Here is an 82,087-nt window from a genome sequence, read left to right on the forward strand (position 1 = left end):
TTGGAGGGTTGCTGGGTGGGTGAGTGCGATAAAGAAAAAAATCCAGATGCCGGCTTTTCCGCTTTTCGAGACAGGTACGTAGAATACGATTGTGAGGAGGGCAAGTGCACTGCTAAGTATGATGTACGAAGCTATGGCGATATTGTTGCGGTCGATATGGTCTACAAATATTCTTAGCGCTTCGCCTAGTAGACCTCTTTTGACAAAGCTTTCAGAGTAATTGAAAAGCCACTGAGTGGAGTTCCAATTGCTAATTGCAGTGTGCGATCTGAGGAGAATTAGGGTTGATAAGAAGATGAATAGCAATAGCATCACTTTTTTTGGGGGTAGATAAACTCCATGATTATATTGATTCATAGGGGGTCCTAGATTTGAACTCTTGAGTTTTTTCATTTTTTCGAGTGATGGGCTGAATGGTTTATTTCTTTTCGGATGGATGCGTTTTTTATGTGATTGGTTCTTAGATGTTGGTGTGGAAACTGTAGGTCGTTTTTTGTCGTTGCCGACTTTTAGTGTATGTTGCTTACGCTACGAATGTTGCTATACCACAGACTGATAGCTCCAATTCCTACTGCGAACCACAGTGTGGCGAGTCTTATCAGTACTGTTGCTGCGATAGCATCAGGGGTGGGCATACCTTTCCACACCAGCAGGCTAACCATCACTGCTTCGGCGCCGCCCAAGCCTCCTGGCATGAAACTCAAGGCACCTGCCAGCATTGCCAGAGCGTATACGAATACGGCGAATGTGGGAGTGATCTCGGCTCCCATCCAAGAAAGAATCCAATAGAACGCGAGTGCTTCTGAGCTCCAAGCAATAAGACTTAACAACGTTGCGCTAAGTAGTAAGTGCAAGCGGTGGCAGGCTTGGGCGTCTAACAAAATCTGAAGAAGGTGTTTTACCAAGTCGAATATTTTGTGATTTCGTTTATCAACCAGTTTGAGAGATCCTTCGATTACCCGACGTTGAGAAAAGGCCAGGAGACCGATAAGAGCCAACATGGAGGCAAGGAGAACCATCGATTGGGCTGCGGGGTATTGAGTTAAGCCGAACAGTGTCAGCAACACCACCGCAATCAGGTCTGACAATCGCTCACTGAAAAAAGCCGCAAAGCTCTTGGAGTAGGGGACGCCCCAAGGTTTTAGGAGTACCCCGCGCAGAGCCTCTCCAGCTTTGCCTGGGGTGGTAGTCAAGGCAAAGCCGGAAAGATAGATTCTGAGACTTGGTTGCCAGGCGATGGGGTACCCTAGAGCTTTCAGATAGCCTTGCCAGCGCAAGAAGCGTAATGCGTAGTTTAGCGATGACATCAACAGGGCTATGGCAATGCCGATAGCCCCTACTTCTTTGATTGCCGCGTTTACGGCCTGCCAGCCCCCCCATAGGGAGAAGAGTAGATATCCCAAAGCTGACAGTACGACCGAGAAGATGACGGCCCGATACTTCCAGCCAGATAGATAGTTGGCCTCACTCACAAACTGAGTCTCTTGAAAATAGGCTGCGGAATACTACGAATGATCAACATGATCAATGCCCAGAATCCGGGCGTATAAAGGACCGCAGCTTTGCTATTGATTCCCTTGATGATCCGTATCGCAACTTGTTCTGGAGTTGCAACCATCGGGCGTGGGAGAGCAAGCCCCTGAGTCATTGGAGTATCGACAAACCCCGGCTTAATAGTGGTTACATATACACCAGCTTTGAACAGGCGCGCTCGCAGGCCTTCGCAGAAGGTGGATACAGCGGCCTTCGCGGTACCGTAAAGATAGTTGGAGGGGCGTCCACGGTCACCTGCGACAGACGAAATGACCGCCAGACTACCGCACCGCTGAGTTTCCAGGTGATTAGCCAGAAGACTCAGCAGAGCGATAACCGAAGTGCCATTTGTAGCAAACTCTTGCAGTGCGACTTTGGTATCCCGCTCACAGGCCTTTTGATCAGGTAAGGTGCCGTGCGCGATGAGGATAATGTCGATTTGCTGCATTGCGGCCAGGCAACTTTCGAGCATGGCTGGGTGCTTATCCAGATGATTGACGTCCATAGAATGCTGGTGGACAGCCTTTGCCCCTCTTACGCTTAGATCCGCTGCAGTATGTTGCAGCTTTTCTTCGTTGCGCGCGACCAGGAATAATTCATTTCCTTGCTCGGCCCACAAGCGGGCGCAGGCTGTAGCAATTGCTGAAGTGGCGCCGATTATCAGTACTCGTTTCATGTTGTGACTCTTTTCCAGAAGCGGGACATCAAGGTGGGGTCGCGTAGTTTTTCCAGTTCTTCCCATGCCGGATAAGCCCGACGAAAGTGCTCGCCACTCATATGTGCATCCTTGGCCGGGTACAATCTGCCGCCGGCGTCATGGACAATGCTGTCAAGGCGCTGAAAAAGTGCGTTGAGCTTGTTGGCCTGAGGAAAGTCCAAGGCCAAGGAGGTACCTGGTAAGGGGAATGACAGGAGCCCGGGCGAGCTGATGTCACCGCAACGTTTGAGGACTGCGAGGAATGAGCCCTGCCCAGTATCAGCAATTGTCTTAAGTAAAAGATGCATGGTGGGCGCTGCCGCGTCATCTGGGATTACACACTGGTATTGTTGGAAGCCTTTACTGCCATAGATACGGTTCCAGTGCAGGATGCGATCCAGCGGGTAAAAGAACGGCTCATAGCTAGCTCGACCGATTGTTCGGCGATTAGGCTGCAGTCTCCAATAAGCCTCATTGAATGCATGCAGTGATACATTGTTGATCATTGAAAAAGGTAGAGTAATCGGTACGCTGAGCTTCGAACGCGCCTCAATTTCCAAGGAGCCGTAGGGCGCATGGTCGCCAACGATAAATACCCCTCGTCCAGTGTTAGAGCCTTTTGCCAGGCAATCTATCCAGGCCACGCTGTATTCATGTTGATTATCGAGTTCGGCGGATAAGTTAAAGAACTCCGTCAGATTGTCGAAGCGAACGGTAACAGTATCGATCTGACTGGTTCGGATCGGTAGCAGTTGAATCTCCACCCAGCTAATGATCCCTGTAAGACCAAGACCGCCAATGGTTGCTGCATATAACTGCGGATTTTCAGTTGGCGAGCATATCAGTGTGCCCTGTTCGTGCCGCACCAATCCAAAGCGCCGTACATGTTTGCCGAAGGTGCCGCGCAGATGATGATTTTTACCGTGAACATCATTGGCCACTGCGCCGCCCAGAGTGACGAACTGAGTTCCGGGGGTGACTGCCAAGAACCATCCCTTGGGGACGGCAACGGCGAGAATGTCGGCCAGTGTTACGCCAGCCTCTGCCAATAACGTACCGTTTTGCCAGTCAGCCTGGATAAAGCGGTTTAGGCCTCGCATATCCAGTACTTGGTTGCTGTTCGCCAGGCAACTGTCACCGTAGCTGCGACCATTGCCGTAAGCGAGAGTGTCGGAATGAGTCTTGATGATGTGACTCAGCTGGCAGGCTATATCACCACGCCAGTTACAGTTATGCGCTATTTGGGGCTCGTGAGGATAGTTTCCCCAGCTATGTAACGAAGTGCTCATGCTGCCACCCAGAACACCAGGCCGAACAAGATGCCCACTAGTACGCTGACTTTATCTTTAATTGCAAAAACTACCGGATCATCGTGCATCTTTCCCCGATGGGTCAGCATCCATATCCGGGTAGTCCAAAACAATAATAACGGGCAGGCCAGCCAGATAATCTGCGGATGGGAGTACAGGCCAATAGTGGCTTGTTCGTGGATGTAAAGCGCCAGAACCATGACCGCCATGTATCCAGAGGATGCCCCTAGGGAAGAGATCATTTCCAAGTCTGCTGGGTAGTAACCTCGCCCCCTGGTTTTTTCGGTACGACCTTTACGACGTGCATCCCAGAGTTCGGCGTATCGTTTGACCAACGCTAGGCTGAGGAAGATAAACATCGAAAAGGCCAGCATCCAGAACGTCAGTACGAGTTCCATTGCTGCGGCGCCGGCGATGATTCTGATGGTATAAAGCAGCGCCAGCGCTATCACATCGATTGCCATATAACGCTTCAGGGAGAGTGAGTAGCCCAAGGTCAGCAAGTAATAGGTCGCCATGACGGCTGCAAATTGCCAGGGTAACAGCAGCAGCGCGCCACTGAAGGCACTGATTATTAAGAGAGGAAAGACCTTAAGGCCGGAGCTAATTGTTAAGCGGCCTGATGCGAACGGACGATGGCGCTTGCTGTGGTGGTGGCGGTCGTCTGTAAGGTCAAGCAGATCATTGAGTAAATACACGCTGGAGGCGCATAGACCGAATAGAACGAAAGCCAGAACTCCCTGCCATAGCAATGTCAGGTTGGTGAGTTGGTGGGCGGCCAGCAGAGGGGCGAAAATCAGTGCGTTTTTCATCCATTGGTGCAGCCTGAGTGCCTTGGTCCAGTCCTTCAGCGAAGAGGATTTTGAGCGGATGACTTGTTGCACGTTGCCATGTACAGCTGCTCGACGCTCAACGCCTTTGTCTGGGTTGACTACATAGACATGTCTTGCCGCTTTCCATACGGGAATATCGTCGTGGGAGTTTCCTGCATAATCAAACCCCTGGTCACCATAGTGCTGGATCAGCAAGTCGCGTTTTTGCTTGCCTGAGAGGTTTTGACTTGAGGTCGTGGCTAGGACCTGATCAAACAGGTTCAGATGCGTTGCTATCTGTTTGGCCAGTGAGTAGTGGCTCGCTGTCGCGAGAACGATGCGACGTCCTAGGCTGCGCTCGGTTTTGATCAGTTCAATGACCTGCGGATCATAGGGAAGAACGCTGACATCGATATTGCTCGCAAGGGCAAGCCCCTCCTTGAGAGCCGCTTTCCCTTTGGTTAGCCAGATAAACGGCTTGAACAGACTCAAAGGCTGGTTGCGTAAGAAGGTCATGCCCGTTTCAAAAAGGAGGTCGGAATTTAGCAGGGTTCCGTCGAGATCAACAACGAGAGGAGGAGTGATTGTTGTCACGAAAGCTTTCTCTGGGTGCAGGTAACTGCAAATTCAATTCTGGGGTCAGCCCTCATTCAACAGGCTGATATTAAACGCTAAAGGATCCTTTAATTTTATAACTTGGTCAATTTGCGTTGATGGTCTTCCGATCAGTGCGAGTCATTGTTTAATTGAAATTACTCGTTGAAAAGTTAGATGAGTCTGAAGAACCTGGATGCTTAGAGGGAATGGGATCAGGGGGTAGATGATCAGCCTTAGTAGCCCGGCTAGGGGACTCCTCACTCAGAGTGTGTAAGCGATCCCAGTAGGGCTCGGGGCCGAATTTCTCGACGAAGAAGTCGATCACCGTGCGCACTTTCACTGACAGCCGTCGGCTGCCGGGCCAGAGGGCGGCGATCTGTTGCGGTTCGAGGCTGGTGGCCACGTCGAAGTCTTCGAACAACGCCACCAGCCGGCCCTGGTGCAGGGCTTCGCCAATCAGCCAGGAAGGGAACATCACCAGCCCCAGGCCCTGTTCGGCGGCCTGGGTCAGGGTGTCGGCGTGGTTGCCGGTCAGCGGGCCCTTGACGCTGTAGGGCGTCCAGTCTGCCCGGCCCTGGCGGAAGAACCAGCGCTGCTGGCCGGTCTCGCCCTTGTAGGCCAGGCACTGGTGCTGGTGCAGTTGCTCCGGGTGCTGCGGGGTGCCGTGCCGGGCCAGGTAGGCCGGGCTGGCCGCTACCCGGTAGCGCTGCGGGGCCAGCAGGCGCGCCTGCATCGAGGAGTCTTCCAGGGTGCCGATGCGAAACAGCAGGTCAGTGCCGTCCTGCAAGGGGTCGATGTAGCTGTCGGTCTGCTGGATATCCAGTTGCAGCTTCGGGTAGCGCCGGTGCAGTTCACCGAGCCAGGGCGACAGGTGGCGCTGGCCAAAGACCACCGGGGCGTTGATCCGCACCAGCCCGGCCGGTTCGTCCTGCTGTTCCTGCAACGCCTGTTCGGCTTCCTCCCACTGCGCCAGCACCCGCCGCGCGTGGTGCCCCAGCAGGCGCCCGGCCTCGGTGGGGCTGACGGCGCGGGTGTGGCGGTAGAGCAACTGCTGGCCCAGGGCCTGTTCCATCAGTTGGATCTGCCGTGAGATGGACGAGGGCGCCAGCCCCTCGCGGCGCGCCACGGCAGAAAAACTGCCCTGGTCGAGCACGGCGATAAACAGGCGCAGGGCCTTGAAACCGAGGTCGTTGAAGCCGTGCATAGGTCGATCCTGCTGTGCGTTTTGCGCAAAGGTGTTGTCGGCATGCTCCCATTTATCGCAAAGCATGCGCAATCGATAATGCCGGCCATTCCTTGATCTCGAGCAGGTGTTGCATGTCCTCTGAAACCATAGAAGTACCGCTGCCCAACCCGGTGGCAAGCGCTCCACCCGCTGCCGGCTGGCAGCGCCTGATGCTGTTGCCGCTGGTGATCCTGGCGGGCATGGGCCTGTCGGTGGAGGCCGGCCTGCTGGGCCCGCTGGGGAGCCAGGTGGGCCATCTGTGGGCCACCCTGAGCATCTTCGGCGTGGGCACGGCGCTGCTGTTGCTGCTGCTGTTGTTCAGCGGCCCGCAGCCCGGCCCGGCCTTCAGCCAGTTGCCGCGCTGGCAGTTGCTGGGCGGAGTGCTGGGGCCGATCTACGTGGTGGTGCTGACGTTGGCCACGCCCCATATCGGCATTGCCATGACCATGATCGCGATCCTTTCCGGGCAGGTGGGCAAAAGCGTGCTGATCGACCATTTCGGCTGGTTCGGCAGTGCCCGCAAGCCGGTCAATGCTGAACGCTGGCTGGCCCTGGCGCTGATTGTGCTGGCCCTGATCCTGATTGCCCGAGGTTGAAGATGAATCTGTTTCTATTGCTGGTTGTGGTGGTGGCCGCCGGTGCGGTGCTGAGTGTGCAGGCGGCGATCAATGGCCGCCTGGGGGAAAGCGTCGGTGTGTTGCGCAGCAGCTTGCTGACCTTTGCCGTAGGTGCCCTGATCACCGGGCTGCTGATCGTGTTTTTCCAGCCGCCCCAGGCCATGAGCCTGCTGCAGGCGCCGAAATGGCAACTGACCGGCGCGCTGTTCGGCGTGGTCTACATGCTGGTGATGGTGGGGGCCGTGCCCCGGGTCGGCACCGCGGTGGCCACGGTGGCGGTGATTCTCGGGCAGTTGGGCATGGGCATGCTGATCGACAACTTCGGCTGGTTCGGCAACCCGGCCATCGAACTGTCGCCCAGCCGCCTGCTGGCGATGCTGTGCCTGGCCCTGGCGCTGCTGTTTATGTACCGCAGCAGCGTACGCCGCGCCTGAACCTGTTCAGTCGCCCTCCAGGCAGGCGGCGCCAGCCAGTGCCACCTGGGCGTCTTCACCGGACTTGACCCCGGAAACCCCCACCGCGCCGACCACCTGGCCGCCGACGCGGAGCGGCACGCCGCCTTCCAGGGAGGTGAGCAGCGGCGCCGAGAGAAAGGCGCTGCGCCCGCCATTGACCATGTCCTCGTAGGCTTTGGATTCGCGCCGGCCGAGGGCCGCGGTGCGGGCCTTTTCGGTGGCGATGTAGGCACTGATCGGCGCGCAGCCGTCGAGGCGCTCCAGGGCCAGGGGATGGCCGCCGTCGTCGACCACGGCGATGCTCACCGCCCATCGGTGGCGCTGGGCCTCGGTGCGGGCGGCGGCGAGGATGCGGCGGGCTTCGTCTTGACCCAGTACGGCTTTGTGCTGCATGGCGATCTCCAGGGGCGTGAGGTTCAGGGCAGGGCAGCTTCCAGCACTTCGATCCAGTGCCGCACCGGGGTCCGGCCGGCGCCGTCGAGGTGGCTCTGGCAGCCGATATTGGCGGTGACGATAAGGTCCGGGCGGCCGCTTTCCAGGGCACAGAGTTTGTCGTCGCGCAGTTGCCGGGCCAGGGCCGGCTGGGTCAATGAGTAGGTGCCTGCCGAACCGCAGCACAGGTGGCTGTCAGGCACCGCGGTGAGGTGGAAGCCCAGGCGTTGCAGCAGGCTTTCCACGGCACCGCCGAGTTGTTGCGCGTGCTGCAGGGTGCAGGGGCAGTGGAACGCCAGGCGCTGGTCGCTGTGGGCGCCGAGCTGTTCCAGGGGTTCGTCCCGCAGCACTTCCACCAGGTCCCGGGCCAGGGCACTGACCCGCTGGGCCTTGCTGCGGTACGCCGGGTCATGGGCCAGCAGGTGCTGGTAATCCTTGATGAAGGCGCCGCAGCCGCTGGCGGTCTGGACGATGGCTTCGGCCCCCAGTTGCAGGTGCGGCCACCAGGCGTCGATATTGCGCCGGGCGCGCTGCAGGCCGGCTTGCTGGGCATCCAGGTGATAGTCCACCGCGCCGCAGCAGCCAGCCTCGCTGACCGGTTGCACGCTGATGCCCAGGCGATCCAGGACCCGCGCTGCCGCAGCGTTGGTATTGGGTGACAGCCCCCGCTGCACACAACCTTCGAGCAGCAGCACGCGCCGCCCATGGTGCATTCCAGGGCGCGGCTTGGCTGTTGGTACCCGGCGCGGCAGCTTGTCCTGCAAGGCCTGGGGCAATAGCGGGCGCAGGCGGCTGCCGCCCTGGATCAGGGCCTTGAACAATTGCGGGTTGGCGCTCAGCGCCCGCAGGCCGCGGCGCAACCATTGCTGGCCGGCGGGCCGAGGCAGGGCCGCATCCACCGCGGCACGGCCGATGTCCAGCAGGTTGTGGTAGTCGACCCCGGACGGGCAGGTGGTCTCGCAATTGCGGCACGACAGGCAGCGGTCCAGGTGCTGCTGGGTCTCGACTGTTGCCGGTGCGCCTTCGAGCACCTGCTTGATCTGGTAGATGCGTCCGCGCGGGCCGTCCAGCTCATCACCGAGCAGTTGATAGGTGGGGCAGGTGGCGTTGCAGAAACCGCAATGCACGCAACTGCGCAGGATGCGTTCGGCTTCCTCGGCGCGGGGCAGTTGCCGGGCGCTGGGGCTGAGGGTGGTCTGCATGGTCTAGAACTCCGCGTAGAGTCGGCCGGGGTTGAAGATCCCTTGCGGGTCCAGTTGCGCCTTGAGGCGCTGGTGGTAGTGCAGCAAGGTCGGCGCCAGGGGCTGGAACGGGCTGTCTTGCAGGCCGTGGCTGTAGCAGCTGGCATGGCCGCCAACGGCGCTGACAACGGTGCGGATCTCGGCCGCGCTGGCGTCGGTCTTCAGCCAGCGCTGGGCGCCGCCCCAGTCCAGCAGTTGTTGGCCGGGCAGGGGTAGCAGCGGCGTGTTGTGCGGCACCGACAGGCGCCACAGCGGCAGGCCGGGGTTGAAGAAGTCCAGTTGCTGTTCGTTGAGCTGGTTCCAGTAGCCCGGGTCCAGGGGCTCGCCGCCGAGCCGGTCATGGGCCGCCGCCACCGAGCCTTCACCGCCCTCCAGGCGCAGGTGCAGGCGTTCGCCGTCATGGCAGGCGGCGCTGATGGGCAAGGGCTGCTGGCCCCATTCGGCAAGCTGGGCGAGGGCCCGCTGGCGGTCCATTTCCAGGCTCAGGCTCAGGCATTGCCGGGGCTTGGGCAGGACCTTCAGCGAGACTTCGGTGATCACGCCAAGGCAGCCGTAGCTGCCGGCCATCAGCCGCGACAGGTCGTAGCCGGCGACGTTCTTCATCACCTCGCCGCCAAAGCGCAGGTGCTGGCCGCTGCCGCTGATGATCCGGGTGCCGAGGACGAAATCGCGCACCGCCCCGGCCCAGGGCCGGCGCGGCCCGGACAGGCCGCTGGCAAGCATGCCGCCCAGGGTCGCGCCCGCGCCGAAGGCCGGCGGTTCGCAGGGCAGCATCTGCCCGGCGGCGTCCAGGGTGGCGTGCAGCTCGGCGAGCGGCGTGCCGGCCCGGGCGCTGATCACCAGCTCCGTGGGGTCGTAGCCGACGATGCCGCGATGGCTGCGGGTATCGAGGATTTCCCCGGCACTCTCGCGGCCAAGAAAGTCCTTGCTGTTGGAACCCTGGATGCGCAGCGGGGTGTTGCTCGCCAAGGCATCGCGCACCTGTTCCAGCAAGGCCTCGGCGGCGTCGAAATCGCTGGCTACGTTCATCAGAATCGCTCCAGTTCGGGGAAGGGCAGTTGCCCTTGGTGGATGTGCATGGCGCCGAACTCGGCGCAGCGGTGCAGGGTCGGGATGTTCTTCCCCGGGTTGAGCAGGCCGCTGGGGTCGAAGGCCGCCTTGACCGCGTGGAACAGGGTCAGTTCGTGGCGGTTGAACTGGGCGCACATCTGGTTGATTTTCTCCCGGCCCACCCCGTGCTCGCCGGTGATGCTGCCGCCCACCGCCACGCACAATTCGAGGATCTTGCCCCCCAGGGCCTCGGCCCGCTCAAGCTCGCCGGGCTGGTTGGCGTCGAACAGGATCAGCGGGTGCATGTTGCCGTCGCCGGCATGGAACACGTTGGCCACCCGCAACTGGTACTCGGCGGCCAGCCGGGCGATGCCCTGCAGTACGCCTGGCAGCTGGCGGCGGGGGATGGTGCCGTCCATGCAGTAGTAGTCCGGGGACAAGCGCCCCACCGCCGGGAAGGCGTTCTTGCGCCCGGCCCAGAAGCGCACGCGCTCGGCCTCGTCCCGGGCCAGGCGCACCTCGCTGGCGCCGGCCCGTTCCAGCACCTGGCGCACGCGCTCGCAATCGTCATGCACATCGGCTTCCACGCCGTCCAGCTCGCACAGCAGGATGGCCTCGGCGTCCACCGGGTAACCGGCGTGGATAAAGTCCTCGGCGGCGCGGATCGCCAGGTTGTCCATCATCTCCAGGCCGCCGGGGATGATGCCCGCGGCGATGATGTCGGCCACGGCACGGCCGGCGGCCTCCACCGAATCGAAGGCTGCCAGTAGCACCTTGGCCACCTGGGGCTTGGGCAGCAGCTTGACCGTGACCTCGGTGATCACCCCCAGCAGGCCTTCGGAGCCGGTGAACAGCGCCAGCAGGTCGAACCCCGGCGTGTCCAGGGCATCGCTGCCCAGGGTCAGGGCCTCGCCCTGCACGGTGAAGGTCTCGACCTTGAGCAGGTTGTGCACGGTCAGGCCGTACTTCAGGCAATGCACGCCGCCGGCGTTTTCCGCGACATTGCCGCCGATGGAGCAGGCGATCTGCGACGAAGGATCGGGGGCGTAGTACAGGCCCAGAGGCGCTGCGGCCTGGGAAATCGCCAGGTTGCGCACCCCCGGCTGGACCCGGGCGCAGCGCGCGGCGGGGTCGATGTGGAGGATGTCCTTGAAACGCGCCATCACCAGCAGCAGGCCCTTTTCCAGGGGCAGGGCCCCCCCGGACAGGCCCGTGCCGGCGCCCCGGGCTACCACGGGCACCCGCTGTGTGTGGCAGATCTGCAACAGCCGCTGCACCTCGTGCAGATGACGGGGCAGGGCCACCAGCATCGGCGTGGTGCGGTAGGCGCTGAGGCCGTCGCATTCATAGGGCTTGAGTTGTTGCGGCCGGTCCAGCAGCTCCAGCTCCGGCAACTGTTGGCGCAGGGTGCGGATCAGGTGCTCGCGGTCGACGTCGGGCAGGGCGCCATCGACTGTTTCGTCGTAGAGAATCGTCATGGGCGGCTAAGGACCTTGTGTGGTTTTTATCAGGTCGCGACGGCAGAACGGTTGCCTTGCATGATTGGCCTGCCGGGCCTTAGTGTCCATGTGTGCCGGCAGTGGTCGAACCACTTTGTTTTTTATCGACTGCCCAGGCTTTCCGAAAATCAGCTATTTATCAGTGCGTTGCATAGCCTGTTGAATGCCCTGGATTGCAGCAAGATAACTGGTCATACCAGTGGGAGGGATCATGCAGGACCAGCCAGCGCCCCGCCGGCCCCAGGTGGCGGACGTGGTTTGCGCCAGGATCGAGCGGCTGATCGTCGACGGGGTGTTCAAGACCGGTCAGTTGCTGCCCTCGGAGCGGCGCCTGACCGTAAAGCTCGGGGTGTCGCGCACTGCCCTGCGCGAGGGCCTGAAGCTGTTGCGCGCCCGAGGCATCATCGACACCGTGCAGGGCCGCGGGTCCCAGGTGGCGCAACTGACGGCGCCGGCTGCGGGCTCGCCGCTGATGCACCTGTTCCGCTCCCAGCCGCGCACCCTCTACGATCTGTTGGAGGTGCGCAGCCTGCTGGAGGGCGAGTCGGCACGGCTGGCGGCGCTGCGGGGCACCGAGGCGGATTTCGTGCTGATCGGCCGCAGCTACCAGGCCCTGCTCGATGCCCAGGCCCAGGCCCTGGAACCGGCTGCCCTGGCGCGCCTGGACCATGCCTTCCACCTGGCCATCTGCGAGGCCTCGCACAACCCGGTGCTGGTGCAGACCCTGGGCTCGCTGACCGACCTGCTGCTCAATTCGGTGTTGGCCTCGGTCAACAATCTCTACCACCGCCCGGCGCCCAAGCGCCAGATCGACCGCCAGCATGCGCGGCTGTACAACGCGGTCACCGGGCGCCTGCCGGAGCAGGCGCGCAAGGCCGCGGTGGCGCATATCCAGGGCATTGCACAGAACCTCAAGGACATCGAGGACGAGGAGCAGAGGCTGGTCCGGGCGACCTTGCGCCTGCAAGGCTGGGACTGAGAGGGCGCAGCTGCCCGTAGGGCGTTTGCGACCATCAGTCGCCTGCGCCGGGGCTGGAGGAGGGGCTGGCCTAACCTGTGAAGACTCGGGGCGCGTCGTGGTGGGGTCGCTGCCAGGCGCCGACCCTCGAGCCCCCTGGAAAAGGAGCCATGCCATGTCCAATGAAACCTGCGCCTGTCCGGCTTGTACCTGCAAGCTGGGTGCCCATTCCATCGTCCGCCACGGCAAGCACTACTGCTGCCAGGCGTGCGCCGACCATCACGCCCATGGCGAACCTTGCGCCTCCACCGAGGGCTGCAAATGCGCCAAGGGCGCCCACGGCTGAACGGCGAGGGCGGGCGGCTCCGTCCGCCCGCCCGCCTCGGCTAGACCGAAGGCCGCCAGGTGACGTTTTCGATGCCGAATTTCTCCGCCATGGGTTTGCTGGTCTTCTTCACCTGTTCCCGGCCAAAGCGCCCGATGCGCCCGACCCCCGCGTCGCAACTGGCCCAGTGCCAGGCCTCGGCATTGTCCATCTTCTCCTGACGGATGATGAAGGACTTGGGGGCGCCGTGAAGGGTGTATTCGATGACGAAAAGTTTTGCGTTGTTCATAGAACCGTTATTCCTCCCTGTGATCTTTCAATGATTCCCCCGGCGCGGAAAAATTCATTCAAATTGCCGGGCCGTGGCACCGACGGTCATGACGCTGTGAGGGCCCGGGCCAAAGCGCTGCTCCTATTGATGGCCGCCCTGGGCCCGGGCGCTACGCCGCACCGGGCAGAGGCTGGCGACGGCTGCCGGGCCTGGTTACCATGGGCGCCCGCCGACCCGCCGCGACCTTGCCATGGCCCTAGCCGCACCCCCCGACCTGAGCGACACCGCGATCCCCGTGCAGCCTTTGGCCCGCACCTACCCGCGAGGCCTGTTCATCGAACCCCACGAGCACGCCTGGGGCCAGTTGCTCTATGCCATGAGCGGAGTGATGTGGGTCGAGACGCCCCATGAGGCGCTGGTGGTGCCGCCGCAGCGGGCGGTGTGGCTGCCGCCGGGAGTGAGGCATGGAATTCGTGTGGTCAGCGACTTGCAGATGCGCAATATCTACCTGCGCCCCTCCCTGGCGGCGACCCTGGATTCCAGTGTCCAGGTGCTGCAGGTGGACAGCCTGCTGCGTGAGCTGATCCTGCGCCTGGTGGATGACCCCGAAGCCCGGCAGCCGGACTATTACGAAGCCCTGGTGGGCCTGGCCCTGCTGGAGTTGCGCCGGGCCCGGCGCTCGCAGCTGAAGATCGCTTTGCCGGACACTTCCGACCGGCGCCTGGTCAACCTGTGCCAGGCGGTGATGGCCGCGCCTTCGGTGGGCATCAGCTTCGAGCAGCATGCCGAAGCGGCGGGGGCCAGCGTGCGCACCCTGGCGCGGCTGTTCAAGGAGCGACTGGGCCTGGGTTTCGCCGATTGGCGACGCCAGGTGCAGTTGGCCATGGCCGCGGCCGAGCTGATCCAGGGCGTGCCGGTGAGTCGCATCGCCCGTGAGCTGGGTTATTCCCCCAGCAGTTTCAGTGACATGTTCCGCCGCGAACTGGGGGTGGCACCCTCCCATTACGCCGCTGGCGAACCTCAGGCCTGAGCCTTCTGCGCTGCATTTGGCCGAAATCCCGAAGCACTTGGCCGATGCCGGCGACGCCTGTTGCCTAGACTTTGCTCCAGACACCACGCCACCTCGGGCCAGCTGTCGCCGTTGGCGCAGGCAGCCAGCGCCGCGAAGAGGTGCCCAGGGTCAACCCGGCGGACCACCCGGGCCCCGAATCGCTGGCCACTGTGTGGCTGGGTTCGGCAAGGGCCGGGCCCCGAGGTCGGCGCCCTGGTCGGCATGCCCCCAACGTTTCCGGAGTGCAACATGAACTACCTGATTTCCCTGGCGGTCGGCCTGCTGGTCGGGCTGCTCTACGGCGCCTTGCAGGTGCGCTCGCCGGCGCCACCGGCGATTGCCCTGGTGGGACTTCTGGGCATGCTCGGCGGTGAACAACTGTGGCCCCTGGGGCGGCACCTGCTGGCCCAGTGGTGGTCTTGAACCCTCACTTCTATCCGATGGAACCGATCATGCAAGCACTGCAATTTTCCACCACTGGCGACCTCGCTTCCCTGCAATGGGTGGAGGTGCCAACCCCGGTGCCGGGGGCCGATCAGGTCCTGGTACGGATCAAGGCCGCCGGCCTCAACCCCAGCGATGTGAAGAACGTTCTCGGGCGTTTTCCCTACACCACCGTGCCACGGATTCCCGGACGGGATTTCGCCGGGGTGGTGGAGCAGGGGCCAGCCGAACTGCTGGGCCAGGCAGTCTGGGGCACCGGCAAGGAGCTGGGCTTTTTCGCCGATGGCAGCCACGCCCAGTACGTGGTCCTGGCGGCCAAGGGCGTGGCCCGCAAACCCACGCACCTGAGCTTTGCCCAGGCCGCCAGCCTCGGCGTGCCCTACACCACCGCCTGGGATGCCCTGGAGCGCAGCGGCGTAGCCAGTGGCACCCGCCTGATGGTGATCGGTGGCGGCGCAGTAGCCACGGCGGCCCTGGCCCTGGCCAAGGTGCGTGGGGCCCAGGTACTGGCGGCAGCACGGCGTCCGGAACAAGTGCGGGACCTGCAGTCCCAGGGGTATCACGCACTGTTGCTGGAGCAGCCGGAAACCTTGGCCGAACAGGTCAACCAGGTGTATGCCGGCGGTGCCGAGGTGATCTTCGACACCACCGGCTTCTGGCTGCCCGCCGCGGTGCCGGCCCTGGCCACCTTTGGCCGCATCGCGATCATCGCCGCCCCCCTGGACGGCCATGTGCAACTGCCGGCCCTGGCCCTGTATCGCAAGGGCGGCTCGGTGGTGGGGATCAACTCGCTGCTGTATGGCGTCGAGGCCTGCGCGGCGATGCTGGAGCAGTTCGGCCGCTATTTCGATGAAGGCCTGCTGCCGCTGCCGGAAGGCCTGGTTGAGTCGCCGCTGGAGCGGGGGCTGGAGCGTTATGCCGAAGTGAACCAGGGGCGCGGCGAAAAAATCATCCTCATCCCCTGAACGCAGCGGCCATCCCTGCGCAGGCGCCAGCTTGCCGGCGAAGGAGGCCCTGAGATCGCCTTCGCCGGCAAGCCGGCTCCTACGGGGGAGGCGTGTGCTGTGTGCTTTGTGTAGGAGCCAGCTTGCTGGCGAAGGAGGCCTTGAGATCGCTTTCGCCGGCAAGCCGGCTCCTACGGGGGAGGCGTGTGCTGTGTGCCCTGTGTAGGAGCCAGCTTGCTGGCGAAGAAGCCTTGAGATCGCCTTCGCCGGCAAGCCGGCTCCTACGGGGGAGGGGTGTGCTGTGTGCTTTGTGTAGGAGCCAGCTTGCTGGCGAAGAGGCCTTGAGATCGCTTTCGCCGGCAAGCCGGCTCCTACGGGGGAGGCGTGTGCTGTGTGCTTTGTGTAGGAGCCAGCTTGCTGGCGAAGGAGGCCTTGAGATCGTCTTCGCCGGCAAGCCGGCTCCTACGGGGGGAGGCGTGCGCTGTGGGCTTTGTGTAGGAGCCAGCTTGCTGGCGAAGAGGCCCCTGGGACCTCCATCACCGGCAAGCGGAACGCCGCCCGGCCGCACCTGGCCGCTCCCGGGAGAGCAATCAGCTCTCGGGCACGCCTTTTTCCCAGGTCGACCAGTGCTTGAGGATGTCCTGGACCAGCGGATTGCCAGCCCGGTACAGGTTCTCCAGGGCCGGGGCGAAGCCGCCCTGGTCGGCGTATTTCAGCAGGTTGTCGACTTCACTGGCGCCCGGTGCCGGGCGATCGAAGTCCGAGCCGGCGCGCACCACCGCCAGGCGCTGGATATCCACCAGGCCTTCGCGGCTGGCCCGCAGTAGCGCTTCGTAGGTGGAGTTGTCTTCCTGCTGGGTGGTGCAGTACAGGCCCTTGCCATCGGTCAGCAGCCGGGTCCAGACCTCGGCCCGTTCACTCAGGCGGGTGCCGGAGAACCAGGTGTTGCCCGCCAGGGTGTCGCAGCGGGTCACCACCGGTGGCTGGTTGGCCGGCGCATAGGGGTATTTCAAGCGCCAGGCGGCCGACTCCTTGCTCTCGCTCAAGGCCACCTTGTGGCTCAGGGCAAAGGCCTTGGCCTGGAGCTTCGGATTGAGCTCGAAGACCTCGGTCTTGTAGTCCAGGGGCGGTTTCTGGTTCGGCCCCTGGGTGTTGATCCCCAGGTAGCCGGTCGGCCAGTCCTTGGGCGCGTCCCGTGAATCCAGCTCCCACTGAGTGCCAAACTCCACCAGGTAATGGGCCCAGGCGGCGGTGCCGATGGTGCCCTGGTGCGGGCTGATGCCGGCGATCCCGGCGATCAGGAAATAGCTCTGGCGCAAATCGAACTTGGGCGACAGGGCCAGGGCCAGGGTCGACGCCGCGGCATTGGTCTGGCCCATGCCCGTGGTCAACAGGCACACATCCTGGTCATTGCAACGAATGTTCGGGTACTGCGCCGCCAGCCCCGGCACCCTGATCTCGCGCTTCAACTCCAGCCGCTCGATCCAGTGCTGCGCCTCCGGCGCAAACATGCTGATCAGCACCACCTTGGGCTTGATTGGCGCCTCGGCGGCCCATGCCCCGCTGGCCAGCACCCCGCCGAGCCCGAGCCCCACCATCCACGAAATTCCCCGCATAACACCTCCATGACTGCCGTTGTTTGGCGTTTATCCTGCCAGACCCAGATTGCAACTCATCACCGCTTGCCACTTGCAGCTTGCAGCTTGCCACTTGCCGCTGCTGTTAAAACTGATACCCAACCCCGGCGTAATAGCCCCAGCCATTGGAGCGTGCGCGGAATTCGCCGTCGCCGAAGTTCAGCACACTGCCGTCCTCCCAATTGCCGCCGTTGTGAAAGTAGCGGCCTACCAGGGTGAAGCGCAGGTGGGTGAAGGAATACAGCAGCACGTTGGTGGCCACCGTGGCATTGGCGGTGCGTGCCGGGTTGTCCTTGTGCAGGTCGGAACCGAAATCGAAGTTGGTGAAGCCGATGTAGGTCAGCGACGCGCCGTTGCTGAAACGGTCGATGGGCACGATGTACTTCAGTTGGGCGCGGTAGCCATCCCAGGAATATTCGTTGCTGGCGCCGTAGTTTTCCCACTGGTAGCGGCCGTAGAAGTTGGCCGACAGGTTGACCCGCGAATGGGTGTCGATGTCGGTGCCCAGGCCGCTGTACAGGGTATTGGCGCGGTTGGCGGTGCGGCTGCCGTGGTCGTAGATCCAGTCGAAGGCCAGGTACCACTCCTTGATCGGGCCGATGGCCAGGCTGCGGCCGGCCAGGTAGTCGATGGAGATCCGTGGTTCGTGCTCCATGAACAGCGGCGAGCCATGGTCCCAGATGCCCTTGTCGTGGCTGTTGCCGATGTCGAGGATCTTCGGCAGGTCGATGTAGCCGTACAGCTCGAACGGCCCCTTGCGCCCGAAGTATTCGTACTCCAGGTAGATATCGTCGGCCGGGCGTGGACCGAAGCTGATGTCCTTGCTGCCGATCAGCATCAGGTCCTGGTTGTACCAGTCGGAGAGGTAGGCGCCGGGCTTGGCCGACTCCACATCGGCGCTGAGGCTTTCGCCCTGGGCTGATTCATCGGCGTTGGGGGGCTGGGCCAGGGTGGTGCAACTGAGTAGTCCTGTAACGCCGGCCAGGAGCAGGGAAACAAGTGACGGCGAGGGGGCCGCCAGGTGTCGGGTGTTGCTGGGCATGGAAAGTCCTTGTTCGTGCGAGATGAAGTCCCTGTCATGGGTACGCCAGAAAAAAGTGGCGAACACAGGTGAACAGGCTGCACGCAAACGTTTGCATATGCCATACCAACTTCAACGCAAGGTTGAGTGACAGCGCCACGGCGGCGGTTCTGGCGGCCGGCAGAAGTGCTGGCGAAAAGGGCAGGGGAAAGGTTGATGAAACGGTCAGGATTTACCCGTCCAGAACGCCGCAGAAGGAGGTTTTGAATCTTGTGGATACAATCGTATTTGAGATAAGCGGTTTTTATAACTAATTGAAAAATAACCAATATTTATCTTTGTTAAACGTTTAATCCGACATTTTCAACCAAAGTATTAATGCTATTTGACGGCGCCGAAAACCAGGCGAGGTTGCGCGCTTCGTCTAGGTTTCGTCCTCAGGAGATTTCACTACTGTCAGGTTTTTACGTCCCTGCGCCCTTGAAACGGATGACACCTTCAGCTCGCGCAGCGGTTCACGGATGAGAAGCCTGACCGATCAAGGAGTTGAGCGTGGAAAAAGGTCAGTTCAAGGATGATGTTGCCCCTCTTTCTCCCCTCTCCATGGCGATTCGCCTGGGCCTTGCCGGGCTGGTGTGGGGGCTGCTCAGCCCGACAGCCATGGCAGCCTGCACACCGGCCACGCCGACCACGGGGGACCTGGTCACCTGCAGTGGCAACGCCACGTCGCTGTTGACCAATGCGTTTTCCAGTACTGCCGATAACCTCACGGTCACCGTCAGCAACGGTGCGACCTTCAACTCGTTGCTCGGCGGTACGGCGATCAACCTCACTGGCAACAACATTACCTTGAACAACTCCGGCACCATCGACCCTTCGCTGCTGGGGGTGGTGACGCTGTTGAGCAACGGCGCGGTGATCGGCAATGGTGCGGCGGGCAATGTGAACATCAACAACACCGCCACCGGGACCATGAACGGCACCGCGGGAATTCTCGGCCTGGACCTGGCCACCCTCAACGGCATGGCGCTCAACGTCAACAACGCTGCGGGGGGCGTCACCACCATTGTCAACAACGGCTCCATCGGTTCATCGTCCCTGCTGGGGCTGACCCTGCTGGGGGCCGACGCCCCGGTGGTGGCGGTGCATGGCGGGTCCCAGGTCAACATGACCAACAACGGCTCCCTGGTGGGCCGGGTGGCTTTCCAATCTGCCACCGGTGGCAACCGTTTCACCAACACCGGCTCGATCACCGGTGGTGTCTCCATGGGGGCCGCGAGCACCAACACCTTCACCGCCGTCACCGGTTCCTCGGTGCTGAGTGGCGGTGGGGTGGGCATCAGCCTGGGCGGCCTGCTGGGCATCGACCTGACCTTTGCCCCCACTGGGCAGATCGACGGTGGCGCCGCCGGCTCCAATACCCTGGTGCTGCAGAACAACCTCGGGGTTGGGGGCGGTACTTCCGGCGCGGGCAGTGCCTCCAGCGCCAACTACATCAACTTCAACAACCTGACTCTCAACAGCGGTACCTGGACCCTGCAGGGGCCGCTGGTCAGCGGCAGTACCACCCTCAACGGCGGCGTGGCGCAGTACAACAACAGCGCTGCGTTCGGCAGCGGGCTGCTGACCTCCAACGGCGGGATACTCCAGGCCAGCATCGCCGGCCTGACCCTCAGCAACCTGGTCAGCCTGGGCAATGGCGGCCTGACGTTGCAAGGCAGCAACAGCACCACCCTGGGCGGCGTGATCTCCGGCACGGGTGGCCTGACCAAAGCCGGCAGCGGACAACTGACCCTCAACGGCGCCAACACCTACAGTGGCACTACCCAGCTCAATGCCGGCTCGCTGCAGGTGGGCAACAACCTGGCCCTGGGGACTGGCAACGTGATCGTCGGCGGCGCGGGCACAATTTCGACCCCGGGCACGGTCAACCTGGCCAACAACTTCACGCTCAACAACAGCCTGAGCACGACGGGCACCGGTGCGCTGACCCTGTCGGGCACGGTCAGCGGCGCCGGCGCAATCACCAAGGCAGGCACCGGCAGCCTGACCCTCAATGGCATCAACAGCGCTTACACCGGCGCCACCACCCTGGCCGCCGGGAGCCTGGTGCTCGGCAACGGTTTGGCGCTGGGCACCGGTAACCTGACGGTCACTGGCAGCTCCAGCCTGGACACCAGTGCCGCGGTGAACCTGAGCAACAATCTGACGCTGAACGCCAACCTGAACCTGCTCGGTAGCAACGCGCTGAGCCTGGATGGAGTCCTGTCGGGGACGGGAGGGTTGAACAAGAGTGGTGCTGGCAGCTTGACCCTCAGCGGCAACAACACCTACCAGGGCGCCACCTCGCTCAATGGCGGCTCCCTGCTGCTGGGCAGCAACACGGCGCTGGGCACCGGAAGCCTGGACACTGCGGCCGGCGTTACCCTGGACAGCACCACGGCGGTGACCCTGGCCAATGCCGTGAACATGGCGGCCAACCTGACCCTGGGTGGCAGTCAGGCGCTGACCCTGGCCGGGGCCCTCAACGGTGCCGGCGGGCTGGTGAAGAACGGCGCTGCCAGCCTGACCCTGTCCGGTAACAACGGTTACCTGGGCAACACCGCGCTCAACAGCGGTTCACTGGTGGTGGGCAGCAATTCGGCCCTGGGCCTGGGGAGCCTGAATGCGGCTGCCAACACCAGCCTCGACGCCAGCTCTGCAGTGACCCTGGGCAACAGCCTGAACCTGGCCGGCAACCTGAACATCGGCGGCAGTGCCAACCTGACCCTGGCCGGGGTCGTCGGGGGCAATGGCGGCCTGACCAAGAACGGTGCGGCCAACCTGGTCCTCAACGGGGCCAATACCTTCCAGGCCGGGACCACCCTGAACGCCGGCACCCTGACCCTGGGCAACAATGCCGCCCTGGGCTCTGGTGCGTTGACCGTGGCCGGCGCCGGACACCTGGCGTCAAGCGCCAGCCTGGACCTGCTCAACGACATCGTGCTCAACGCCGACCTGACCCTGGACGGCCTCAACCCCTTGATCCTGGACGGCGTCATCAGTGGCCCCAACGGCCTGATCAAGAATGGCGCGGCCGGCCTCACCCTCAATGGCAGCAACACCTACCAGGGGGGCACCCTGCTCAATGCCGGCAGCCTGACCCTGGGCAACGGCTCGGCCCTGGGCACCGGCGCCCTGACCGTGGCCGGCGCCGCCGTGTTGAACAACAGCAGCGCCCTGGCCCTGAACAACGCCGTCAACCTCAACGCCAACCTGACGGTGGGAGGCAGCAACGCCTTGACCCTGGGCGGGGTGATCGGGGGCACCGCAGGCTTGATCAAGACGGGAACCTCGAGCCTGACCCTCAACGGCAACAACAGCTACCAGGGCACCACCTCATTGACCGGCGGTTCGCTGATGGTCGGCTCCAACACGGCACTGGGCACCGGCGTCCTGAACGCCTCCGCCGGCACCACACTGGATGCCAGCACCACGGCCAGCCTGGGCAACAACGTCAACCTGCTGGGCAACCTGACCCTTGGCGGCAGCAATGCCCTGACCCTGGGTGGATTGATCAATGGCGCCGGAGGCCTGATCAAGAACGGCAACGCCGACCTGGTGCTCAATGGCGCCAACGGCTACCTGGGCAATACCGCGCTCAATGCCGGCAAGCTGGTGCTGGGCAATGCCAGCGCTCTGGGCAACGGCATCCTCAATGCGGCAGCCGGCACCGCGCTGGACGCCAACACTGCGCTGACCCTGACCAACCAGGTGACCCTGGCGGGCGGGGTGACGGTCGGCGGTACTTCCGACCTGGGGCTTGGCGGCCTGGTCAGTGGCGCGGGCAGCCTGATCAAGAATGGCGCAGCCAATCTGACCCTCAACGGTCTCAACACCTACCAGGGCGGCACCACCCTGAATGCCGGGACCCTGACCCTGGGCAATGGCTCGGCCCTGGGCAGTGGTGCCCTGACGGTGGGCGGCGCCGCGAACCTGGACAGCAGTGCCAGCATCGGCCTGAACAACAGCCTGATACTCAATGGTGCCTTGAGCGTGGCCGGCAGCAATGACCTGACCCTCAATGGCGGCATCAGCGGCAGCGCGGCCTTGATCAAGAATGGCGGGGCGAACCTAGCCCTCAACGGCAACAACAGCTACCAGGGCGGCACTACCCTGAATGCCGGCAGCCTGACCCTGGGCAGCAGCGGTGCCCTGGGCTCCGGCGTGCTGACGGTGGGCGGCGCGGCAACCCTGGACAACAGCATGCCCTTGAGCCTGGCCAACAACCTGGTGCTCAACGCGAACCTGAGCCTGGCCGGCAACAACGACCTGGTGCTTGCCGGGGGCATCAGTGGCAGCGGTGGCCTGGTCAAGAACGGCTTGAGCAACCTGGCCCTGTTGGGCAACAACAGTTTCAGCGGCACCTTGAATATCCTTGCCGGCAGTGTCAGCACCCTGGCCAGTGGCGCCCTGGGCAACAGCTCGGGGGCCAACATCGGTAGCGGTGCGAGCCTCAACCTGGGGGCCAGTGACAGCCTGGCGGGACTGTCCGGCACCGGCTCGCTGCAACTCAGCCCCGGTGCGACCCTGAGTGTCGGCGGCAGCAATACCAGCAGCACTTTTGGCGGCAATATCAATGGCAGTGGCCAATTGACCAAGCAGGGCAGCGGCATCCTGAGCCTGAGCGGAATCAACGATCTGACCGGCGACACCCTGGTCAGCGGCGGCACCTTGAATGTCGGCGGCTCCCTGGGCAGCGCCAACGTCACCGTCAACAGCGGCGCCACCCTGACCGGCAGCGGCTCGCTGCTGGGGGCGGTGAACATCGCCAGCGGCGGCCACCTGGCCCTGAACTCCGGCAGCACCCTGTCCATGGATGCCCTGGCGCTGGCCAGCGGTGCCAACCTGGATGCCAACCTGGGAGCGCCTTCCACCACTTCGCTGCTGAACGTGGGCGGCAACCTGACCCTCAACGGCCAGCTCAATGTCACCGATGCCGGCGGTTTCGGCGTCGGTGTGTATCGCCTGATCAACTACACCGGCAGCCTTTCCGGCCCAGGCCTGAATATCGCCAGCGTGCCGGTGGGCTACAACCTCGGCGATCTGGTGGTGCAGGCCGGTGTCGCCAATCAGGTCAACATTCTGGTCTCGGCGCCCAATGCCAACATCCGTTTCTGGGACGGCAGCCAGACCGTGGCCAACGGCGTGGTGGACGGTGGTAGCGGCACCTGGAACGCAGGGGGCAGCAACTGGACTTCGGTCAACGGCACCCTGAACCAGGCCTGGGCCAATGACTTTGCGGTGTTCCAGGGGACTGCGGGCACCGTGACCGTGGCGGGCGACCAAAGCTTCACCGGCATGCAGTTCCTCACGGACGGCTACAACCTGGTGGCCGGCGCCGCCGGTGCGCTGAACGCCGTCAATGGCACGGGCGGCAACACGGCGATCCGGGTCGACCCGAACGTCACCGCCACCCTGGGAGTCGGCATCCACGGCAGCGGCACCCTGGCCAAGCTCGACACCGGCACCCTGGTGCTCAACGGTGCCAATACCTACAGCGGCGGCACCCTGCTCAATGGCGGCACCCTGGTGGTCGGCAACAACAGCGCCCTGGGCACGGGGGCCTTGACCGCCGCCGCCGGCACCACCCTGGACAGCAACAGCGCGGTCAATCTCGGCAATGCCCTGAACCTGGGCGGCAACCTGACGATCGGCGGCTCCCAGGCCTTGACCCTGAGCGGTGTGCTCAGCGGTGCTGGCGGCCTGCTCAAGAACGGCGCGGCGAGCCTGACCCTGGGCGGCAACAACAGCTACCTGGGACCGACTGCGCTGAATGCCGGTGGGCTGATCCTGGCCAGCAACACGGCCTTGGGCGGCGGTGCGCTCAACGCTGCAGGCGGCACCCAGCTGGATGCCAGCAGCGCCGTCAGCCTGGGCAACACGCTGAACCTGGCCGGCAGCCTGGCAGTGGGCGGCAGCGCCGACCTGACCTTGAATGGCGCGGTCAATGGCGCCGGCAGCCTGGTGAAGAACGGCGCGGCCAACCTGACCCTCAACGGTGGCAATGGCTACAGCGGCGGCACCGTGCTGAATGCCGGAACCCTGACCCTGGGCAACGCCACGGCCCTGGGCAGCGGCGCCCTGGCTGTGGGCGGCGCCTCGAACCTGGACAGCAACACTGCGCTCACCCTGAGCAACGCGCTGCTGCTCAACGCCAGCCTGACCCTGCCTGGCAGTAACGACCTGAGCCTGGGTGGCGTGCTCAGTGGTGCCGGTGCTCTGGTCAAGAACGGTGCTGCCAACCTGAGTCTCAATGGCGTCAACAGCTACCAGGGCGGCACCACCCTGAATGCCGGCACCCTGAGCCTGGGCAACGGCGCGGCCCTGGGCACTGGCGCGTTGACCGTGGCCGGTGCCGCAACGCTGGACAACAGCAGCGCCTTGGCCCTGAACAACAACCTGAACCTCAACGCCGGCTTGACCCTGGCCGGGAACAACGACCTGACCCTGGGCGGGGCGCTGGCCGGCGGCGGCACCCTGAACAAGCACGGCAACAGTGCGCTGACCCTGACCGGCAACAACAGCTTCAATGGCCTGTTCAACCTGGTGGGCGGCAGCCTCAACACGCTGGGGGCGGGCGCCCTGGGCAATAACGCGACGGTCAATCTGGGGGCCGGCACCAGTCTCAACCTGGGTGGCTCCAGCAGCCTGGGTGGCCTCAGTGGCAGCGGCACGGTGCAAGTGCTCGCCGGCAATACCTTGACTCTGGGCGGCAACAATCTCGACAGCAGCTTCGCCGGCAGCCTCAATGGCAGCGGCCAGTTGACCAAGGCCGGCAGTGGCAGCCTCAACCTCAGCGGCAGCAATGGCCTGAGCGGTGCCACCAGCGTCAACGGCGGGACCCTCAACGTCTCCGGAACCCTGGCCAGCACCTCGGTCGCGGTCAACAGCGGCGCCACCCTGACCGGCACCGGTAGCCTCACCGGTGCGGTGACCGTGGCCGACGGCGGCCACCTGGCCCTGAGTTCCGGCAACACCTTGTCGGTGGGTTCGCTGGTGCTCGGCGCCAACTCGAACCTGGATGCCGGCCTCGGCACGCCGGTGACGGGCGGCGGCAATGCCCTGGTGAATGTCGGCGGCAACCTGACCCTCGATGGCACCCTGAATGTCAGCGACATCGGTGGCTTCGGCAGTGGCGTCTATCGGCTGATCAACTACACCGGTGCCCTGACCGACCATGGCCTGGTGATCGGCAGCGTGCCCGGCAGCGTGGTGCCGGGGAACCTGCAGGTGCAGACCGCAGTGGGCAGCCAGGTCAACCTGCTGGTGACCGCACCCAACACCACGGTGCAGTTCTGGGATGGGGCGCAAACCGTGGCCAACGGGGCGATCGATGGCGGCGCGGGCACCTGGAACAGCGCCGGCAGCAACTGGACATCCGCCAACGGCACCACCAATCAGTCCTGGAGCAGCAGTTTTGCAGTGTTCCAGGGGACAGCCGGGACCGTTACCGTGGATGGCACCCAGAACCTGACGGGCATGCAGTTCGTCAGCGATGGCTATTCCCTGGTCGGCGGCAGTGCCGGGCAGTTGAACCTGGTCAATGGCGGCACCGGCAATACCGCCGTGCGAGTCGACCCGAACGTCACCGCCAGCCTGGGCGTGGCACTCAATGGCAGCGGCACCCTGGCCAAGCTCGATAGCGGCACCCTGGTGCTCAACGGCGTCAATGGCTACAGCGGCGGCACCGCGCTCAATGGCGGCACCCTGGTGGTGGGCAATAACAGCGCCCTGGGCAGCGGTGTGCTGACCGCCGCCCAGGGCACCACCCTGGACAGCAACAGCGCTGTGACCCTGGGCAACGCCAGCGTGCTCAACGGCGCATTGACCGTTGCCGGCTCCAATGCCCTGACCCTGGGCGGCGTGGTCAGCGGCAGCGGTAGCCTGATCAAGCATGGCGCCGCCAGCCTGACCCTCAATGGCGTCAATAGCTACCAAGGCGGGACCCAGCTCAACGCCGGGCAATTGATCCTGGGCAACAACGCGGCCCTGGGCAGCGGGGCCCTGGCGGTGACCGGCAATGCCCAGCTGGACAGCCCTGTGGCCTTGCAACTGGCCAATGCCATCAACCTGGGGGCCCAACTGACTCTGGCCGGCACTCAGAACCTGAGCCTGGGAGGCGTCATCAGCGGCAATGGCAGCCTGGTGAAAAATGGCACCGGCGACCTGTTGCTCAGTGGCGCCAACAGCTACAGCGGCGGCACCACCCTGAACGGCGGCACCACCCTGGGCGACAGCAGCAGCCTGCAAGGCTCGATCCTCAACAACGCCTCGCTGACCTTCCAGCAAGCCAGCGACGGCACCTACGCCGGCAGCCTCAGCGGCAATGGTGCGCTGATCAAGAGCGGCAACGGCAGCCTGCTGCTCACGGGCAACAATGGTTTTGTCGGCAATACCCAGGTCCAGGCCGGTTCGTTGCTGGTCAATGGGTCCCTGGCCAGCGCCAGCGTGCAGGTGGCCAGTGGTGCCAGCGTTGGCGGCAGCGGCCAGATCGGCGGTGCCCTGAGCCTGGCCAATGGCGCCACTCTCAAGGCCGGCGGCGGTGCCACGCCGTTGTCGCTGGGCTCCCTGGCGCTGTCCTCCGGCAGCCTCCTGGACTTCACCCTGGGCCAGCCCTCCGGCTCGACCACCGTGGTCAATGTCGCCGGCGACCTGACCCTGGACGGCAGCCTGAACATCACCGACGCCGGTGGCTTTGGCGTTGGTGTCTACCAGCTGTTCCGCTATGGCGGCCATCTCACCGATAACGGCTTGAGCTACGGCACGCTGCCCGGCGGTGTGCTGCCGGCCTCCCTCAGCCTGCAGACGGCGCTGGCCAACCAGGTCAACCTGCTGGTGCAGGGGGCGGCGGGTCAGGTGCAATTCTGGAACGGCGGCAAGACAACTGCCGATGGCAGCATCACCGGTGGCAGCGGGACCTGGGGGCCGGGCACCAACTGGACCGACCCCACCGGCACCCAGAGCCAGGGCGCGGGCAATCAGTTCGCAATCTTTGGCGGGCAGGGTGGCACGGTCACGGTGGCTGGCAACCAGAGCTTTACCGGCCTGCAGGTACTGGACAGCGGCTACAGCTTTGTCGCCGGCAGCAATGGCAGCCTGACCCCGACCAATGCACCTGATGGCAGCCTGGCCAAGGTGCGGATCAATGCCGGGGTCAGCACTCAGATCGATGCACCGCTGGTGGGCAGCGGCGGCATCGAGAAAACCGATGCTGGCCTCTTGCTGCTGACCGGCGCCAATACCTACAGCGGCGGTACCACCGTCAGTGGCGGCACCCTGGCGGGCAACACCACCAGCCTGCAAGGACGGATGCTGGTCAATGCCCGGATGCTGTTCCTGCAAAACACCAACGGCGTGCTGAACGGGGTGCTCAGCGGCACCGGCACCGTGATCAAGCAAGGCGCCGGCCTGCTGCTGATCAATGGCAGCCAGCCTTTCAGTGGCACGCTGGCGGTGGAGCAGGGCACCTTGCAACTCGGCGATGCCCCGGCCTCCCTGGCCGGGCAAGTCACGGTCAGCAACGGCGCCACGCTGCAGGGTAACGGCAGTGTCGGTTCCTTGAGCAACAGCGGCCTGGTGGTGTCCGGTGGTCCGACCGGCAAGCTGAGCGTCGCCGGCAACTTCAGCAACGCCAGCAACGGCACCCTGCAACTGACACCGACCTCGGCCAGCGGCCCGGTGCTGCAAGTGGGCGGCACCGCCAGCCTGGGGGGCAACCTGCAGATCAATGGCCTGACGCCGTCCAGCGGCACCACCAGCTATTCGCTGATCAACGCCGCGGGCGGTATCACCGGCACCTTCGCCGGCAGCAACCTGCCGCAACTGGTGTTCCTCAATACCTCGCTGGTGTATGGCGCCAATCAGGTGGACCTGAATGTCAGCCGCAACCAGACCGGCTTCACCGACGTTGCCCAGACCGGCAACCAGCGTGCGGTGGCGGCTGCCCTGGCGGCCTATTCCGGTGACGACGACGATCCGGCGGACCAGCTCAACAACCAGATCCTGGGGCTCGACCGCGCTGGGGCGCAAAGTGCCTTCGACAGCCTGTCGGGTGAAATCCACGCCAGTACCGTCAGCGCCTTGCTGGAAGACTCACGCTATGTGCGCGATGCCCTCAATGACCGCATGCGGCAACCGGCCTGCGCTGCCCAGGACGATCCACGGCAGGCCCTGGCCGGCAGTGAAAACCGCCTGAGCAGTGGCGGTTGCCAGGGCGAGATGGTCGGCTGGATGCGGGTGCTCGGCACCTGGGGCGAAATGGACGGCAACAGCAACACCGCCAAGCTCGATCGCAACCTCTCCGGGTTCATCCTGGGCAGTGATCGCCAGCTCGATGAAACCTGGCGTGCCGGTGCAGCGGTCGGCTACACCCGCAGCGACCTGAGCGCCAGCCAGCGCCAGTCCGATGCCACGGTCAACACCACGCACCTGGCGGCCTATGTCAATTCCCAGTACGACGCCCTGGCGGTGCGTCTGGGGGCGGCCTACAGCTGGCACAAGATCGAGACCAAGCGCAACGTCAGTGTCGGCAGCTACAACGACCGCCTGAAAGCCGACTATAACGCCCGCAGTGCCCAGGTCTTCGGTGAAGTGGGTTATGCCCTGGACGCCGGCGGCATTGCCCTGGAACCGTTCGTGGGCCTGGCCTATGTCAACTACGACAGCGACACCGGCAAGGAGAAGGGCAGGGCTGCGGCGCTGGAGGCCAAGTCCAGCCAGGACGTGACCTTCTCCACGGTCGGCTTGCGTGCCGGCAAGCGCATCACCCTGGGTAACGGCCAGCAGCTGACCCCGCGGCTGGCGGTGGGTTGGCGCCATGCCTACGGTGATACCAAGCCCGATGCCGACCTGAGCTTCATCGATGGCGGCACGGCGTTCACCACCCAGGGCGTGCCGATCGCCAAGGACAGCGCCTTGCTGGAAGCCGGTGTGGATTACCAGATCAGCCCGGCCGGCAAATTGGGCATCGGCTACTCGGGGCAACTGTCGAAGGAAACCAAGGACCATGCCATGACCTTGAGTCTTACCCTGGGCTTTTGAAGCGAGACAGGTTGATAGCCGCCCGCAAGGGCGGCTTTTTTTTGCCTGGTGCTTGGCGCTGCTCGGTGGCGGTCACGGGCGCTGCAGTGCAGCGGCGCGCTTCCAGGCCGATGCATCCTGCGGGTCGGTTGGCGCGGCTGTACAACGGCTTCGCGGATGCCTGGGCATGGGGGGCATTTTGTCGGGCGTCTGCTTGCTGTACCGCGCAGCACCGGGTTAAAGGATGGCCGCGGCTTTTTTCTCGACGAGCGCCGCACCCATTACCAGCATTTCGGGCAAGCCCCGGCGTTGCTCTGGCGATGCCGTGCCAAGATGCTGATCACCTTGCCAGAGCTCGCCAGCCACAACTCTCAGGTCGAGTCCGGTTTGCGATTCTCGCAGTGCCTCATGGCCGACCCAGTGCCAGCGCTGCCTTTGCACCGGCGCCTTCGAGGTGTAGAGCCGCAGTGCAAAACTGTCTGCAAGCTCGTTGGGCAACTGCTGGATGGTGACGCGGGTGGCGTACAGGCCCAGCAGGATCGTGTCCTTGTAGCGTTGTGAAACGTACAGCACCTTCGCCGGCCTGAAGCCCTCGCTGATAGGGATCAGCAGGATGTCGCCGGCGGTGGTTTGTCGAGTGCTCATGGCCCAGGCCTGTTTAGTGGTTGAGTGAACGGCGAGTCGCTGCCCGGCCCCTCATGCTGCAGCGCAGTATCGCTGGTTCTGCGCTGAGCACCAGTCCTGAATTGCCCTATCACGGAGCGGCCGGGCCAAAGACACCGGGAGAGTTGACTGCACCTGAGGGCCGTGTTGGCCATGGCCTGCCCCCAGGGGTGCAACGGGTTCTGGTACGTGCCGGGATCTTTGGCCGCGTGGGTTGTGCCCCCCAGGCAAAGAGAGGCAGGCATAGCGCTTCAAGCGCCTGGACGTTGCCGCCAAGAACCCGCAATTTGCCGACCTTGGCCAGAGCTGGGAGCCGCGGGGCCATCAGCCTCAGCCTCAGCCTCAGCCTCAGCCGCAGCGCCCCGGCCGGCACCTTGAACGGCACGCGGCGGGGCGTTCTTGTGGGGGGGCATCGGCCCTGGCGGGGCTGTGCAAGCCTAACCGGAGCCCGGGGCTGTTGCTTGGTGCAAGCCGCCCCGCCGTGGTCCGGCCTGAGGGGCACGGATGCTAGAGTGCGCCAGTGATCTGCCGCCACCTCAGGAGTGAACATGGCATTGTCCGAACACCTTTTGTTGCTCGAGCGCCAACTGCAACAGGCCGAAGTGCGGGCCGACCGCCAGGCGCTGGAGGCCTTGCTGGCCGATGAATTCCTTGAGTTCGGCGCCAGCGGTGGGCGCTGGGACAAGGCCCAGGTGCTGGCCGACCTGCCGCAGCAGGCCTTCATCGAACGGCACATCAGCGCGTTCGCCGTGCAGTGCCTGGGCCCCGATCTGGCCCAGGCCACCTATCTGTGCCATAACGCCGCAGCCGGCGAGCGCCCGGCCTCGAGTGCCTGGCGCAGCTCGCTGTGGCGCCACCGCGAGGGGCGCTGGCAGATGCTGTTCCATCAGGCAACGCCCCGGCCAAATCCCTGACCCCTCTGCTAGAATCCCGATCCCAGACTTGACGAGGTGCCCCATGAGCGAGCCGATCCGCCTGACCCAGTACAGCCACGGCGCGGGCTGTGGCTGCAAGATTTCACCCCAGGTACTGGAGGTGATCCTGGCCGGCAGCGGGGCACAGAACCTCGACCCCAAGCTCTGGGTCGGCAACGCTTCGCGCGATGACGCGGCGGTCTATGCCATCGACGAAGAACGCGGCGTGGTTTCCACCACCGACTTCTTCATGCCCATCGTCGACGACCCGTTCGACTTCGGCCGCATCGCCGCCACCAACGCCATCAGCGACATCTACGCCATGGGCGGCGACCCGCTGATGGCCATCGCCATTCTCGGCTGGCCGGTGAACGTGCTGGCCCCGGAAGTCGCCCGGGAAGTGATCCGCGGCGGTCGTGCCGTGTGCGACGCGGCGGGCATTCCCCTGGCGGGCGGCCACTCCATCGACGCGCCGGAGCCGATCTTCGGCCTGGCGGTCACCGGGCTGGTGGAAAAACGCTTCATGAAGCGCAACGACACCGCGACCGCCGGCTGCCTGCTGTACCTGACCAAGCCCTTGGGGATCGGCGTGCTCACCACTGCCGAGAAAAAGGGCAAGCTGCGCAGCGCCGACATCGGCCTGGCCCGTGACTGGATGTGCACCCTGAACAAGCCCGGCAGCCGTTTCGGCAAGCTCGAAGGGGTGACCGCGATGACCGACGTCACCGGTTTCGGCCTGCTCGGGCACCTGGTGGAAATGGCCGATGGCAGCGGCCTCACCGCGCAGATTCACTACGACCGCGTGCCGCGCCTGCCGGGAGTCGAGTACTACCTGGACCAGGGCTGCGTGCCTGGCGGCACGTTGCGCAACTACAGCAGCTACGCGGACAAGATCGGCCGCCTGCAGGAACTGCACAAGCGCGTGCTCTGCGACCCGCAAACCAGCGGCGGCCTGCTGGTGGCGGTGACCCCGCAAGGCAATGCCGAGTTCCTCGCCCTGGCGGCGGAACTGGGCCTGGAACTGGCGCCGATCGGCGAGCTGGTGGAGCGACAGAGTCACGCGGTCGAGGTGTTCTGATGCCTTTGGACTGCACCGACTACCGCGCTATTTTCCTCAACGACCGGCCGATGATGGACACCCGGGCGCCGATCGAATTCACCAAGGGCGCCTTTCCCGGGGTGCTCAACCTGCCGCTGATGACCGACCAGGAACGCCAGCGGGTCGGCACCTGCTACAAGCAGCAGGGCCAGCAGGCGGCCATTGTGCTTGGCCACCAACTGGTGTCCGGGGCGATCAAGGCCCAACGGGTGCAAGCCTGGGCGGATTTTGCCAAGGCCCATCCCGATGGCCTGCTGTACTGCTTTCGCGGCGGCCTGCGCTCGCAGATCGTCCAGCAGTGGCTCAAGGAGGCGGGCATCGACTACCCGCGGGTCGGCGGTGGCTACAAGGCCATGCGTACCTTCCTCCTGGAGACCACCGAGCAGGCCTTGCAACAGTGCGATTTGGTGCTGCTGGGGGGCATGACCGGCACCGGCAAGACCGAGGTGCTGGGGCAACTGGACAACGCCCTGGACCTGGAAGGCCACGCCAACCATCGCGGCTCCAGTTTTGGCCGCCGCGCCACCGGGCAGCCGAGCAACATCGACTTCGAAAACCGCTTGGCAGTGGACCTGCTGAAAAAACGTGATCGCGGCGTGCAGAGTTTCGTCCTTGAAGACGAGAACCGCATGATCGGCAGCTGCGCCTTGCCGCTGCCGCTGTACCAGAGCATGCAGGGGTTGCCCATGGTCTGGCTGGAAGACCGCCTCGACAGCCGGGTGCAGCGCATCCTCGACGACTACGTGGTGAACCTCAGCGCCGAGTTTGTCGCGCTGCATGGCGAGTCGGGTTTCGCCCTGTTTGCCGAACGCCTGCTGGAGAGTTTGAACAAGATCCACAAGCGCCTCGGTGGCGAGCGTCACCAGCGGCTGTTCCTGCTGATGGAAGCGGCGTTGGCGGAACAGGCCCGCAGCGGCGACGTGGAACGGCACCGGGCCTGGATCGAAGGCTTGCTGGGTGAATACTACGACCCGATGTACGCCTTCCAGCGCGAGAGCAAGGGCGCGCGGATCGAGTTCAGCGGCGACCATGCCGCAGTGCTCGATTACCTGCGTCAGCGTTCACCGCGCTGACCCGTTCGCTGGTAAACCGGTTCCTGCGTGGGCAGCTCCGCACCGACCGCAGGAGCTGGCTTGCCCGCGAGATTGCCTTCGCCGGCAAGCCGGCTCCTACAGAGCAGCTCCCTACAGACCGTAGGAGCTGGCTTGCCCGCTAGATCGCCTTCGCCGGCAAGCCGGCTCCTACAGGGCAGCTCCCCACCGACCGCAGGAACTGGCTTGCCCGCTAGATTGCCTTCGCCGGCAAGCCGGCTCCTACAGGGCAGCTCTCCACCGACCGCAGGAGCTGGCTTGCCCGCGAGATTGCCTTCGCCGGCAAGCCGGCTCCTACAGGGCAGCTCCCCACCGGCCGCGGGAACTGGCTTGCTCGCGAGATTGCCTTCGCCGGCAAGCCGGCTCCTACAGGGCAGCTCTCCACCAACCGTAGGAGCTGGCTTGCCAGCGAAAGGGCCTTCCAGCCCTACAACAACGCCGCGCCGATCAAGCCGCAGACAATCCCCACCAGCATGGTCAGCACGGCCACGGTCACCAGCACTCGGGCATCGAAATCCTTACGCAGCATCAGCAGCGACGGCAGGCTGACGCTCGGCAGGGTCATCAGCAGCGCCACCGCCGGACCGGTGCCCAGGCCGAGGGTCATCATGGTCTGGACGATGGGGATTTCCGCTGCCGTGGGGATCACGAACAGGGTCCCGGCAATTGCCAGCGGCACTAGCCACAGCAGGCTGTTGCCCATGGCGCCGTCGATGTGCGGGAACAGCCAGACCCGGGCCGCGCCCAACAGCAGCACGGCGAGGATGTAGATCGGGATGGTGCTCCAGAACAGTTGCCACAGGGTCTTGCCCCAGCGGGTGAGGAATGGCTGCTGGTCGACGCTGCTGGCTTCGACCACGGCGTCCACCGCGGCTTCCGGGAGTGTTTCCGGGCCGGCGATGCGCTGCGCGATCAGCGACACGCCGAGCACCAGGACAATGCCCGCCACCAGGCGCAGGGCGGAAAAGCCCCAGCCGAGGACAAAGCCCATGAACACCAGGGTCGCCGGGTTGAGCACCGGGTTGGCGATCCAGAAGGCCAGGGCCGCGCCCACCGAGACATTCTGCCGGCGCATGCCGGCGGCCACCGGCGCGGCGCAGCAGGAGCACATCATGCCCGGCAGGGCGAACAGCCCGCCGCGCAGGGTCGAGCCGAAGCCGGCCCGGCCGAACAGCCGCAGCAGCCAGTCCCGGGGGATCAGCACCTGCAGCAGGGAGCCGAGGATCACCGCCAGCACCGCGGCTTTCCAGATCGCCAGGAAATACACCTGGGAATAGGCCAGGGCCGCGCTCCAGGGCGAGCTTTGCTGATCGTTGAGGATCGACGCGCCGATGCTGTGGCTGTCGGCGGCGGCAAAGGCCTTGAAGTAGTAGGGCGACCACTTCACGTAGTACAGACCGATGGCGGCGATCAGCAGGAACAGCAAGGGTTTCCACCAGAGCGCCCAGCCTTGGGCCGGGCGGGTGGGGGTGAGGTTGGACATGAAGGGAATTCCACACAAAGACAATAAGCGCGAATTGTAGCCGCTGGCGCCTCCCTAAGCTGCAAGTCTCAAGCTGCAAGCTGCAAGCTGCAAGCTGCAAGCTGCAAGCCGCAAGCCGCAAGCCTCACCGCATGCTTGCCGCTTAAAGCTTAGAGCGTGCGTATCGAGGTGCGGATGGCTCGGGCGCATTCGATCACCGAGGGCGCGAGCTTGCGTTCGGCTTCTTCCAGGGTCCAGCGGCTGCTGGGCACCACCACGTGCACCGCGGCCACCGGCAGGCCCTTGCCGTCGAGGATCGGCGCGGCTATCGCCATGTCGCCCAGGAACAGTTCTTCCGGGTTCAGGGCATAGCCGCGGCGTTGGGTGGCGTCGATCTCGCGCAGGATCTCGTCCAGGTCGGTGCGGGTGTGCCGGGTGTGGGCCTTGCGGTCGCTGGCTTGAAGAATCTGCAGGGCCTCGGCGGCGGGCAGGGCGCTGAGGTAGGCGCGCCCGGAACCGGTGCAGTACATGGGAATGCGACTGCCGATGGGCATGTGGATGGGAATGAACTTGGGCGCCACGAAGCGCGCCACATAGACCATGTCCAGGCCATCAGGCTCGGTGAGGTTGGTGGTTTCTCCAGTGACCTGGGCCAGTTCGGCAAGGAACGGGTTGGCCACATCCACCAAGGTGTCGGCGGCCAGGTAGTTGTAGCCGATCTCCATCACCCGCGGGGTCAGTTGGAAGCGCTTGGTCTGCGGGTGCTTACGCACGTAGCCCAGCTGTTCCAGGGTGTGGATCATGCGCTGCGCCGAGCTTTTGTTGATGTCGGCGGCTACGGCAATTTCCGCCAGGTTCATGGTCCGTTGCGCGGCGTTGAAGGCCCGCAGCACCGCCAGGCCCTTCTCCAGTGACTGGTTGAAAAGGGAGTTGTTGTTATCGCTCATGACCAGTCCTTTCAGGCTATTTTGTGTTTTGAATATCGATATTCGATATTTATAAATCTCTTTACGATTTTTGTAAATTGTTTATAGTCGAGCTCATGCCTCCTGCCTTCCACACCAGAGGCTATCCATCACGGACTTCAAACAATAAAACCGTCCAATGGGAGATTCACCATGCATACCCGCACTCGCGTCCTTGCACCCGCTGTATTTGCCCTCTGTTGCGCCCTTGGCCTGGGTCATTCGGTTTCGGCCCGGGCCGAGCCGCAGTACAAGGTCGGGGCCACCGCCACCGGCATTCCGTTCACCTTTCTTGACGTCAAGAGCCAGAGCATCGAAGGCATGATGATCGATGCCGCCCGGGCCGTGGGCAAGGCCGGCGGTTTCGGCGTGGAGATCCAGCAGACCACCTTTGCTGCGCTGATCCCGTCACTGACCTCGAACAAGATCGACATCATTTCTGCCGCCATGCTGCGCACCCCGGTGCGTGAGAAGGTGGTGCAGTATTCCGACCCGGTGTTCAGCTACGGCGAGGGGCTGATCGTCAAGGCCGACGACGCCACTGACTACAAGAGCATGCAGGACCTGGCCGGGCAAACTGTCGGCGCCCAGGTGGGCACGGTGTTCATCGACGAATTGAACAAGCGCGGGATCTTCAAGGAAGTGCGTGGCTACGACTCGATTCCCGACCTGATGCGCGACCTGGCCCTGGGGCGGATCAAGGCCGGTTTCGCCGACCGCCCGATCCTCGCCTATCAACTGGCCCAGGGCACTCAGAACAAGGTGCGCCTGGTCAAGGGCTACCAGCCGGTGGTCATGGGCGACGTCTGCCTGATCGTGCGCAAGGGCGATGCCCAGACCCTTGCCGAGGTCAATCGCGGGATCGCCGCGATCAAGGCCGACGGCACCCTGCAACGCATTGTCAAGCACTGGAAGCTCGACTGATCCGGCCCTTGGGCCTGCATCAACGTTGCGCAGTGGTCCGGCCGTGCGGCCGGGCCTGTTCTGTCCATTCCTGATTCCACGGGTCTTCCTATGTTTCTCCAGAACGCTCTGGACTTCCTGCCCATTCTATTGAAAGGGGCGGTGGTCACCCTGCAGGTCACGGTAGGGTCCTTCGTGCTCAGTTCGCTGATCGGCCTGCTGTTCGCCTTGATGATGGTCTCCAAGGTACGGACGATCTCCCTGTTCGCCATTGGCGTGGTCAACGTCATTCGCGGACTGCCGATCATCGTCCAGCTGTTCTACATCTACTTCGTGCTGCCGGATTTCGGCATCCAGCTGTCGGCCATGCAGGCCGGGGTGATCGGCCTTGGTATCGCCTACTCGGCGTACCAGGCGGAAAACTTCCGTGCCGGTATCCAGGCCATTCATCAGGGGCAGATCGAGGCCGCCGAATCCATCGGCATGCGCGGCGCCATGATCATGCGCCGGGTGGTCTTGCCCCAGGCCATGCGCATTGCCCTGCCGCCCTACGGCAACACCCTGGTGATGATGCTCAAGGACTCGTCTCTGGTGTCCACCATCACCGTGGCCGAGATGACCCGGGCCGGGCAGCTGATCGCCTCCTCGACCTTCGAGAACATGACCGTCTACACCCTGGTGGCCTTGCTCTACCTGGCCTTGAGCCTGCCGCTGTCCTTTGCCCTGCGCCGCCTGGAAGCGCGCATCAGCACCCGGAGAAAGCCATGATCCAGATCAAGGGCGTACATAAGAGCTTTGGCAGCGTGGCGGTGCTCGAAGGCATCGACCTGCAGGTGCAGAGCGGTGAAGTGGTGTGCCTGATCGGTCCCTCGGGGTCCGGCAAGTCGACCCTGCTGCGCTGCATCAACGGTTTGGAAAGCTATGAACGAGGCGACATCCTGGTCAGTGGCGCGCGGGTCGATCGCCATGCCAAGAGCATCCATGAATTGCGCACCCGGGTGGCCATGGTGTTCCAGCGCTTCAACCTGTTCCCCCATCGCACCGCTTTACAGAACGTCACCGAGGGGCCGATCTACGTCAAGAAGCAGGACCCCAAGCAGGCCCGGCTGCGCGCCGAGGCACTGCTGGAAAAAGTCGGCTTGGGCCATCGCATGCACGCTTATCCGGATGAACTGTCCGGCGGCCAGCAACAGCGGGTGGCGATTGCCCGGGCCCTGGCCATGGACCCGGAAGCGATCCTGTTCGACGAACCGACCTCGGCCCTGGACCCGGAACTGGTGGGGGAGGTGCTGGCAGTGATGCGCAAGCTGGCCGACGAGGGCATGACCATGATCGTGGTCACCCATGAAATGGGCTTTGCCCAGGATGTGGCGGATCAGGTGTGCTTCCTCCACAGCGGGCGCATCGTCGAGGCCGGCCCGGCCCGGACTGTGCTCAGCACCCCGAGCCATCCGCGCACTCAGGATTTCCTGCGACGCCTGCTCAACCAGGGTGCGGAGGTGCAGGCATGAACGCCCCCCGCACCTTGGCAATGCCGCCCTCGCTGTGGGCGGCCACGGCCATGCCGGCCGAGCACACCCCGGCGCTGGTCGAGGACCGGGAGGTCGATGTGGCGATTGTCGGTGCCGGCTACACCGGGCTGGTGAGCGCCCTGCGCCTGGCCCAGAGCGGTGCCAGGGTCTGCCTGCTGGATGCCGGCGAGCCCGGCTGGGGCGCCTCCGGGCGCAACGGCGGGCAGGTGATCCCCGGGCTCAAGTTCGACCCCGAGCAGTTGCTGGCCAAGTTCGGCCCGGTGCAGGGCGACGCGCTGATCGAGGCGGTAGGTTCGGCGGCCGATGAAGTGTTCGAGCTGATCAAGGAGCACGGCATTCGCTGCGACGCCACCCGCAAGGGCTGGATCCAGCCGGCGTTTTCCGGCGCCGCGATGCACACCCTGGAGCAGCGCGCCGAGCAGTGGCGCCAGCGCGGCGTGGCCGTGGAGTTGTTGGACAAAGCTGCGGTGAGCCAACGCATCGGCAGCCCACAGTACCTGGGCGGCTGGGTCGACCCGCGGGCCGGCAGCCTGCACCCCTTGAATTACGCCCGGGGCCTGGCCCGGGTGGCAATGGGGCTGGGGGTGAGCATTCACGGCCAGAGCCGGGTCCGGCAACTGCAGCGCGATGGCGGGCGATGGACCCTGGAGACCGAGCGCGGCGCCCGGGTGCGAGCCTCGAAGGTGCTGCTGGCGACCAATGGCTACACCGACGACCTGTGGCCGGGGCTGCGCCAGACGGTGATCGCCGCCAACAGTTTTATCATCGCCACCCGGCCGCTGCCTGCCGAGCTGCGCCAGAGCATTTTGCCGGGCGGCGAGGTGTGCTCCGATGCCCGGCGCCTATTGCTGTACTTCAAGCAGGATGCCCAGGGGCGCTTGCTGCTGGGTGGGCGCGGGCCGTTTTCCGAGCCGCGTCGGGATGCCGACTGGAACCACCTGGAGCGCTCGTTGCTGAACCTGTTTCCGCAGCTTGCAGGCATCCCTATCGAGTACCGCTGGAGTGGGCGCGTGGCCCTGACCCCGAGCTTTCTGCCGCAGTTGCACGAGCCTGCGCCCGGGCTGTCGATCCTGCTGGGCTACAACGGTCGTGGGATTGCCTTGTCGACCCTGCTGGGCAAGCACTTGGCGATGCGCCTGGTAGAGGCCGGGCAGGGCTTCCCGTTCCCGGTCACGCCGCTGCGGCCAATCCCGCTGCACGGCTTGCAACGTTTGTACCTGGGCGCCGGCATTGCCTGGTACCGCCTGCTCGATGCCCTGGGCTGATCAGCTCGGGCAACTCTGCTCGCCGTTGTCCAGGCCTTGCTTGTAGCTCTGGCTGTGGAGGCGGGCCTTGCCGTTGTGCCAGGTCAGGGTCAGCACATACAGCGAGTCGTAGTCGTTGGAGGCCCAGTCTTCGGTGATCGGGCGTTTTTCGCCAACGGCCTGTTCGGCGACCTTGTTGATCAACTCTGGCAAATAGCCGTGGGACCAGGCGGTGTAGATGATCGCGTTGTGATAACGGTCATGCAGCAATTCGTCGGCCAGGTCGCTGGTGTCGTTGGCGGCGAAGTCGATGTTCACCGGCAGGCCGAGCTTGATGGCGCTGGGGCTGATGGTCATCAACGGGCGGATGTAGCTGTAGGAGTTGTCCAGTTCGCCTTCCTCGACATTGCGTGTCGGGTCGGCGGCGAACACGTACTGGGCCTTGCCGAACTTCTCCGGCAGCAGTGAAGCCAGGTCGATGGCCCGGTTCAGGCCCTGGCAATTGAGCTGGCCGAGACCGCCGGCGGGTTTTTCGGCGTGGCGCAGGAACACCAGGGTCTGGGTGCCGTCCGCCGGTTGTGCACGACTGACGCTGGACTCCAAAGACAGGCACAGGGCGCTGGCCAGCAGCAGGGCCGGCAGCAGCAGGTAGGAGCGCTGCTTGAGGCGATGGGCAAGGCGATAGGGCAGGGGCATGGGCGTGTCATTCTTCGAGGCAATGAGTGGCGGCTGACAAACCGGCGTTCCCTGTCATTGAGCCTGTGGGCAGGCTGTGCTTTCTGAGTCCCTGAATGGCGTTTGGTTCGATTGACCGGCAGGTTAACCGCTGCATGTTGCCGATTTAAGAATCCCGGGCGGATAATCCCCAGCCGTTGCCTGCGTGTTGCGCAGTTCCCCTTTGCCTGTCACTGGAAGCCCGTCATGACCGACCTGTCCGCTTTTGCCGTTACCCAGAAATGGCCCGCGAATTACCCAGAGTGGATCCAGCTGTATTCGTTGCCGACCCCCAACGGGGTCAAGGTCTCGATCATGCTCGAAGAGATTGGCCTGCCTTACGAGGCGCACCGGGTGAGTTTCGAGACCCAGGACCAGATGACCCCGGAGTTTCTCTCGGTAAGCCCGAACAACAAGATTCCGGCGATCCTCGATCCCCATGGGCCGGGGGATCAGCCTCTGGCGTTGTTCGAGTCGGGGGCGATCCTGATCTACCTGGCGGACAAGAGCGGGCAGTTGCTGGCCCAGGAATCTGCCGCGCGCTATGAAACCATTCAGTGGCTGATGTTCCAGATGGGCGGCATCGGGCCGATGTTCGGGCAACTGGGGTTCTTCAACAAGTTTGCCGGCAAGGATTACGAGGACAAGCGCCCGCGTGATCGCTATGTGGCGGAGTCCAAGCGTCTGCTGGGGGTGCTGGACAAGCATCTGCAAGGGCGTGAGTGGATCATGGGCGAGCGTTACACCATCGCCGATATCGCCACCTTCCCGTGGATTCGCAACCTGATCGGGTTTTATGAGGCGGGGGAGTTGGTGGGGATTGACGGGTTTCCCGATGTGCAGCGGGTGCTGGCGAAGTTTTTGGCGCGGCCGGCGGTGGTGAGGGGGTTGGAGATTCCCAAGGCTGTTTGATCGAGGGCATGCCCGCTGCTGCGGTAGCCGTTTCTGGCGATTCTGCCTTGGCGGCGGCGGGCGCTACATGTTTTGTATTGGCGGTCAGGGCAGCTTATGGTTGCGCTCTTACCGCGAGTCACTTCGGGGGGCAAGTAAGTGAAGGCCTCTGCCCCCGCATCCGCCCCCCAGCCACAGTAAACTCCCCCTCCACCCGCCACCCTGCACAGGACCGCGCATGAGCTCCCTTGATTTCAAACAGGTCGACGTCTTCAGTTCCCAGCCTTTCAAGGGCAACCCCGTGGCCGTGGTGTTCGGCGCCGACGCGCTCGATGACCCGCAGATGGCAACCTTCGCCAACTGGACCAACCTCAGCGAAACCACCTTCATTCTCAACCCCCGGGACCCCCGTGCCGACTACCGCCTGCGGATCTTCACCACCCTCCAGGAGCTGCCCTTCGCCGGCCACCCGACCCTGGGCAGTTGCCATGCCTGGCTGGAATCCGGCGGGGTGCCCCGGGGCGAGGAGATCATCCAGGAATGCGAAGTGGGCCTGGTGCGGATCCGCCGCCAGGGGGATCAACTGGCGTTTCTGGCGCCGCCACTGCTGCGCGCCGGCCCGGTAGACGCCGAGTTGCTGGAGCAGGTACGCCTGGGCCTGGGGCTGGCCCAGGGGGCCATAGTCGCTGCCCAGTGGGTCGACAACGGCGCCGGCTGGCTGGCGGTGATGCTCGGTGAGCGCCAGCAGGTACTCGACCTGCAACCCGACTACCCACAACTCACCGGCCTGGCGGTGGGGGTGATCGCTCCCTGTGACCCGCAGCGTGACGCCACCGACGCCCAGTTCGAAGTGCGGGCCTTTATTGCCGGTGATGGCATGCCCGAAGACCCCGCCACCGGCAGCCTGAATGCCGGCATCGCCCAATGGTTGCTGGGCGCCGGCCTGGCCCCGGACCGCTACAGCGTCAGCCAGGGCCTGAGCATGGGGCGTGCGGGGCGTATCGAAGTGGCGCGGATTGGCGACGAAGTCTGGATCGGCGGCACGGCGCTGACGTGCATCGAAGGACGCTTGGGACATCTCCCGGCTAAGGCTCAAGGAGGCAGCCACCCATCCTCGCCCACTGTGCCGGGCCAGCCATGATCCTGCTGGGCCTTGGTGCCGGCGAAGACGCCGGCCAGCGCAAGCAGGCACCACGCCTGGTCGGTGGGGCTGGGGTGGTGTCCCGCAAGGGGCTGCTGGCCTTGGTCCGGTCACTCTGGCCCGTAGGCAAACAGGCGCCGCAAGTGCTGTCGCCTGGGCGCGAAAGAGTGAAGCCCGGCATGCTGCTGACAGGCCTGCTGGGCTGCTTGGTCTTCGTTCCACTGCTCTGTTTTGCAGACACCGCGCCTGTCAAGCAACAGCCCCATGCCGCGGCCTTGCCTGGAAAGCAACCGGGCAGCGAATCCGCAGCCTCTGCGAACCCGGCGCACACCCCCGGCGCGAAGGCGATTGCCATACAGGCCACGTGCAACCTGCCGCGCACGCCGTCGCCGGGCAAAGTCGTTGAAATATATTGGACCCAGGGCCCGGACGATGAGCCTGTCGTGGGGGGCGAGGCAGACCATTACGTCGACCTCAACCTGATCGTTCGAACCCTGGGCTACCCGTCTGGCGAATGCATCGAGGCGACCATTCAAGCTGCAAACGACGCCGATGAAATTGTCGACACGATCAAGCAAATCGTGCTCAGGGGCCCGGTCGACGACCAAGGCATGGCCTACTTCAAAACACCCCTGAAGAACTACACCCTCAACCTCCAGGGCAGCGAACCGGAATAGAAGGGGGCAGGGGCCGCTTGCCGCTTGCCGCTGTTCCTCTGCTCCTGTTGCGTCAGATGGTCGCAGGTGCGCCTCGCCGAACGCCTGGAACCACGCAAATACGGGGCTTTGTGGCGATTGTTACGGCTTTGGCAAGGCTCTCTTGAGGCGCACGGGTTTGTACCGCGGCGGCCGGGGGCATAAGCTTTGGGCCTTTTTTCGACATAGCTCGTGTTCGCCCGCGCTCAGCCTTAGGAAAAATCATGTCCAGCCAGTTCCCAGAAGCCCGTCCTCGTCGCCTGCGTCGCTCCGAACAATTGCGCAGCCTGTTCCAGGAAACCGAGTTCACCCTCAACGACCTGGTGCTGCCGATTTTCGTCGAGGAAGAGATCGACGACTTCGTGCCGATCAAGAGCATGCCCGGGGTGATGCGCATTCCCGAGTCGAAGCTGGCCGGGGAGATCGAGCGCTACGCCCGCGCCGGAATCAAGTCGGTGATGACCTTCGGTGTGTCCCACCACCTGGACTGCGACGGTAGCGATACCTGGAAGGAAAACGGCCTGGTCTCGCGGATGTCGCGCATTGCCAAGGACGCTGTGCCGGAAATGATCGTGATGTCCGACACCTGCTTCTGCGAGTACACCGACCACGGCCATTGCGGGGTGATGCACGGCCATGAGGTGGACAACGATCAGACCCTGGCCAACCTCGGCAAGCAGGCGGTCGCCGCGGCTCGCGCTGGCGCCGATGTGATCGCGCCGTCGGCGGCCATGGACGGCCAGGTCCAGGCCATCCGCCGCGCGCTGGACGCCGCCGGGTTCACCCAGACGCCGATCATGGCCTATTCCACCAAGTTCGCCTCGGCGCTCTACGGTCCGTTCCGTGAAGCCGGCGGCAGTGCGCTCAAGGGCGACCGCAAGAGCTACCAGATGAACCCGATGAACCGCCGCGAAGCGGTGCGCGAGTCTCTGCTGGACGAGCAGGAAGGCGCCGACTCGCTGATGGTCAAGCCTGCCGGGGCCTACCTGGACATCATCCGCGACATCCGCGAGGCTTCGCGCCTGCCGGTGGCGGCGTACCAGGTCAGCGGCGAGTACGCGATGATCAAGTTCGGCGCCCAGGCCGGGGCCATCGACGAGCAGCGGGTGGTGCGCGAGAGCCTGGGGTCGATCAAGCGTGCCGGCGCCGACCTGATCTTCACCTACTTCGCCATGGACCTGGCCCTGGCCGGGATCTGATTAGGCCCCGCAGTACCGCCACGAACGTCGTCCGGCGTTCGTGGCTATTGCCAAGACTTCCGCCTCTACATGACAATGCGATTCATTATCAAATATGAATCCTTACTGTCATGCCCGCCGACGACTTATCCCTGCGCTGTGCCGTCACCGACCTCTACACCCATCACCATGGCTGGTTGCAGGGCTGGTTGCGCCAGCGCCTGGGCAATGCCTTCGATGCCGCTGACCTGGCCCAGGACACCTTCGTGCGGGTGCTCAAGGCGCGCAACGCAGTGGAGATCCGTGAGCCGCGGCCCTACCTGTCGCGCATTGCCCGGGGCCTGCTGATCGATCTGTTTCGCCGCCGTTCTCTGGAACAGGCCTACCTCGAAGCCCTGGCCCTGGTGCCCGAGGGCGAGCACCCGTCGCCGGAGGAGCAGAGCGTGCTGTTCCAGGCGCTGATGGAAATCGACCGGTTGCTGGATGGCCTGGGGCCCAAGGTGAAACAGGCTTTCCTGCTGTCCCAGTGCGACGGCCTGACCTACGAGCAGATCGCCGAACGCCTGCAGATTTCCGTGCGCAGCGTGAGCAACTACATGGCCAAGGCCATGGAGCATTGCTGCCTGATGCAGATGCGGATGCAGCTGTCATGAGTTTCGCCGGCCTGCAACTGAGCGTCGGCGAGCGCCAGGCCATCAGCGGCGCGGCCCGTTGGTACGCGCAATTGCGCTCCGGCAGCGCCAGCGAGCAGGAGCAGGCAGCCTGGCGCGAATGGCTGGCCGCCGACCCTTTGCACCGCCAGGCGTGGGAGCGCATGCAGCAACTGGGCGAGCAGATGTCGGCGCTGCCCGGCGGCCTGGCCGGTTCCACCTTGCGCGGGGCAGGGCGCTCGCGCCGCGAGCTGATGCGCAACCTGGTGGTGCTGGCCTCGGCCGGTTCCCTGGGCTGGCTGGGCTGGCGCAGCGACAGCGCCCAGCAACTGCTGGCAGACTACCGGACCCGGATCGGCGAGCGCCGGCAAGTGCGCCTGGCGGACGGCACTTCGCTACTGCTCAATACCAACACCTCGATCAACGTGCAGTTCGACAGCCAGCAACGCAAGGTGCAGCTGTTGTGGGGCGAGATGCTGGTCAGCACCGCTGCCGATTCCTTGCAGCGACCGTTCCGGGTTTTCACCCGGGACGCCGAGGTGCTGGCCCTGGGCACTCGCTTCGTGCTGCGCAGCGATGAGCGTGAGGAGCAGGTGGCGGTGCTGGAGCACGCGGTGCAGGTCAGCCTGGGCGCAGGCCTTGCGCCGCGTCGGGTCGAGGCCGGCCAGCAACTGGCGTTCAGCGCCGGGGGCTTTGCCGCGCTGCGGCCCAACGATGCCGCTGTGGGTGCCTGGCGCCAGGGCAGCATCATCGCCATCGACCGGCCCCTGGGGGAATTGCTGGCCGACCTGTCGCGCTACCGCCACGGGGTTGTACAGTGCGATCCGCAGATTGCCGGGCTGAAGATTTCCGGGGCCTTCCCCATCGATGACACCGACCGCGCCCTGGCGGCGCTGGAAAGCGGTTTCTCCCTGCAGATCAAGCGCTACACCCGCTACTGGGTACGGGTTTCCGATAGCCGCGTGAGTTGAATCCGCGGGGCGAAAAAAATCAATGGTCTTTGCATGTTTGCCCCTCCTGGTCCGGCTTATCCCCCAGTGGATTCATTTTCGTTAGCGGGGAAGGCAAAGCATGTCTGATGTTCACAAGTCGAAGTTGGCCCAGGCGATCAAGGTCGGGCTTTGGGGCGCACTGGCGGTCTACGGTGCGGCACTGCTGCCGTTGACCGCAGTGGCGGCCAGCGAACAGACCGCGGTGCGCCGCTTCGATATTGCCGCCGGTGACCTGACCGAGGTGCTCAGCCGTTACGCCAGCGCTGCCGGCGCGGCAATTTCCTTCGATGCCCGGCAGACCGCCGGCCTGCGTTCGGCGGGGCTCAAGGGTGAATACGGGGTACAGGAAGGCTTTGCGCGGATTCTCGCCGGCAGCGGCTGGCAGGCCGAGCCGCAGAGCAACGGCAGCTTCGTGCTGCGCCCCGTGCCCCAGGGCAGCGGCGCTTTGGAGCTGGGCACCACCCAGGTGCAGGGCCAGGAGCTGGGGGCCACCACCGAGTATTCTGGTTCCTACACCACCGGCGCTGTCACCATCGGCAAGGGCCAGCACTCGCTCAAGGAAACCCCGCAGTCGGTGACCGTGATCACCCGCAAGATGCTCGATGATCAGAACCTCAACACCATTGACCAGGTGATGGAGAAAACCCCGGGTATCACCCTTTACGACTCGCCCATGGGCGGCAAGTATTTCTACTCCCGGGGCTTTCGCATGACCGGCCAGTACCAGTACGACGGCGTGCCCCTGGACATGGGTAGCAGCTACGTACAGGCCGACAGCTTCAGCAGCGACATGGCCTTCTATGACCGGGTGGAGATCCTGCGTGGCGCCGCCGGCATGCTCAAGGGCGCGGGCGGTACCGCAGGCTCGGTGAACTTCGTGCGCAAGCGCGGCCAGGCCACGCCGCACACCGAGCTGTCGATGTCCGCCGGCAGCTGGGACAACTACCGGGCCCAGGTGGACACCGGCGGGCCGTTGAACGATGCCGGTACCGTCCGCGGCCGGGCGGTGGTGACCCAGCAGACCCGGCAGTACTTCTACGACCTGGGCGAGCGCAAGGACCAGGTCTACTACGGCGCCCTGGATTTCGACCTCAGCGACGCCACCACCCTGGGCCTGGGCATGGCCTATGAAGACGTCGACTCGCGCCCGTGCTGGGGCGGCCTGCCGCGCTACAGCGACGGCAGCGATCTCAAGCTGGGCCGTTCCACCTGCCTGAACACCGCCTGGAACAACTCGCGCAGCAAGCGCGCGACCTATTTCGCCGACCTGCGCCAGCAACTCAACGACGACTGGGCGCTGAAGGTGGCCGGGGTCTACACCCGCAATACCCAGGACATCGAGTACGCCTTCCCCAGCGGTTCGGTGCCGGTGGGGGCCAGCCGTTCCAGCACCCTGATGCTGGGCAGCATCTACGACTACGACCAGGTGGACTACGGCTTCGATGCCTATGTCGACGGGCACTTCCAGGCCTTTGGCCGGGAGCACGAGCTGACCTTCGGCGCCAACGCCAGCCGCTCGATCAAGGACGACTTCTACGCCGTGGCCGGCTTGCCCCAGCGGCAGAACGTGCTGGACCCCGATCACCACCTGCCCAAGCCGGACGCGGGCCTCTACGAAACCAACGCCACCCGCGGCGGCCCGTCGGACACGCGAATCCAGCAACAGGGCCTGTACTCGACCTTGCGCCTGAAACTTGCCGATCCGCTGACCCTGGTGATGGGCGGCCGGGTCAGTTGGTACAAGTCGCAAAGCGATTCGGTTTCCTACTGGTTCAACACTCGCACCCCGCAACGCACCTCGGCCAAGGAAACCGGCGAGGTCACGCCCTTTGCCGGCCTGCTGTATGACCTCAACGACAACCTGACGGCCTACGTCAGCTATTCCAGCATCTTCACCCCCCAGGGCAGCTATCAGACCTTGAGTGGTGCGCCGCTCAAGCCGCTGGTGGGCAAGAGCTACGAAGCTGGGATCAAGGGCGAATGGTTAGACGGGCGCCTGAACACCGCCTTCAGCCTGTTCCGCACGATTCAGCAGGACCAGGCCCAGGACGACCCGGCCTGCCCCGACAGCAGTTGCTCGATGAGCTCGGGCAAGGTTCGCGCCCAGGGGTTTGAAGCCGAGGTCAGTGGCGAGCCGGTCGAGCGCCTGCAACTGCTGGCCGGCTACACCTATACCCAGACCAAGACCCTGGAAGACGCCGACAGTGCCACCGACGGCCAGCCGTTCAACTCCTACGTGCCGCGCCATCTGTTGCGGGTGTGGAGCGACTACGCCCTGGACGGCGCGCTGGAGCGCTTCACCCTGGGGGCCGGGGTCAATGCACAGAGCGACAACTACCGGGTCTCGCCCTCCAGCGGCAAACACATTTCCCAGGCCGGTTATGCGATCTGGAACGGCCGCATCGGCTATCGCATCGACGACACCTGGTCCCTGGCGCTGAACGGCAACAACCTGTTCGACAAGCGCTACTACACCACCATCGGCACCGAGAACTTCGGCAACTTCTATGGTGAACCGCGCAACTTCACGCTGTCGGTCAAGGCCAGCTTCTAAATCGGGCTGCAGGCACGCTGCGAGCCAGGGCCGGGCTGCTACGGCGCTCAGCCCTGGAGGGGCTGGCCTGCTTGGCCTGCTGGCACCGCTGCTGGTGCCAGCAGGCCAAGCAGGTGCTGCAACTGCGGTGAGTGGTTGTCCTGGCGCCAGTTCAGGTACAGGCCCAGGCTGCTGTCGGTGGTGCCGGCCATGGGCCGCAGCGGACGAAACGCCACCTTGTCCTGCCGCACCGAGCGGGCCATGGATTCAGGCACCAGGGCTACGCCGAAGCCGCAGGCCACCAGGCTGACCAGGGTGTGGATCTGCGCCGCTTGCTGGACCACCCGCGGGATGAAACCGGCATCGGCACACAGGGCCAGCAACTGGTCGTGATAACCGCTGCCCAGGTCCCTGGGGGTAAAGACGAAGTCCTGGGTGGCAAAATCCTTCAGGTCCACCGCACCTGCCTGGGCCCCGGGATGTTCGACGGGCAGGGCCAGGACGATCGGCTCGGCGAGGATGCGCCGGGAAACGATGGTCGGTTCCGGCAGTGGCAGGTGGCGCATCAAGGCGACATCCACTTCACCGCTGAGCAGGGCCTGGGCCTGGCTGGCAGACGGCAGTTCCCGCAGCTGCAGGCGGACCTTGGGCCGCTCTTCACGAAACCGCCGCAGGGCGTCCAGCAGCGTCGGGTAGCAGGCGATGGAAATCGAGCTGACCGTCAGCGTGCCGGCCATGCCCAGGCTGACGTTGCGCGCCTGCTCGATGCCTTGCGCCAGGTGCTCCAGGGTGCCTCGGGCGGTCGCCAGGAAGGCCGTGCCGGCCGCAGTCAGCGCGACCCCGCGGCGGTTGCGGTCGAACAGGCCGAAACCGAGCCTTGCCTCCAGCCGGCTGATGGCCTGGCTCAACGGCGGCTGGGCCATGTGCAGCCGCGCAGCGGCCCGGTGAAAGTGCAGCTCTTCAGCGACGACGATGAACTGGCGCAGCAGGCGCGTCTCGACCATGGCGGGGGTCCTTGTCAGTTAGGGCCGAGGCTGGCGGGGTGGCGTGCTCGGGAGCAATGGACTCTAAACCTTTGGGTGCAAGGTTTCACCGGTGTGTGACTGATATTAAAAAGCGCTCACAGCGGCCTCTATTTAGTATTAAGCCAATGACTTTCCTGTTGTTACTCTCTTGTGCAAACGGAGGGTCCAGCATGAATTTCAACGGTAGAACCGCCATCATCACTGGCGCCGCACGGGGCCTGGGCCTGAGTTACGCCAGGGCCCTGGCCGCATGTGGCGCCCAGGTCGTGATCAGTGACCTGGGCACCGACCACCAGGGAGGCGGTGCCGATCCCGGGGTGGTCGAGGCGGCTGTCCGCACCTTGCGCGCCGAGGGTGCCCGGGTGGTCGGCCATAGCGCTAGCCTGGCCGAGGAGGCCGGCTGCCAGGCCCTGGTGGCGCTGGCGCTGGAGTCATTTGGCGGCGTCGACATGCTGATTCACAACGCCGGCTGGGTCGGCTACCAGTCGCTTGAGCAGAGCGATGCCGGGTTTATCCAGAGCATGCTCGACATCAACCTCTACGCGCCGGTGTGGCTGTGCAAGCAGGCCTGGCCGCACCTCAAGCGCTCGCCGGCGCCCCGGGTGCTGCTGACCACCTCGGACCGGGCCCTGTACCTGTGCCATGCCCAACCGGGGTTGCTGGCCTATGCCGCGGGCAAGATGGCCCAGGTCGGCCTGATGAATGCCCTGGGCAAGGAGGGCGCTGAGCACGGGATTCTGGTGAACGCGGTGTCGCCGGTGGCCAAGACCCGCATGTGGGGCGTGACCGAGGCGCCCCAGGAACTCAAGCCGGAATGGGTCACCCCGGGGGTGCTGTTTCTGCTCAGCGAGCTCTGCCATGACAGCGGCTACATCCTGCGAGCCAGCAACGGCCAGTTCAGCGCCACGCGCTTCGAGGAAAACCCCGGCGTCGACTATCCCCGGGACCTGGCGCGGATCAAGGCGGCGACCGTGGCCGAGTTCGCCGAGCGTTGGCCAAGCATCAAGGAGCATTGAAAGGGCTGATCAGGGCCGCAGGTCGCGCTCCTGGAAATAGCGCTCCAGCACCCCAGGGTCGGCCGAACGCTCGGCCAGGGCCACGTAGGTGTCCGGGCGCAGCAGGTAGAAGGCATTGCGCACCAGCCCGGCCTCACCATGGGCCGGGCGCCAGTCGAACACCTGCAATGCCACCCGCTGTTCACTGCACCAGGTGCGCAGGGCGTCGCTGGTGACCCCATACACGTGCACTTGCCAACCGAGGTGGGCGAGGCTGTCGAAGTTGTCGTGCTCGCCGTCTCGCACCCAGGGCAGGCGGTCGCCACCGTGCACGTGCCCGGCGCTGCCGCCGCTCAGGGGCATGCCCCGGTAGTTGAGGGTGATCTGCGACACGGTGCGAAAGAGAAATTCCCGGGCGCTGTCGAAGGCGGCGATCTTCGGCAGCAGCAGGGGTGCCAGGCGCGTGCGCAACAGGTAGGCCACCGGGCCTTCGGCGGTGGCGAAGCTGAACACCCGGTCAGTGGTGGACACCAGGCGTCGGGCGAACTCCATGCGTTCACTGGCGTAGCTGTCCAGCAGGCTGTCCTCGGCCTTGCGCGCGAGAACGGCGGCGAGCTTCCAGGCCAGGTTGATGGCGTCGCCGATCCCGGTGTTCATGCCTTGGCCGCCGGCGGGGCTGTGCACATGGGCGGCATCGCCGAGCAGAAACACCCGACCCTGGCGAAAATGCTCGGCCACCCGGTGGTGCACCCGGTAGCTGGAGAACCAGTTGACCTGGCTGACCTCGACCTTGAGCTGGCGCATGGCACGCTGGCTGACGTCTTCGAAGCGCAGGTTTTCCGGGTGCTCGGCCCGCTCGTCGCGCACCGTGCCGATCAGCCGTGCGCGGCCTCTGTCGGCCAGGGGGAAGACCGCGAGAAAATCCGCTTCGTCCAGGTCCACATGCAACTGGCCATCGAGGGGCGGGCCGCTGGCCTCGACGTCCGCGACGTAGAACACCTGCTGGTAGGTGCCGCCGGGGAAGCCGGTGCCCAGGGTCTTGCGCACCGTGGAGCGGGCGCCGTCGCAGCCGGCCAGGTAGAACGCCTGGCACAGTTCCTCGCGCCCATCGGCGCCGCGCAGCCGGGCGCTGGTCAGGTTGCCGTGGTCGGTGAAGGCCAGCAGTTCGGTGTTGCGCTCCACCCGGGTGCCGAGCTGCTCCAGGCGCTCGATCAGCAGTTGCTCGTGTTCATCCTGGGGAAAGATCTGCAGGAAAGGGTAGGGCGTCAGGCCTTCGCCGATGGCATTGAACGGCAGGTGCGCGGTGCGCTCGCCCTTGACCCAGAGGTTGACCGCCGGCACATGGTGGCCGCGCTGGACGATGGCCTCGGTCAGGTCCAGCTGGCGGTACAGCTCCAGGGTCCGGGCCTGTACCGCCAGGGCCCGGGAGGTGGTGCCGGGGCCGGTGGTCTTGTCGATGATCCGCACCTTGACCCCTTGCTGGCGCAGCCACAGCGCCAGTACCAGGCCGGTGGGCCCGGCACCGATGATCAGTACGTCGCTGCAGTTCATGTCCTTGCCCTCGATTGCAGATCAATCTCATGCCTCTGGCTGCGGGCCAGGCTGGCGCGGGGGTTCAGCGCTGGGCGAAGGCCAGGTTCAGGCCGAGCCCGGCGAAGCTGGCGGCAAAGCTGCGGCGCAGCCAGTTCTGCACCCGGGGCGATTCGATCACCGCACGGCGGAACAGGTTGGCCAGCAGTCCGTAGAGCACGAACACGCAGAAGGTCATGGCCATGAACACGGCGCTGAGCAGGAGCATCTGCGGGACCGGGTCACTGCCGTCATGGGCGATGAACTGGGGCAGGAAGGCGAGGAAGAAGATCGTCAGCTTGGGGTTGAGGATATTCAGCAGGCAGGCCTTGGTCATCAGCGCGCCGGCGCTGCGGCTGACCGCGTTGCTGTCCACGGCGAAGGCCGAGCGATCGCGCCAGGTGGCGTAGGCCAGGTACAGCAGGTAGGCGACCCCGGCAAACTTCAGGCCCTGGAACGCCAGGGCGCTGGTGTGCAGGATCGCCGACAGGCCGAGGATCGACGCCAGCAGGTGCGGCACTATCCCCGCGGTGCAGCCGATGGCGGTGAACAGGCTGGCGCGCTGCCCGGCCACCAGGGCGGCGGAAATGGTCAGGATTACGCCGCTGCCGGGAATCAGCACGACGATCAGGCTGGTGATCAAGAAGTCCAGGGTCAGCATTGCAAGGCGCTCCAGTCCGAGAGGGCGACCAGTGTAGGCCGGGGAAACCCTCACAGCATAGAAGAGCCGAGGTGCCTGTGTCGGCTTTGCTGCATCGCGGGTTCAGGCCCGGGCGTCCCGCGGGAAGAGCAGGCAGGGGGGGCATCCCGCGGGCTGCGGGGCGCTGCGATCATGGCGGGGCCCGTTGCTGGAAATCGCTGCGGCTGAACATGGCGGCTATTCTCGGGTCGGATGACCAGCGGCTGAATGCCGTTCGCACGCTGTCTTGCGGCGAGCGGCCGCCGATTGTCTCTGCACCCCAATGGGGTGTCGTCACTGCCACGCCGTTGCGAGGCGTGAACCAGGACAGGTTTGAACCTTGGCCATTGGGAGCCCTATGTATTTGTGTCGACTGTTGATGATGACCGCGCTGGTGCTCCTGGCCGGTTGTGCCGGCCAGCGCGTCAGCCAGGCTCCGCCGGTGCCGGCGGCCGAGGTCCAGGCCCGAGTCCTGCGCCTGTTGCCGCCCACGGTGGCCGATCGCCCGGGCTGGGCTCGGGATATCCAGGTGGCCTTCAGTGCCCAGGGCCTGGAGCCAACCCCAGGCAACCTGTGCGCGGTGCTGGCGGTGACCGAGCAAGAGTCGACCTTCCAGGTCGACCCGGTGGTGCCGGGGCTGGGGCGCATTGCCCGGGAAGAGATCGACCGCCGCGCCGCCAAGGTGCATGTGCCGGCGCTGTTGGTGAGCGCGGCGCTGCAGGTGCATGCCAGTGATGGCCAGTCCTACAGCCAGCGCCTGGCCAAGGCCCGCACCGAGAAGGAGTTGAGCGCGATCTTCGATGACTTCATCGGCCAGGTGCCCATGGGCAAGACCCTGTTCGGTGGGTTCAACCCGGTGCACACCGGCGGGCCGATGCAAGTCAGCATCGCGTTCGCCGAGCAGCATGCCGAGGGTTATCCGTACCCGCTGCAGGGGTCGATCCGTCATGAGGTCTTCAGCCGCCGCGGCGGCATGTATTTCGGCATCGCCCATCTGTTGGGGTACCCGGTGAACTACCCGCAACCGCTGTATCGCTTCGCCGACTTCAACGCCGGCTGGTACGCCAGCCGCAACGCCGCGTTCCAGAGTGCCGTGAGCCGGGTCAGCGGGATTCGCCTGGCGCTGGATGGCGACCTGATCCGCTACGACTCGATCATGCCCGGCAGCACCGAGTTGGCGGTGCGCACCCTGGGCCGGCAACTGGGCCTGCGCAACCCGAGTATTCGCCAGCAGCTGGAGAAGGGCGACAGCCCGGAGTTCGAGGATACGCCACTGTATCGCCAGGTGTTTGCCCTGGCCGACCAGGCCGCAGGCAAGACTGTGCCGCGTCAACAATTGCCCGGCATCGAACTCAAGAGCCCGAAGATCACCCGCCAACTGACCACGGCCTGGTTTGCCAAAAGGGTGGATGAGCGTTACCAGCGCTGCATGGCAAAAAACCAGAAGTGAATCCTGCTGCAGCGCGCAATGAAAAAAGCCCGGTGGCTTGGACCGGGCTTCTTTTCGGCAACGACGCTTGGGTGGCTCATGCGCGGTTTTGCATCAAGCGATCCGAGCCGCCTTCAGCCACGCGACGTTCGATCAGGCGATCGGAACCGCCCTCAGCTACGCGGCGTTCGATCAGGCGATCGGAACCGCCTTCAGCCACGCGACGTTCGATCAGGCGATCAGAACCGCCTTCAGCTACTCGGCGTTCGATCAGGCGATCAGAACCGCCTTCAGCTACGCGGCGTTCGATCAGGCGATCGGAACCGCCTTCAGCTACGCGACGTTCGATCAGGCGATCAGAACCGCCTTCAGCCACGCGACGTTCGATCAGGCGATCGGAACCGCCTTCGGCCACGCGGCTTTCAATCAGGCGATCCGAGCCGCCTTCGGTGATCACCGGGTAGGCGCTGCTGGCGGCAAATGCGTTGACGGCGAAGGCCGAGAAAACCAGGCTGAGGAAAAGTTGGCGTTTCATGCTGGGGTGCTCCGGGGGTCGCTGTTGTCGGGAATGGAGCCGATCCTACGCCGCGCCAGTTTTTTGAGAACTGCATTGGCTCGATGGTGAATATCGACGTCGCTGATAGCGTCGCCAAGGCCTTTTGCAGAGCCCTTGCGCGCCATCCACCAGGGGTTCGGCGAGGCTTGTCGCAGGCCGGCCGACGAGATCGGCAGCGATACAAAGTCTCCTGCAGCAGGCTTGTCAGCCTGCTGCGGTCCGTGCCAGGATGCGCGATGAATTTTTTCCGCTGCCGTACTCGCCTCCATCATCACCGGACCTCATCCCAGGGGCCGTGGTCGCGTATGCGCATCGAGCCGTCAGTGACCCGCTCCGGCAATCACTGACCGTCGAGACACCACCAAGGCGCCCTGCAAGGCGCCTTTTTTTTGCCTGTCACACACCAGAGGAAACACCCATGACCATGCTTCGTGGCACCCGAATGATCAGCGGCGAACAAGCCGCCACCCTGCGTATCCTGGAAGGAAGGTTCCGGAGCTGGCTTCATCGAAGCGGGCGCTGAAGAAGTCATAGTCCCGGCGCTGTGGGGCCAGGACACCTTTATCGAAAAGGCTGGCGGCAGCGAAGTCATCGGCCAGATGTGGGCCTTCAACGACAAGGCCGGGCGGGCCTGCTGCCTGATCCCGGAAGCCACCGCGCTGTTCCAGGAAACCGCTGCCGAACTGCTCGCCGGGCGCGAACAGGCGAGCTTTTTCTATGTCGCCCGCTGCTACCGCTATGAGCGCCCGCAAGCCGGGCGTTACCGCGAGTTCACCCAGCTGGGCCTGGAGATCCTCGGGCCTGATCCGCAGCAGGCGCTGGAGCAGGCGCGGGCGTTGTGTGTCGGTTTTCTCGATGCCCTGGGGCTGGAATACGAGCTCAACCTGGGGGTCAAGCGCGGGCTGACCTACTACCTCAATGGCGAGGGTTTTGAGGCCCGCTGCCCGCAACTCGGAGCGCAGCAGCAAGTGGTGGGGGCCGGCGCCTATCGCCAGGGTGCGGGCTTCGGCATCGGCCTGGAACGCCTGTTGCTGGCGCTGCAAGCCCAGGGCGCCTAGGGCATTGCGCGAGCCCAATAAAAAGCCCGGCTGAATAGCCGGGCTTTTTATTGGTTGCCGATCAGTGGCGGCGACGCACGAACTTGCGCCACAGCCAGACCCACAGCAGGGCCAGGGGGAAGGCCAGGATCACGAAGGGCAGTACATAGCTGCCTTTCTCCAGGGCTTCGGCGGTGCCGTCGGCCATGTTGTCCAGCAGGTTGCTGAAGGCGAGCTTGAGGTTGGAGCCGCGCTCGGCGTTGTCGCTGGGGGTGAAGTTCAGGGTCAGGCGGTTGGTGTCCAGGCGTCGCTGCTGGCCGGCGGCGACCTGGGCCAGGGCCTGCAGTTCGTTTTCGATGACCGCCTGTTCCTTGCTCAGGGCAATCAGGTCGCTGACGCTGATGTCCTTGCGCGCCGCCAGTTCATCCAGGCGTCGCTGCTGGCTCTTGAGCCGTTCCTGCTGGCGCTGCACATCGGCCACGGAGTCGGCCAGGTCTTCGGCGGTGGTGATGCGCTCGCCCAGTTGGGCACCCTCGGCGGCCAGGCCGACCATCGGCTCGACCCCGCTGGGAGCGATGCGCAGGATCACCTGGGCGCGGTAGGGACCCTGTTCCAGGCGCAGGATGTTGCAGGGGCCGAACTTGGCGCTTTCACAGGCTTGGCGGGTTTGCTCCAGGCGCGGAGCGATCTGTGCGGCGGGCAGCGACAGGCCCAGCTCGTGCTCGTAGGCCAGCAGCGCGCCGGCCTTGCCCTGGGCGCCGCCCATCGCCATGCCAGAGCTGTTGTCATGGCTGGGTGAACAGGCGCCGAGGGCGAGGCTGCCGAGCAGGATGAGGGGCAGCCGGCGTAGCCGCGAGGAGTGATCGTCCTGATACCGCATGGAGGTTCCTTGATTGCATGGGTCTGTGGCTGAATGCCAGGGCGCCTATCTTACCGGGCTTTGGCGCGCCACCCCATGCCGTCTCGGGCTTATTGGCGATAATTTCTCGGGTTGATACTGATGGCTGCGCAGGGCCTGAGGCGCTACACCTCTGCGGGTTGGCATCTGTCATGCCAGTTCATTGCCAGGAGCGTTTCATGGATGTCGTGTCGATCCCCGAAGGCTTTACCCCCTTGTCCCGCAGCAGCCCGCTGCTGGAGCTGATCGGGCCGGTCTATGGCTGCGGCAGTGGCCGTGAACTGCGCCTGGGCCTGCGCGCCGATGCTCGTCACGCCAACGGCCGCGGTACGGTGCACGGCGGCATCATCGCCACCCTGGCGGACATCGGCATGGGTTACGCCATGGCCTTTGCCAGCGACCCGCCGTTGCCGCTGATCACCGCCAGCATGACCCTCGACTACCTGGGCGCGGTGCAGGTGGGGGAGTGGATCGAGGTGCGCCTGGAACATGCCAGGCGCGGCCGGCAGATGGCCTTTGCCACGGTGCTGTTGCAGGTCGGCGAGCGTGAAGTGGCCCGCGCCAGTGGGGTGTTCGCCGTGCCCTTGCCGCGGGACTGAAGCCCGCGCTCACGAGGGATGGAGCTGCTTCCAGTCCAGCCCGAAGCGCGCCAGGTATTTGCGCAGCCGGTCGGCGTCGTTGGGGTTGGCCTTGCCCAGGCGTGACACCCCGAACAACCGTCGACCGGCCTGCGACAGGCTGTCGGCGCGACGGCATTCGGCAAGCACCGCCTTGAGTTGCAGGCGGTCGAACAGGTCCAGTTCCACCTCGTCGCCCAGCAGTGCCTGCAGTTCGTCCTCTTCGTTCTCCAGGCCCCAGGCATGGCGCAGGCGCTGGATCTCTTCCTCGGCCTGGGCCTGGTCGATGCGCCCGCTGTCGGCCAGGGTGGCCATGCGGGTGATGGACGCCGACAGCTCGCGGAAGTTGCCCAGCCACGCCGCCTCGCTGGAGCTGGCGAAGGCCAGGTAGCGGCGACGGGCTTCCAGGTTGAAGCGCACCAGTTGCCCTTGCTCGCGGGCATGGCGCTCCAGCTCGAAATCGATGTTCGGCTCGATGTCTTCGCGGCGCCCTGCAAGCCCCGGCAGGTCGAAGGTCCAGAGGTTGATCCGGGCAAACAGGTCTTCGCGGAACAAGCCCTGGGCAACTCGCCCGCGCAGGTCGCGGTGGGTGCCGGCGATGATCAGGAAGTCGCTCTCGACCTCCTTGTCCGAGCCCATGGGGAAGAAGCGCTTTTCTTCGATGGCCTTGAGCAGCATCGCCTGTTCGTCCAGCCCCAGTTCGCCGATCTCGTCGAGGAACAGCATGCCGCCGTCCGCCGCCCGCAACAGGCCGTCCCGGGCATTCTGCGCGCCGGTGAAGGCGCCCTTGATATGCCCGAACAGCGCCGACATGGCGCCGTCGCCCCGCAGGGTGGCGCAGTTGACCTCGACAAAACGCCCCTGCACCTGATGCCGGCCGCGCTTGAGTTCATAGATGCGCCGGGCCAGGAACGACTTGCCGGCCCCGGTGGGGCCGATCAGCAGCATCGGTGCCTTGGAGCGCACGGCGACGCGTTCGATCTGTTCGATGGAGCGGTTGAACGCCGGGTTGCGAGTGGCAATCCCCGACTTGAGGAAGGCCAGGCCTTCCAGGCGCTTGTGGGCAAAGCGCGAGGCGATGCGGTCGTAGCGCGACAGGTCGAGGTCGATCAGCGCGTGGGTACCGGTGGCGTGTTCCCCCGGGTCGCGGCGCCGCGCCGGTGAGGTCTGGATCAGCCGCGCCGGCAGGTAGCGCGCCTCGGTCAGGAGGAACCAGCAGATCTGCGCCACGTGGGTGCCGGTGGTGATGTGCACCAGGTAATCCTCGCGCTCGGTATCGAACGGGTAGGCGCTGGTGAAGTCGTGCAGGGCGCCGTACACCTCCTCGAAATCCCAGGGGTTGTTCAGGCCCATGGGGTGCAGGCGCACCTCGGTCTCCGGCGATACCTGGCGGATGTCATCGGCAATCCGCCCGGCCAGGCTGATGTCCCGGGCGTCGACGCCGTGGATCAGTTCCAGGCGGTGGATCAGCACATCCTGCTGTTGGCACAGGCCGACGCTGGGCCGCCAGTGGCTCCAGCGATTGGCGCCCTTGCCGACGCGATCGAGGGTGGCGCCGACAAAACCTATGGCCACCGTGGGCTTGCTCGACATGTTTATACCTGAAGATAAATAGCGATAAACAAAGATATAAAAATATCGAGGTGCTTGTCTTCAAAACTTGTTCAAGAACAATCGATAAAAAATAAAAGCCTTTAAAATCAAATATTTAATAAATATTTTTGTGAAAAAATAAAACCTGGCACAGCGGCTGCAATGTATCTGGCAACGAACAAGACAACAGAGCGAGACGCCAAGATGGCCAACATCCAGCTGTTCAACAGCCAACAGGCAAAAGCGCCGGCGAGCAACACCCTGAACGCTTCCAAGGCATCGGCCTATGGCTACAACGCCAAGCATCGCCTGGCTCAGCTGGCGGTCACCGGTTGCCTGAACTCGACCTTCTACACCTCGCCTGAAGGCCAGCTGGAAGCGGTGCTGCAATTGGTCAGCGAACTGGACAGCCGCTTTGTCGCCCAGGCCGCCCGTTACGCTCGGCAGCAAGGCCACATGAAGGACATGCCGGCGCTGCTGCTGGCAGCGCTGACGGCGCAACGCTCGTCCCTGGTGCCGGAGCTGTTCGCCCAGGTGGTGGACAACGGCAAGATGCTGCGCAACTTCGTGCAGATCCTGCGCAGCGGCGTAACCGGACGCAAGTCCCTGGGTTCGCAGCCCAAGCGCCTGGTGCAGAGCTGGTTGAACAACGCCACCGAGCGTCAGCTGTTGCAGGCCTCGGTGGGTAACCAGCCGTCCCTGGCGGACGTGGTGAAGATGGTTCACCCCAAGCCAAGCGAGGCCTGGCGCGAAGCCTTCTTTGCCTGGTTGATCGGCAAGCCGGTGGATGTGCAGGCGCTGCCGCAACTGACCCGCGAACTGCTGGCGTTTCGCAGCGGGGCGACACAGGAGGTGCCGCAGGTGCCGTTCCAGTTGCTCGGCAACGAGACACTGAGCGCCGGACAATGGGCCGCACAGGCCCGCAACATGGGTTGGCAGGGGCTGCGCATGAACCTCAATACCCTGGCCCGCCACGGCGCGTTCCAGGTGCCCGGTTGCACCGAGTACGTGGCGGCGCGGCTGGCGGATGCGGGGGAGGTGGCCAAGGCCCGGGTCTACCCGTACCAGTTGCTGGCGGCGTACCGCATGGCGGGCGAGGAGGTGCCGCAGCAGGTCCGCGAGGCGCTGCAGGATGCTTTGGAGCTGTCCCTGGCCAACGTGCCGGCACTGGCAGGCAATGTGGTGGTTTGCCCGGATGTCTCGGGCTCGATGCACAGCCCGGTCACCGGCTATCGCCAGGGCGCCACCACGGCGGTGCGTTGCATCGATGTGGCGGCGCTGGTGGCGGCCGCGGTGTTGCGCAAGCAGCCGGCGGCGCGGGTCATGCCGTTCGAGCGGGGAGTGGTGAACATCCACCTCAACCCGCGGGACAGCGTGATGAGCAATGCGCAGAAGCTAGCGAACATCGGCGGGGGCGGTACCAACTGCTCGGCGCCCCTGGCTCAGCTGGCCAACGCCAAGAGCCGCGTGGACACCCTGATCCTGGTCTCGGACAACGAGTCGTGGATCGATGCACGGCGCCATGGGGCCACGGAAACCCTGCGCCAGTGGGAGCGGATCCGCGCCATCAACCCGCAGGCGCGGCTGGTGTGCATCGATATGCAACCCGGGGCCACGACCCAGGCGCCGGACCGCGAGGACATCCTCAACGTCGGCGGCTTCAGTGACGCGGTGTTCGATGTGATCGCGCAGTTCACCGCTGGCAACTACGGTGCGCAGCACTGGGTCAAGGCGATCGAGGCAATGGAGCCCTGATCGGCAGAACAGGAGATAAACCGTGCGCCGGCGAGCCGGCGCACACCACGGATTTTTTGATCATTGGCCCTGAATGCCGCTGTGACTACATCTAAAGGCGTCTCAGCAACTCTTGTCAGGGCCGGTGAGGGCACGAATGCCAGTGGCTGTACATCCTGGTCAAGCCGGTTCGATTCCGGCAATCAGTCACTTCTTTTGTCGTGCCACCCTTTTTGTTTTTTGCGACGAATGCTGATGGAACTACATCCAAGGTTCGAGATGCGGGTTCGATTCCCGCCGGTGCTGGAAAACGGCGCCGTGGTTCAATGGTCAGAACGCGAGTGCATTGTTTCATCGACTCCTTGTCGTCGCCGTTTTTCCCCCGCTTCGGCGGGATGGCAGCGAATGCCACAGGTACTACATCGTGTCGCGGGTTCGAGCCCCGCCAGCCGCAAGGCTGTAGCTCAGTGGGTAGAGCAAATGTGCCTGTTCCCTTGTCGCTGCCCGCAGGCCCGGCCTGCACCGATTGACCCGGCGAATGCCGGTGGAACTACAGGACAGCGTGGTCGCGGGTTCGAGTCCCGTTCACCGCAAGGTGCTAGCTCAGTGGCAGAGCGCGCTGCATGTTCCACCTCCACTTGTCGCCGTCTGTACCGAACACCGCAGTCCCGTAGGAGCTGGCTTGCCAGCGAAGAGGCCCTCCAGATGATTTTCTGCGCCCCGGCTCCTGCACACCCTATTGAACAAGGCCGAATCACCGGCCACAGGAAAAAGAGTCAACGACATGGAACACAAAACCTACCAACTGCTGGAAGTCGCCAACGGCAAGCCGATCAAGATGTGGACCCAGGGCGTACCGGTGGAAAACGAAGCGCGCCAGCAATTGATGAACACCGCGAAGATGCCGTTCATCTTCAAGCACCTGGCCGTGATGCCCGACGTGCACCTGGGTAAGGGGTCGACCATCGGTAGCGTGATCCCCACGGTGGGCGCGATCATCCCGGCCGCGGTCGGGGTGGATATCGGTTGCGGAATGATCGCCGCCCGTACCTCGCTGACCGCCTCCGACCTGCCGGATAACCTGGCCGGGCTGCGTAGCGCCATCGAGGCGGCGGTGCCTCACGGTCGTACTTCGCCCCGTAGCGGTCGAGATAAGGGGGCCTGGGGTGATGTGCCGCAACAGACTGACCTGGCCTGGGCGGCCCTGCAGCCACGGTTCAAGGCCATCACCGATAAGTACCCGGCCCTGGCCAACAGCAACAACCGCCAGCACCTGGGAACCCTCGGAGGGGGTAACCACTTCATCGAGGTCTGCCTGGATGAAGCCAACCGGGTCTGGTTCATGCTCCACAGCGGTTCCCGCGGCGTAGGTAACGCCATCGGCAACCTGTTCATTCACCTGGCCCAGGCCGATATGCGTCAACATATCGCCAACTTGCCGGACCGTGACCTGGCCTACTTCGAGGAAGGCAGCCAGCACTTCGATGATTACGTCGAAGCCGTGGCCTGGGCCCAGGATTTTGCCCGGCACAACCGCGAGCTGATGATGCAACTGGTGATCCAGGCCACCCGCAAGGTGATCAGCAAGCCCTTTGAAGTGGCGCTGGAGGCAGTCAACTGCCACCACAACTACGTGCAGAAGGAGCGCCACTTCGGTGAAGAGGTGCTGGTGACCCGCAAGGGGGCAGTGTCGGCGAAGAAGGGCGAGCTGGGGATCATTCCGGGGTCGATGGGGGCCAAGAGCTTCATCGTCCGTGGATTGGGTAACGAGGAGGCGTTCTGCTCCTGCAGCCACGGCGCAGGCCGGGTGATGAGCCGGACCAAGGCCAAGAACACCTTCACCCTGGCCGACCAGATCCGCTCTACCGCCCATGTGGAGTGCCGAAAGGACGAAGCGGTGATCGATGAAATCCCGATGGCCTACAAGGACATCGACCAAGTCATGCACGCCCAGCGCGAGCTGGTGGAAGTGCTGCACACCCTGCGTCAGGTGGTGTGCGTAAAGGGGTAGAACAATGGACGACATGGAAGCCTTGATACCGGTCCCGCTCAGTTGGCATTCCCAGCTGAGCGACTATGAAAGCGGCCGGGTAAGGGAGGTATTGGAAAACCTGGACAGGCACAGTGCCTGGCTGGAGCTGAGCCGCTTCGGCAACGGTTTCGTGCGTCAGGCAGCGGTACGCGGTTTGTCCGCGCAGCCCTCGGCCGAGGCCTTGGCGGCGCTTCTGGAACGCCTCAACGACTGGGTGCCCCAGGTACGCCAGGAGGCGGCCGATGCGGTCGAGGCGTATTGGGCGCCGGAGCACGCCGGGCTGCTGTTGCAGACCCTGGCACCGCTGCTGGCCCTGAGCGGCAAGCAGCGGGCCGACCACGGCGCAACCCTGGAGCGGGCCACCGCGGTGTTGCAGCTGGCCCAGGTGCGCGACGAGGTGCATGGGGCCTTTGGCGCTTGTCGGGGCAAGGCTGCGCGCTTTGTCTTCGAACTGTTGCTCAAGGGCGTCGAGGACCGGCCGGCGCTGCTGGCCATGGCCCTGCGTCACCCGGAGGTCAGCGTGCGGCAGATGGCGGTGGACGCCTGCGCCGAACTGCCCGACGCGCAGGCGCTGCCCTTGCTGGAAGCGGTAATGCACAGCTGCGGTGCCAGTGTGCGGGTCAAGGCCTTGCGGCTGCTGTTGCCGCGCCTTGCCGATTGTCGCGGGTACCTGGCCCAGGCCTTGCTCGACCCTTCGGGGGCCTTGCGCTGCCTGGCCCACTGGGCCGCGCCGCGCCATGGGCTGGACCCGCGGGAGGTGCTGTTGGCCCGCTTGCAGCAGCCGGCCCCGGGCAACAAGCGCCAGTGGCTGGGGCTGCTGGGGCTGGTCAGGGAGCTGCAGGAACCGCAGGCCGACGCCATGGTGCGCCAGGCCCTGGCCTCGCCGGCGCCGAGTGTGCGCCTGCAGGCCCTGCAAACCCTGGGCGAGCGCGGCATGAGCGAGCAACTGGCGGCCCTCGACGATCCCTCGGACAAGGTCTTCGACTGCGCCCTGGGCCTGTTGCGCCAGCAGCCCTGGGCGGTGTTCGACGAAGCCCTGGAGTTGCGCCTGGACCAGCAGTGGCATGAGCTGCCGAAGGCGCGGCGTTGGGCCATGCTCGGGCTCAAGCCCAGTTGGCGGCAGTTGGAATACCTGCTGTGGCGCCTGGGGCAGGCAACGGATGAACGTGCCTATTGGCGCGAGGCCCTGGCCCGCTGGTGCGATGCCCGCTACGGCATGTTCGACCCGGTGACCCCCAAGCCGCTGCGCGAGGCCCTGGCGCAACGGGTGAAGGCCCTGGAAGAAACCGGTGAATTACCCGCAGGTTCGCTCACGCGCCTGCTGTGAAGAATGGAGAGAGTGGCCATGCAATCAGCCCTGCTGACACCGATCGAGAATGAACAGGGCCAGGCCTTGCGCCGGCAGATGAAAGAGGCGCTCTGCGTCTTCGACTTCGCCGTGCTGGCCGTAGCACCCCAGGCGAAGGTGGACCTCGAGCTGCATCGCCAGGCACTGAGTGTGTTGTTCCGACAGGTGCAGCAAGAACGCAGTGAAGACCCGTGTTATGCCAACGTCGGCCAAGGCCAGCCGATGCGCTGGGAGGTGCAGCGGGCACAACCCCGTGAACTGGATGCCGAGCAAATTCGCCAGTTGACCCTGATCCAGCCTGCGGGCGACGCCATGGGGTTGTACCCGGCCTTCAGCGATCCGCCGTACGGCACGCAGTTTGCCGAGAACGGGGAGCGCCCCGAGGTGATCTTCCGCCAATGGCTGGCGCTGCTGGGGCTGGAGCCCGAGGCCGGGCCGGTGGTGATCGACTGGGTGAGCAACCTGGAGCTGGAGTGGGTGACCGAGGCCCGCGTGGGGCCGGAAATGCCGCCCTGGAGCACGTATTTTGAGGAGGGCCTGGAGTGGTGGGGCGTCTGGTGCCTGAGCATCTGGAACCCCCGGCGCCGGACCCTGGCGGTACTGATGGCCAGTGCCACCGATTGAACAGGATGTTGCACATGTACACCGAAGAAGAGCGTCACCCCCTCAGTTGCGCCATGCGCGAACGGGTACTGGAAGAATTGGCGCGCATCGAGCGCGAACGCAAGGTCAAGGTGCTGTATGCCTGCGAGTCGGGCAGCCGTGCCTGGGGTTTTGCCTCCACCGACAGTGACTACGACGTGCGCTTTGTCTATGTGGAAAAACCCGAGTGGTTCATCCAGGTGGACACCGCGCGCGACGTGATCGAGCGCCCGCTGGACGATGAGCTGGACATCAGCGGTTGGGAGTTGCGCAAGACCCTGGGGCTGCTGCGCAAGTCCAACCCGACCTTGCTGGAGTGGCTGGATTCACCCCTGGTGTATTGCAGCGAGCCGGCTGCAGCCGCGCGCTTGCGGGCGCTGGCGGAGGCGTTCTACAGCCCGCCGGCGGCGCGCAATCATTACCTGTCGATGGCCAGGAAGAACTTTCGCGGTTACCTGCAAGGCGACAGCGTGCGGTTCAAGAAGTACTTCTACGTCCTGCGGCCGTTACTGGCGGTGCGTTGGATCGACCAGGGCCGCGGCCGACCGCCGATGACCTTCGCCGAGCTGCTGACCACCGTCGATGATCAGCCCTTGCTGGACGAAGTGGAGGAGCTGCTGGCCCTGAAACGCAGCGCCGATGAGTCGGCCTACGGGCCGCGGCGCCTGGCGCTGCACCGCTTTATCGCCGCCGAGCTGGAGCGCCCGGTGCCGAAGCTGGCGCGCACCCATGAAGACACTGCCGTGCTGGACGCCTACCTGCGGGAAACCGTCCGGCACTACGCTTGAGGAATGTGATGAAACAAGAGGTTATCGAACTGGACGGCGCCATCGGCGGCGGCCAGGTACTGCGCAGCGCCCTGAGCTTGTCGATGCTCACCGGCAAGCCCCTGCGGATCGTCAATATACGCGCCAAGCGCAGCCGTCCGGGGCTGATGCGTCAGCACCTGACTGCGGTGCTGGCGGCGGCCCAGGTCTGCGGCGCGCGGACTTCGGGCGCGGAACTGGGCTCCCAGGCCCTGACCTTCGAACCGGGGCCGATCCGTGGCGGCGACTACCGCTTCGCCATCGGCACCGCCGGCAGTTGCACCCTGGTGCTGCAGACCCTGCTGCCGGCGCTGTTGCAGGCGCCGCAGCCCAGCCGCGTGCACATCAGCGGCGGCACCCATAACCCCCTGGCGCCGCCGGTGGACTTCCTCCAGCAGGCCTGGCTGCCGCAACTGCGGCGCATGGGCGGGCAGGTGGAACTGCAACTGCTGCGCCATGGCTTCGTCCCGGCCGGCGGTGGCGAGCTGGAGGCATTTATCCAGCCTTCGACCCTGCGCCCCCTGCACCTTGAGCAGCGCGGCGCCCTGCTCGAACGCCGGGCCTGGGCCCTGAGTGCCGGTTTGCCGGCCCATGTGGCGGAGCGCGAGCTGCGCCGGGTCGGCAACCGCCTGGACTTGCCCTGGGAAAGCCTGAGCCCGGTGCAGTTGGACGAGCAATATGGCCCGGGCAATGTCCTGCTGCTGGAGTTCGTCTTCGAGCACCTGACCGAGTTGTTCAGCGCGTTCGGCCAGAACAGTCTGCGCGCGGAGCATGTCGCCGACCTGGCCATTGACCAGGCCCGGGACTGGCTGGGGTCCACGGCTGCGGTGGCCGAGCACCTGGCGGACCAATTGCTGCTGCCCATGGCCCTGGCCGGCGGCGGCAGTTTCACCACCCTGCGCATGACCGAGCACCTGCAGAGCAATATCGCGGTGATCGAGGCGTTCCTGCCGGTACGCATCGACTGCCGGCCCCTGGCCGACCAGCTGTTGCAGGTGCAGTGCCGAGCGCAGGCCTGAAGGGCGGCGCCAGCCTGAGCGTTTTATCTGCGCTGTCGGGTTGAATGGGCAGGGTGGAAACTGGCAGTCTGCGCGCCCGCATCTACCCTCGCACCTCCAAGGACGGCCGCCATGAACCGCAACAAAGGGCTCGGTGCTCTGAACACTCTGATCCGTGGACTGCAGATACTCCTGGGCCTGGCCAGCTGGCTGGGCGCGGCGCTGATCATCGGCCTTCACCTGCGCTTCGGCCTGCACTCCGACCTGCAGCCATTCCTGTCGATGATCCTCTCCGCTGGCCTGGTGCTGGTGGCCCTGGCCGTGCACGAAGGCGGCCATTACCTGGGGGCCAGGTTCAATGCCATGCCGGTGCTGCTGATGCGTGTCGCGGCGCTGGAGATCCAGGTGCGGCGTCGGGGCTGGCAGGTGCGCTGGTCGCCCCAGCTCAAGAGCCGCCGGCTTGGTGGTTTCGTGATGGCCGCGGCCAATCCCCGGCGTCCGTTGCGCCGGCAGATGCTGTGGATGGTGGCAATGGGGCCTGTGTTCAACCTGCTGGTGGGCATGACCTGCCTGGGGGTTGCCGGGCTCGGCCAGGGCCTGGTGGCGGCCGTTGCCCTGGCGTTTGCCGTGATCAACCTGTGCATGGCACTGGCCAATTTGCTGCCGACCCTGAGTGTGCATGCCAGCGATGGGGCATTGCTGATTGCCTGGTGGCGGCACCGTGACGACCAGGCTGATGCATTGGCCCCGATGCGCCTGCTCGCCCTGACCGCCGCCGGGGTGCCCAGCGAGCAGCTGCCGGCTGCCGATATTGCCCTGTTGGCCCAGGGCCCGATGCCCCAGCCGTTGCTGGCCTTCGACTATCGTCTCGGCGCACTGCTGAACCAGGGGGACTGGCAGGCGGCGCTGCAACTGGAGCCGGAGCTGGAAGCGGTGCTGCAAAGCCATCGGCAGTCATTGACCGGCATGAGCACCCTGATCACTCTGCTACGCATCGAGCTGGGTTTTCTCCGCGCCTGCCAGCAGCAGGATGCCAACTGCCTGTGGGACGACGGGATGGACCGCGACATTGACTGGTTCGCCCCTTGGCTGCGTCCGCGCTGCGAGGCCCTGCGGGCTTTTCTGCGGGGCGATCGGCAGCAGGGCGAAGTGCATCTGCAGCGGGCATTGCAGGCGTCAGATAACTGCGTGCTGCGCTCACAGCAGCCCAGCGAAGCGCTCCTGGCGCAGTACCTGCGGGCCCTGCCGGTGGCGCCTGGCAGCCGTGCCTGAACCTCTTGCGTGCGGGCCGGTGGTAGAAAACCATCGGCCTTGCGGGCGCAACCCCTTATACTCCCGCGCCTTATTTTCCAGCCAGCAAGAGGAACGCTCCGTGGCCAATGAAACGGATCAGGATTTCTTCAACCGTGCCGACGCCATCATCGAATTGGCCAACACCCATATCGCCGACAGCAGCCGGGGCAAGGCCAGTGCCTCGCTGATGTACGCCAACGCGCGCTTCAGTGCCTGGGTCAGTGCCTGCGGTTGCCGCAATGTCGAGGAGCTGGCCGCGGCCAAGCAGCAGGCGGTGGACTATTTCGTCGAGGAATTTCGCCTGATGCTGGAAGAAAATCTCACCGACTACATCGAAAACTTCGACCTGTACATGGGCAACCAACCGAGCTGAAACAGTCGCCACAGCCCTTCCTCCAGGCGGCCCCGGGCATTGCGTCCGGGCCGCTGGTGTGCCAGCCGTTGGGCGCTTGCCGCGCCCTGAAAATGCCTGCTGTTTATCGCCACGGATGCCCTGTCTGCGCTGTGCAATCGCGCTTTGATCTGAGCACGCCGGAGCCCCTGCAACCGTTGGTCCTGTTGTCTTTGCGCCTTCCCGGGAGCCGATTGTGGCTCGACTACACTGCGCCTGCGGCAGGCTGTCCAGGGCCGCCGGGCCTTTCTGCGGGAAGCTCGGCGGTTCGTTGCCGCACCTCCCGCAGGAGCAAGGAACACAGCCAGTCAACAAGGAGTGCCAACCATGATCGTCATACCACAACGCAATATCGACAACGGTAGCGTCATCTCGCTGCGCGGCGACTCGGGCAACTACATGTCGCGGATGGGCGCCACCGGCCTTGAACTCTCCAAGGGCTCCATCGATCAGTACAGCAAGTTCAAAGTGGTGCTGATACAGATCGGCGGTGAAAAGAAGCTCGCGCTGCAGGGCGATTCCGGCAAGTTCATGTCGCGAATGGGCGCCACGGGGCTGGAACTGTCCAAGGACAGCATCGACCAGTACTGTCAGTTCTCCTACGCCATCGACAACGCCAGCGGGCAGATTTCCCTGCGCGGCGACAACGGCAAGTGGATGTCGCGCATGGGGGACAAAGGGCTGGAACTGTCCAAGGACGCCATTGATCGCTACAGCCAGTTCCTGCTGGTGCTCGAGGGTTGAAGTCGCCGCGCTGACCCATCAAGCCGCAGGGCGCAGCCGTCCTGTGGCTTGATCGTGATCTTCAGTCCGGGGCTTGCGGTGATCGCGCCACACCCTGGCTTTGCTGCAACAGAAAGTCGATGAACACTCGCACCCGCTGTGGCACATGACGTGCCTCGGGGTAGAGCAGGATAAACGGCCGTGAGCGGCCGCCGAATGCTTGCAGCACCTCCACCAACTCGCCACTGTCGAGCTCGCTCTGCACCGTGAAGCGATAAACCTGCATCAAGCCAACCCCGCTTTTGGCCAGCATCAGCGTGGCCAGGAAGTCTTCCAGGCAACAGAATCTGCCGTGGGTGTCCAGCTCCAGCGGCTTGCCATCCACCTGAAAAGACCAGGGCACCTTGCGCCCGGTGCTGGGCAGCGCGAACTGAATGCACTGGTGAGCGGCCAGGGCGTCGAGGGTGTCCGGGATGCCGGCCCGCTCCAGGTAGCCCGGGGTCGCCACCACCACCAGCTCGGCATCTTCCAGGCGCCGGGCGATCAGGTTGGAGTCCAGCGGCTCGCGCCCGCGAATCGCCAGGTCGTAGCCGTCCTCGGCGAAATCGATATTGCGGTGGCTCACGTGCAGGTCGACCTGCACCTGGGGGTAGTGCTGGTGGAACAGCGGCAGCAGGGGCATCAGGCGAAAATAGGCATAGGGCGTCGGCAGGCTGATGCGCAACAGGCCGGATGCCACGCTCTGGCCGCCGGTGACCTGGCGCTCGGCCTCCACCAGTTGGGTCAGGGCCTGGCGGCATTCCTGGTAGTAGGCACGCCCGGCGTCGCTCAGGCGCACCTGGCGGGTGGTGCGCACGAACAGGCGTACGCCGAGCCGTTCTTCCAGGCGGCCGATGGCCCGGCTGACCGCCGCCGGGGTGACCCCGGCCGTGGCTGCCGCGGCGGTAAAACTGGCGGTTTCCGCCGCCAGGCAGAACAGCTCGATGCTGCCCAGTTGCAGGTCGTCGAAATGCCGGCTCATGGTGGGCTCATTGATTACATGGGGTATCAGTTGAAGTGCCATGAGCCTTATTTTTCAATCATTGATTGCTATTTAAAGTGACGCTCCATCACGGGCCAGCGGCTCGATCAACAGGAGCAAGTGCATGAATACCCCTCGTACCGTCATCGTCACCGGTGCCTCCAGCGGCCTGGGTTTTGCCATCGCCGAGGCCTATCTCAAGCGGGGCGACAATGTGGTAGGCAACGGACGCAGCCTGGCACGCCTGGAGCAAGCCGCGGCGCGCCTGGGCCATCCGTCGAACCTGCGGCTGGTGGCCGGCGACATCGGCCTGCCGCAAACCAGCCAGCGCCTGTTCGATGAGGCCCTGGCGAGTTTCGGCCAGGTCGACATCCTGATCAGCAACGCCGGGATCTTCATTCCCAAGCCAGTGGGCGATTACACCGAGGAAGATTTTGAGGCGATTGTCAGCACCAACCTCAAGGGCTTCTTCTATCCGGCCCAGGCAGCGGCCCGGCACATGGCGGCCCGGGGCACCGGGCACATTGTCGCGATCACCGCGTCGATCGCCCTGCAACCCAATACCCAGGTGCCGGCGCTGTTGCCGGTGCTGGTCAAGGGCGGGCTGAACCAGGCGGTGCGTGCCCTGGCCCTGGAACTGGCGAGCGCCCAGGTGATGGTCAACGGGGTGGCTCCGGGGATCATCGATACGCCTTTGCACCAGGCTGACGAACAGACCCGGGAGGGGCTCAAGACCCTGGCCCCGACCGGTCGCATCGGTACGGCGCAGGATGTGGTGGAGGCGGTGCTGTACCTGACCGACTCGACGTTTGTCACCGGGACGGTGCTGGCGGTGGACGGCGGTTCCGCCAGCGGTGTTTGGTCCGTGTGAACAGGAGCAGGACATGCCCTACGTGAAGATCCAGGTGACCCGGGAAGGGGTCACCGCCGAACACAAGCGGGCCCTGATCGAAGGGGCCACCGAGTTGCTGCAACGGGTGCTGAACAAGCCTCCAGCCTCGACTTTCGTGGTGATCGAGGAGATCCCCACCGACAACTGGGGCGTGGGCGGCGAGACGGTCACCGCGCTGCGCCAGCGCGAACGCGACGGGCAGGGGTGAAGGTCGCCCCTGGACGCCGCTCAGGTCCCTTGGGGATGTGAGCGGCGTCACTCTTTTCTCAAGTGAACCGCAGCCGTGGTCGATAACTCCTGAATGCCCATTGATACGGAGTTCGTCATGGCTTTGCTACCGGTTCGTCTGTCTCATCGTTTGACCCTCGGCAGCGTGCTGCTGTTGCTGTTCACGGCGCTGGCGGTATTTGCCGTGATGACCCTGCGGGGACAACCCAGAGTCGTGGAGGCGAGCTCGGCATTGATCGAACAGACCGGCAGCGCCATCGTCCGTCAGCTGGCACTGCAGCTGGCGGGCATCGAAGGCGTGACCGCGAGCATGGCCCACCTGGTGGAAGGCTTGCCCAAGGAGCCGGCGCTGTTCATGGCCACTTTGCCCAAGGTCATCGACCATGAAGGTGACAAGGCGATTGCCGGCGGCGGGATCTGGCCGGAGCCCAATGCGTTCGCCCCCGGCGTCGAGCGCCGCAGTTTCTTCTGGGCCCGCAGCGATGCCGGGCCCCTGGCGTTTTCCGATGACTACAACGCCGCCGGCAGCGCCGGTTATCACCATGAAGCCTGGTACACCGGTGCGCGCAGCAGTGCGGCCGGGCGTTGCCTGTGGTCCGAGGCCTACCAGGACCCGGTGACCCAGGTGCCGATGACCACCTGCAGCGTGCCCTATCGCCAGGACGGCAGCTTTGCCGGGGTCGCCACCATCGACCTGCGCCTGGATGACCTGGCGCGCTTCCTCAAGGAGCAGGGCTCGGTAACCGGCGGGTATGCCTTCGCCCTGGACCAGGCCGGCAACGTTCTGTACTTCCCCGATGCCCAGGCCGGTGGTGCAGGGCAGATGCTCAGCTTCGATACCTTGAGCCAGCAGCAGCCCTGGTTGCGCCCGGTGGCCGAGGCGCTGGCCAAGGCGGCAGCGCCTGGCCAGGTGCGCAGCGTCGACCTGGCAGAAGACGGCCGCTTGCAGGAGGCGGTGCGGGTCAGCCTGTTCAGCATGCCGGGCAGCGGCTGGACCATCGGCCTGGTGACCCCGGAGCAGAAGGTCACCGGCCTGGCCCGGGCCATGACCACCGAGATTCTGCTGTTCCTCCTGCCGTTGCTGGCCTTGCTGCTGTTCTTCGCCTGGCTCGGCGGGCACAAGCTGATCGCCCAACTGGAAGAAACCACCCAGCAGATCGATGCCCTGGGCCGTGGCCAGGCTACCGACAACACCGAGTTGCACGTGGCTCGGGCCGACGAGATCGGCGCCTTGCGCGGTGCGGTCAACCGCTACGCCGGGCAGTTGCGGCAGATGCTGCAGAAGATCGCCAGCGAAGCCCGGCAGTTGCACGGTGAAGCCGGGCGCCTGGGGGAACTGAGCAGCACCCTGGCCCAGCGCGCCGAGCAGCAGCGTCAGGAAAACACCCAGTTGGCCACGGCCATTACCGAGATGTCCTCCAGTGCCCTGGAAGTGGCGCAGAACACCAACAACTGCGCCGACACCGCCCGCCAGTCGCTGGTGGTGGTGCAGGACGGCCAGCAGAAGGTCAATGCCAACAGCCAGTCGATCCAGCAACTATCTGCGGAAATGGCCGAGGCGATGGCGGTGATCCAGCGCCTGGAACAGGACAGCCAACAGGTCGGCGCGGTGCTCGACGTGATCAAGGCAATCTCCGAGCAGACCAACCTGCTGGCGCTGAACGCGGCCATCGAAGCCGCCCGAGCCGGTGAGCAGGGCCGCGGTTTTGCGGTGGTGGCGGACGAGGTGCGGACCCTGGCCGGACGTACCCAGACTTCGGCCAACGAGATCAGTGGCATGATCAACGACCTGCAGCAGGCTTCACGCCAGGCGGTGCAGGCGATCCAGGCCGGCGAGGCGCGTACCCGCCAGGCCGTGGGCGAAGCCTCCGGCGCCTCGGATGCACTGTCGAGCACGGTGACCAGCTTCGACGACATCTCCCAGCGCGCGCAGCAGATCGCCGTGGCGGCGCAGCAGCAGAGCCACGTGACCCAGGAAATCAACGAACTGGCGGTGCGCATCCACGGCATCAGCGAAGACAATGCCCGGGACGCCCAGGCCCTGGACAAGGTCAGCGAGGCGATGCAGGCCCTGTCCGGGCGCTTGTCGAACCTGAGCCAGGGCCACAGCTGAGGCCAACCGGCCCGCCCTCCGTGCGGAGGGCGGCCTATGCATTTCCCCGCACATGCAGCACCAGGTCTGCCGAGTCTTCACTCAGCCGCGGCGGCGCCTGGTGGTGGGCCCTGGGTTGGGCAGCATGCCCGTACTTAGGTTGAACCCTGCTTGCGTGCCTTCGCCGGGTCAGTGCTGAGTGCTCAGCACCAGCAGGAAGTTGCTTGCCAGGCCGATGGCCACCCAGGCAAAGCCTGACAGGCCCCCCTTGAGCCACTGCTCGGGAGCGATGCGCCGCGCCCGGTAGCGGGCGATCAGGGTGCCGATCAGCGCCCCCGGAAAGTCGAACAGGTAGAACAGCCAGCCCATCACATCCTCTGGTGCGTTGATCCACAGGCACATGAGCTGCAGGTGCGCCGACAGGGCCAGGGCGACCCCGGTGAACAGCGCCAGGCTTGGCCGGGTCAGCAGCAACAGGCCGAGGATCAGGGCCTGGGGCAACCAGTACCAGGCGAAGTTGCTCCAGAAATAATCACTGGGCTCCCAGGCTCGTCCGGCGGCCAGGAGCATGCCCCAGAGCACTGCGACAGCGGCGGGCAGGTGATCACGGGTCAGGGCGGGAATCAGCGTTGGGCGGGTGGGCATGGGGCAGGGCTCGATAGGTGTTGCTGCGGGGTTGAGGTCTGAAGGCTGCTGCCGATCAGTCAAGGCGCCACCAGGCTATAGGTGGCGGGGGAGCGTGCTCCCGTTCAGTCGTGCGGTGGTCAAGCCGAGTGCGGACCTCCTGGCCAGCTCGGGGCCGGCCATTGGCGGTGGCTGCGCCACCTCAGCGGGAGCAGGCTCCCTCGCCCCCCGGCATTTTTTGTTTGCCGTTGCGTTTAACGGATCGGCATTGGGGCTCGGGGCCGTCCTGTGGCAGAAAGTGTGTGCCGGCATCAACGGTGGCGGGGTCGGGTTCAACGGTTTTGGCCTTGATCGGCACACAGCTCATACACGCAGCTGCGCAGCCAGCGATGGGCCGGATCGGCCTCCATGCGCGGGTGCCAGAGCATGGATATGGTCATTTCCAGGGGCGCCAGGGGCAGGCTGAAACTGTGCAGGCCGTCTCGCAGGCTGGCGGTGTGGCGCTCGGGCAGCGTGGCGATCAGGTCCGAACCCCGGGCCAGGGCCAGGGCCGCCGAGAAGCCGCCGACCTGGGCGACGATTTGCCGTTCCAGCCCCAAGGCGCTCAAGGCTTCGTCGATGCGTCCAGGGCCCTGGCCCTGGCGCGAGATCAGGATGTGCTGGCCTGCCGCATAGCGTTTCGCGGTGATTTTGCCCCGGCTCAGCGGGTGCCCGGCGCGCACCACGCCGATCATGCGGTCGCGGTACAACGCCCGGGTGCGCAGTTCGGGGCTGGTGTGTTCATCGACCACTGCGGTTTCCAGGTCGACGCTGGCCTCGCGCAAGGGCGTGCTGTCGCGGTTGAGCTTGTTGACGAAATGCACGCGGACCTGGGGCGCCTCGGTGCGCAGGCGTCTGATCAGCGCCGGGCCGAAGTTCTCGACGAAGCCGTCGCGGCTGCGCAGGGTGAAGGTGCGCACCAGGTGTTTGAGGTCGATTTGCTCGGCCGGACGCAGCAGCGCCTGGGCGTTCTCCAGCACAGTGCCGACGCGCTGGCGCAGCTCCAGGGCTCGGGGCGTGGGCACCAGGCCGCGCCCGGCCCGCACCAGCAGCGGGTCGCCGGTGACTTGCCGCAGCCGCGCCAACGCCCGGCTCATGGCCGAGGGGCTCAGTTGCAGGCGCTCGGCGGCCCGCGCCACGCTGCCTTCGCTCAGCAGCACATCGAGGGTCAGCAATAGGTTCAGGTCGGGACTGGTCATGGGCGAAATCTAGCACGGCGACGGCTGAGAAGGCGTTGTTTGCACTGATTAACTGCAAGGCGTGCGTCTTTCGCCAGGTCTGGCGCCTGGCTAGGCTGGCGCCCATTCCTGTATGGAGCCTTGCCCATGACCTCAAGTACCCCGGCCCCGGCCGCTGTCGAACCGCTGCCTGCCCGCGCCCGCTGGGCCCTGGCCAGCCTGTCCCTGGCGATGCTGATGCCGTCCCTGGACACCAGCATTGCCAACGCCGGATTGCCGGTGCTGTCCGAGGCCCTGAAGGCGAGCTTCCAGCAGGTGCAGTGGATCGTCCTGGCCTATCTGCTGGCGGTGACCACGCTGATCGCCAGCGTCGGCCGCCTGGGGGATTTATTGGGGCGGCGGCGCCTGCTGCTGGCCGGCATCGCCTGGTTCAGCGTGGCGTCCCTGGGCTGCGGCCTGGCCCCGAGCCTGGGGTGGCTGCTGGCGGCCCGGGCCCTGCAAGGCGTGGGCGCGGCGCTGATGTTGGCGCTGAGCATCGCCCTGGTGGCGGACAGCGTACCCAAGGCCCGCACCGGCAGTGCCATGGGCCTGCTGGGCACTTTGTCGGCGCTGGGCACCAGCTTCGGGCCGTCCCTGGGGGGCTGGTTGATGAGCAGCCTGGGCTGGCGCTCGATCTTCCTGGTCAACCTGCCCCTGGGGCTCCTGGCCCTGGTGCTGGCCTGGCGCAGCCTGCCGGCCGATGCCCGGCGCGCGGGTTCTGGGCGCCTGGTCTTCGACTACCCCGGCACCTTGCTTCTGGCCCTGGGCCTGGGGGCCTACGCCCTGGCCTTGACCCTGGGGCAGGGCCTGCTGGCCCCCCTGAACCTCGGACTGCTGGGGCTTGCCGGGCTGGCCGGCGGGTTGCTGGTGTGGGTGGAGCGTCGAGTGCCGGCGCCGCTGTTCCAGCCGGCCTTGCTGCGTCAGCGCCAGTTAGGCGCCTGCCTGGCGATGACCCTGCTGGTGTCCACGGTGATCATGTCGACCCTGGTGGTGGGGCCGTTCTACCTGGCCCGCAGCCTGGGGCTCGACCTTCAAACGGTGGGTTTGTGCCTGTCGGTCGGGCCGTTGGTGGCGACCCTCGGCGGCTGGCCGGCGGGGCGCCTGGTGGACCGCTTGGGGGCGCGGCGCATGTCCCGCGGCGGCCTGCTGGGCATGCTGCTCGGCCTGCTGGCCCTGGCGTTGCTGCCCGCCAGCCTGGGCCTGGCAGGCTACCTCGCGCCGCTGGCCCTGGTGACGGCGGGCTACGCGTTGTTCCAGGCGGCCAACAACAGCCTGGTGATGCTCGATGTGGCACCGCAACAACGCGGATTGAGCGCAGGGCTGCTGAGCCTGTCGCGCAACCTCGGCCTGATCAGCGGCACCGCCGCCATGGGCGCGCTGTTCGCCTGGATCAGCAGCGCCAGTGGCATAACCCGGGCCCCGCCCGAGGCGGTCGGCGCCGCCATGCGCGGGACCTATGGCCTAGCCGCGCTGTTGATTGCCCTGGCGCTGATCCTGGCCTTCAGCGACCGGCTGTCAGCATCCGGCGAGCGTCCTTGTGAGCTGCCGCGCCCGGGCTAATCTGCAAGCACCATCACGCAAGGAGCGGTCCCCATGAGCACCCTACGCACCCCGTCGCTAGGCCCGATCGTCGGCCATACCACTGATACTTCCTGCCGCTTATGGATCGCCGCATCGGATGCCCTGGACGAGAAGGGCGTGGCCGAGGACATCCGCACCATCGGGGTGATCGGCGTGGTGGGCAGCAACGGTCGGGTCGCCGGCGAGAACATCTTCTACTTTCGCCTGCGTCGCGAATACCACCGCACCGGCACTTTCAACCTGGGGGTGGACCTCAACCTGTGGCGCAACGAGACCGAGCGCAAGCAACTCAAGCCCTTTGTCCTGACCCCCGCCACCCAGTACCGGGTGCGCATGGCATCGCTGAACGTCGACGATTCCGGCTCCATCGATGACGAGGTGCCCAGCGAGTCGGTGGTGCAACGCTTGCCGGCGGCCTCGGCCTGGGCCAGCGACCTGAATCGCAGCGGCCCGGACAAGGTGTACGTCGAGGCCGAGTTCACCACCCACGCCAGCGCACCTGAAACGGGCAAGCCCCAGCCCCTGAACTTTCTCCTGGGGTCCTGCCGTTATCCGGGGCTGCCGTGGCAACGCAAGGATTCGGATGCGATCTTCGGGCCGATGCTGACGGCCCAGGACGATGTGCAGTTTGTGCTGATGGTCGGCGACCAGATCTACGCCGACGAATTCAACCGCTATGTGCCCATCGGCCGGGCAGACAGCTACAAGGAGTTCGAAGAGCGCTATCACACGGCTTTCGGCTCACCGAACATCAGCCGGCTGTTGGCGCGCAAGCCCACCTACATGATCCTCGACGACCATGAAATCGAGGATAACTGGACCCAGGACCGCATCGGCAAGAGCAGCAAGCGCACGCTGTTCAACTGGGCCATGGGGGCCTACATGAGTTATCAGTGGAGCCACGGCCCGCGCTTCGAAGACAGCTATGTCCAGGGGCGCGAGATGAGCGGCAACGATGTCTACCTGAAACATCAGGCCGTCAACCAACTGTTCTATGATTTTTCCTGTGCCAACTACCCATTCTTCGTCCTCGACACCCGGACCCAGCGCTTTCTCGATGATGTGCCCGGGGCCTTGGCCGATAACCATCTGCTGGGCCGGCCATCGCTACACCCGTCCGAACCGGGCCAGCTCGACCGGCTCTGTGCCTGGCTGCTGCACATGCAGAACGATCGCGGCAACATTCCCAAGTTCATCGTCAGTTCCAGCGTGTTCGTGCCCAATGGCGTGGATACGGCGGGCAAGGGCGAACGCTACGACCGACGCAAGAATGACAGCGACTCCTGGTCGGCATTTCCCACCACCCGCAGCGCGGTGCTGGAAACCATTGCCTTGAACAAGGTGCAGAACGTGGTGTTCCTGTCCGGGGATATTCATTGTTCGAACATTTCCCAGCTGGAGTTCAGCAACGGAGTCCAGGGGATCACGTCCTACGCCGTGACCTCATCGGCCTTCTACTGGCCCTTCTCCTTTGCCGACGGCGATCCGGCCGGCTACGTGCACAACTCCCGCTCGCCGCAGACCCCCGACAGCTTTCCCCTGCAGAATGCCCCGGGCGTGATGGACTACCGCACCTGGGCCTTCACCCAGGCGGACAATTTTGCGCGGATCGAACTGCACCCCGACAGCGCCGAGCTGCTGGTGCAGTTCTACGATGCCGAGGGCGCGCCCCTGGTCACCCGCAAGCAGGACGATACGGTAGACAGCCAGCCCCACAGGCTCAAGCTTGAGCGCTGGTAGCCAGGCGAAAGGCAGGGACTCTGGAGCAGACGCAGGCCAGTCAGGTCTCGACTCTTGCCGCAGTGGCGCAAGCAAATATGGTCGCCACATCCAGTGAGCCAATGGCCGGGGTCTGGGAGCCCTGGCTTGCTAGGGCTCTATTGCGATAACGGCAGTGCTCCCCGGAGCTTCCGGGCCTTGGCCGTTGCTCTAGTGCTCCACGTAGAGTTCATGCAGGTCCTTTACTCGGCCAAGAAACATCGCCTGGCGAAACAGCATGGAGGTGACAAGCGCCACGGCAATGCAGAAGTACAAGGTCTTGTACTGGGGGATGGGGATGAAGTTCGGCGTCTTGTAGCTTAGTTCGAGGACGGCCAAGGCCACGAAACCGGTCAACAGATTCTGGCACAGCGTGACCTCGGCCATGGCCTTGACCAGGACTTTGCCCGCGCCTTCGTTTGCCTTGGCGACCTGATCGATGTTTTTTGAAACGATCTTCCATTTCCGAGTAAAGGGCAGTGGTTGCCGGCTGTTCAGGCCCAGCAGCTCGGTCATGTTCCTGGTGCAGGTCAACACGGCTATGGACAGCAGGTCCCAGAGCACGGCGAAACCGCTGAAGACGATGCCGGACACGTAGCTCAGGATCACCAGCATAATCAGCAAGGCCCCGGTGATGGCGCTTGGTACATCCTGTTGTTCAACACCCGGCAGGATCGGGTACTTGAATGAGAGGGCGATCCAGAACGCCATGCCCGGGCAGATCCGGGCTATCAGGTCGTAATAGACGCTAGGGACGACGTTCATGATCGACGTGAGGCCGCCGCCACTCTCGCCTTTACCGCTCTGATTCGCGCTCTTGTCGTCGCTCATTGCACAGTCCTTCGCTGAGAGAAACTCGGTGAGTTAACTCATAGGTGAAGGTTGCTCGACTGTCTACTGCACCGGGAGCATGAGCAGAGCCTGGCCATGCTCCAGGGCAGCGAGGGGGCAGGGGCGGTTATGCCCTCAGAGCCCCAGCTCTAGGTCCAGCAGGTCGGCCAATGGCTGGCGACGGCGGATCAACCTAGGCTGGCCGTGTTCGAACAGCACTTCCGGCAGCAGGGGCCGGCTGTTGTAGTTGGAGGACATGCTGGCGCCGTAGGCACCGGTGTCGTGCAGCACCAGCAGGTCGCCGACCCGCGCCTGGGGCAGCAGGCGCGGGGTCAGGCATTCATCGTCCTGGGTGAAGATGTCGCCGGATTCGCACAGCGGGCCGCCGACCACGGTCGGCTGTTGCGGGCGGTCCACCGGCTGGCCGTTGCCATCCAGCAGGCTCATGCCGTGGTAGGCACCGTACATGGCCGGGCGCATCAGGTCGTTGAAGCCGGTGTCCACCAGTACGAAGTGATGCTGGCCGGCGGTCTTCACCACCCGCACCTCACTCACCAGGCAGCCGGCCTCGGCCAGCAGGAAGCGCCCCGGCTCGATCTCCATGCGCACGCCGTGGCCCAGGTAGGCTTCGATTTCCTGGCGTGCGGTGTTCCAGGCGTTGGCGTAGCGCTGCACGTCCACTGGCTCGTCGCCGTCGCGGTAGGGCGTGGACAGGCCACCACCGATGGAGAAGGCCTCGATGTCGTGGTCCAGGGACTTCACCGCTGCCACCATGGCCGCGCCCACCTGTTCCAGGTGCCCGTAGTCGACCCCGGAGCCGATGTGCATGTGCAGGCCCACCAGGTGCAGGCCGTACTGGCGGATCACTGCCAGGGCTTCGCCAACCTGGTCGTGCCAGATGCCGTGCTTGCTGTTTTCGCCGCCGGTGTTGGTCTTGCGGCTGTGGCCGTGGCCGAAGCCCGGGTTGATGCGCAGCCATACCCGGTGGCCCGGGGACTTTTCTCCCAGTTGGCGGAGCATGTCGATGGAGCCGGCGTTGACCTCTACCTGCAGCTCTACCACCCGTTGCAGGGTGGCGGTGTCGAACAGGTCGCAGGTGAAGACGATGCCCGCATCGACCGGGCTGAAACCGGCCAGCAGGGCCCGCTCGATCTCCCCCAGGGACACGGCGTCGACCCGCACTCCGGCTTCACGGATCAACCGTAGCAGGTGCAGGTTGGACGAGGCTTTCTGTGCGTAGCGCACCACGTCGAAGGCTTGCAGCTGGGCGATGCGCGCCTTGAGGGTGGCGGCGTCATAGCACCACAACGGAGTGCCGTACTGGCGGGCGGCGGCGACAAGCTGTTCGGGGGAGAAGGGGATGGCCATGGCGAATGCAATCTGTGGTCAGTAAGAGAGCGGCCAGCATGCCGATTCTTGGTCATTCAATAAAATATCTATTCTTTGTCGTGTGATTCAGTTTTGATATGGGCTGAGTTCAATTCTGGAGCCTGTCTGTGCAGATTTCCCTGCGCCACATCGAAGTCTTCCGCGCCATCATGCAGGCCGGCAGCGTCACTGGCGCCGCGCGCCTGCTGTTCACCTCCCAGCCCACGGTGAGCCGCGAACTGGCGCGCCTGGAGAGCCTGTCAGGGCTCAAGCTGTTCGACCGCGAGGGCGGGCGCCTGCTGCCCACGGCCCAGGCCATGCTGTTGCTGGAAGAGGTGGAGCGGGCCTATGTAGGCCTGGAGCGGATCAACAGCGTGGCCCAGTCGATCCGCCGCTTCGAGCACGGCCAATTGAGCCTGAGCTGCCTGCCGCTGTTTTCCCAGACCTTGCTACCCCCGGTGTGCAAGGACTTCCAGGCCCGCCACCCGGGGATCGGCCTGAGCATCAGTGCCCAGGAATCGCCACTGCTGGAAGAGGCCCTGAGTGCCCAGCGCCACGACCTGGGGCTGACCGAAAGCGAGCACCTGCCCCGAGGCACCCAGGGCGAGCTGCTGTTTTGCGCCGACATGGTCTGCATCCTGCCCGAGGGCCATCCGCTGCTGGCCAAGGCGCGGCTGTCGCTGGCGGACTTTGGCAGCCAGAACTTCATCAACCTGTCGGGCCTGGACATCTACCGGCAGACCCTGGACGAGCATTTCCGCCAGGCCGGGGTGGATCGCCGGGTGGTGGTGGAAACCACCAATGCCGCCTCGGTGTGCGCCATGGTCCGCGAGCAATTGGGCGTGGCGATCATCAACCCGCTGAGCGCCATGGAAGAAGTGGGGCGTGGTTTGGCGATCCGTCCGTTGCAGATGTCGGTGCCCTATCGGGTGATGCTGATCCGCCCGGACTACCGGCCTTCGTCGAGTTTTGTCGAGGGTTTCTGCACGGTGCTGCGCGCCCAGGCCAAGGCGCTGCAGGAGCAGGTCGAGCGGATAGTGCAGGGCGCGCAGGAAGGCAACGCCTGAGCCGGTCTGGCTAATGGGGCCTGCCCCCTGGATTCATTTCGAAGTGCGCCGTTTGGCACTGATGATGGAAGCCTTGCGTTCCGGGGAAACATGTCCCTCTCGTATGGCGGCAGACAGTTACAGAGGATGGTCCTGGGTCCGGCCGAGCTTGTGGCAAGCCTCAGGCAGGTCCGGATCGTCGTGACTCAATCCTCTGACTGGTTCTGGAGTTGAATAAAATGCCTATCGCCATTCACGCACGAAACAACACCGCCGCAGCGCAGCAAGTTGCCATCAGGAACACTGCCCAGGGCAACAACCTGGCCAACGTGAACATACCTGCCCAAGGCAACGTGGTCCTTTATGTTCTGCAAGCGGATGCCAACGCCACTCTGTATTTGATCTGCAATGGAGTGACAGCCCAGACCACCCAGCTGAACGTGGTCTATCACGGCTTCAGCAGTGTTGAACAAGACGGTGACTGGCCCCGTCAATGGACGGTCGAGGGCGCGGCAGACGGCGTACAGCTGGACCTGGCGTAACCAGGAACGAGCTTTTCCTGTAGGAGCCAGCTTGCTGGCGAAAGCGATCTCTCGGACGCCTTGCCTGTAGGAGCCAGCTTGCTGGCGAAAGCGGTCTCACGGACGCCTTGCCTGTAGGAGCCAGCTTGCTGGCGAAGGTGATCTCACGGACGCCTTGCCTGTAGGAGCCAGCTTGCTGGCGAAGGCGATCTCACGGACGCCTTCGCTGGCAAGCCAGCTCCTACAGGGGGCGGGTTTTGCAGGTTAGCGTTCGATCGCCAGGGCCACGCCCTGGCCGCCGCCGATGCACAAGGTAGCGAGGCCTTTCTTGGCATCGCGCTTGATCATCTCGTGCAGCAGGGTCACCAGCACCCGGCAGCCCGAGGCGCCGATCGGGTGGCCGATGGCAATCGCGCCACCATTGACGTTGACCTTGTTCGCATCCCACTCAAGTTCCTTGGCCACCGACAGCGACTGGGCGGCGAAGGCTTCGTTGGCTTCGATCAGGTCCAGCTGGTCCAGGGTCCAGCCGGCCTTGTCCAGGCAGCGGCGGGTGGCCGAGACCGGGCCGATGCCCATGATCGCCGGGTCGACGCCAGCGTTGGCGTAGGCGGCGATTGTCGCCAGTACCGGCAGGCCCAGGGCCCGGGCCTTGCT

At 64.8% G+C, this 82,087-nt stretch carries 69 protein-coding genes and 4 pseudogenes (1 of these 73 running past the window's edge); 43 read left to right on the plus strand and 30 right to left on the minus strand.

What is annotated here, in order from left to right; genetic code table 11:
- From U873_RS36770 to U873_RS0124070, 6 genes and pseudogenes are all read right to left on the minus strand, one after another.
- Positions 1 to 357, minus strand: partial view of a hypothetical protein gene (locus U873_RS36770; RefSeq protein ID WP_157838122.1) — the beginning only. Its footprint begins 882 nt before the window's first position; 357 of the gene's 1,239 nt are visible here — the first part of the coding sequence; it begins with the start codon at positions 355 to 357; its stop codon lies off the left edge, out of view.
- Between the two features lie 152 nt (positions 358 to 509).
- Positions 510 to 1,472, minus strand: coding sequence for a lysylphosphatidylglycerol synthase transmembrane domain-containing protein (locus U873_RS0124050; RefSeq protein ID WP_025130678.1), 963 nt, complete (start codon positions 1,470 to 1,472; stop codon positions 510 to 512).
- Entirely contained in the window at positions 1,469 to 2,209 is a 741-nt protein-coding gene (locus U873_RS0124055) for an SDR family oxidoreductase (protein WP_025130679.1), read from the minus strand. Before U873_RS0124055 ends, U873_RS0124050 begins: the two co-directional genes overlap by 4 nt.
- On the minus strand, positions 2,206 to 3,519 hold the full coding sequence (locus tag U873_RS0124060) for an FAD-binding oxidoreductase (protein ID WP_025130680.1): 1,314 nt from the start codon (positions 3,517 to 3,519) through the stop codon (positions 2,206 to 2,208). The genes U873_RS0124055 and U873_RS0124060 overlap by 4 nt, the downstream gene beginning before the upstream one ends.
- The gene (locus U873_RS0124065) at positions 3,516 to 4,937 is read right to left on the minus strand and encodes a UbiA family prenyltransferase (RefSeq protein WP_115658639.1); all 1,422 of its coding nucleotides are present in this window, start codon (positions 4,935 to 4,937) and stop codon (positions 3,516 to 3,518) included. The genes U873_RS0124060 and U873_RS0124065 overlap by 4 nt, the downstream gene beginning before the upstream one ends.
- 286 nt (positions 4,938 to 5,223) lie before the next feature.
- Positions 5,224 to 6,153, minus strand: a pseudogene (locus U873_RS0124070) (LysR family transcriptional regulator); the annotation flags it as partial.
- Positions 6,154 to 6,266: 113 nt separating this feature from the next.
- On the opposite strand from U873_RS0124070, the gene U873_RS0124075 reads away from it, so the two are divergent.
- Both U873_RS0124075 and U873_RS0124080 read left to right on the plus strand, forming a co-directional pair.
- On the plus strand, positions 6,267 to 6,770 hold the full coding sequence (locus U873_RS0124075; RefSeq protein WP_025130683.1) for a DMT family transporter: 504 nt from the start codon (positions 6,267 to 6,269) through the stop codon (positions 6,768 to 6,770).
- A gap of 2 nt (positions 6,771 to 6,772) precedes the next feature.
- A complete protein-coding gene (locus tag U873_RS0124080; protein WP_011060563.1) occupies positions 6,773 to 7,225 on the plus strand; it encodes a DMT family transporter in 453 nt (150 codons plus the stop codon).
- A gap of 6 nt (positions 7,226 to 7,231) precedes the next feature.
- On the opposite strand, the gene U873_RS0124085 is transcribed toward U873_RS0124080, so the two are convergent.
- From U873_RS0124085 to glcD, 4 genes are read right to left on the minus strand one after another with little or no spacing between them, the layout of a single operon-like run.
- Positions 7,232 to 7,639, minus strand: a complete 408-nt coding sequence (locus U873_RS0124085; RefSeq protein WP_025130684.1) for a heme-binding protein — start codon at positions 7,637 to 7,639, stop codon at positions 7,232 to 7,234.
- Positions 7,640 to 7,662: 23 nt separating this feature from the next.
- Positions 7,663 to 8,880, minus strand: a complete 1,218-nt coding sequence (glcF, locus tag U873_RS0124090) for a glycolate oxidase subunit GlcF (protein WP_025130685.1) — start codon at positions 8,878 to 8,880, stop codon at positions 7,663 to 7,665.
- 3 nt (positions 8,881 to 8,883) lie between these two features.
- A complete protein-coding gene (glcE, locus tag U873_RS0124095; protein WP_025130686.1) occupies positions 8,884 to 9,948 on the minus strand; it encodes a glycolate oxidase subunit GlcE in 1,065 nt (354 codons plus the stop codon).
- Positions 9,948 to 11,447, minus strand: a complete 1,500-nt coding sequence (gene glcD / locus U873_RS0124100; protein WP_025130687.1) for a glycolate oxidase subunit GlcD — start codon at positions 11,445 to 11,447, stop codon at positions 9,948 to 9,950. The genes glcE and glcD overlap by 1 nt, the downstream gene beginning before the upstream one ends.
- 232 nt (positions 11,448 to 11,679) lie before the next feature.
- On the opposite strand from glcD, the gene glcC reads away from it, so the two are divergent.
- On the plus strand, positions 11,680 to 12,447 hold the full coding sequence (gene glcC / locus U873_RS0124105; protein ID WP_025130688.1) for a transcriptional regulator GlcC: 768 nt from the start codon (positions 11,680 to 11,682) through the stop codon (positions 12,445 to 12,447).
- A gap of 154 nt (positions 12,448 to 12,601) precedes the next feature.
- The gene (locus U873_RS0124110) at positions 12,602 to 12,772 is read left to right on the plus strand and encodes a metallothionein (RefSeq protein ID WP_025130689.1); all 171 of its coding nucleotides are present in this window, start codon (positions 12,602 to 12,604) and stop codon (positions 12,770 to 12,772) included.
- Between the two features lie 40 nt (positions 12,773 to 12,812).
- On the opposite strand, the gene U873_RS0124115 is transcribed toward U873_RS0124110, so the two are convergent.
- Positions 12,813 to 13,040, minus strand: a complete 228-nt coding sequence (locus U873_RS0124115; protein ID WP_025130690.1) for a DUF6555 family protein — start codon at positions 13,038 to 13,040, stop codon at positions 12,813 to 12,815.
- Between the two features lie 232 nt (positions 13,041 to 13,272).
- On the opposite strand from U873_RS0124115, the gene U873_RS0124120 reads away from it, so the two are divergent.
- The 3 genes from U873_RS0124120 (at position 13,273) to U873_RS0124130 (ending at position 15,482) form a co-directional block, all read left to right on the plus strand.
- Complete coding sequence (locus U873_RS0124120; protein ID WP_025130691.1) at positions 13,273 to 14,052, plus strand: helix-turn-helix transcriptional regulator; 780 nt, start codon at positions 13,273 to 13,275, stop codon at positions 14,050 to 14,052.
- 270 nt (positions 14,053 to 14,322) lie between these two features.
- Entirely contained in the window at positions 14,323 to 14,496 is a 174-nt protein-coding gene (locus tag U873_RS35415) for a DUF1427 family protein (protein WP_081818704.1), read from the plus strand.
- Between the two features lie 29 nt (positions 14,497 to 14,525).
- Complete coding sequence (locus tag U873_RS0124130; RefSeq protein ID WP_025130692.1) at positions 14,526 to 15,482, plus strand: zinc-binding alcohol dehydrogenase family protein; 957 nt, start codon at positions 14,526 to 14,528, stop codon at positions 15,480 to 15,482.
- Between the two features lie 569 nt (positions 15,483 to 16,051).
- Here the strand turns inward: U873_RS0124130 and U873_RS0124135 are convergent.
- Both U873_RS0124135 and U873_RS0124140 read right to left on the minus strand, forming a co-directional pair.
- On the minus strand, positions 16,052 to 17,077 hold the full coding sequence (locus tag U873_RS0124135) for a purine nucleoside permease (RefSeq protein ID WP_025130693.1): 1,026 nt from the start codon (positions 17,075 to 17,077) through the stop codon (positions 16,052 to 16,054).
- 106 nt (positions 17,078 to 17,183) lie between these two features.
- Entirely contained in the window at positions 17,184 to 18,140 is a 957-nt protein-coding gene (locus tag U873_RS0124140) for a nucleoside-specific channel-forming protein Tsx (RefSeq protein WP_025130694.1), read from the minus strand.
- A 582-nt stretch (positions 18,141 to 18,722) separates the two neighbouring features.
- Between U873_RS0124140 and U873_RS0124145 the strand changes: the two genes are divergently transcribed.
- The gene (locus U873_RS0124145; RefSeq protein WP_051586105.1) at positions 18,723 to 29,201 is read left to right on the plus strand and encodes an autotransporter-associated beta strand repeat-containing protein; all 10,479 of its coding nucleotides are present in this window, start codon (positions 18,723 to 18,725) and stop codon (positions 29,199 to 29,201) included.
- Positions 29,202 to 29,417: 216 nt separating this feature from the next.
- Here U873_RS0124145 and U873_RS0124150 read toward each other — a convergent pair whose 3' ends face one another.
- A complete protein-coding gene (locus U873_RS0124150; protein ID WP_025130696.1) occupies positions 29,418 to 29,825 on the minus strand; it encodes a hypothetical protein in 408 nt (135 codons plus the stop codon).
- Positions 29,826 to 30,391: 566 nt separating this feature from the next.
- Here U873_RS0124150 and U873_RS0124155 point away from each other — a divergent pair.
- From U873_RS0124155 to mnmH, 3 genes are read left to right on the plus strand one after another with little or no spacing between them, the layout of a single operon-like run.
- Entirely contained in the window at positions 30,392 to 30,757 is a 366-nt protein-coding gene (locus U873_RS0124155; RefSeq protein ID WP_025130697.1) for a DUF4440 domain-containing protein, read from the plus strand.
- A gap of 43 nt (positions 30,758 to 30,800) precedes the next feature.
- Positions 30,801 to 31,835 carry a selenide, water dikinase SelD gene (gene selD, locus U873_RS0124160; RefSeq protein WP_025130698.1) on the plus strand — a complete coding sequence of 345 codons (1,035 nt, stop codon included), beginning with the start codon at positions 30,801 to 30,803 and terminating at the stop codon, positions 31,833 to 31,835.
- Positions 31,835 to 32,929 carry a tRNA 2-selenouridine(34) synthase MnmH gene (gene mnmH, locus U873_RS0124165; RefSeq protein WP_025130699.1) on the plus strand — a complete coding sequence of 365 codons (1,095 nt, stop codon included), beginning with the start codon at positions 31,835 to 31,837 and terminating at the stop codon, positions 32,927 to 32,929. Before selD ends, mnmH begins: the two co-directional genes overlap by 1 nt.
- Positions 32,930 to 33,374: 445 nt before the next feature.
- On the opposite strand, the gene U873_RS0124170 is transcribed toward mnmH, so the two are convergent.
- A complete protein-coding gene (locus U873_RS0124170; protein ID WP_025130700.1) occupies positions 33,375 to 34,430 on the minus strand; it encodes a permease in 1,056 nt (351 codons plus the stop codon).
- 149 nt (positions 34,431 to 34,579) lie between these two features.
- Positions 34,580 to 35,356: an IclR family transcriptional regulator gene (locus U873_RS0124175; protein ID WP_025130701.1), complete on the minus strand. Its 777-nt coding sequence runs from the start codon at positions 35,354 to 35,356 to the stop codon at positions 34,580 to 34,582.
- 171 nt (positions 35,357 to 35,527) lie between these two features.
- On the opposite strand from U873_RS0124175, the gene U873_RS0124180 reads away from it, so the two are divergent.
- From U873_RS0124180 to U873_RS0124195, 4 genes are all read left to right on the plus strand, one after another.
- Entirely contained in the window at positions 35,528 to 36,298 is a 771-nt protein-coding gene (locus U873_RS0124180; protein WP_025130702.1) for an ABC transporter substrate-binding protein, read from the plus strand.
- A 90-nt stretch (positions 36,299 to 36,388) separates the two neighbouring features.
- A complete protein-coding gene (locus U873_RS0124185) occupies positions 36,389 to 37,045 on the plus strand; it encodes an amino acid ABC transporter permease (protein ID WP_025130703.1) in 657 nt (218 codons plus the stop codon).
- Complete coding sequence (locus U873_RS0124190; RefSeq protein ID WP_025130704.1) at positions 37,042 to 37,788, plus strand: amino acid ABC transporter ATP-binding protein; 747 nt, start codon at positions 37,042 to 37,044, stop codon at positions 37,786 to 37,788. The genes U873_RS0124185 and U873_RS0124190 overlap by 4 nt, the downstream gene beginning before the upstream one ends.
- Positions 37,785 to 39,074: an FAD-binding oxidoreductase gene (locus U873_RS0124195; RefSeq protein ID WP_025130705.1), complete on the plus strand. Its 1,290-nt coding sequence runs from the start codon at positions 37,785 to 37,787 to the stop codon at positions 39,072 to 39,074. Before U873_RS0124190 ends, U873_RS0124195 begins: the two co-directional genes overlap by 4 nt.
- Here U873_RS0124195 and U873_RS0124200 read toward each other — a convergent pair whose 3' ends face one another.
- Complete coding sequence (locus U873_RS0124200; RefSeq protein WP_025130706.1) at positions 39,075 to 39,749, minus strand: hypothetical protein; 675 nt, start codon at positions 39,747 to 39,749, stop codon at positions 39,075 to 39,077.
- 225 nt (positions 39,750 to 39,974) lie between these two features.
- On the opposite strand from U873_RS0124200, the gene U873_RS0124205 reads away from it, so the two are divergent.
- The 7 genes from U873_RS0124205 to U873_RS0124235 all read left to right on the plus strand — a co-directional run bounded on the left by U873_RS0124205 (position 39,975) and on the right by U873_RS0124235 (position 47,868).
- Positions 39,975 to 40,679 carry a glutathione S-transferase N-terminal domain-containing protein gene (locus tag U873_RS0124205; RefSeq protein ID WP_025130707.1) on the plus strand — a complete coding sequence of 235 codons (705 nt, stop codon included), beginning with the start codon at positions 39,975 to 39,977 and terminating at the stop codon, positions 40,677 to 40,679.
- A gap of 217 nt (positions 40,680 to 40,896) precedes the next feature.
- On the plus strand, positions 40,897 to 41,799 hold the full coding sequence (locus U873_RS0124210) for a PhzF family phenazine biosynthesis protein (RefSeq protein WP_025130708.1): 903 nt from the start codon (positions 40,897 to 40,899) through the stop codon (positions 41,797 to 41,799).
- Positions 41,796 to 42,476: a hypothetical protein gene (locus tag U873_RS0124215; protein ID WP_025130709.1), complete on the plus strand. Its 681-nt coding sequence runs from the start codon at positions 41,796 to 41,798 to the stop codon at positions 42,474 to 42,476. The genes U873_RS0124210 and U873_RS0124215 overlap by 4 nt, the downstream gene beginning before the upstream one ends.
- 242 nt (positions 42,477 to 42,718) lie before the next feature.
- A complete protein-coding gene (gene hemB / locus U873_RS0124220; protein WP_025130710.1) occupies positions 42,719 to 43,693 on the plus strand; it encodes a porphobilinogen synthase in 975 nt (324 codons plus the stop codon).
- Positions 43,694 to 43,803: 110 nt separating this feature from the next.
- Positions 43,804 to 44,325 (plus strand): sigma-70 family RNA polymerase sigma factor, encoded by a 522-nt coding sequence (locus U873_RS0124225; protein ID WP_015635079.1) that lies wholly within the window; start codon positions 43,804 to 43,806, stop codon positions 44,323 to 44,325.
- On the plus strand, positions 44,322 to 45,293 hold the full coding sequence (locus U873_RS0124230; protein ID WP_029978616.1) for a FecR family protein: 972 nt from the start codon (positions 44,322 to 44,324) through the stop codon (positions 45,291 to 45,293). Before U873_RS0124225 ends, U873_RS0124230 begins: the two co-directional genes overlap by 4 nt.
- 100 nt (positions 45,294 to 45,393) lie before the next feature.
- Positions 45,394 to 47,868 carry a TonB-dependent siderophore receptor gene (locus tag U873_RS0124235; protein ID WP_025130712.1) on the plus strand — a complete coding sequence of 825 codons (2,475 nt, stop codon included), beginning with the start codon at positions 45,394 to 45,396 and terminating at the stop codon, positions 47,866 to 47,868.
- A gap of 47 nt (positions 47,869 to 47,915) precedes the next feature.
- Here the strand turns inward: U873_RS0124235 and U873_RS0124240 are convergent, their stop codons facing one another.
- Complete coding sequence (locus U873_RS0124240) at positions 47,916 to 48,851, minus strand: LysR substrate-binding domain-containing protein (RefSeq protein ID WP_025130713.1); 936 nt, start codon at positions 48,849 to 48,851, stop codon at positions 47,916 to 47,918.
- A 191-nt stretch (positions 48,852 to 49,042) separates the two neighbouring features.
- On the opposite strand from U873_RS0124240, the gene U873_RS0124245 reads away from it, so the two are divergent.
- Positions 49,043 to 49,888 (plus strand): SDR family NAD(P)-dependent oxidoreductase, encoded by an 846-nt coding sequence (locus U873_RS0124245; RefSeq protein ID WP_025130714.1) that lies wholly within the window; start codon positions 49,043 to 49,045, stop codon positions 49,886 to 49,888.
- Between the two features lie 9 nt (positions 49,889 to 49,897).
- Here the strand turns inward: U873_RS0124245 and U873_RS0124250 are convergent, their stop codons facing one another.
- Positions 49,898 to 51,418: an FAD-dependent oxidoreductase gene (locus tag U873_RS0124250; protein WP_025130715.1), complete on the minus strand. Its 1,521-nt coding sequence runs from the start codon at positions 51,416 to 51,418 to the stop codon at positions 49,898 to 49,900.
- A gap of 64 nt (positions 51,419 to 51,482) precedes the next feature.
- Positions 51,483 to 52,097 carry a LysE family translocator gene (locus U873_RS0124255; RefSeq protein ID WP_025130716.1) on the minus strand — a complete coding sequence of 205 codons (615 nt, stop codon included), beginning with the start codon at positions 52,095 to 52,097 and terminating at the stop codon, positions 51,483 to 51,485.
- A 376-nt stretch (positions 52,098 to 52,473) separates the two neighbouring features.
- On the opposite strand from U873_RS0124255, the gene U873_RS0124260 reads away from it, so the two are divergent.
- Complete coding sequence (locus U873_RS0124260; protein WP_025130717.1) at positions 52,474 to 53,565, plus strand: DUF1615 domain-containing protein; 1,092 nt, start codon at positions 52,474 to 52,476, stop codon at positions 53,563 to 53,565.
- Positions 53,566 to 53,641: 76 nt separating this feature from the next.
- Here the strand turns inward: U873_RS0124260 and U873_RS0124265 are convergent, their stop codons facing one another.
- Complete coding sequence (locus U873_RS0124265) at positions 53,642 to 54,079, minus strand: hypothetical protein (RefSeq protein ID WP_025130718.1); 438 nt, start codon at positions 54,077 to 54,079, stop codon at positions 53,642 to 53,644.
- Positions 54,076 to 54,372 carry a hypothetical protein gene (locus tag U873_RS36775; protein WP_157838123.1) on the minus strand — a complete coding sequence of 99 codons (297 nt, stop codon included), beginning with the start codon at positions 54,370 to 54,372 and terminating at the stop codon, positions 54,076 to 54,078. The genes U873_RS0124265 and U873_RS36775 overlap by 4 nt, the downstream gene beginning before the upstream one ends.
- 234 nt (positions 54,373 to 54,606) lie before the next feature.
- On the opposite strand from U873_RS36775, the gene U873_RS0124270 reads away from it, so the two are divergent.
- Positions 54,607 to 55,158 (plus strand): ATP phosphoribosyltransferase regulatory subunit, encoded by a 552-nt coding sequence (locus U873_RS0124270; protein ID WP_029978618.1) that lies wholly within the window; start codon positions 54,607 to 54,609, stop codon positions 55,156 to 55,158.
- Between the two features lie 61 nt (positions 55,159 to 55,219).
- Here U873_RS0124270 and U873_RS0124275 read toward each other — a convergent pair whose 3' ends face one another.
- Positions 55,220 to 56,017 (minus strand): DUF4349 domain-containing protein, encoded by a 798-nt coding sequence (locus U873_RS0124275; RefSeq protein WP_025130720.1) that lies wholly within the window; start codon positions 56,015 to 56,017, stop codon positions 55,220 to 55,222.
- 197 nt (positions 56,018 to 56,214) lie between these two features.
- Here U873_RS0124275 and U873_RS0124280 point away from each other — a divergent pair, with 197 nt between their 5' ends.
- Positions 56,215 to 56,634: a PaaI family thioesterase gene (locus U873_RS0124280; protein ID WP_025130721.1), complete on the plus strand. Its 420-nt coding sequence runs from the start codon at positions 56,215 to 56,217 to the stop codon at positions 56,632 to 56,634.
- Positions 56,635 to 56,643: 9 nt separating this feature from the next.
- On the opposite strand, the gene rtcR is transcribed toward U873_RS0124280, so the two are convergent.
- Positions 56,644 to 58,245 carry an RNA repair transcriptional activator RtcR gene (gene rtcR / locus U873_RS0124285; protein WP_025130722.1) on the minus strand — a complete coding sequence of 534 codons (1,602 nt, stop codon included), beginning with the start codon at positions 58,243 to 58,245 and terminating at the stop codon, positions 56,644 to 56,646.
- Between the two features lie 204 nt (positions 58,246 to 58,449).
- Between rtcR and U873_RS0124290 the strand changes: the two genes are divergently transcribed.
- The 9 genes from U873_RS0124290 (at position 58,450) to U873_RS0124330 (ending at position 68,233) form a co-directional block, all read left to right on the plus strand.
- Entirely contained in the window at positions 58,450 to 60,000 is a 1,551-nt protein-coding gene (locus tag U873_RS0124290; protein WP_025130723.1) for a TROVE domain-containing protein, read from the plus strand.
- A gap of 763 nt (positions 60,001 to 60,763) precedes the next feature.
- Positions 60,764 to 61,990 (plus strand): RtcB family protein, encoded by a 1,227-nt coding sequence (locus U873_RS0124295; RefSeq protein ID WP_025130724.1) that lies wholly within the window; start codon positions 60,764 to 60,766, stop codon positions 61,988 to 61,990.
- A gap of 4 nt (positions 61,991 to 61,994) precedes the next feature.
- Complete coding sequence (locus U873_RS0124300; protein ID WP_025130725.1) at positions 61,995 to 63,338, plus strand: PBS lyase; 1,344 nt, start codon at positions 61,995 to 61,997, stop codon at positions 63,336 to 63,338.
- 18 nt (positions 63,339 to 63,356) lie between these two features.
- Positions 63,357 to 63,983, plus strand: a complete 627-nt coding sequence (locus U873_RS0124305; RefSeq protein ID WP_256244858.1) for a hypothetical protein — start codon at positions 63,357 to 63,359, stop codon at positions 63,981 to 63,983.
- A gap of 14 nt (positions 63,984 to 63,997) precedes the next feature.
- Positions 63,998 to 64,789, plus strand: coding sequence for a DNA polymerase beta superfamily protein (locus U873_RS0124310; protein WP_025130727.1), 792 nt, complete (start codon positions 63,998 to 64,000; stop codon positions 64,787 to 64,789).
- Positions 64,790 to 64,797: 8 nt separating this feature from the next.
- Positions 64,798 to 65,826 carry an RNA 3'-terminal phosphate cyclase gene (gene rtcA, locus U873_RS0124315; RefSeq protein ID WP_025130728.1) on the plus strand — a complete coding sequence of 343 codons (1,029 nt, stop codon included), beginning with the start codon at positions 64,798 to 64,800 and terminating at the stop codon, positions 65,824 to 65,826.
- Positions 65,827 to 65,937: 111 nt separating this feature from the next.
- Entirely contained in the window at positions 65,938 to 67,077 is a 1,140-nt protein-coding gene (locus tag U873_RS0124320; RefSeq protein WP_025130729.1) for a M50 family metallopeptidase, read from the plus strand.
- A gap of 100 nt (positions 67,078 to 67,177) precedes the next feature.
- Positions 67,178 to 67,471 (plus strand): DUF3144 domain-containing protein, encoded by a 294-nt coding sequence (locus U873_RS0124325; RefSeq protein WP_025130730.1) that lies wholly within the window; start codon positions 67,178 to 67,180, stop codon positions 67,469 to 67,471.
- A 345-nt stretch (positions 67,472 to 67,816) separates the two neighbouring features.
- Positions 67,817 to 68,233 carry a hypothetical protein gene (locus tag U873_RS0124330; protein ID WP_025130731.1) on the plus strand — a complete coding sequence of 139 codons (417 nt, stop codon included), beginning with the start codon at positions 67,817 to 67,819 and terminating at the stop codon, positions 68,231 to 68,233.
- A gap of 61 nt (positions 68,234 to 68,294) precedes the next feature.
- On the opposite strand, the gene U873_RS0124335 is transcribed toward U873_RS0124330, so the two are convergent.
- Entirely contained in the window at positions 68,295 to 69,233 is a 939-nt protein-coding gene (locus tag U873_RS0124335; protein WP_025130732.1) for a LysR family transcriptional regulator, read from the minus strand.
- A gap of 124 nt (positions 69,234 to 69,357) precedes the next feature.
- On the opposite strand from U873_RS0124335, the gene U873_RS0124340 reads away from it, so the two are divergent.
- The 4 genes and pseudogenes from U873_RS0124340 to U873_RS37695 form a co-directional block, all read left to right on the plus strand.
- Positions 69,358 to 70,104: an SDR family NAD(P)-dependent oxidoreductase gene (locus U873_RS0124340; RefSeq protein ID WP_025130733.1), complete on the plus strand. Its 747-nt coding sequence runs from the start codon at positions 69,358 to 69,360 to the stop codon at positions 70,102 to 70,104.
- 13 nt (positions 70,105 to 70,117) lie between these two features.
- Complete coding sequence (locus U873_RS0124345) at positions 70,118 to 70,333, plus strand: 4-oxalocrotonate tautomerase family protein (RefSeq protein WP_025130734.1); 216 nt, start codon at positions 70,118 to 70,120, stop codon at positions 70,331 to 70,333.
- A gap of 375 nt (positions 70,334 to 70,708) precedes the next feature.
- Positions 70,709 to 71,344, plus strand: a pseudogene (locus U873_RS37690) (cache domain-containing protein); the annotation flags it as partial.
- 582 nt (positions 71,345 to 71,926) lie between these two features.
- Positions 71,927 to 72,466 (plus strand): annotated as a pseudogene (locus U873_RS37695) (methyl-accepting chemotaxis protein); the annotation flags it as partial.
- A gap of 168 nt (positions 72,467 to 72,634) precedes the next feature.
- Here U873_RS37695 and U873_RS0124355 read toward each other — a convergent pair.
- Both U873_RS0124355 and U873_RS0124360 read right to left on the minus strand, forming a co-directional pair.
- A complete protein-coding gene (locus tag U873_RS0124355) occupies positions 72,635 to 73,090 on the minus strand; it encodes a hypothetical protein (RefSeq protein WP_025130736.1) in 456 nt (151 codons plus the stop codon).
- A gap of 311 nt (positions 73,091 to 73,401) precedes the next feature.
- On the minus strand, positions 73,402 to 74,307 hold the full coding sequence (locus U873_RS0124360; protein WP_025130737.1) for a LysR family transcriptional regulator: 906 nt from the start codon (positions 74,305 to 74,307) through the stop codon (positions 73,402 to 73,404).
- A 126-nt stretch (positions 74,308 to 74,433) separates the two neighbouring features.
- Between U873_RS0124360 and U873_RS0124365 the strand changes: the two genes are divergently transcribed.
- On the plus strand, positions 74,434 to 75,885 hold the full coding sequence (locus tag U873_RS0124365; RefSeq protein ID WP_051586106.1) for an MFS transporter: 1,452 nt from the start codon (positions 74,434 to 74,436) through the stop codon (positions 75,883 to 75,885).
- A gap of 33 nt (positions 75,886 to 75,918) precedes the next feature.
- On the plus strand, positions 75,919 to 77,646 hold the full coding sequence (locus U873_RS35420; protein ID WP_081818705.1) for an alkaline phosphatase D family protein: 1,728 nt from the start codon (positions 75,919 to 75,921) through the stop codon (positions 77,644 to 77,646).
- Between the two features lie 189 nt (positions 77,647 to 77,835).
- Here the strand turns inward: U873_RS35420 and U873_RS0124375 are convergent, their stop codons facing one another.
- Together U873_RS0124375 and lysA are read right to left on the minus strand one after the other, a co-directional pair.
- Positions 77,836 to 78,495 carry a hypothetical protein gene (locus U873_RS0124375; protein ID WP_025130740.1) on the minus strand — a complete coding sequence of 220 codons (660 nt, stop codon included), beginning with the start codon at positions 78,493 to 78,495 and terminating at the stop codon, positions 77,836 to 77,838.
- A gap of 135 nt (positions 78,496 to 78,630) precedes the next feature.
- Positions 78,631 to 79,863, minus strand: a complete 1,233-nt coding sequence (gene lysA, locus U873_RS0124380) for a diaminopimelate decarboxylase (protein ID WP_025130741.1) — start codon at positions 79,861 to 79,863, stop codon at positions 78,631 to 78,633.
- A 128-nt stretch (positions 79,864 to 79,991) separates the two neighbouring features.
- Between lysA and U873_RS0124385 the strand changes: the two genes are divergently transcribed.
- Positions 79,992 to 80,930, plus strand: a complete 939-nt coding sequence (locus U873_RS0124385; RefSeq protein WP_025130742.1) for a LysR family transcriptional regulator — start codon at positions 79,992 to 79,994, stop codon at positions 80,928 to 80,930.
- 218 nt (positions 80,931 to 81,148) lie between these two features.
- Entirely contained in the window at positions 81,149 to 81,451 is a 303-nt protein-coding gene (locus U873_RS0124395; protein WP_025130743.1) for a hypothetical protein, read from the plus strand.
- A 243-nt stretch (positions 81,452 to 81,694) separates the two neighbouring features.
- Here U873_RS0124395 and U873_RS0124400 read toward each other — a convergent pair.
- Positions 81,695 to 82,087: pseudogene (locus tag U873_RS0124400) on the minus strand (acetyl-CoA C-acetyltransferase); the annotation flags it as partial.

Source organism: Pseudomonas sp. PH1b (assembly GCF_000633395.1).
In the GTDB taxonomy this organism is placed as follows: Bacteria; Pseudomonadota; Gammaproteobacteria; order Pseudomonadales; family Pseudomonadaceae; genus Aquipseudomonas.

What these genes read in the sequence shown, in the direction of transcription:
- U873_RS0124055 (WP_025130679.1), bottom strand. Translation starts at nt 2,209, where the DNA reads ATGAAACGAGTACTGATAATCGGCGCCACTTCAGCAATTGCTACAGCC.
- U873_RS0124060 (WP_025130680.1), bottom strand. Translation starts at nt 3,519, where the DNA reads ATGAGCACTTCGTTACATAGCTGGGGAAACTATCCTCACGAGCCCCAA.
- U873_RS0124075 (WP_025130683.1), top strand. Translation starts at nt 6,267, where the DNA reads ATGTCCTCTGAAACCATAGAAGTACCGCTGCCCAACCCGGTGGCAAGC.
- U873_RS0124080 (WP_011060563.1), top strand. Translation starts at nt 6,773, where the DNA reads ATGAATCTGTTTCTATTGCTGGTTGTGGTGGTGGCCGCCGGTGCGGTG.
- U873_RS0124085 (WP_025130684.1), bottom strand. Translation starts at nt 7,639, where the DNA reads ATGCAGCACAAAGCCGTACTGGGTCAAGACGAAGCCCGCCGCATCCTC.
- glcF (WP_025130685.1), bottom strand. Translation starts at nt 8,880, where the DNA reads ATGCAGACCACCCTCAGCCCCAGCGCCCGGCAACTGCCCCGCGCCGAG.
- glcE (WP_025130686.1), bottom strand. Translation starts at nt 9,948, where the DNA reads ATGAACGTAGCCAGCGATTTCGACGCCGCCGAGGCCTTGCTGGAACAG.
- glcD (WP_025130687.1), bottom strand. Translation starts at nt 11,447, where the DNA reads ATGACGATTCTCTACGACGAAACAGTCGATGGCGCCCTGCCCGACGTC.
- glcC (WP_025130688.1), top strand. Translation starts at nt 11,680, where the DNA reads ATGCAGGACCAGCCAGCGCCCCGCCGGCCCCAGGTGGCGGACGTGGTT.
- U873_RS0124110 (WP_025130689.1), top strand. Translation starts at nt 12,602, where the DNA reads ATGTCCAATGAAACCTGCGCCTGTCCGGCTTGTACCTGCAAGCTGGGT.
- U873_RS0124115 (WP_025130690.1), bottom strand. Translation starts at nt 13,040, where the DNA reads ATGAACAACGCAAAACTTTTCGTCATCGAATACACCCTTCACGGCGCC.
- U873_RS0124120 (WP_025130691.1), top strand. Translation starts at nt 13,273, where the DNA reads ATGGCCCTAGCCGCACCCCCCGACCTGAGCGACACCGCGATCCCCGTG.
- U873_RS35415 (WP_081818704.1), top strand. Translation starts at nt 14,323, where the DNA reads ATGAACTACCTGATTTCCCTGGCGGTCGGCCTGCTGGTCGGGCTGCTC.
- U873_RS0124130 (WP_025130692.1), top strand. Translation starts at nt 14,526, where the DNA reads ATGCAAGCACTGCAATTTTCCACCACTGGCGACCTCGCTTCCCTGCAA.
- U873_RS0124135 (WP_025130693.1), bottom strand. Translation starts at nt 17,077, where the DNA reads ATGCGGGGAATTTCGTGGATGGTGGGGCTCGGGCTCGGCGGGGTGCTG.
- U873_RS0124140 (WP_025130694.1), bottom strand. Translation starts at nt 18,140, where the DNA reads ATGCCCAGCAACACCCGACACCTGGCGGCCCCCTCGCCGTCACTTGTT.
- U873_RS0124145 (WP_051586105.1), top strand. Translation starts at nt 18,723, where the DNA reads ATGGCGATTCGCCTGGGCCTTGCCGGGCTGGTGTGGGGGCTGCTCAGC.
- U873_RS0124150 (WP_025130696.1), bottom strand. Translation starts at nt 29,825, where the DNA reads ATGAGCACTCGACAAACCACCGCCGGCGACATCCTGCTGATCCCTATC.
- U873_RS0124155 (WP_025130697.1), top strand. Translation starts at nt 30,392, where the DNA reads ATGGCATTGTCCGAACACCTTTTGTTGCTCGAGCGCCAACTGCAACAG.
- selD (WP_025130698.1), top strand. Translation starts at nt 30,801, where the DNA reads ATGAGCGAGCCGATCCGCCTGACCCAGTACAGCCACGGCGCGGGCTGT.
- mnmH (WP_025130699.1), top strand. Translation starts at nt 31,835, where the DNA reads ATGCCTTTGGACTGCACCGACTACCGCGCTATTTTCCTCAACGACCGG.
- U873_RS0124170 (WP_025130700.1), bottom strand. Translation starts at nt 34,430, where the DNA reads ATGTCCAACCTCACCCCCACCCGCCCGGCCCAAGGCTGGGCGCTCTGG.
- U873_RS0124175 (WP_025130701.1), bottom strand. Translation starts at nt 35,356, where the DNA reads ATGAGCGATAACAACAACTCCCTTTTCAACCAGTCACTGGAGAAGGGC.
- U873_RS0124180 (WP_025130702.1), top strand. Translation starts at nt 35,528, where the DNA reads ATGCATACCCGCACTCGCGTCCTTGCACCCGCTGTATTTGCCCTCTGT.
- U873_RS0124185 (WP_025130703.1), top strand. Translation starts at nt 36,389, where the DNA reads ATGTTTCTCCAGAACGCTCTGGACTTCCTGCCCATTCTATTGAAAGGG.
- U873_RS0124190 (WP_025130704.1), top strand. Translation starts at nt 37,042, where the DNA reads ATGATCCAGATCAAGGGCGTACATAAGAGCTTTGGCAGCGTGGCGGTG.
- U873_RS0124195 (WP_025130705.1), top strand. Translation starts at nt 37,785, where the DNA reads ATGAACGCCCCCCGCACCTTGGCAATGCCGCCCTCGCTGTGGGCGGCC.
- U873_RS0124200 (WP_025130706.1), bottom strand. Translation starts at nt 39,749, where the DNA reads ATGCCCCTGCCCTATCGCCTTGCCCATCGCCTCAAGCAGCGCTCCTAC.
- U873_RS0124205 (WP_025130707.1), top strand. Translation starts at nt 39,975, where the DNA reads ATGACCGACCTGTCCGCTTTTGCCGTTACCCAGAAATGGCCCGCGAAT.
- U873_RS0124210 (WP_025130708.1), top strand. Translation starts at nt 40,897, where the DNA reads ATGAGCTCCCTTGATTTCAAACAGGTCGACGTCTTCAGTTCCCAGCCT.
- U873_RS0124215 (WP_025130709.1), top strand. Translation starts at nt 41,796, where the DNA reads ATGATCCTGCTGGGCCTTGGTGCCGGCGAAGACGCCGGCCAGCGCAAG.
- hemB (WP_025130710.1), top strand. Translation starts at nt 42,719, where the DNA reads ATGTCCAGCCAGTTCCCAGAAGCCCGTCCTCGTCGCCTGCGTCGCTCC.
- U873_RS0124225 (WP_015635079.1), top strand. Translation starts at nt 43,804, where the DNA reads ATGCCCGCCGACGACTTATCCCTGCGCTGTGCCGTCACCGACCTCTAC.
- U873_RS0124230 (WP_029978616.1), top strand. Translation starts at nt 44,322, where the DNA reads ATGAGTTTCGCCGGCCTGCAACTGAGCGTCGGCGAGCGCCAGGCCATC.
- U873_RS0124235 (WP_025130712.1), top strand. Translation starts at nt 45,394, where the DNA reads ATGTCTGATGTTCACAAGTCGAAGTTGGCCCAGGCGATCAAGGTCGGG.
- U873_RS0124240 (WP_025130713.1), bottom strand. Translation starts at nt 48,851, where the DNA reads ATGGTCGAGACGCGCCTGCTGCGCCAGTTCATCGTCGTCGCTGAAGAG.
- U873_RS0124245 (WP_025130714.1), top strand. Translation starts at nt 49,043, where the DNA reads ATGAATTTCAACGGTAGAACCGCCATCATCACTGGCGCCGCACGGGGC.
- U873_RS0124250 (WP_025130715.1), bottom strand. Translation starts at nt 51,418, where the DNA reads ATGAACTGCAGCGACGTACTGATCATCGGTGCCGGGCCCACCGGCCTG.
- U873_RS0124255 (WP_025130716.1), bottom strand. Translation starts at nt 52,097, where the DNA reads ATGCTGACCCTGGACTTCTTGATCACCAGCCTGATCGTCGTGCTGATT.
- U873_RS0124260 (WP_025130717.1), top strand. Translation starts at nt 52,474, where the DNA reads ATGTATTTGTGTCGACTGTTGATGATGACCGCGCTGGTGCTCCTGGCC.
- U873_RS0124265 (WP_025130718.1), bottom strand. Translation starts at nt 54,079, where the DNA reads ATGAAACGCCAACTTTTCCTCAGCCTGGTTTTCTCGGCCTTCGCCGTC.
- U873_RS36775 (WP_157838123.1), bottom strand. Translation starts at nt 54,372, where the DNA reads ATGATGGAGGCGAGTACGGCAGCGGAAAAAATTCATCGCGCATCCTGG.
- U873_RS0124275 (WP_025130720.1), bottom strand. Translation starts at nt 56,017, where the DNA reads ATGCGGTATCAGGACGATCACTCCTCGCGGCTACGCCGGCTGCCCCTC.
- U873_RS0124280 (WP_025130721.1), top strand. Translation starts at nt 56,215, where the DNA reads ATGGATGTCGTGTCGATCCCCGAAGGCTTTACCCCCTTGTCCCGCAGC.
- rtcR (WP_025130722.1), bottom strand. Translation starts at nt 58,245, where the DNA reads ATGTCGAGCAAGCCCACGGTGGCCATAGGTTTTGTCGGCGCCACCCTC.
- U873_RS0124290 (WP_025130723.1), top strand. Translation starts at nt 58,450, where the DNA reads ATGGCCAACATCCAGCTGTTCAACAGCCAACAGGCAAAAGCGCCGGCG.
- U873_RS0124295 (WP_025130724.1), top strand. Translation starts at nt 60,764, where the DNA reads ATGGAACACAAAACCTACCAACTGCTGGAAGTCGCCAACGGCAAGCCG.
- U873_RS0124300 (WP_025130725.1), top strand. Translation starts at nt 61,995, where the DNA reads ATGGACGACATGGAAGCCTTGATACCGGTCCCGCTCAGTTGGCATTCC.
- U873_RS0124305 (WP_256244858.1), top strand. Translation starts at nt 63,357, where the DNA reads ATGCAATCAGCCCTGCTGACACCGATCGAGAATGAACAGGGCCAGGCC.
- U873_RS0124310 (WP_025130727.1), top strand. Translation starts at nt 63,998, where the DNA reads ATGTACACCGAAGAAGAGCGTCACCCCCTCAGTTGCGCCATGCGCGAA.
- rtcA (WP_025130728.1), top strand. Translation starts at nt 64,798, where the DNA reads ATGAAACAAGAGGTTATCGAACTGGACGGCGCCATCGGCGGCGGCCAG.
- U873_RS0124320 (WP_025130729.1), top strand. Translation starts at nt 65,938, where the DNA reads ATGAACCGCAACAAAGGGCTCGGTGCTCTGAACACTCTGATCCGTGGA.
- U873_RS0124330 (WP_025130731.1), top strand. Translation starts at nt 67,817, where the DNA reads ATGATCGTCATACCACAACGCAATATCGACAACGGTAGCGTCATCTCG.
- U873_RS0124335 (WP_025130732.1), bottom strand. Translation starts at nt 69,233, where the DNA reads ATGAGCCGGCATTTCGACGACCTGCAACTGGGCAGCATCGAGCTGTTC.
- U873_RS0124340 (WP_025130733.1), top strand. Translation starts at nt 69,358, where the DNA reads ATGAATACCCCTCGTACCGTCATCGTCACCGGTGCCTCCAGCGGCCTG.
- U873_RS0124345 (WP_025130734.1), top strand. Translation starts at nt 70,118, where the DNA reads ATGCCCTACGTGAAGATCCAGGTGACCCGGGAAGGGGTCACCGCCGAA.
- U873_RS0124355 (WP_025130736.1), bottom strand. Translation starts at nt 73,090, where the DNA reads ATGCCCACCCGCCCAACGCTGATTCCCGCCCTGACCCGTGATCACCTG.
- U873_RS0124360 (WP_025130737.1), bottom strand. Translation starts at nt 74,307, where the DNA reads ATGACCAGTCCCGACCTGAACCTATTGCTGACCCTCGATGTGCTGCTG.
- U873_RS0124365 (WP_051586106.1), top strand. Translation starts at nt 74,434, where the DNA reads ATGACCTCAAGTACCCCGGCCCCGGCCGCTGTCGAACCGCTGCCTGCC.
- U873_RS35420 (WP_081818705.1), top strand. Translation starts at nt 75,919, where the DNA reads ATGAGCACCCTACGCACCCCGTCGCTAGGCCCGATCGTCGGCCATACC.
- U873_RS0124375 (WP_025130740.1), bottom strand. Translation starts at nt 78,495, where the DNA reads ATGAGCGACGACAAGAGCGCGAATCAGAGCGGTAAAGGCGAGAGTGGC.
- lysA (WP_025130741.1), bottom strand. Translation starts at nt 79,863, where the DNA reads ATGGCCATCCCCTTCTCCCCCGAACAGCTTGTCGCCGCCGCCCGCCAG.
- U873_RS0124395 (WP_025130743.1), top strand. Translation starts at nt 81,149, where the DNA reads ATGCCTATCGCCATTCACGCACGAAACAACACCGCCGCAGCGCAGCAA.